Origin of the sequence: Streptomyces sp. NPDC097640, assembly GCF_040302705.1 — a bacterium.
In the GTDB taxonomy this organism is placed as follows: domain Bacteria; phylum Actinomycetota; class Actinomycetes; order Streptomycetales; family Streptomycetaceae; genus Streptomyces.
The window spans coordinates 113,334-226,099 of record NZ_JBEOSB010000013.1 but is presented as its reverse complement, the minus strand read 5'-3'; the positions used below and the strand labels follow the sequence as shown (position 1 = coordinate 226,099).

General features: G+C 70.9%; 103 protein-coding genes and 1 tRNA gene (2 of these 104 cut by a window edge). 41 read left to right on the top strand and 63 right to left on the bottom strand.

What is annotated here, in order from left to right; all coding sequences use genetic code 11:
* Positions 1-40, top strand: the 3' end of a protein-coding gene (locus ABTY62_RS22235) for an SDR family NAD(P)-dependent oxidoreductase (protein WP_352131154.1). 842 nt of this gene lie to the left of the window's left edge; the window shows 40 of its 882 coding nt (coding positions 843-882); its start codon lies beyond the left edge, outside the window; its stop codon occupies positions 38-40.
* 403 nt (positions 41-443) lie between these two features.
* On the opposite strand, the gene ABTY62_RS22225 is transcribed toward ABTY62_RS22235, so the two are convergent.
* From ABTY62_RS22225 to ABTY62_RS22215, 3 genes are all read right to left on the bottom strand, one after another.
* On the bottom strand, positions 444-1,448 hold the full coding sequence (locus ABTY62_RS22225) for a threonine ammonia-lyase (RefSeq protein WP_352131153.1): 1,005 nt from the start codon (positions 1,446-1,448) through the stop codon (positions 444-446).
* A gap of 134 nt (positions 1,449-1,582) precedes the next feature.
* On the bottom strand, positions 1,583-2,233 hold the full coding sequence (locus ABTY62_RS22220; protein WP_352131152.1) for a DJ-1/PfpI family protein: 651 nt from the start codon (positions 2,231-2,233) through the stop codon (positions 1,583-1,585).
* A gap of 89 nt (positions 2,234-2,322) precedes the next feature.
* A complete protein-coding gene (locus ABTY62_RS22215) occupies positions 2,323-3,390 on the bottom strand; it encodes an alpha/beta hydrolase (RefSeq protein WP_352131151.1) in 1,068 nt (355 codons plus the stop codon).
* A gap of 181 nt (positions 3,391-3,571) precedes the next feature.
* Between ABTY62_RS22215 and ABTY62_RS22210 the strand changes: the two genes are divergently transcribed.
* The gene (locus tag ABTY62_RS22210; RefSeq protein ID WP_352131149.1) at positions 3,572-4,534 is read left to right on the top strand and encodes an alpha/beta hydrolase; all 963 of its coding nucleotides are present in this window, start codon (positions 3,572-3,574) and stop codon (positions 4,532-4,534) included.
* Positions 4,535-4,595: 61 nt separating this feature from the next.
* On the opposite strand, the gene ABTY62_RS22205 is transcribed toward ABTY62_RS22210, so the two are convergent.
* Positions 4,596-5,405, bottom strand: a complete 810-nt coding sequence (locus ABTY62_RS22205) for an SDR family NAD(P)-dependent oxidoreductase (RefSeq protein WP_352131148.1) — start codon at positions 5,403-5,405, stop codon at positions 4,596-4,598.
* A 7-nt stretch (positions 5,406-5,412) separates the two neighbouring features.
* Positions 5,413-6,069: an NAD(P)-dependent oxidoreductase gene (locus ABTY62_RS22200; protein ID WP_352131147.1), complete on the bottom strand. Its 657-nt coding sequence runs from the start codon at positions 6,067-6,069 to the stop codon at positions 5,413-5,415.
* Positions 6,070-6,202: 133 nt separating this feature from the next.
* On the opposite strand from ABTY62_RS22200, the gene ABTY62_RS22195 reads away from it, so the two are divergent.
* From ABTY62_RS22195 to ABTY62_RS22180, 4 genes are all read left to right on the top strand, one after another.
* A complete protein-coding gene (locus tag ABTY62_RS22195) occupies positions 6,203-6,643 on the top strand; it encodes a MarR family winged helix-turn-helix transcriptional regulator (protein ID WP_352131146.1) in 441 nt (146 codons plus the stop codon).
* 114 nt (positions 6,644-6,757) lie between these two features.
* Positions 6,758-7,693 carry a zinc-binding dehydrogenase gene (locus ABTY62_RS22190; protein ID WP_352131145.1) on the top strand — a complete coding sequence of 312 codons (936 nt, stop codon included), beginning with the start codon at positions 6,758-6,760 and terminating at the stop codon, positions 7,691-7,693.
* Positions 7,690-8,685 carry an alpha/beta hydrolase family protein gene (locus ABTY62_RS22185; RefSeq protein WP_352131144.1) on the top strand — a complete coding sequence of 332 codons (996 nt, stop codon included), beginning with the start codon at positions 7,690-7,692 and terminating at the stop codon, positions 8,683-8,685. Before ABTY62_RS22190 ends, ABTY62_RS22185 begins: the two co-directional genes overlap by 4 nt.
* 58 nt (positions 8,686-8,743) lie before the next feature.
* Positions 8,744-9,145, top strand: coding sequence for a hypothetical protein (locus tag ABTY62_RS22180; protein WP_352131143.1), 402 nt, complete (start codon positions 8,744-8,746; stop codon positions 9,143-9,145).
* A gap of 16 nt (positions 9,146-9,161) precedes the next feature.
* On the opposite strand, the gene ABTY62_RS22175 is transcribed toward ABTY62_RS22180, so the two are convergent.
* The 4 genes from ABTY62_RS22175 to rox form a co-directional block, all read right to left on the bottom strand.
* A complete protein-coding gene (locus tag ABTY62_RS22175; RefSeq protein ID WP_352131197.1) occupies positions 9,162-9,725 on the bottom strand; it encodes a cysteine hydrolase family protein in 564 nt (187 codons plus the stop codon).
* Positions 9,726-9,754: 29 nt separating this feature from the next.
* Entirely contained in the window at positions 9,755-11,176 is a 1,422-nt protein-coding gene (locus ABTY62_RS22170) for an MFS transporter (RefSeq protein WP_352131142.1), read from the bottom strand.
* A complete protein-coding gene (locus tag ABTY62_RS22165; protein WP_502997498.1) occupies positions 11,173-11,622 on the bottom strand; it encodes a MarR family winged helix-turn-helix transcriptional regulator in 450 nt (149 codons plus the stop codon). Before ABTY62_RS22165 ends, ABTY62_RS22170 begins: the two co-directional genes overlap by 4 nt.
* Before the next feature lie 68 nt (positions 11,623-11,690).
* On the bottom strand, positions 11,691-13,124 hold the full coding sequence (gene rox, locus ABTY62_RS22160; RefSeq protein ID WP_352131141.1) for a rifampin monooxygenase: 1,434 nt from the start codon (positions 13,122-13,124) through the stop codon (positions 11,691-11,693).
* A gap of 152 nt (positions 13,125-13,276) precedes the next feature.
* Between rox and ABTY62_RS22155 the strand changes: the two genes are divergently transcribed.
* Positions 13,277-13,960: a maleylpyruvate isomerase N-terminal domain-containing protein gene (locus tag ABTY62_RS22155; RefSeq protein ID WP_352131140.1), complete on the top strand. Its 684-nt coding sequence runs from the start codon at positions 13,277-13,279 to the stop codon at positions 13,958-13,960.
* A gap of 29 nt (positions 13,961-13,989) precedes the next feature.
* Here the strand turns inward: ABTY62_RS22155 and ABTY62_RS22150 are convergent, their stop codons facing one another.
* Positions 13,990-17,607: a CHAT domain-containing protein gene (locus tag ABTY62_RS22150; protein WP_352131139.1), complete on the bottom strand. Its 3,618-nt coding sequence runs from the start codon at positions 17,605-17,607 to the stop codon at positions 13,990-13,992.
* Between the two features lie 465 nt (positions 17,608-18,072).
* Here ABTY62_RS22150 and ABTY62_RS22145 point away from each other — a divergent pair, with 465 nt between their 5' ends.
* Positions 18,073-18,732, top strand: a complete 660-nt coding sequence (locus ABTY62_RS22145; RefSeq protein ID WP_352131138.1) for a hypothetical protein — start codon at positions 18,073-18,075, stop codon at positions 18,730-18,732.
* Positions 18,733-18,802: 70 nt separating this feature from the next.
* Here ABTY62_RS22145 and ABTY62_RS22140 read toward each other — a convergent pair whose 3' ends face one another.
* Positions 18,803-18,994: a DUF397 domain-containing protein gene (locus tag ABTY62_RS22140; protein WP_352131137.1), complete on the bottom strand. Its 192-nt coding sequence runs from the start codon at positions 18,992-18,994 to the stop codon at positions 18,803-18,805.
* Positions 18,991-19,800 (bottom strand): helix-turn-helix domain-containing protein, encoded by an 810-nt coding sequence (locus ABTY62_RS22135; protein ID WP_352131135.1) that lies wholly within the window; start codon positions 19,798-19,800, stop codon positions 18,991-18,993. Before ABTY62_RS22135 ends, ABTY62_RS22140 begins: the two co-directional genes overlap by 4 nt.
* A 172-nt stretch (positions 19,801-19,972) precedes the next feature.
* On the opposite strand from ABTY62_RS22135, the gene ABTY62_RS22130 reads away from it, so the two are divergent.
* Positions 19,973-20,407 carry an ATP-binding protein gene (locus ABTY62_RS22130; protein WP_352131134.1) on the top strand — a complete coding sequence of 145 codons (435 nt, stop codon included), beginning with the start codon at positions 19,973-19,975 and terminating at the stop codon, positions 20,405-20,407.
* On the opposite strand, the gene ABTY62_RS22125 is transcribed toward ABTY62_RS22130, so the two are convergent.
* From ABTY62_RS22125 to ABTY62_RS22110, 4 genes are all read right to left on the bottom strand, one after another.
* Positions 20,404-21,360 (bottom strand): DMT family transporter, encoded by a 957-nt coding sequence (locus ABTY62_RS22125; protein ID WP_352131132.1) that lies wholly within the window; start codon positions 21,358-21,360, stop codon positions 20,404-20,406. The genes ABTY62_RS22130 and ABTY62_RS22125 overlap by 4 nt on opposite strands.
* A 68-nt stretch (positions 21,361-21,428) precedes the next feature.
* On the bottom strand, positions 21,429-22,157 hold the full coding sequence (locus ABTY62_RS22120; RefSeq protein ID WP_352131131.1) for an ArsR/SmtB family transcription factor: 729 nt from the start codon (positions 22,155-22,157) through the stop codon (positions 21,429-21,431).
* A 33-nt stretch (positions 22,158-22,190) separates the two neighbouring features.
* Positions 22,191-23,063 (bottom strand): hypothetical protein, encoded by an 873-nt coding sequence (locus ABTY62_RS22115; protein ID WP_352131130.1) that lies wholly within the window; start codon positions 23,061-23,063, stop codon positions 22,191-22,193.
* A 54-nt stretch (positions 23,064-23,117) separates the two neighbouring features.
* The gene (locus tag ABTY62_RS22110; RefSeq protein ID WP_352131129.1) at positions 23,118-23,993 is read right to left on the bottom strand and encodes an AraC family transcriptional regulator; all 876 of its coding nucleotides are present in this window, start codon (positions 23,991-23,993) and stop codon (positions 23,118-23,120) included.
* 89 nt (positions 23,994-24,082) lie between these two features.
* On the opposite strand from ABTY62_RS22110, the gene ABTY62_RS22105 reads away from it, so the two are divergent.
* On the top strand, positions 24,083-25,126 hold the full coding sequence (locus ABTY62_RS22105; protein ID WP_352131128.1) for an aldo/keto reductase: 1,044 nt from the start codon (positions 24,083-24,085) through the stop codon (positions 25,124-25,126).
* 134 nt (positions 25,127-25,260) lie between these two features.
* A complete protein-coding gene (locus tag ABTY62_RS22100) occupies positions 25,261-25,695 on the top strand; it encodes a hypothetical protein (RefSeq protein WP_352131127.1) in 435 nt (144 codons plus the stop codon).
* Here the strand turns inward: ABTY62_RS22100 and ABTY62_RS22095 are convergent.
* Genes ABTY62_RS22095 through ABTY62_RS22085 form a run of 3 tightly spaced genes read right to left on the bottom strand, consistent with a single transcriptional unit; the run spans position 25,692 to position 31,289 of the window.
* Positions 25,692-27,182 carry an endonuclease/exonuclease/phosphatase family protein gene (locus ABTY62_RS22095; protein ID WP_352131126.1) on the bottom strand — a complete coding sequence of 497 codons (1,491 nt, stop codon included), beginning with the start codon at positions 27,180-27,182 and terminating at the stop codon, positions 25,692-25,694. The genes ABTY62_RS22100 and ABTY62_RS22095 overlap by 4 nt on opposite strands.
* A 59-nt stretch (positions 27,183-27,241) precedes the next feature.
* On the bottom strand, positions 27,242-28,072 hold the full coding sequence (locus tag ABTY62_RS22090) for a YwqG family protein (RefSeq protein WP_352131125.1): 831 nt from the start codon (positions 28,070-28,072) through the stop codon (positions 27,242-27,244).
* Positions 28,073-28,106: 34 nt separating this feature from the next.
* On the bottom strand, positions 28,107-31,289 hold the full coding sequence (locus tag ABTY62_RS22085) for an nSTAND1 domain-containing NTPase (protein ID WP_352131124.1): 3,183 nt from the start codon (positions 31,287-31,289) through the stop codon (positions 28,107-28,109).
* 391 nt (positions 31,290-31,680) lie between these two features.
* Between ABTY62_RS22085 and ABTY62_RS22080 the strand changes: the two genes are divergently transcribed.
* From ABTY62_RS22080 to ABTY62_RS22070, 3 genes are all read left to right on the top strand, one after another.
* On the top strand, positions 31,681-32,124 hold the full coding sequence (locus ABTY62_RS22080) for a hypothetical protein (protein WP_352131123.1): 444 nt from the start codon (positions 31,681-31,683) through the stop codon (positions 32,122-32,124).
* Between the two features lie 85 nt (positions 32,125-32,209).
* Positions 32,210-32,785 (top strand): SigE family RNA polymerase sigma factor, encoded by a 576-nt coding sequence (locus ABTY62_RS22075; RefSeq protein ID WP_352131122.1) that lies wholly within the window; start codon positions 32,210-32,212, stop codon positions 32,783-32,785.
* A 34-nt stretch (positions 32,786-32,819) separates the two neighbouring features.
* Entirely contained in the window at positions 32,820-34,034 is a 1,215-nt protein-coding gene (locus ABTY62_RS22070) for a TerD family protein (RefSeq protein WP_352131195.1), read from the top strand.
* Between the two features lie 49 nt (positions 34,035-34,083).
* Here the strand turns inward: ABTY62_RS22070 and ABTY62_RS22065 are convergent, their stop codons facing one another.
* The 3 genes from ABTY62_RS22065 to ABTY62_RS22055 form a co-directional block, all read right to left on the bottom strand.
* Positions 34,084-35,379, bottom strand: a complete 1,296-nt coding sequence (locus tag ABTY62_RS22065; RefSeq protein ID WP_352131121.1) for an MFS transporter — start codon at positions 35,377-35,379, stop codon at positions 34,084-34,086.
* A gap of 204 nt (positions 35,380-35,583) precedes the next feature.
* Entirely contained in the window at positions 35,584-37,047 is a 1,464-nt protein-coding gene (locus ABTY62_RS22060) for an alkaline phosphatase PhoX (RefSeq protein ID WP_352131120.1), read from the bottom strand.
* Positions 37,048-37,236: 189 nt separating this feature from the next.
* Complete coding sequence (locus ABTY62_RS22055) at positions 37,237-38,739, bottom strand: hypothetical protein (RefSeq protein WP_352131119.1); 1,503 nt, start codon at positions 38,737-38,739, stop codon at positions 37,237-37,239.
* Positions 38,740-39,118: 379 nt separating this feature from the next.
* On the opposite strand from ABTY62_RS22055, the gene ABTY62_RS22050 reads away from it, so the two are divergent.
* Positions 39,119-40,978, top strand: coding sequence for a DUF8508 domain-containing protein (locus ABTY62_RS22050; RefSeq protein WP_352131118.1), 1,860 nt, complete (start codon positions 39,119-39,121; stop codon positions 40,976-40,978).
* Between the two features lie 106 nt (positions 40,979-41,084).
* A complete protein-coding gene (dapA, locus tag ABTY62_RS22045; RefSeq protein ID WP_352131117.1) occupies positions 41,085-41,978 on the top strand; it encodes a 4-hydroxy-tetrahydrodipicolinate synthase in 894 nt (297 codons plus the stop codon).
* A 23-nt stretch (positions 41,979-42,001) separates the two neighbouring features.
* Here dapA and dapD read toward each other — a convergent pair whose 3' ends face one another.
* The 11 genes from dapD to ABTY62_RS21990 form a co-directional block, all read right to left on the bottom strand.
* Positions 42,002-43,000: a 2,3,4,5-tetrahydropyridine-2,6-dicarboxylate N-succinyltransferase gene (gene dapD / locus ABTY62_RS22040; protein ID WP_352131116.1), complete on the bottom strand. Its 999-nt coding sequence runs from the start codon at positions 42,998-43,000 to the stop codon at positions 42,002-42,004.
* A gap of 44 nt (positions 43,001-43,044) precedes the next feature.
* The gene (locus ABTY62_RS22035; RefSeq protein WP_352131115.1) at positions 43,045-43,620 is read right to left on the bottom strand and encodes a TetR/AcrR family transcriptional regulator; all 576 of its coding nucleotides are present in this window, start codon (positions 43,618-43,620) and stop codon (positions 43,045-43,047) included.
* Positions 43,620-43,940 (bottom strand): DMT family transporter, encoded by a 321-nt coding sequence (locus tag ABTY62_RS22030; protein WP_311724919.1) that lies wholly within the window; start codon positions 43,938-43,940, stop codon positions 43,620-43,622. Before ABTY62_RS22030 ends, ABTY62_RS22035 begins: the two co-directional genes overlap by 1 nt.
* Before the next feature lie 109 nt (positions 43,941-44,049).
* Entirely contained in the window at positions 44,050-44,388 is a 339-nt protein-coding gene (locus ABTY62_RS22025; RefSeq protein ID WP_311724918.1) for a metal-sulfur cluster assembly factor, read from the bottom strand.
* Positions 44,385-44,849 (bottom strand): Fe-S cluster assembly sulfur transfer protein SufU, encoded by a 465-nt coding sequence (gene sufU / locus ABTY62_RS22020; protein WP_352131113.1) that lies wholly within the window; start codon positions 44,847-44,849, stop codon positions 44,385-44,387. The genes ABTY62_RS22025 and sufU overlap by 4 nt, the downstream gene beginning before the upstream one ends.
* 11 nt (positions 44,850-44,860) lie before the next feature.
* Positions 44,861-46,117, bottom strand: coding sequence for a cysteine desulfurase (locus tag ABTY62_RS22015; protein WP_311724916.1), 1,257 nt, complete (start codon positions 46,115-46,117; stop codon positions 44,861-44,863).
* 60 nt (positions 46,118-46,177) lie between these two features.
* Positions 46,178-46,945, bottom strand: coding sequence for a Fe-S cluster assembly ATPase SufC (gene sufC, locus ABTY62_RS22010; protein ID WP_311724915.1), 768 nt, complete (start codon positions 46,943-46,945; stop codon positions 46,178-46,180).
* 7 nt (positions 46,946-46,952) lie between these two features.
* Positions 46,953-47,276 carry a bifunctional 3-phenylpropionate/cinnamic acid dioxygenase ferredoxin subunit gene (locus ABTY62_RS22005; protein ID WP_014180620.1) on the bottom strand — a complete coding sequence of 108 codons (324 nt, stop codon included), beginning with the start codon at positions 47,274-47,276 and terminating at the stop codon, positions 46,953-46,955.
* Positions 47,273-48,442, bottom strand: coding sequence for a Fe-S cluster assembly protein SufD (sufD, locus tag ABTY62_RS22000; protein WP_352131111.1), 1,170 nt, complete (start codon positions 48,440-48,442; stop codon positions 47,273-47,275). Before sufD ends, ABTY62_RS22005 begins: the two co-directional genes overlap by 4 nt.
* 84 nt (positions 48,443-48,526) lie before the next feature.
* A complete protein-coding gene (gene sufB, locus ABTY62_RS21995) occupies positions 48,527-49,948 on the bottom strand; it encodes a Fe-S cluster assembly protein SufB (protein WP_352131110.1) in 1,422 nt (473 codons plus the stop codon).
* Positions 49,945-50,757, bottom strand: coding sequence for a helix-turn-helix transcriptional regulator (locus ABTY62_RS21990; RefSeq protein ID WP_502997497.1), 813 nt, complete (start codon positions 50,755-50,757; stop codon positions 49,945-49,947). The genes sufB and ABTY62_RS21990 overlap by 4 nt, the downstream gene beginning before the upstream one ends.
* A 160-nt stretch (positions 50,758-50,917) precedes the next feature.
* On the opposite strand from ABTY62_RS21990, the gene ABTY62_RS21985 reads away from it, so the two are divergent.
* From ABTY62_RS21985 to ABTY62_RS21975, 3 genes are all read left to right on the top strand, one after another.
* Positions 50,918-51,844: an ABC transporter ATP-binding protein gene (locus ABTY62_RS21985; protein ID WP_352131109.1), complete on the top strand. Its 927-nt coding sequence runs from the start codon at positions 50,918-50,920 to the stop codon at positions 51,842-51,844.
* Positions 51,841-52,614 carry an ABC transporter permease gene (locus ABTY62_RS21980; RefSeq protein WP_352131108.1) on the top strand — a complete coding sequence of 258 codons (774 nt, stop codon included), beginning with the start codon at positions 51,841-51,843 and terminating at the stop codon, positions 52,612-52,614. Before ABTY62_RS21985 ends, ABTY62_RS21980 begins: the two co-directional genes overlap by 4 nt.
* 105 nt (positions 52,615-52,719) lie before the next feature.
* The gene (locus tag ABTY62_RS21975) at positions 52,720-53,706 is read left to right on the top strand and encodes a COX15/CtaA family protein (RefSeq protein ID WP_352131107.1); all 987 of its coding nucleotides are present in this window, start codon (positions 52,720-52,722) and stop codon (positions 53,704-53,706) included.
* On the opposite strand, the gene ABTY62_RS21970 is transcribed toward ABTY62_RS21975, so the two are convergent.
* From ABTY62_RS21970 to ABTY62_RS21960, 3 genes are all read right to left on the bottom strand, one after another.
* Positions 53,670-54,836, bottom strand: a complete 1,167-nt coding sequence (locus ABTY62_RS21970; protein ID WP_352131106.1) for an amidohydrolase — start codon at positions 54,834-54,836, stop codon at positions 53,670-53,672. The genes ABTY62_RS21975 and ABTY62_RS21970 overlap by 37 nt on opposite strands.
* A 333-nt stretch (positions 54,837-55,169) precedes the next feature.
* On the bottom strand, positions 55,170-55,553 hold the full coding sequence (locus ABTY62_RS21965) for a hypothetical protein (protein ID WP_352131105.1): 384 nt from the start codon (positions 55,551-55,553) through the stop codon (positions 55,170-55,172).
* A gap of 42 nt (positions 55,554-55,595) precedes the next feature.
* On the bottom strand, positions 55,596-56,537 hold the full coding sequence (locus ABTY62_RS21960) for a heme o synthase (RefSeq protein ID WP_352131104.1): 942 nt from the start codon (positions 56,535-56,537) through the stop codon (positions 55,596-55,598).
* A gap of 288 nt (positions 56,538-56,825) precedes the next feature.
* On the opposite strand from ABTY62_RS21960, the gene tkt reads away from it, so the two are divergent.
* From tkt to pgl, 5 genes are read left to right on the top strand one after another with little or no spacing between them, the layout of a single operon-like run.
* On the top strand, positions 56,826-58,919 hold the full coding sequence (gene tkt / locus ABTY62_RS21955) for a transketolase (protein ID WP_352131103.1): 2,094 nt from the start codon (positions 56,826-56,828) through the stop codon (positions 58,917-58,919).
* A 44-nt stretch (positions 58,920-58,963) separates the two neighbouring features.
* Positions 58,964-60,106, top strand: a complete 1,143-nt coding sequence (gene tal, locus ABTY62_RS21950) for a transaldolase (protein ID WP_352131102.1) — start codon at positions 58,964-58,966, stop codon at positions 60,104-60,106.
* A 6-nt stretch (positions 60,107-60,112) separates the two neighbouring features.
* Positions 60,113-61,648, top strand: coding sequence for a glucose-6-phosphate dehydrogenase (gene zwf / locus ABTY62_RS21945; protein WP_352131101.1), 1,536 nt, complete (start codon positions 60,113-60,115; stop codon positions 61,646-61,648).
* On the top strand, positions 61,645-62,781 hold the full coding sequence (opcA, locus tag ABTY62_RS21940; RefSeq protein ID WP_352131100.1) for a glucose-6-phosphate dehydrogenase assembly protein OpcA: 1,137 nt from the start codon (positions 61,645-61,647) through the stop codon (positions 62,779-62,781). The genes zwf and opcA overlap by 4 nt, the downstream gene beginning before the upstream one ends.
* Entirely contained in the window at positions 62,778-63,560 is a 783-nt protein-coding gene (pgl, locus tag ABTY62_RS21935) for a 6-phosphogluconolactonase (RefSeq protein ID WP_352131099.1), read from the top strand. The genes opcA and pgl overlap by 4 nt, the downstream gene beginning before the upstream one ends.
* A gap of 129 nt (positions 63,561-63,689) precedes the next feature.
* On the opposite strand, the gene pgi is transcribed toward pgl, so the two are convergent.
* The 11 genes from pgi to uvrC all read right to left on the bottom strand — a co-directional run bounded on the left by pgi (position 63,690) and on the right by uvrC (position 76,070).
* Positions 63,690-65,342, bottom strand: a complete 1,653-nt coding sequence (gene pgi / locus ABTY62_RS21930; RefSeq protein ID WP_352131098.1) for a glucose-6-phosphate isomerase — start codon at positions 65,340-65,342, stop codon at positions 63,690-63,692.
* 49 nt (positions 65,343-65,391) lie between these two features.
* The gene (locus ABTY62_RS21925) at positions 65,392-66,636 is read right to left on the bottom strand and encodes an MFS transporter (RefSeq protein WP_352131097.1); all 1,245 of its coding nucleotides are present in this window, start codon (positions 66,634-66,636) and stop codon (positions 65,392-65,394) included.
* A gap of 131 nt (positions 66,637-66,767) precedes the next feature.
* Positions 66,768-67,103 (bottom strand): RNA polymerase-binding protein RbpA, encoded by a 336-nt coding sequence (locus tag ABTY62_RS21920; protein ID WP_311724897.1) that lies wholly within the window; start codon positions 67,101-67,103, stop codon positions 66,768-66,770.
* Positions 67,104-67,296: 193 nt separating this feature from the next.
* A complete protein-coding gene (gene secG / locus ABTY62_RS21915; RefSeq protein WP_311724896.1) occupies positions 67,297-67,524 on the bottom strand; it encodes a preprotein translocase subunit SecG in 228 nt (75 codons plus the stop codon).
* A gap of 132 nt (positions 67,525-67,656) precedes the next feature.
* The gene (gene tpiA, locus ABTY62_RS21910) at positions 67,657-68,433 is read right to left on the bottom strand and encodes a triose-phosphate isomerase (protein WP_352131096.1); all 777 of its coding nucleotides are present in this window, start codon (positions 68,431-68,433) and stop codon (positions 67,657-67,659) included.
* Positions 68,434-68,438: 5 nt separating this feature from the next.
* On the bottom strand, positions 68,439-69,641 hold the full coding sequence (locus tag ABTY62_RS21905) for a phosphoglycerate kinase (protein WP_352131095.1): 1,203 nt from the start codon (positions 69,639-69,641) through the stop codon (positions 68,439-68,441).
* 79 nt (positions 69,642-69,720) lie between these two features.
* The gene (gap, locus tag ABTY62_RS21900) at positions 69,721-70,725 is read right to left on the bottom strand and encodes a type I glyceraldehyde-3-phosphate dehydrogenase (protein ID WP_352131094.1); all 1,005 of its coding nucleotides are present in this window, start codon (positions 70,723-70,725) and stop codon (positions 69,721-69,723) included.
* A 329-nt stretch (positions 70,726-71,054) separates the two neighbouring features.
* Complete coding sequence (gene whiA, locus ABTY62_RS21895) at positions 71,055-72,044, bottom strand: DNA-binding protein WhiA (RefSeq protein WP_065958444.1); 990 nt, start codon at positions 72,042-72,044, stop codon at positions 71,055-71,057.
* A complete protein-coding gene (locus ABTY62_RS21890) occupies positions 72,035-73,054 on the bottom strand; it encodes a gluconeogenesis factor YvcK family protein (RefSeq protein ID WP_352131093.1) in 1,020 nt (339 codons plus the stop codon). Before ABTY62_RS21890 ends, whiA begins: the two co-directional genes overlap by 10 nt.
* Complete coding sequence (gene rapZ, locus ABTY62_RS21885) at positions 73,051-73,989, bottom strand: RNase adapter RapZ (protein WP_311724891.1); 939 nt, start codon at positions 73,987-73,989, stop codon at positions 73,051-73,053. The genes ABTY62_RS21890 and rapZ overlap by 4 nt, the downstream gene beginning before the upstream one ends.
* Positions 73,986-76,070 (bottom strand): excinuclease ABC subunit UvrC, encoded by a 2,085-nt coding sequence (gene uvrC / locus ABTY62_RS21880; RefSeq protein ID WP_352131092.1) that lies wholly within the window; start codon positions 76,068-76,070, stop codon positions 73,986-73,988. The genes rapZ and uvrC overlap by 4 nt, the downstream gene beginning before the upstream one ends.
* A 179-nt stretch (positions 76,071-76,249) precedes the next feature.
* Here uvrC and ABTY62_RS21875 point away from each other — a divergent pair, with 179 nt between their 5' ends.
* Entirely contained in the window at positions 76,250-77,248 is a 999-nt protein-coding gene (locus tag ABTY62_RS21875; RefSeq protein WP_352131091.1) for a LacI family DNA-binding transcriptional regulator, read from the top strand.
* A gap of 71 nt (positions 77,249-77,319) precedes the next feature.
* Positions 77,320-78,264, top strand: a complete 945-nt coding sequence (locus ABTY62_RS21870) for a carbohydrate kinase family protein (protein ID WP_352131090.1) — start codon at positions 77,320-77,322, stop codon at positions 78,262-78,264.
* A 68-nt stretch (positions 78,265-78,332) separates the two neighbouring features.
* Here ABTY62_RS21870 and uvrA read toward each other — a convergent pair whose 3' ends face one another.
* Positions 78,333-81,344 carry an excinuclease ABC subunit UvrA gene (gene uvrA, locus ABTY62_RS21865; RefSeq protein WP_352131089.1) on the bottom strand — a complete coding sequence of 1,004 codons (3,012 nt, stop codon included), beginning with the start codon at positions 81,342-81,344 and terminating at the stop codon, positions 78,333-78,335.
* 227 nt (positions 81,345-81,571) lie between these two features.
* Here uvrA and ABTY62_RS21860 point away from each other — a divergent pair, with 227 nt between their 5' ends.
* The 3 genes from ABTY62_RS21860 to ABTY62_RS21850 all read left to right on the top strand — a co-directional run bounded on the left by ABTY62_RS21860 (position 81,572) and on the right by ABTY62_RS21850 (position 84,381).
* The gene (locus ABTY62_RS21860; RefSeq protein ID WP_352131088.1) at positions 81,572-82,294 is read left to right on the top strand and encodes a maleylpyruvate isomerase family mycothiol-dependent enzyme; all 723 of its coding nucleotides are present in this window, start codon (positions 81,572-81,574) and stop codon (positions 82,292-82,294) included.
* A gap of 4 nt (positions 82,295-82,298) precedes the next feature.
* A complete protein-coding gene (locus ABTY62_RS21855; RefSeq protein ID WP_352131087.1) occupies positions 82,299-82,955 on the top strand; it encodes an MBL fold metallo-hydrolase in 657 nt (218 codons plus the stop codon).
* A gap of 124 nt (positions 82,956-83,079) precedes the next feature.
* The gene (locus ABTY62_RS21850) at positions 83,080-84,381 is read left to right on the top strand and encodes an MFS transporter (RefSeq protein ID WP_352131193.1); all 1,302 of its coding nucleotides are present in this window, start codon (positions 83,080-83,082) and stop codon (positions 84,379-84,381) included.
* Between the two features lie 86 nt (positions 84,382-84,467).
* Here ABTY62_RS21850 and ABTY62_RS21845 read toward each other — a convergent pair whose 3' ends face one another.
* The 4 genes from ABTY62_RS21845 to uvrB form a co-directional block, all read right to left on the bottom strand.
* Entirely contained in the window at positions 84,468-85,478 is a 1,011-nt protein-coding gene (locus ABTY62_RS21845) for a TerC family protein (RefSeq protein ID WP_352131086.1), read from the bottom strand.
* A 263-nt stretch (positions 85,479-85,741) separates the two neighbouring features.
* Positions 85,742-87,673, bottom strand: coding sequence for a TerD family protein (locus tag ABTY62_RS21840; RefSeq protein ID WP_352131085.1), 1,932 nt, complete (start codon positions 87,671-87,673; stop codon positions 85,742-85,744).
* Between the two features lie 122 nt (positions 87,674-87,795).
* Positions 87,796-88,374, bottom strand: coding sequence for a TerD family protein (locus ABTY62_RS21835; RefSeq protein WP_311724882.1), 579 nt, complete (start codon positions 88,372-88,374; stop codon positions 87,796-87,798).
* Between the two features lie 165 nt (positions 88,375-88,539).
* Positions 88,540-90,693, bottom strand: a complete 2,154-nt coding sequence (gene uvrB, locus ABTY62_RS21830; RefSeq protein WP_352131084.1) for an excinuclease ABC subunit UvrB — start codon at positions 90,691-90,693, stop codon at positions 88,540-88,542.
* A gap of 205 nt (positions 90,694-90,898) precedes the next feature.
* Here uvrB and ABTY62_RS21825 point away from each other — a divergent pair, with 205 nt between their 5' ends.
* The 4 genes from ABTY62_RS21825 (at position 90,899) to ABTY62_RS21810 (ending at position 94,289) form a co-directional block, all read left to right on the top strand.
* On the top strand, positions 90,899-91,819 hold the full coding sequence (locus ABTY62_RS21825; RefSeq protein WP_352131083.1) for a glycerophosphodiester phosphodiesterase: 921 nt from the start codon (positions 90,899-90,901) through the stop codon (positions 91,817-91,819).
* A 105-nt stretch (positions 91,820-91,924) separates the two neighbouring features.
* Positions 91,925-92,530, top strand: coding sequence for a methylated-DNA--[protein]-cysteine S-methyltransferase (locus ABTY62_RS21820; RefSeq protein WP_352131192.1), 606 nt, complete (start codon positions 91,925-91,927; stop codon positions 92,528-92,530).
* Positions 92,531-92,896: 366 nt separating this feature from the next.
* Entirely contained in the window at positions 92,897-93,544 is a 648-nt protein-coding gene (locus tag ABTY62_RS21815; RefSeq protein WP_311724879.1) for a DUF4360 domain-containing protein, read from the top strand.
* Positions 93,545-93,626: 82 nt separating this feature from the next.
* Entirely contained in the window at positions 93,627-94,289 is a 663-nt protein-coding gene (locus tag ABTY62_RS21810) for a DUF4360 domain-containing protein (protein ID WP_311724878.1), read from the top strand.
* A gap of 90 nt (positions 94,290-94,379) precedes the next feature.
* Here the strand turns inward: ABTY62_RS21810 and ABTY62_RS21805 are convergent, their stop codons facing one another.
* Positions 94,380-95,036, bottom strand: a complete 657-nt coding sequence (locus tag ABTY62_RS21805) for a nucleoside/nucleotide kinase family protein (protein WP_352131191.1) — start codon at positions 95,034-95,036, stop codon at positions 94,380-94,382.
* A gap of 71 nt (positions 95,037-95,107) precedes the next feature.
* On the opposite strand from ABTY62_RS21805, the gene ABTY62_RS21800 reads away from it, so the two are divergent.
* The gene (locus tag ABTY62_RS21800; RefSeq protein WP_352131082.1) at positions 95,108-95,650 is read left to right on the top strand and encodes a DUF1697 domain-containing protein; all 543 of its coding nucleotides are present in this window, start codon (positions 95,108-95,110) and stop codon (positions 95,648-95,650) included.
* Between the two features lie 29 nt (positions 95,651-95,679).
* Here ABTY62_RS21800 and ABTY62_RS21795 read toward each other — a convergent pair whose 3' ends face one another.
* On the bottom strand, positions 95,680-96,153 hold the full coding sequence (locus ABTY62_RS21795) for a type II toxin-antitoxin system PemK/MazF family toxin (RefSeq protein ID WP_352131081.1): 474 nt from the start codon (positions 96,151-96,153) through the stop codon (positions 95,680-95,682).
* Between the two features lie 101 nt (positions 96,154-96,254).
* Here ABTY62_RS21795 and ABTY62_RS21790 point away from each other — a divergent pair, with 101 nt between their 5' ends.
* The 3 genes from ABTY62_RS21790 (at position 96,255) to ABTY62_RS21780 (ending at position 99,922) form a co-directional block, all read left to right on the top strand.
* Entirely contained in the window at positions 96,255-97,478 is a 1,224-nt protein-coding gene (locus ABTY62_RS21790; RefSeq protein ID WP_352131080.1) for an FUSC family protein, read from the top strand.
* A gap of 54 nt (positions 97,479-97,532) precedes the next feature.
* Positions 97,533-98,729: a DUF1266 domain-containing protein gene (locus tag ABTY62_RS21785; RefSeq protein WP_352131079.1), complete on the top strand. Its 1,197-nt coding sequence runs from the start codon at positions 97,533-97,535 to the stop codon at positions 98,727-98,729.
* Positions 98,730-98,845: 116 nt separating this feature from the next.
* Complete coding sequence (locus ABTY62_RS21780) at positions 98,846-99,922, top strand: RNA ligase (ATP) (RefSeq protein WP_352131078.1); 1,077 nt, start codon at positions 98,846-98,848, stop codon at positions 99,920-99,922.
* Positions 99,923-100,300: 378 nt separating this feature from the next.
* Here the strand turns inward: ABTY62_RS21780 and ABTY62_RS21775 are convergent.
* The 3 genes from ABTY62_RS21775 to ABTY62_RS21765 form a co-directional block, all read right to left on the bottom strand.
* Positions 100,301-100,387: transfer RNA gene (locus tag ABTY62_RS21775), tRNA-OTHER, on the bottom strand.
* A gap of 30 nt (positions 100,388-100,417) precedes the next feature.
* Positions 100,418-101,149 carry a DUF7873 family protein gene (locus ABTY62_RS21770; protein WP_352131077.1) on the bottom strand — a complete coding sequence of 244 codons (732 nt, stop codon included), beginning with the start codon at positions 101,147-101,149 and terminating at the stop codon, positions 100,418-100,420.
* Positions 101,150-101,194: 45 nt separating this feature from the next.
* Positions 101,195-102,403 (bottom strand): ADP-ribosylglycohydrolase family protein, encoded by a 1,209-nt coding sequence (locus ABTY62_RS21765; protein WP_352131076.1) that lies wholly within the window; start codon positions 102,401-102,403, stop codon positions 101,195-101,197.
* 129 nt (positions 102,404-102,532) lie between these two features.
* On the opposite strand from ABTY62_RS21765, the gene ABTY62_RS21760 reads away from it, so the two are divergent.
* A complete protein-coding gene (locus ABTY62_RS21760; RefSeq protein ID WP_352131075.1) occupies positions 102,533-102,868 on the top strand; it encodes a DUF6343 family protein in 336 nt (111 codons plus the stop codon).
* Here ABTY62_RS21760 and ABTY62_RS21755 read toward each other — a convergent pair.
* The 3 genes from ABTY62_RS21755 to ABTY62_RS21745 all read right to left on the bottom strand — a co-directional run bounded on the left by ABTY62_RS21755 (position 102,837) and on the right by ABTY62_RS21745 (position 104,963).
* Positions 102,837-103,205, bottom strand: a complete 369-nt coding sequence (locus ABTY62_RS21755) for a tetratricopeptide repeat protein (RefSeq protein WP_352131074.1) — start codon at positions 103,203-103,205, stop codon at positions 102,837-102,839. The two genes, ABTY62_RS21760 and ABTY62_RS21755, sit on opposite strands and share 32 nt — an antisense overlap.
* Positions 103,206-103,391: 186 nt before the next feature.
* Entirely contained in the window at positions 103,392-104,009 is a 618-nt protein-coding gene (gene coaE, locus ABTY62_RS21750; RefSeq protein WP_352131073.1) for a dephospho-CoA kinase, read from the bottom strand.
* A 9-nt stretch (positions 104,010-104,018) separates the two neighbouring features.
* Positions 104,019-104,963, bottom strand: coding sequence for a PAC2 family protein (locus tag ABTY62_RS21745; protein ID WP_352131071.1), 945 nt, complete (start codon positions 104,961-104,963; stop codon positions 104,019-104,021).
* A gap of 298 nt (positions 104,964-105,261) precedes the next feature.
* Here ABTY62_RS21745 and ABTY62_RS21740 point away from each other — a divergent pair, with 298 nt between their 5' ends.
* Positions 105,262-105,717 carry a hypothetical protein gene (locus ABTY62_RS21740; protein WP_385339409.1) on the top strand — a complete coding sequence of 152 codons (456 nt, stop codon included), beginning with the start codon at positions 105,262-105,264 and terminating at the stop codon, positions 105,715-105,717.
* Positions 105,718-105,820: 103 nt separating this feature from the next.
* Here ABTY62_RS21740 and rpsA read toward each other — a convergent pair whose 3' ends face one another.
* Entirely contained in the window at positions 105,821-107,323 is a 1,503-nt protein-coding gene (gene rpsA, locus ABTY62_RS21735; protein WP_352131070.1) for a 30S ribosomal protein S1, read from the bottom strand.
* A gap of 373 nt (positions 107,324-107,696) precedes the next feature.
* On the opposite strand from rpsA, the gene ABTY62_RS21730 reads away from it, so the two are divergent.
* Positions 107,697-108,602, top strand: coding sequence for a class I SAM-dependent methyltransferase (locus ABTY62_RS21730; RefSeq protein WP_502997496.1), 906 nt, complete (start codon positions 107,697-107,699; stop codon positions 108,600-108,602).
* 119 nt (positions 108,603-108,721) lie between these two features.
* Positions 108,722-111,667 (top strand): ATP-dependent RNA helicase, encoded by a 2,946-nt coding sequence (locus ABTY62_RS21725; RefSeq protein WP_352131068.1) that lies wholly within the window; start codon positions 108,722-108,724, stop codon positions 111,665-111,667.
* A gap of 42 nt (positions 111,668-111,709) precedes the next feature.
* Here the strand turns inward: ABTY62_RS21725 and ABTY62_RS21720 are convergent, their stop codons facing one another.
* Positions 111,710-112,345 (bottom strand): hypothetical protein, encoded by a 636-nt coding sequence (locus ABTY62_RS21720; RefSeq protein WP_352131067.1) that lies wholly within the window; start codon positions 112,343-112,345, stop codon positions 111,710-111,712.
* A 79-nt stretch (positions 112,346-112,424) separates the two neighbouring features.
* A protein-coding gene (pgfA, locus tag ABTY62_RS21715; protein WP_352131066.1) for a cell envelope lipid trafficking protein PgfA crosses the window boundary here: on the bottom strand, positions 112,425-112,766 show its 3' portion. It continues 663 nt past the right edge of the window; 342 of the gene's 1,005 nt are visible here — the last part of the coding sequence; the start codon falls outside the window, past its right edge; the stop codon is at positions 112,425-112,427.

Below are 112,766 nucleotides of genomic sequence, written 5' to 3'. Positions count from 1 at the left end.
ACTCAGCCGACGCCTCGCGCCGCCGACGGACGGAGACTGATGGCAGCGCCGGCCCGCGGGGGATGTCCTGCCGATCACGCAACCTCACACCCGCACCTGGGCGCTGGAGCACCTGGCCGAACCTCTCCTGCTCCGCGACCTCGCCGGCCACGCGCACCTGTCCGAGCGCACCTTCATCCGCCGTTTCATCGCCGAGACCGGGCTCCCCCCGATGAAATGGCTCCAACTGGCGCGGATCAACCACGCCAAGCAGCCGCTCGAACGCAGCGACGCGACAAATCGACACGATCGCCCGCCTCAGCGGTCTCGGCACGGCGGGCAACTTCCGCACACTCTTCACCCAGCACTGCGGACTGACCCCGTCGGCATACCGCGGCATGTACTCCTGCGACGGTGCCGGACCGGCGTCGCCGGAGCAGCCGACGTCTCGTGGTCGTTGACGTTCAGGGGCGGGTCGGCAGGTCAGGCCCCGCCGGGGAAGCCGTGTGGTCCGTGCGTGCCGGGTCCGGGGCGAGCTCTCGCAGGAGGCCGGGGGAGAAATTGCCGCCGGTGAGGATCGTGGCCAGCGAAGCGACACCGAGGTCGTGGCGCAGTGCCGCGGCGATGCCGACCGCGCCCGAGGGTTCCAGGATCAGGCCCAGGCTGTCCCGCACCAACCGCAGCGCCCGCCGGATGTCCTCCTCCTCGACGAGGAGGACCTCGTCGACGACCTCGCGCATCCAGGCCACCGCCGCGGGCACCGGCACCCGTACGGCGATGCCGTCCGCCATGGTGCGCACCGGTCCCGTGGTCTCGGGCACGCCGGTGCGCCAGCTCGTCGCCATGGCGGGGGCGCCCGCCGCGCACACCCCGATGATCCGGGTACGAGGTGAGCGGGCCTTCGTCCAGCAACCGATGCCGCTGATGAGCGCGCCGTTGCCGACCGGGACCACGATCGCGTCGAGACCGAGCGGGGCCAGTTCCACGGCGATGGTGCCGGCTCCCTCCGCGATGAGCGGCTCGTCGCCGTCCTCCACGAAGACGCACTCCGGGCGGGTGCCGGCGTATGCCCGGGCCGCGTCCTTGGCGGCGTCGAAGTCGGCGCCCGACAGCACGACTTCGGCGCCCAGTTCCCGCATGCGCGCCACCTTGTTGGGGTTGGCGTCATGGGCGGCGAACACCGTCACCGGGATACCGCGGGCCCGCCCGACATACGCCATGGCCTGGCCGAAGTTTCCGGCCGAGGCGCAGACGACATGCCCCGCGACCGCCACTTGCCGCAGAAAGAGGTCCGCTCCGCGGCCCTTGAAGGACCGGAGCGGGTTCAGTGTCTCCACCTTGACCACGATGTCCCGGCCGAGTGCGCGGGAGAGCGAGGGGTCCGAGAACTGGGGAGTGTGGAGGAAGGCGGGGGTGATGAGACGGGCGGCCTCGTCGATGCCGTCAGGAGACAAACTCGTTACGGTCATGACTCATCCTAGGTCGGCACTCGGCGTGCCGGAGGCGTGGTCCCACAAGTGGCGCCGCCGGCCGTTGGAGCCGACGAAACGCGCGCGCGGCCTGAACAGCGTTCAGGCCGCGCGTGTCGGTCACCTTCGTACCGTCACGCCAGGGAAACCGGGGCGCCGGTGGCGCTCCAGACCGTGCCGCGCCGTTCGTGCCGGATGAGTTCCGAGACGGCATGGGCAACGCGGGGTCCGACCTCGCGTTCGACCAGGTACAGCGCGAGGTCGATGCCGGAGGTGACGTTGCCGGAGCTGAGCAGGTTGCCGTCGTCGACCATACGGGCCTCCACCGGGACAGCCTTCGTTCCGGCGAGGTCCTGGCCCCGCTCGTGAGTGACCAGCGGCCGGCCGTCCGCCAGGCCCGCGTGGGCGAGGAGGAGGGAACCCCCGCAGACGGTGGCAACGGTCATGTCCGGGCGGGCCAGCGCCTCGCGCAGCCGGTCCGGCAGAGCCGTGGACCCCGCCTGGCCGAGAATCCAGCCGATGCTGCCGACGACGCCGGGATCCATCGAGATGCTTCCCGCGGCGCCGGGGACGACGATCACGCTTTTCTTGTTCACGTCCACGGCGGAGGTCGCGGTGAGCTTGATCGACGGGAATCCACTGACCACGTCCCGTGCGCCTTCGGCGCTGACGAACTCGGTGGACACCCGTCCGCCGGAGAACTCGCCTGCGGAGTGGAAGACTTCGAAGGGTCCAAGGACATCGAGGGGGTCGAAGCCGTCGAAGAGCGCGATCTGTACGTGCATGACACAAGTCCTTTGTCTCGTCATAGTCAGGAAGAGCGGTCGGTGAAACAGCGCCGGAGGTAAAGCGCCGGAGGTAGACGGGAAACCGGTCAGCGCAGCATCCGGCGCAGCGCATGAGCGCTTTCGGTGACGGCCTGGTTGAACCGGGGGCCGAGATGGACGAATGGCAGGAAACCGTGCGGCAGGTCCGCTTCGCGGACGGCTGTGACCGGGACACCCGCGGAGCGAAGCTTGTCGGCGTAGGACTCGCCTTCATCACGCAGCGGATCGAACCCCGTCGTGACGAGGTGCGCCGGCGGCGTGTCCGGGGCGACCTCGCCGTAGACGACCGACACCTGCGGATCCGTACGGTCCACTCCGGGGCGAAGGTAGTGGTCCTGGAACCAGCGGATGTCGTCGTCGGTGAGCAGGAATCCCTTGCCGTATGTGTCCCGGGACGGGTGACGCGTGGCCAGGTCGGTGGCGGGATACAGCAACCACTGCCCCGCCGGGACGGGGCAGTGCCCCCGCGCGGCGGCACGACGGGCGGCCACCGCGGCGAGCGTGGCCCCCGCGCTGTCCCCACCGACCACGATCCTGTCCGGGTCGATGCTGAATTCCTCTGCCCGCGAAACGGTGTCGTCGAATACCGCCAGTGCATCGTCCACCGCAGCGGGGAACGGGTCCTCGGGGGCGAGCCGGTAGTCCACCGACAGCACTCGGTGGCCTGAGTGTTCGGCGAGAAAGCGTCCCACGTGGTCGTATCCGACGCGGCTGCCGACCACCCAGCCTCCGCCGTGGAAGAACACCAGCGCGCCCGACGTTCCGGGGCAGGACGCGGGTTCGTACAAGGTTGCTTCCAGAGCGTTCCGCCCGCCCTTGAGGCATACCTCGGACACCGTCACCGCCTGCGTCGGCCGCCGGCCGGCACGGAGCATCGGCGCGTTGCGCTCCAGCGCCGCGCGGGACAGCTCCGGTGAGTCCTCGACCACCAGAGCCGACTTCTTGTCGCCGAGGGAGCGGATCAGCAAGCGGGCATCGACGGCCAGTGCTTCGCCATCCACGATGATCTCCGGTCCCGCCAGCGCCGACCGCACCCGATCCGGCAGGCGGCCCAGCAGCCCGACCATCACCTCCTGTGCCCGCACCCCCATCGGCACCGAGGTATCCCTGGCCATGTCGGCCCCCCATCAAGTTACAGCTTGACTGAAAGGAAGTTTCAGGCAGACTGTAACTCAGCGAAGAGGGTCACGCCAGTGAGTGCGGCTGACGGCGCCGGGCGTGACGGAGGTGGGGTCACCGGCTCTGGCAGGCCAGAGGGTGCGGCCCTTACTCAGTGACAGGAAGAAGGACGAACTGATGACGGTACCCATGGACACCGAAATCGCGGCCGCGCTGTCCCCGATCATCGCGGCGGCGGAGGCCGCTCCCCCGCTGGCACCCGGTGACTGGCAGACCCGGCGGGAGGTGTTCGGCACGGCGATAGCCGCTCAGGCCGCAGAGCTCGACGCCCCTCCCGGCGTCACGGTGACACCCTGCTCGGCCACGGCCGACGACGGGACGACGATCCCCTTGCGCCTCTACCAGCGGCAGGATGCCCAGAGGGCGCCACAGGGGGCGTCGCTGGCCGTCTACCTTCACGGCGGCGGGATGTTCCTCGGCAGCCTTGACACCCACGACACACAATGCCGCATCTATACACACCTCTCCGGCGTCGCGTTGCTTTCGGTCGGCTACCGCCTCGCCCCCGAGCATCCGCACCCGGTTCCCGTAGAGGACTGCTACGCCGCTCTGCGCTGGGCCGAGGCGAACGCCGCCGACCTCGGCATCGCCCCCGCTCGCATCGCGATCATGGGAGACAGCGCCGGTGGTGGCCTCGCAGCCGCCGTGGCTCTTCTCTCCCGGGACCGCCGCGGCCCTGCCCTGGCGGCCCAGATCCTGATCTACCCCATGCTCGACGACCGGACCGTCGTCGCCCAGCCCGACCTCGCCGACACGGCGACCTGGAGCGCGGAGGACAACCTCACCGGCTGGCGCTGCCTGTTGGGTGATGCGGCGGGCGGCCCTGACACCCCTGCCTATGCCGCCCCCGCCCGCGCCGACGACCTGGGCGCGCTTCCACCCGCTTACATCGAAACAGGCCAGCTCGACCTCTTCCGGGACGAGAACATCGCCTACGCGCAACGGCTCAGCCACGCCGGGGTACCGGTCGAGCTCATCCAGTACCCCGCCGTACCCCATGCCTTCGACACCTTCGATCCCGCGGCAGCCGTCAGCCGCCGCGCGGTCGACAATCGCGTACGGGCATTGGGCGCCCTGTGAGCGCCGGCCACCGGCACTCGGCGTACAGGCATGGAGCCAGGCAGCCGCTTGCGGTGTGCTGCTACGCGGCGGTCGCGCGGCTGGCGGCTTCCCACAGAGCCGTGCCGAGCTCCTCGCTGTGGAGCTGGACGGAGCCCCTGGCGGGGCGGGTGCGGACGAAGTAGGAGCCGTCAAGGGGCTGTTGGCGGGTAGCCAGTTCAATCAGCCGTTCGGCGCCCTGGCGAGGGGTGCCGATGAACGGACGGGCGGCGGTCTTCAGGAGGCTCCCGGTGCGTCCCATATACCGGCCGAAGTCCGAGGCCATGATGCCGGGATGGAAGTCGCCGACATCCACGCCCGGGTTGCGGCGGTGGAACTCGCGCAGCAGCACTCCAGCGGCCAGCTTGGCCCGCGCGTAGGTCCGGTGGCCCGACACACGCGGCTCCCCCACGAGGGCGGCGGCGAGGTTGTGCGGAGAGAGGACGGCATTGCTGTGGGACCGGGAGTTGGTCAGAAGGACGCGGCCGGTACCGAGCCTCCCGGCCAACTGCGTCATCAGCAGCCACGGCGCCAGGGCGTTGGCCTGGAAGGAGGCATCGATCCCGTCGTCGGTGAGGCGCGGGGGCATGACGCCTCCGGCGTTGAGGGCCAGTACGTCGATGTTCGGCACGGCTTGGGCCAACTGCGCGGCCAGACCGCGGGTCTGGGACAGGCTGGTGAAGTCGGCCGTGTAGGTGGGCGCGTGCAGTTCCTCACCGATGGCCCTTGTGCGTTTCTCGTCGCGGCCCACGAGGTGCAGTGCGGCGCCTCGGGCGCTGAGGAGGCGGGCGGCCTCGGCGCCCGCACCCGAGCTTGCCCCCGTCAGCACAATGATCTTGCCCGTGAGGTTCATGGGAGCGTCATCCTTTCGGCGCGCCGCTGACCGAGAGGCGGTCGGCGGCGGGGCTGGCGGATTCGACGGCGCCCAGCAGGCACTGGGCCAGGTCGGCGCGGCTGATCGCCAGGGGCGAGGGGGTTTTGATGTCGGCGTGGGCGGACCAGGCAGGTGAGGCGGGCTGGTCGGTCAGCGAGCCGAAGTAGGCGACGGTGAAGTCGAGCCCCGAGGCGGCGAGGATCGCCTCCGCGGTGTCGAAGTCCTGGTAGTCGCGGCGGATGAGCAGCCGGGTCAGCGCCTTGAGCGGCCATGCGGTGTGCTGTCGTGAGGCGCCGCTTCCCCAGGCCAGCGGCATGGCGATACGCCGTACCTGGTGCAGATGCATGGCGGCCACCAGATTCGCTGTGGCCCGGGCCATCACCGCGGAGCCGGTACGCGCCTTGAGCCAGAGCGGATTGCCCAGTGCGCTGACGATCGCGTCCTGCCCGTCGACGGCGCGGCGTACGGCGGCCAGGTCATCGCCCACAGCACCCTCCACGATGCGCAGCCCGGGCGTCTCGGCCTGCTCTGCACCCCGTCGTACGAGTGCGGTCACCTGGTGTCCGCGCTCCAGGGAGTGGGTGACCACCTGCCTGCCCAGGCCGCCGTTGGCGCCGACCACGAGGAGCTTCATCTCCGTCATCTCACTTCATCACTCATGTTTCAGCCGCCCTGCAACTCAGGGCCCAGTCATGCCTCGCACCCGCTGGAACTGGAGACTGCCCGGAACTCCAGTTAAAGTCAAACTGAAACTTTCCGAGGAGGAACGAGAAGTCGTGACCGCCCAGCCCCCGCCCAACAGCACCGCCTTCCTGCTCGCCGCCCTGGGACGGCGAACACGCGAGGACGTCGAACGGGCACTCAAGCCGACCGGTTGCACGCTGCGCCATCTCTCGGCCCTCGGTCACCTGATGGGGGAACCGGGAATGTCCTACAGCGAACTGGGCCGCAGGGCAGGGATCACCGCACAGAGCGCCCAAGCCACCGTCCGGCAACTGGAAGAGCGCGGTGCCGTCGAGCGCCGCACCAACCCCGGACGAGGCCGCACCGCGGAACTCCACGTCACGGAAACTGGCCAGGAGCTCCTGCGGGCGGGGCGCGATGCCTATGCCGAAGTGGATGCCGCCCTGGAACGCGTGCTCGGGAAGCAACGGCGCCAGGACCTCACCGGGCTCCTCCTGTCGGCGTTGTCCGGAATCTCTCCCGGGAGGGACTGAGACCAGGACCGCTCGCCGGGCCGGCCGGGGACCCCATGGGTGACAACCCTTGGTTGTCGGCTCGCCCAGCAGGTTGTTGGCCCGTCCGGTGCCACCGCCGATTACATGATCCGCATGCAGAGACTGATCCCCACGGGAGATCCGGCGCGCCCGGTGGAGTTCGCCGAGGACGCCCAGCCCGTCCCGGCGCCGGACGAGGCGTTGATCCGCGTCGAGGCGTTCGCGCCGAACCGAGGCGAGACGTTCCTCCTCGAACGGCCGGAGCCGAGCCTGCTGCCCGGCAAGGACGTCGCCGGCCTGGTGGTGCAGGCAGCCGCCGACGGCTCCGGCCCACGGGTCGGCACCCGCGTGGTGGGCCACCCGCCCCGGGGAGGGTGGGCCGAGTACGCGGCCGTGCCCACCCACTCGCTCGCCGAACTGCCCGACTCCCTCAGCGCCGTCGAGGCCGCGGCCCTGCCGCTGGCCGGCATCACCGCCCTGCGGCTGCTGCGCACTGCCGGCAGCGTGACGGGGCGGCGGATGCTGGTGACCGGCGCCTCGGGCGGCGTCGGCCACTACGTCACCGAGCTGGCCGCCACCGCGGGCGCGGAGGTCACCGTGGTGACCGCCACCCCGTCGCGCGCCGAGCGGCTGCGCGCTCTGGGCGCCGCGGCGGCCGTGCACGCGGTGGCCGAGGCGCGGGGGCCGTTCGACGTGGTGCTGGAGTCCACCGGCGGCGCCGACCTGCCGGTCGCGCTGTCCAAACTGGCCCCGGGCGGCACGCTGATCTGGTTCGGCCAGGCCAGCCGCACCCCGGCGACGCTGGACTTCTTCGATCTCCTCAACGGCCCGGAAGGCGCCGTCATCCGCCACTTCCACTACGCGGGCCCCAACGTCGGCCCGCCTTACGGCCACGACCTGGCCACCCTGGTGCGCCTGGTGCGCGACGGGCGGCTGCACCCGGAGATCGGCCGCACCGCGGACTGGGCGAAGACCGCCGAGACCCTGGTCGACCTGCGGGAGCGCCGGATCCGCGGCAAGGCGGTCCTCACCACGGGGGTGGCGTCGTGAACGTCGCCGCCCTCGCCGCGGAGAATCTGACGCGCGCCACCGCCGCCGGTCTCGACCCGCATGAATATCAGCGTGTCACCGCCGAATTGACCTCGGCCGACGACTGGGGACAGGCGTTCGTGAGTGCCGCTCGCCGCCACCTCGTACGCGCGGAACAGGCCGCCTCCCCCGTATCGGCGGGCGAGCACTACCAAGTGGCCGCGCGCTGGTTCCACATCGCCACCCTGGGCCCGTACACGGACCGGGCTCCGGCCGAGACCCAAGCCGCCGCCGAGGCCGACGCCGCGATGCGCCGCGCACTGGAGATTCTGGAACCCGGCGCCCGCCGAGTCGACGGGCCCGCCTTCGCCGGCTGGCTCCGCGGCCCGGCCGACGCGCCCGCCACCGTCGTCGTCGTGCCCGGCCTTGACTCCGGCAAGGAGGAGTTCCACGCGGTCACCTCGGCGCTGCTGCGCAGGGGCCTGGCCGTGTTCACGATGGACGGCCCCGGGCAGGGCACACTCGCGGCCACCACGACGGTCCGGCCCGACTATCACCAGGTGATCGGCCAGGTCGTGGACGCGCTCGGCGTCGACCGGGTCGGGCTCATCGGCCTCAGCCTGGGCGGTTACTACGTCGCGCGGAGCGCCGCCCACGACCCGCGCGTGGCCGCCGCCACCACCGTGAGCGGTCCTTCCCGCCTCGACTGGGACGCCTTTCCGCCCCCGCTCCGGAACATCCTCACCCGGCGCGCCGGAGGAGCCCGAGCCGCCCGCGACTTCGCCGACCGGGTCGACCTGTCCGCGCTGGCGCCCCGCATCGCCTGCCCGCTCCTGGTGGTCGACGGTGGCCAGGACGACATCTCGGGAGTGACCTGCGGGGAGCCACTGGCCCGCCTGGCACCGCGCGGCGAGTACCTGCTCGTCCCGTACGGCGACCATCTGCTGGGCAACGCCCACGCGGACTGGCTGCCCACGGTCGCCGACTGGATGTCCGAGGCGCTCGGGATGTGACGATCTCCTGGTCATCGGAGTATTCCCGGGCGGGGCACGGCCTGGCAGAGTCCCGATCATGAAAGACATTCGAAGACAGCAGCTTGGGCTGTTCCCCGGAGTCGCGCTGGCCGCCGCGCTGCCAGGGATAACGCTCGACGAGACCGGCGAGTCCCCGCTGTTCGGTTACTTCTTCGCGTACATCCTCTTCGCGGGCATCAGCACCGCGCTCTGGGCCACGCCCAAGGATCCGTACCAGGGGCTCCTGTTGCCGATCCTGGCAGTCATCGGCCTCATCCAGGACACGCTGGTGTGGTATCTCATCGCCTGGCTGTCCGAGGTCCGTGTGGACAGCGTGTGGTGGGCGCTGGCCGGGGCCTTCGTGGTGCGGGGGTGCTGCTGGGCCGCCGTGTGGATGCTGCCGTCCGGGACGTCCGGGACGTCCGGGACGCCGACACCGGACGGCACGTCGGAGACGTAACGCGCGCCGAGCGCACTCACCCCACCGCCGCCGCCCACTGGTCGACGGTGCTGACCTCGGCCTGCACCGGGAACACCTTCTCGATCAGCAGCCGGTGAACCTCCGGGTCGCGGTCGGCACAGCCGTCGGCCAGCACCGTGAGCCGGTAGTCGAGGTCGGCGGCCTGGCGCAGCGTGGACAGGACGACGCCGCTGGTCGCAAGGCCGGTCAGGACGAGACGGGTGATTCCGGCGGACCGCAGGACCAGCTCCAGATCGCTGCCGGTGAAGGCGCTGACCCGCTTCTTGGTGACCACGACCTCCCCGGGCCGGGGCGCGACGTCGGGGTGGATGGCCGCGTGGGGGTCGCCTTCGGCGAAGGCGCCAGGCGGCAGGGTGCTGAACATCGCATTACGGCCGGACACTTCGGGGTGGCCGGAGCGGAAGCCGATGACCACGTACACGACCGGGATGTCGGCCCGGCGGGCGGCGTCGATGGCGCGGCTCAGGCGGGGCAGGTAGTCGGGGTCGTCCTGGACGCGGGCGACGATGCCCTCCTGGATGTCCATCACGAGCAGCGCGGTGTTGTCGGGCACGTTCACGTTCACGTTCACTGAACCTTTCCATGCATTTAGGTAGGAGAAGAAGACCGGTCGTCGGCCCCGATCCGGCCCAGCGAGCGGTCCACGACCGTGACCGCCAGGAACACGGCGGCGACGGCGAGCATGAGCCAGGCCAGACCGTGCAGCCCGCCGGTGTCGGCGCGGGTGCCGTAGAAGGCGCCGTACGCGCTGGAGGCGACGATCGCGCCGAGGTAGAAGAAGGTGCGCATCAGCCCCGCCGAGGATCCGATCCGCTCCGGGTCGGCCTGGTGGTACACCGCGTTCTGGAGCGCCAGGTTGTTCAGCCCCTGCGGTATGCCGAAGAGCAGCGCGACGGCGATCAGCAGCCACACCGGGCTGTCCGGCCGCAGCAGGAGCATCGTGGCGCACGCGGCGATCTGCCCCAGGGCACCGACGACGAGCTTGCCGCGCACCTCGGGGCGGCGGCCGGTGGCGGTGGACACGGCGATCCCGACCAGGAACACCGGCAGCTGCGCAAGCCCCGCCTGCGATGCGCTCAGCCCCCGCCCCTCCTCCAGCCACTGCGGGTAGCCGTAGAGAAAGGCGTACGACACGACGGCGGCGAGGACGGTACGCCCGTAGGTGAGGACCAGCGGCCGGTTGCCGCCGAGCACCCGCAGATCGATGAACGGCTCGGCCGCCCGCAGCTCCCGCACCGTGAACCCGGCCGCCGCCACCGCCACGAGCACCGGCAGATACCAGTGGTCGGCCCGCGGCTGCATCAGGAACAGCAGCAGCGAGACGAGCGTCGCGGCGAACAGCGCCATCCCGGCCAGGTCCAGCCTGACCCGCTCGCCGCCGCGTTCCGACGGGTCCGCCGGGGGCGCCTTGGGCAGCCGTCGGGCGCCGAGGATCAGACCGGCCACCGCCAGCGGGATGTTGACGGCGAACGTGGTGCGCCAGCCGCCCAGGCCGATCAGCAGCCCGCCCAGGGACGGCCCGATGACGGCGACGGTCTGGTTGGCGACCGCGAGCGCCGTCAGCACCCCGGCGGGACTCTCCCGCCCCGTCCGCCGGGCCTCGCCCCGGATCAGATACATCGCCGCCGGATAGCCCGCGCACGTACCGAACCCCAGCACCACCCGCGCGGCGATCAGCACCCCCAGATTCGGGGCCAGCACCCCCATCAGCCCCGCGATCCCGCCAAGCGACATCCCGGCGAGGAACAGCCGGCGCGGCCCGTAGAGGTCGATCAGTCGACCCACCACGGGCTGGCCTATCGAGGTGGCCAGATAGAGCGCGGACACCAGCCACGCCGTCTGCGCGGGCGGCGCGCCCAGCGCGACGCCGATCGGCACCAACGCCACCGCGACGATCGTGGAGTTGATCGGGTTCAGCACCGAACCCAGGATCATCGGCGCGAGCAGCCTCCGGTCGAAGGCGTCACCCGTCCGTTTCCCGGCCCTCCGCCGCACGAGCCGCGCGATCATGCGCGGCTGAGCCGGTCCAGCAGGGCCAGCGCCTTGATGATGTCCTGCCGCTCCTCTTCCGTGTAGCCGGATTCGAGCGCCTGGGCGAGCCATTCCTCGCCCGCCCGCCGCTTGTCGTCCACGTACGCCGTGCCGCTCGCGCTCAGCGAGATGAGCTGCCGCCGCCCGTCGTCGGGATCGGGCCGCCGCTGGATCAGCCCGCGCTCGTCGAGCACGCCGAGCGTGGCCGCCATCGACTGCGGACGGACGCGCTCGGCCGCCGCCAGATCGCTGGTGGAGGCGGGGCCCTCCTTGCTGAGTCTGCTGAGCACGGCCGTCTGCGTGGGGGTGAGCTCTTCGTTGTCGTACGTCTCCTTGAACCGCCGACGCAGCCGACCGACCACGACCCGGATCTCATGCGCGGCGCGCACGGAGGAGGCGGACATGCCGCGAGAGGTCTCTGCCATGCCTTCACGGTAAATCCTTCAGTCCAGACTGTCCAGCTGAAACTGAACAGTCTGGACTACATAGCTGCTCAGCCGAGGGCAGCGCCGAACCACGTGGGCAGATGGCTGAGCAGGTCCTGCTGGTCCGTGCCCACCCACGCCACGTGGCCGTCCGGCCGCAGCAGTACGGCGGGCACGTCCAGCTCCTCACTGACGTCGACGACGTGGTCGACGCGATCTGCCCAGCCCGCCACCGAGAGCCGGCCGGTCTGGTCGAGGAGCAGGCCCCGGCCGCCGTGCATCAGCTCGTAGAGGCGACCGCGCTTCAGTGTCACGTCCCGCATCCGCCGGCCGAGCAGTTCATGCCCCTCACCGAGGCCGAAGTCGTAGCGGACCCCGATCGCGATGATCTTCTCGATCAGGTGGCGGTTCACGTCCTCGAAGTTCATCAGTTCCGACAGCAGCCGCCGTACTGCCTGTGGACCCGGCTCGGGAGACATCAGCTCCATCTGCGCGCGGGTGCTGTCCAGCACGTCGGCGGCCACCGCGTGCCGTTCGGTGTGGTAGCTGTCCAGCAGCCCCTCCGGTGCCCAGCCGTTGACCTCGGCGGCCAGCTTCCAGCCGAGATTGAACGCGTCCTGGATGCCGAGGTTGAGGCCCTGCCCGCCCGTCGGCGGGTGGACGTGCGCCGCGTCGCCGGCCAGCAGCACCCGGCCGGTCCGGTAGCGCTCGGCCAGCCGGGTGGCGTCGCCGAAGCGGGACAGCCAGCGCGGCGAGTGCACGCCGAAGTCGGTGCCCGCGAACACCCGCAGCTGCTGTTTGAACTCCTCCAGGGTCGGCGGGACCGAGCGGTCCTCGGCCACCCGCTCGGCGGGCACGACGACGCGGTACACACCGCCCCCGAAGGGCCCGAGGCCGAACCTCAGATGGGTCTTGCGGACTTCGGCCACCACGGCCGCCACCGTGGCCTGCTCCACCGCCACCTCCATCTCGCCCAGCAGCGTGTCGTGCCTGGAGGGCTCACCGGGGAAGCCGACGCCGAGCAGCTTCCGCACCGTGCTCCGGCCGCCGTCACAGCCGACGAGGTAGCGCGACCGCAGTCGCGCGCCGTCCGCCAGCTCGACCGTCACCCCGTGCTCGTCCTGGCTCAGCCCGACCAGCTCACAGCCGCGCCGGATCTCGGCGCCGAGCTCGGTGGCGCGCTCGGCCAGCAGGCGATCGGTGGTGGGCTGCGGGATGCCCAGGACGTAGGGATGCGTGGTGTCCAGCCCGTCGGGCGACGGCTTGGTGATAGCGGCGAAGAAGCCGCCGACCGGGTGCTGCCGACCGTGCGCGAGGAACCGCTCCAGCAGTCCGCGCTGGTCCATCACCTCGATGCTGCGCACGTGCAGCCCGAGCGAACGGACATACGCGGTCGGCTCGGCCTCCTTCTCCAGTACGAGCACGTGCACGCCGTGCAGCCGCAACTCCCCGGCCAGCATCAAACCGGTCGGCCCGCCGCCAGCGATGATCACGTCAATCACAAAAATCCCCCATGCCACGAGGTGGAACGTTCTGGCCTCGGCGGAGGATTCTGCGCCACGACCGGGGCCTTGCCGCAAGGCCCCCCATGCGCTATAGGTTGATAGTGGCAGGGAGAGTGTTCTCCTTGCCTTTTGTCGTTAGCTTGACCGGCATGGATCAGAACCAGGTGCTGGAAGCGTTCCGCCTCGAAGCGGGGGAACTCACGAAGGCTGTTGCCGGTCTGTCGGAGGCCGAGTGGGATCGCCCAACACGGTGTGAGCCCTGGTCCGTTCGCGAGTTGCTGGGGCATGTACGGATCGTGATCGCCTGGCTGCCGCAGATGCTGGACAGCCCGGCTCCGGACAGCGCCGAGGTCACGGCGGTGGGGTACTACCGGCCGGACGACCGCTTCAGCCCGCAGACGAACGCCACCCGCATCGACCTGGCCCGCAACCACGCGGCAGAGTGCGCCGACGGCGCCGCCCTCGTCGAGGACTTCGCCGCGACGTGGCAGCGGGTGGACCGGTTGTGCCGGGACCAACCGGAAAACCGTGTCGTGAGGACGCGCCACGGCGACGCGATGCTGCTCTCGGAGTTCCTGATCACCCGGGTGGTGGAGGTCGCGGTTCACGGCCTGGACGTGACGGAGGCGCTGGAATGCGAGCCGTGGCTGACTGCGGAGGCCGGGATGGTTGTGCGGGAACTCCTGCTCGGGCCAGGCCAGTTGGACGCCGTACGCGAACTGGGCTGGGACGAGCCGACCTTCCTGCGCAAGGCCACGGGTCGCGCGGCGCTCGACGCGGCGGAGACCGCGCGGGTTGAGCGGCTCGGTATCCAATGGCTCACGCTGGGCTGACGCCGCACTGGATAGTGAAACCCACAAGATTATGGGCCTACGTGCACATACGCAGCCCAGCGCAACGGGTCTGTCGGGTCATTCAGACGGAGCGCGGCCACAGAAGTATGAAGTGCGCGAGCAGCATTGCGGGCGTCGGGGCGACCGTCGCGGTGGAGAGCGGCATAGACGTCGGTAGCCACATCCGGGGCCGAGCCGTCGTAGATGCTCCACATCGTCGCGATCACATGCCGGTACCCGGCCAACTGCATCGTCGCGGCCAGATGCATCGCCTCGTCGGGAACGTTCACGCCTCCGGTGGCTGTGTCACACGCTGACAAATACGCCAGTTCGGCGTGCGGTAGATGCAGCCCGTGGAGTTCGGCCACAGTGAGCTGCCCGTCGTACAGCAGGAAAGAACTCTGCGACGCATCCATGAGGTTCTGCTCGGCATGGCAGGCGAAGTGGACCCACGAATTCTCGTCCAGAGCCTGTAATACCGCCTCGCGTGTGGCCCTCCGCCCAATCAGTGGAGGCGTGATAGAGACCTTCGGAAGGCGGGCGTGGAGTTCATCCAGTTCACGCTGCACTCCCGGCAGCGACGGCTGACCCGGAGTGTCCGGCATGCCAATGGTCAACAACCCGCCGAATGGTGGGCTTTCCTGCTGATCATCGAGGACGCGACGCAGGGCCGTGAGAGTCGGCGTATACGAGGAGACGACAAGATCGGGCACAGTACGAACCCCGGCCACCCCGGCCACCCCGGCTGCCTCGGCGGAGGCGGAGGCGGAACGATGCCGAGGGTGGTGTCCGGCGGCGTGCAGCGGCAGTAGAGCGAGCCGGCCGGTGGGACACCACCACACGCGCGGCGGCAGCCCGTCCGCGGTGTCCGAGGGGCCGAGGTGGTCCAGCACCGGCCCCGCAATCCGATCCCACAACCAGTCCAGCACGTCGTGCGCAGCATGACGTACGGCTTCCCGATACAGAAAGGGGAGTTCGCGCTGCTCGCTTCGTGAGAGCAGTACGTTGAGGAACGCCACCACCTGCCCCGCCACATCGGCCTGAGCAAGGTCCGGCAGGTCGATGACCTCGAGCGGCGCGGTAGCGTCTCTGAGCAAGAGAGCGTGACAGGCGATCTCACTCACATTGATGATGACGACCGCCCCGTGGCCGGCCGCACGTCTCAGCTCCTCGAATGGCACGGGGGCCAGAAAACGCTCGAACCCTTCCAGCCGACGAACTTGAGCGACGAGATCATCCCATTCACGACACAGCTCGGCACGCTCCTGCGCAAATAGTTCGCGGGGTAGCGGAGACAGTGGGCTGTCCTCGCGCATTTGGGCCATGTTGGGACTCTCAAAAGGCTGTCGAGCATCCAACAGCTCACGTACGCGCATCAGGCCGGCTGCCAGCGTTGGAGCCTTCTTCTCCAGATCCGTCAGATCACCCCGGGTGTGGAGCGACTGGTTCCGGATGATCGTCCGGCCCTGTTCAAGGATCTCGACGGCACGCTCCGGCTCGCCGGCCAGTATGTAGCAGGTGGCCGCATCGGAAGCGAGCCCAGACCATTCGGACAAGTGATTCGCTCGTGCCCTGCCGCTCAGTCCATGCCACGCCAGCTGTGGCAGGAGAAGCACGGCCCGGCCAAACCCCTCTGCCGCGAGAACGTAATCGCCGAGTGCGACAGCTGCCCGTCCCCAGGTAGCGCAGCTTTCGATGCGGTCCGGCAGCGTGGCGACGGTGATGTCCGCAGCCTGGCGGCAGCGCCTGATGCCCTCGCGTGGATCGGCGGGGTCGTGCTTGTGCCGGTATCGCTGTCTCAGGGCTTCACCGAGGCTCTGCAAAGCCTTTGAAAGCCCGATGTCGTCGCCGCGCGCCGCGGCAACGGCCTCCCGGGTGAGGGCCACGGCACGATCAAGATCCGAGCTCTCTTCCCGCTCGAGGACATCGACACCGACGCCGAGCACCTCGGCGAGACCCCCCAGAAGTTTCCCGTACCAACGATGCGTCTTGGGCGTGACGGCTACGGCCTGTTCGGCGTTCTCAATGGCTTCCTTGAGGTCTGCTGGTGATCCCTCGCGCCGGAAGCGGCTCAGCAGCAGGTCAGCGAGCATTGATTGATTGAGCCCCACGTCGGGGTGGTTGCGCGGCGCCGCCGCCACGGCCTCACGCGCCCACATGATCACCTCATCGAGGCCCTCCGTACCGAAGCTCTGCTGCCGGCGAGTGAGCAGCGCCTGGATGAGGTAAGACACGGCCATGGCACGGTGGGGCCCCGGTGAGCCAGGCGGGAACGCCGCGACCGCCTCGGTCGCGAGTCGGATGGCACGGTCCAGGTCGGCCGGTTCCCAAGTGTGCTCGAACCTCAAAATGAAGGCCATGCTGAGGACGGACAATGCAAATGGGTTGTCCTCCGGGGCGGAGACCGCCTCGGTGCCAAGTCGAATGGCTGCGTCGAGATCCTCAGGCGACCTGCGCATGTCGTATCTGACTCGGTATGAGGCCGCGAGATTTCCCAGCAGGCGCCCCCGATCGTCGTCGCGCTCCGCGATCGCGGCCAAGGCCTCCTCCTCGACGCGGATGGCCCTGTCGATATCCGACGGATCCCCAGTCCGCTCGTATCGGAAGTAGAGGGCCGCCCCGAGCTCGGTCAGAATCCGCGCTTGGCGGGTGTCGGAGGCTTCGGCGAGCACCCTCTCCATGATCTCGACGGAAGTGTCCAGATCGGCGGTGTCTCCCAGCAGGTCGTAGCGCGTCCGTAAGCACTTTCTCAGTGTGGTCGTGTAGCCGCCGAGGTCAGCGTCCTCGGGACTCGCTGCTTCAAAGGCAGTCAGGCCCAGCTCTATTGCCTCATCAAGGTCGGACAGGGTGTCCGTGCGCTCGTAGCGAAGAAACAATGCCGACGCCAGACGATCCATCCGGGACACCTGGTGCCGATGTCCGGGCTGCGTTTCGGCCACCGCCTGGCGTCCGGCGAGCACGGCCTGCTCCAGATCGGTCAGCGCACCGCCATGTTTGTAGCGGGACAACAGCGCCTCGCACAGCAACGTCAGACGGCGGGACAGCTCCGGATTCTCCTTGGCCGTGGACTCGAGAGAAAGCTGACGGAGCTCGATGGCCTCGTCAAGATCATGCGACTGCCCGGTGTGCAGGAACCGGGTCCACAGAACGCCGGCAAGCTGGGCCAGGGGCAGGCCCGGCACATCGAGTCCACTGATCGAGAGTTCGAGGGCACGGCGGAAATACGTCACGGTCTCGTCGAGGGTCTTGATGTCCCGCGTTCGCTCGTACTCCTGGTACCGCCGCCTTGCCTTGTCCCGTGCCTCCTCGCCCCGTCGGTCGAGGGTGGCGACGGTCTCGTAGAGATCCGCCGGCACCTCAGCCGGGTTCAGCTCAGCCTTGAGCAGAAGCAGCCTCGCCGCATGGCCGACGTCGGCGTAAGAATCGCTGTCCGCACGGGAACCGTGCCGCCTCAGATAGAACTCCACGAGCGCGTCAAGCGCCTCGACGGAGACGATGCCTTGGCCTGAGCCACCGTCCCGGATCATGAGCGCCTCGAGCTCTTTCGCCTCGTCCAGCGCCGCATCGTCGAGCAGCGCCGACGCATCCCCCTGATCCCTGAACTGCGCCACCCGGGAGAGAAGCGCCGTAATGAGCCGCTCGCGCACGGCATCTACTCTACCGGTGCCAGGTTGCACACGAACGGACGGCAAGTCAGATGGGGGCGATCACAGGATGCCGACGCCTGAGCACAAGAGCAGTGAACCTTGGGAACGATCCTCGGACTTCATATGGACCGGCAAGGCCTACGACCTGTTGGAGCAGGACCTCCTCCACGCCGAGATCACTTTCGCCGGAGGCGTGCTGAGCTCCCGGGTTTGGGGAAGTTGTCCTCGGTGCGCGGGGCCGCTGGACGACAGGCAAGTCCTCACAGCGGTCAGCGACTTCATCACATCCCGCGGCACGGCCGCCGAGGAGTCTTCGGACGGGGAACCGCCCTTTGCGGTCGTCGATGTCACGTGCCACTGCGGTGTGCAGCACCCCAACGCCCCTGAGGAATTGATGGGTTGCGGAGTCAGCTTCCGGGTGGAGCTGGAAGCCGAACGCGACCCAGCCGCTCATCAGGGACAGACATGACCGCGTACCGGCCCAGGCGGCCGACAAGCAGCCCATCAGCCTCCGACCTCGCCGAGCGGGACGCCTTTGCCGCCATGTCGGCCACGTCCCTGGACGTGGTCCGCACCAGCGCCGAGACCTGGAGAAACGGGCTCTCAGCCTTCGTCACCCTGGTCACCACGGGCATCGTGATCAAGGGGCGCGATACGACAGGCGTCTTGTCGACAGGATGGCGGATAGCTGTCACCCTGCTCATCGGCGGCGGGCTGCTCGCCGCGATCCTCGGGCTGTGGCAGGCGCTCGCGGCTCAGGCCGGTACGCGGCCCAGAGCGACCACGCTGGCTGCCATTCACCGCGAGTACAGCTCCGTCGCCGCGTACCAGGTCGCCCTGGCCAACGCGGCCGCCACCCGTGTCCGGCGCGCGCAACACCTTGTTGCCGTCGCGCTGGCCCTCCTGCTCGCCGGCATCGTGGTCACCTGGTGGGCCCCCGCCGCCGACGCCAGAGAGCAGAAGCCTACGTACCTGAAGGTGAGTCACCAGGGGCGGTCCAGTTGCGGAACACTGCGGTCTGCGGATGGCGGATACGTCAGGCTCAAGAGCCCCGGAAGCCATGAACTGGCTGTGATTCCGCTGGTCGAGATCACCAATATGCGATTGGTCAAGTCCTGTGGATGAGCCGGGCAGCACCTTCGGAACCCGTACGTCGCGGGCCCCGCCGGTGTGGGGCCCGTGGCGTACGAGGGTGTCAGCGGTGTGCGGCGAAGCCGACGAACTCGGCCCAGGCGTGGGGTGTGACCGTGAGGATCGGGCCGGTGGTGTTCTTGCTGTCCCGCACGTGGACGGTGTCGGGGCGGGCCGCGACCTCGACGCAATCGCCGCCCTCGCTGCCGCTGTAGCTGCTCTTGAACCACACCAACTCGCGTATGTCCCTGCTCATAGCTCCCCCAGCAACTTCTCGATGAAGATGGACGACTCTCGTGGATTGAGAGCCTGGGCCCGGATGATCCCATATCGGGCGGCGATGATGTGGACTTCTTCCCGGTCAGTGAGCAGGGCACTGCGCCCCTGACCTTCGAGATAAGCGAGTTGTTCGCCCCCCTTGGGAGTCATCAGGGTGAACGGCCCGTCCAGGCCAGCGCTGTCCTCCCGCCCCAGGGGCATCACCTGGATCTCCACATTGCGCTTCTCTCCGACCAGGAGCAGGTGCTCCAACTGCCCACGCAGTACCTGCACCCCGCCAATCGGCTTCCGCAGCACGCACTCCTCAATGACGAAGCCCAGAAGGGGCGCGGGGCGCGCGCCGAAAATCACCTGTCGCTCCATCCTCGCAGCCACCCGCTGTTCGACGATCTCTTCATCCAGCAGTGGACGCCGCATCCCGAGTACGGCTCGTGCGTAGTCCTCTGTTTGCAACAACCCCTTGATCACATGCGTGTCGTACGCCTGAACCTCGGCCGCCACCGCCTCCAACCGCGCCGCGTCGCGGAAGAACGCCGGATACCGCGCCTGCGCAAGCTCCTCCTTCATCGCCGCCAGCACGCCACCCGCGTCCAGCACCTCATCGGCCTTGTCGACCAGCTCCGGCTTGGGGATGCGCCGCCCGCACTCGACCGACGCCACCTGGTCCACGCTGTACCCGATCAGCAAGCCCAATTCCGCTCTGGTGAGCCCGGCCTGCTCCCGGAACAGCTTCAGCTGCTTACCGAAGCCCCTCAAGAACGCGGACCGCTCTGTACCTGCCATGTCGCACCCCTCCCGGCACACATCACGTGTTCGTACAGGCACTGTCCGTACACGCGCGCTTCCTGGTCAGGCTAGGCACAAGCGCACAAGGCTGGCTCCCATGACGACCGAAAATGCCCCCTCACGGGGTACAAGCTCGGAACAGTTCCCTCCAGCGTCCGGCGAGTTCGCCATGCGCTTCACCTCAACCCCACGCGGCGCACGCCTCGCTCGGCGGCTCGTGTCGCACCGGCTTGCCGCGTGGGGCTATCCGTACGATTCCGGCCCCAACGAGACCGCGACGCTGATCACGAGCGAGCTGACCGCCAACGCCGTACGCCATGGCCGCGTCCCCGGGCGCGACTTCCACGTACGCGTGACCGTGCCGCCCGGCAACCCCGACCCCGTGATCCGGATCGAGGTGTCGGACACCCGCGCCGAGAAGCTGCCCGCGCTCACCACCGCCGAGCCGGACGCGGAAACGGGGCGCGGCCTGTACCTCGTCTCACTGCTCGCCGAGCGCTGGGCCGTCGGGCCCCGGCCGGGTGGCGGGCCGGGGAAGACCGTGTGGGCCGAGGTCTCGACCGGCGTCAAGCCGTCGTCGGACTCCGGCCCGCGAGGGGGCTAGCTCGGCGCGTCGGCCGGGGCGGGCTCGGACCCGGACCCGGTGGCCTGCGGAGCAGACGCGCGGGGCGCACGGGGGCGGGAGCGGGAGACGGCCACGCCGGCGAGGCACAGCGCGCCGCCGACCAGGGTCAGCCACGCGGGCACCTCGTCGAGGAACGCCCAGCTCAGCAGCACCACGATGGCCGGGACGGCGTAGGTCGTCGCGCCCAGGCGGCTGGCGGGCATACGGGCCAGGGCGTAGGTCCAGGTGGTGAAGGCGAGGGCGGTGGGCACCACGCCGAGGTAGAGCATGTTGAGCGTCGCGGAGGTGGGGGCGTCCGGCAGTTCGGTGGCCAGTTGACCGGCGAAGGGGAGGCAGGCCACCGTGCCGACCAGGCAGCCGTACGCCGTGATCTGGAGCGGAGTCCCGTACCCGAGCGCGGGCTTCTGGGCGACCACGCCGGTCGCGTACGCCATGGCCGCGAGGAGGCAGAGCACGACGCCGAGCACCGACGTACCGCCCTCGTGGCCGGACGAGGTCGACAGGCCGACGACCACCGCCCCGCCGAAGGAGACGCCCATTCCGGCGAGCAGCCGTGGCGGCAGCGCCTCGCCGAGCAGCCGGGCCGCGAGGAGGGCCATCAGGATCGGTCCGACGTTGACCAGGAGGGCCGCCGTACCGGCGTCGACCAGGCGCTCGCCCCAGTTCAGGGCGACCATGTAGCCGCCGAACCAGACCACCCCCGACACGAGGATGCCGCGCCAGGCACCCCGGGGCGGCAGGCCCTCGCGGCGTATCGCCACCAGGGCGAACAGCACCACCGAGGCGGCCAGTAGTCGGCCGAGCGCGAGCGCGCCCGGGGAGTAGGCAGCGCCCGCGCTGCGGATGGAGACGAAGGCAGATGCCCAGGCGAGCACGGAGAAGGTGGCGGCGCCGGCCGTGAGGACGCCGGGAGAGGCGAGGCGGGAACTCATGCGCGCAGCCTAAGGTCTCAACATTTTGGTGTCCACCGAAATATTCGAACGTGAAAAGTTACGCCGAATCACTGCCAGGCGTCAGGCGTGAGCCCCAGGAGTTCACCGAAGGCCTGCTCTCCCGCGTCGGTCACCCGAAGCGCCCGCCCGCCCTCGCCCATCCGCGCCACCCACTCCGCGCGCAGCGCCAGGCCGCACAGCCGCGCACCGGCCACCCCGGCCAGATGGCGGCGGCGCTCGGTCCAGTCCAGGCAGGAGCTGGCGATCGGCCGGCGGCCCCGGTACTCCGACTCCAGGTCGACGCCCGCGCGGGCACACCACTCCCGCCCCGCGTCGGTCAGCTCGAACACCCCCTCCGTGTAGAGCAGCCCGCGCTCGGCCATGGCGTCGGTGACCGCCATGCCGAGCCGCCCCGCGAAGTGGTCGTAGCAGGTCCGCGCGCGGGCCAGCGGGTCGGGCGCGGCGACGACCGGCACCGTGTACGGCGCATCGCGGCCGGGGATGGCCTGTGAGGCGAGGGAGTCGACGAGGCGCGCGGTTTCCGCGTCGGCGATCCGTACGTACGTGTGGCGGCCCTGCCGTTCGGTCGCGCAGATCCCGGCGTCCAGCAGGCGGGTCAGATGGCCGCTCGCGGTGGAGGGCGTGACCCCGGTGATGCGGGCCAGTTCACCCGCGCTCCACGTACGTCCTTCGAGCAGCGCCATGCAGATCGCGGCCCGGGTCTCGTCGGCCATGGCGCCGGCGAGGGCGGCGAGGCGTGCGGCGGGCGGAGGGGAATCGGTCACGTCCCCCATCATGCCCCAACATTTCGGCGCATGCCGAAGCTTCACCTAGTGATGAGGAGACCCTTCGAGTTCGGCCATGGCAAGCTCAAAGACACGGGACTCATCCTCGGTCACCGGTGCCTCCCCCCTCCCGTCCTGTATCGAGTCGTCCACCCACTCGCGGATGATCACCTCGATGATGTCCGGCACCCCCGTGCCCAACAGCATCTCGACCAGCGGCCAGGCGTGCATCGTGAGGGGAAACCTCGCCGCCCGGTGATGCACCCGGGCTTCCTGCCATATCTTCCGTGCCGCCTCCGGGCCCTCGACCTGGGCCGCGTCGTACAGCAGATGGCACCAGCCGATGTCGATGCGGTCAAAACAGCCGCTGAACTCACTGACCCAGGGATCGATTTCGGCGACCTCACGGAACAACACGATCGCAGCGGCCCGATCGCCGGCGGAGTAGAGCTCGTGCGCCTGCCCCAACTTCGCGTCCAGCCGCCCCCGCGGTGTCGCCCCGTGCTTGGCCACGTAGGCGTCCCTTTCCGCGAGGTAGTCGTTGAGCTCGGCTGCGCGGCTCCCTACGTCTTCGGCGTAACTCCACAGCTCATGGATCTCGTCCTCGTCGATGCCGTGGGCTTCGGCTTTCTGTAGCAGCGCGATGGCCCGGTCGCTGTCCTCGTCCATCTCGTCGGGGTCCGCGCCCTCGTCCAGGGGGTGCAGCCAGCCGTACGCTCCGGCGAGCGCCAGGGCACCTCGTACGTGCTCGTCCACGCCCGCGGTCGGCAGATACGCCTCCACGGCCGACGCGATATCGGACCAGTCCGCGACGTCGGTCAGCTCTCCGGCCGGGGTGAAGAACGCGGTGAATTCCGACGGCAGCTTTCCGGAGGTGATCATGCTGGTGACACTGGTGGGAACCGGCGGCAGATCCATGCATCTTCCTTCGACGCGGTGGCGGGCCAGGACTGGCGGGCCAGGACTGGCGGGCTAGGACTGTACCGAGGCGCGCAGCCGGGCCGCGTCCTGGCCGGGGGGCAGTCCGTAGACGCTGCGGTATTCGCGGTTGAACTGGGTCGCGCTGACGTACCCGACCGCCTCGGCGGCCTGGGCCGCCGTCGTGTTGCCCGCGACCAGGCGCCGCCGCGCCTCCCGCAGCCGCAGGTGTTTCTGGAACCTGAGCGGGCTCATGCCGGTGGCGGCTTTGAAGTGCCGGTGCAGGGTGGCGGGGCTCATGTGGGCCACGGCGGCGATCTCGTCGATGCTGAGCGGCTCGGTGTAGTGGGAGAAGATCCATGCGGCCGCCGCGCGCACTCGGGACGCGGCGGAGTCGGCCAGTGACCACTGGCGCAGGACCGGGCCGAGCGGGCTGCGCAGCAGCCGGTAGAGGATCTCGCTCTCGATACGGGCGGCCAGGGGGCGGATGTCGTCGGGGGTTTCGAGGAGCCGGACCCAGCGGGTGACCGCGTCGATGAGTTCGGGTGACATCGGCGCGCTGAGCTGTCCGCCGACGGTCGCCGGCGAGGGCGGTTCCGGCCCTGACCCGTCGAGCTCCAGCAGCAGCTCGGCGAGCGCCGCGCCGTCGAGCCGCATGATCACGGACCGGTACGGCAGCTTCTCGAAGACGGCGGTGACGGGCAGGTCGAGCGTGTTCAGGAGCATCTCCCCGGGCGGGGTGACCCAGCTGCGGTCTCCCACGACGGTGCGCTTGGCACCGTCGGCGATGAAGCAGATCATCGGGTCGTACCGCACGTCGACGGGGTCGATCGGCTCGTCGACCGCGACCACCAGGAGCCGGGGCACCGGGGTCTCGGACCACAGGCCCCGCCCGTGGCGGTCGATGGCCGCGGCGAGCTCGTCCAGCATGGGGGACACCCTTCTCGTGAGAGGATCAGGCAATCCTATGCGATCTGTGGCCCATGACGCCCGGCGGCCGCGTTCCTAACGTGGACGGCATGACACAGCACGACAGCAACCCCACGGACCCCACGGACCCCACCGACCCCGCCGCCCTCCCGCACCGCAGGCTCGGCACCCAGGGCCTGGAGGTCGGGGCGATCGGCCTGGGCACCATGGGCATGACGATGGCGTACGGAGCCGGGGACGAGCAGGGCGGCATCGCCACCATCCACCGCGCCCACGAACTCGGCGTCACCTTCTTCGACACCGCCGAGCTGTACGGCATGGGCACCGGCAGCAACGAGAAACTGCTCGGCCGGGCCGTGAAGGGGTTCCGCGACGAGGTCGTCATCGCCACCAAGTTCGGCTTCGACCTGACCGATCCCACCAGGGTCGGGCACGCCATGGACAGCTGCCCGGAACGCATCCGCACGGTCACCGAGAACAGCCTGCGCTACCTGGACACCGACCGCATCGACGTGCTGTACCAGCACCGGGTCGACCCGAACGTACCCATCGAGGACGTGGCCGGGACGGTCGGCGAGCTGATCGCCGAAGGCAAGGTGCGCTACTTCGGGCTGAGCGAGGCGGGCCCCGACATCATCCGGCGCGCGCATGCCGTGCATCCGGTGTCGGTGCTCCAGACCGAGTACTCGGTGTTCGAGCGGGCCGTGGAGGTCGAGGTGCTGCCGGTGGTGCGCGAGCTGGGCATCGGCTTCGTGCCGTACTCGCCGCTGGGCCGCGGCTTCCTCACCAGCGCGGTGAAGCCCGCCGCCGAGTACCCCGCGGACGACATGCGCAGCTGGGACGATCGCTGGCAGCCCGGCAACTACGAGAAGAACCTGGCCGCCGTCCGCGAGCTCACGGCCCTCGCCGACACCAAGGGCATCGCGGTCACCCAGCTGGCGCTGGCCTGGCTGCTGGCCCAGGGCGAGGACATCGTGCCGATCCCGGGCACCCGCAGCCCGCACCGCCTGGCGGAGAACGTGGCGTCCGCGCGGGTCACCCTCACGCCCGGGGACCTGGCCCGCATCCGGGAGATCCTGCCGCGCGGCGCGGCCGGCTCCCGCTACCCCGAAGAGGTGATGCCGAACTGGTGAGCTGAGCCCGTGCGGCGGGTGTAGACGCTGCGTCAAGCAAGAGGAGACGCAGCGTCAACGACACCAGTGCCTTCTCACGTCAGCATTGAGCGCGTCGGTCAAAAGCTCGCAGACAGAGGAGCAGCATGAACCGCATGAGGAAGAGACTCGGCGTCGTTCTCGGTACGGCCGCCGTGTTCGCCGGAACCGCGCTCGTCAGTGCCGAGCCGGCGGCGGCCATCCCCTCCCTGGGCGAGTTCTCCTTCACGCCCACGTGGCTGGACAACGGGCGCAACGTCATGGTCAATCTGTCCGGAGGCGTCCGCGCGGGATACGCGGAGTGGCGCCAGGACCCGCGGAACGGGGCCCCTGGTGACGCCATGCGTGTGCACGACGACAACGCGGACGGGTACGGAATCGAGGCCGTCCTCACGTACGACAGGCGCAAGGCCACGACTCGGGGTCACAACTCGCCTTACACCAGCCCCTGGGCGACGGGGGACCTGGACGAAGACCGGGACTACCTCATGCGCGTGTGCGTGGTCAGGGGAGACGCCGAGAAGTGCACCGAAGTCGTGGTCACTGCCTAAGCGGCCGGGAGTGCCACCGTTCCGTAGAGCGTCCAGTGATCGGACTTGCCCGAGGTCGCGGACAGCGAGCACCTGGTGAACCGTGCCGTCTTGGGCGCGAAGATGTAGTCGATCTTGTGGAGGGGCTTGCCCTGGGCGTTGGCGTTGGAGGTCGGCGCCCCGGACCGCGGGGCATCGGGGTCGCCGAGCTGGCTGCATTCCAGATAGCGGTCGTACACCGGTATCAGCACCGTGCTGGGCCCTCCCTCGTCCTCCGTGGCCTCGGGCACCGGCGGCACCACGTTCAGGTCGCCGCCGAACACCGGCCGATATCCTTTCGCCTCCCATTTGGCAGCCAGATTCCGCAGCTCTTTCGCCTGCTTGGTGCGCCATTCGCCCGTGTTGTCGTCGTATCCCTTGCCCGCGCTGAGGTGGGCGGTGCAGGCCATCACCGCGCGTGAGGGGATGGCCGCGCACAGGGCGGTGCGCTGTTCCTTACCGGGCGGGGAAGTGAAGTCGTAGCGTTCGTAAAAGGTGTTCTCGTCGGGCACCGCGATGGCGACGCCGAAGGATCCCCGGTCCATATTGTCGGGGGCGGGACCCATGGCGCACTGCTTCTGGAGAAGCGGCCCGTTCAAACGGTTGTGGATGGGAGCGAACCGGACGTCCCATCCGCGCCGGGTGGCCTGTTCCAGCATCTCCTCCACGTGTTTCGCGTATTTTTCGCAGAATTCCTGGAAGAAGATGACATCCGGCATCTCATGAGCGACCGGGTCCGCGAGCCGGGCCCGGATCTGCTCGTTGAACTCGGCATATCCGGGGCGGTCGGCGGACCATCCGCAGTTTGCGTTGTGGTCGGCGCAGACATTCCAGGTCATGACGTTGAGACTGCGCGCGGCCGTCGGTCCCGCCGGCGGCAGGGTGGCCCCGCCGGGGACCGGCTCCAGTACGAAGCGTCCCCAGGTGCCGGGGCTCGCGGCGGTGGCGCGCAGGGTGCCGTCGTCGCCCGCGGCCCAATACCGGTCGGCGTAGCCGTCGGCCACGCTCTTGAAGGTGACCCCGTACGAACCCGCCGGTGCGCCCGCGGGCGGCGCCGACCAGCTGGGCTCGTACTGCTGCCAGCTCCCGAGATTGCCGCCGCTGGCGCGCAGCATTCCCTCGCGCTCGCCGGCATCGGTGAACTCGGCCGTGGCGAAATAGCCGGTGGCCTCGGAGCGGAGGCTGATCGTCTTCGCGAAGTGATTGGTGTGGAGAGTGAAGCGCTCCCACGAACCGACCGTGCTGCTTCGCGCGCGCATCCGCCATTCGTACGCGCCGGTGTCATTCATCTCAACGCTGACATATTTGCCGTTCGCCAGCGACTTGAGCGCCCACTTCTGACCCGCCGACTTCGCGATCGGCCCGGCGTCCCCTGACACATCCGTGGCGAATGCGGGCGTCATGGACTGGACGCCCAGGCTCGCAATCAGGCCGCACAACGCCAGGAAGACATAGATGAAGCGCCGCATGTCTCCCCCATTACCCAGACATGACAGGCACTACGCGGTGGTTGCGGACTCCACAAAGCTCAGCAGCACTGCCAGGTGAAGACGGCCTTGTCGAAACGGCCCGCGGCGAGGTCATCGGGGCGGATCAGCCAATACAGCGCACCGCCGTCGCCCCACATCATGTCCGCGTCCTCGTCGGAGTCGAGCTGCGCGAGCAGCACCCACCCCTCCGCCTCCTTCTCGATCCGCGGGTCCTCCCAGGACACCTCGCCACCCAGCGCGCCATGGGCCACCACGATCTCCACGGCGGTCTGGACGGACTGGGCGTGGCCGCCGATCTGATGTGCGACACCGCTCTCGTAATTCCACACCGCCCTCTTGAACGCGTCCGGAAGCTCGTCCTCGCCGAAGGCGGCGGCCAGCACGAGCGAGTCGAAGTCGGGGGCGCTCGGGCCGACGCGGACGGTCAGCGGCACCTCCGGATACGGGGTGAGGCCGACCGGAGCGGGCCGCTCGGGCGCGTCGGCGGACTCGGGCGGGAGGTGGAGGAGCCGGGCCCCGACCCAGGTGTCCGGATCGGCGGTGTCGACGAGCGCGTCGTCGTCCTCGTCGCCGTAGTAGAAGAAGGCGAGCCGGCCGTCCGCGGGCAGCGCTATGTCCAGCCGCTCCCTCGGCAGCGCGGCGCAGTCGACCTCCGCCACGAACGCCAGCGGCCCGCACCCCTCCCACACCGGCCAGTCCACCCCCGCGGGCAGCCGGGGCAGTCCGCCGAGCCGCCCGACGACCGGATCGCCGGCCTCCGCCTTCCGGAGGTGGGCGGCGGGGCGGGACAACGCGATCCAGCGGTCGGCGAGTTCGGCGGACAGGTGGGTGCGGGCCAGGGCGTGCAGCGGGTCAGGTGCGGTGGTCATGCAGCCATCATCGCGGGCGGGACCGACAGGGGCCTCATGATCGGCACGCTGGGCTGGAGGGTTGATCCGCGAGGTAGAGGGACCGTTCACTTCGGGTGAAGGACCTGTGGACCGCTTGGCAGATCTTCCTGATGGAGGAGGCTGGAGCGAGGAGGGACACGTCCCACAGCCGGACTGTCCTGTCGCTGCTTCCACTGGCCAGGGTGCGGCCGTCCGGGCTGAACGCCACCGACGCCACGACGTCGGTGTGGCTCAGAGTGGTCCGCAGCCCGCCGGTCGCCACGTCCCACAGGCGCACCGTCTTGTCGTCGCTGCCGCTGGCCAAAGTACGGCCATCCGGACTGAATGCCACCGACTCGACAGCATCGGTGTGCCCGCTCAAGGTCATACGGAGCCTGCCGGTCGCCACATCCCACAACCGGACCCTCCCATCGTGCCCACCGCCGGCGAGGGTACGGCCATCCGGACTGAACGCCACCGACCCCACATAGTCGGTGTGCCCGCTCAGGGTGGCCCGCAGCCTACCCGTCGCCACATCCCACAACCGGACCCTCCCTGTATCCCCGTCCTCGGCTAGGGTGTGGCCGTCCGGACTGAACGCCACCGACACCACGACGTCAGGGTGCCGGACCAGCGTCATACGCGGCCTACCTGTCGCCACATCCCACAGGCGCACCGTCTTGTCGTCGCTGCCGCTGGCCAAAGTACGGCCATCCGGACTGAACGCCACCGAGTCGACGGCCTCGGTGTGCCCGGCCAGCGTGATGCGCGGCCTACCGGCTGCCACGTCCCACAGGCGCACTGTCTTGTCCCCCCCACTGCTGGCGAGGGTGCGGCCATCCGGGCTGAACGACACAGACCCCACAGCATCGCTGTGCCCACTCAGTGTGGTCCGGAGCCTGCCGGTCGCCACATCCCACAACCGGACCCTCCCATCGCTCCCACCGCCGGCGAGGGTACGACCGTCCGGACTGAACACCACCGACCCCATGGCGTCGGTGTCCCCGGCCAAGGGCGTTCGCCGACTACCGGTCGCCACATTCCACAACCGGATGCTTCCGCCCAGCTCACTGCCGGCGAGGGTGCGGCCGTCCGGACTGAACGCCACCGAACCCACAGCATCGCTGTGCCCGCTCAGTGTGGTCCGTAGCCTACTGGTCGCCACATCCCACAACCGGACCTTCTCCCCGCCGCTGGCCAGGGTGTGTCCGTCCGGACTGAAGGCCACCGAATTCACGAAATCGCGGTGGCTGGTGAGAGTGGAGCGCAGCCTGCCGGTCGCCACATTCCACAACCGGACCCTCCCATCGTGCCCACCGCTGGCCAGGGTTCGACCGTCCGGACTGAACGCCACCGACCCCACAGCCGCGCCGTGCCCGCGCAGGGTGGTACGGAGCCGGCCGGAGGTCGCGTCCCAGAGGCGAACTGTCTTGTCGTCGCTGCCGCTGGCCAGGGTGTGGCCATCCGGACTGAACACCACCGTCCATACAGCATCGGTATGTCCGATCAGACGGCGTTTGAAGGGGAGAGCCGCTGTGGCGAAAAGGCTGGCGGAGGCCTCCTTGGTCGGACTGGTCCGGTACGCCTGGACCGCCAAAAGCGAGGCCAGGTCGGGGTCGGACACCAGGAGACCGGCCGACTGCGCCGCCAGCTGACGGGAGAGCGCGATCCGCTGGGCGCTGAGCGCCTGGTGTCGCTCCTGCTCGCTGGTCCGGTACTGCTGCCACGCGATCAGCCCGGCGGTGAGGGCGAGCACAAGCAGGATCGAGACGGTGGTGGCGAACTGGCGCAGGCGCCGGGTGGTGCGGGCGGCGGCCTGTTCTTCGTGGTGGCGGGCGTTGGTACTGCTGGTGAGGAAGTCGCCTTCGAGAGGGGTGAGGTCGGCGTCGGCTGTGGAGAACGCTTCTTCAGCGGTGGCGAGTCGGGTGCCGCGGTAGAGCGCGCCGGGGTCGCGGCCGAGGGTCTGCCAGGTGTGGGCGGCGTCGGTGAGCTGGCGGTGGACGCGCAGGCGGTCGCGGTCCTCGTCGATCCATTTCCGTAGCCGGGGCCAGGCGGCGATGAGGGCTTCGTGGGCGAGGTGCACCGTGCTGCCGTCGAGGATGACCAGCCGGGACTTCACCAGCCGCTCCAGCACCTCAGTAGTAGCGGCGGAGGCGTCTGCCCCCAGTTCCTCCCGGGGTGCGGGCCGTCGGGTGTCCTGAGCGCCCCCTCCCGGGGTGATCAGGCGCAGCAGGATCCGGCGGGCGCAGGTGGCCTGATCCGGGGTCATGTCGGTGTAGAGGCTTTCGGCCGTCTGGGCGATGGCGCCGTGGACGCCGCCGGCCGCTTCGTAGGGGGCCAGGCTGAGGGCGCGGCCTTTGCGGCGGTGCCAGGTTTCCAGGAGGGCGTGGGACATCAGGGGCAGGGCGCCGGGTTCGCCGTCGACTTCGTCGATGATGCGGGCGGTCAGGGTGCGTTCGACGATGAGGCCCGCGGCTTGGGCGGGTTTGACGATGGCCTCGCGGAGTTCGTCGCGGTTCATGGGCGCCACCAGGAGGGTGGCCTCGCGCAGGGCGTCGGCGAGGGGGCGGTGGCCGGCCAGGTTTCCGAAGAAGTCGGCCCGTACGGCGATCAACACCCGCAGTCGGCTGCCGGGGGCGGCGGCGGTCAGGAGGCGGTCGATGAACTCGGTGCGTTCTTCCGGGTCGGTGCAGAGGGTGTAGAGCTCCTCCATCTGGTCCACGACCAGCCATGTGTCCCCCTCCTCGCCCTCTTTCGGGACCAGCCGCCGGCCGTGGGTGCCTACAGGGTGGGCGCCGGGGGTGATGACGCGCAGGGCCGCCGGACGTAAGTCAGGGTTGTCAGTGGTGCGCAGGCGGGGGATGAGGCCGGCCCGCAGCAGAGATGACTTCCCGCTGCCGGACGCGCCGACCACCGCCGTGATCCGATGGTGGCCGACCAGGCGCAGCAGGTCGTCGATGAGCTGGTCGCGGCCGAAGAACAATGCCGCGTCATCCGGCTCGAAACGGGCCAGGCCCCGGTACGGGGGCACGGCGTCCTCATCGGACCGCGGCTCGGCGGCTTCCTCGGCAGCCGCCTGCCGCCAGCGTTCCTCCCACTCCTCGAGGTCGCCGCCGCAAGCCTTCACGTACGCCAGCGCCACCGGGAGAGTCGGCAGTTGCTCCCCTGCCGCCGCCCGGGACAACGTGGTCACCCCATAGTCCGTGTTCGCTGCCATCGCCCGGTAGGTGGGCGCACCTGCCTCCCGGCGCAGCTTGCGTAACTCGAACGCGAACCTCTGGGCCGGCCCGGCGGCCGGATCCAGCGGACTCTCACGACGACCTGCCACTGGCTGTCCCCCCTGACGTACCACCGAACGCCTACCGACAGCCCGCCAAGCTACGCACCGGCTTATGCAGCGGCAAGCACGTGACCTGCCAAGGCCCTGGCCTCATTTTTCGGTGTGGCGGAACAGGGGTGCCGAACAATTCCGGCCCCGGTGAACTCGGAGACGCAACGCCCCACAGCGGCGCCGTGCGCATCACGAACGCAGCCCACGGGGGTGGACGACGACCGCATTCGCACGACCGCAGCCATCGGGGCCTGGCCCACAGAAAGAGGACAAGATCGTGAACGCACAGAAGAGCATCACCTTGGCGATGGCGACCGCGGCCCTGGCCGGCGGACTCGCGCTGGCGGCTCCGGCCCACGCAGTGAGCACAGTCCGGCCAGCGGCCGCCGCGTCGGCCCAGCACGGCGTCCACATCGACGGATACGAGCCCGACTCGGTTGTCACGCGGGGCGCCTGCAAGGGCTGGATGAACACCAAGAAGACAGGCGGTCACTGGTTCGCCCAGGGGGTCGTCCAGTCCTGGAGCGGCACCGACTGCGCCATGATCCTTCAGCGCAAGCACAACGGCGGGGCCTACAAGATGATCTCCGGCCAGCACATCATCAAGGACCGCAAGGACTCCACCGGCTACTACTGGGACCACACGGGCTACAAGTCCCGGGTGTGCATCGCCAACCTCAACTGGCACGACACCTCCTGGCACTGCGGCAAGGGCATCTGACCACAGCCGACGTGCACCGGTCCTGAACCAACGCGGGCGCTCGGCACAGCCGGGCGCCCGCGCGCACGCCCGAAAGGAACCCGACATGAATGTGCGCGAGCACCTTGGCGAGACGCTGGAATTCGAGGATTACGTACGAAGGCGGCACAACGCCCTGCTGCGCACCGCCCGGCGCCTGGTCCCCGACCCGCTCGACGCTCAGGACCTTCTCCAGACGGCGCTCGCCCGGACGTACGACCGCTGGGACGGCATAGCGGACAAGCAGCTCGCCGACGCCTATCTGCGCCGCGTCATGATCAACACTCGCACCGAATGGTGGCGGGCCAGGAGGCTGGAGGAGTCCCCCACCGAGCAGTTACCGGACGCGAGCACCGGGGACTTCACCGAGCAGCATGCCGACCGAGCCCTGCTGATGGACGTCATGAAGGTGCTCACCCCGAAGCAGCGCACTGTCGTCGTGCTGCGGCACTGGGAGCAGATGTCCACCGAGGAGACGGCCGTCGCCCTGGGCACGTCGATCGGAACGGTCAAAAGCACGCTGCACCGCTCGCTCGCCCGGCTCCGCGAGGAGCTGGAGCGCCGCGACCACGAGACCGCAGCACCACGCCCGCCGACGGGCTGCTCCGCGATGGGGATCGAGACGCAGGTCAAGGAACCGTAAAGCGGGGACGTTCGTTACCCCAGGCATGACCGCTATGACCTCCGGCTCGAACCTCCCCCTGCCCGTCGCGCGCGTGGCGGTGGACGTCACCGCCCCGGTGCGGCTGGACGTGTCGGGCCTGCTGCTCACCGCCAACGGCAAGGTGCGCTCCGACGACGACTTCATCTTCTACAACCAGCCCGCCGGCCCCGGCGTGACCCACCGCGCCGGCGCGGGCGGGGCGGGTGACACGATCACCGTCGACACCGCCGCCGTGCCGGGCGACATCGAGAAGATCGTGGTGACCGCGAGCCTGGACGCGCCCGGGGCGACGTTCTCGGGCACCGAGCCGACGGCCACCGTGCGCGGCGCGGACGACGGGGCCGTGATCGCCACCTTCACCCCGCCCCAGCTGGGCGCCGAGACCGCGCTCGTGGTCGTCGAGGTGTACCGGCGCAATGGGGTGTGGAAGGTCCGCGCGGTCGGGCAGGGGTATGCCAACGGGCTGGCGGGCATCGCCACCGACTTCGGTGTGACGGTGGAGGAGCCCGCCGCGGCCGCCGCCCCCGCTCCCGTACAGGCGCCGCCGCCGTCCGGCCCGCCTGCCGGTTTCCAGCCCCCGCCGATGCCCACCGCGCCGCCGCCCGCTCCCCCGGCCGCTCCCCCGGCCGCGGCTCCGGCGCCCGGCGCGGGGAAGATCAACCTCGACAAGGGCCGCGTCAATCTCCAGAAGAACCAGACGGTGTCGCTGGTCAAGGGCGGCCGGCCGCTGCTGAGTTCGGTCAAGATGGGCCTGGGCTGGGAGCCCGCCTACCGCGGCAAGGACATCGACCTCGACGCGTCCGTGATCGCCTTCGGCGTGGACCGCAAGAAGATCGACGCCTGCTTCTTCGGCAAGCTCGCGATTCTGAACGGCGCGATCCAGCACTCCGGCGACAACCTCACGGGCGAGGGCGGCGGCGACGACGAGACCATCACGGTCCACCTCGGCGGGCTGCCTGCGGAGGTCACCGGCCTGGTGTTCACGGTGAACTCCTTCTCCGGCCAGAAGTTCACCGATGTCGCCAAGGCCTACTGCCGGCTGCTGGACGCGGGCACGGGCGAGGAGCTGGTCCGCTTCGACCTGACCCAGTCCGAGCCGCGCACGGGCGTGATGATGGCCAAGTTCATCAAGCAGTTCTCGGGCGAGTGGGAGATGACCGCGATGGGCGAGTACGTGGACTCCCGGACCGTGCGCGGCATGGTCAAGCCCGCCGGCCGGGCGCTCTGAACCTCCGCGGGGCAGCGAGTCGTGCCGCTGCCCCGCCGCGGCCGTGTCTTCAGACGGCTTCCGCGGCCGACCGGACCGTCCTGCCGGGTCTTGATACGGGGGCCGTCGGCAGGTCGCGCGAGCGCCCGATGGGAGAGAAGACGAGGATGAGCGCGGCCAGCGGTACTCCGGCCGTCGTGATCCACATGGCTGTGCGGAGGTCGAAGACGGTGCCCAGCCATCCGCCGAGCAGCGCGCCCAGCGGGATCGTTCCGTAGTTGAGGAAGGACGTGCTCGCCGTGAGGCGCCCGAGGAGCTCCGGCGGGCAGTAGCGCTGCTGGAAGCTCGCCTTGATGACGTTTCCGGCCACCACACCCGCCGACACGAAGAATCCGCCGATGGCGAAGAGCAGGAGCCCGGCTCCGGCGGAGGCGGTCGGGATGAGCAGTGCGAAGATCGCGAACCCCAGCTCGAACAGCAGCGTGGCGCGGGCGGTCCCGATCCTGCCGGCTGCCCTGCGCGCGATGAACGCCCCGGCGATGCCCCCCGCCCCCGCGGCCGCGATGATTCCGCCGACCGCTCCGGGCGCCAGGCCCACGGTGTCGACGAGAAAGACGACCTGGATCGACTGATAGCCCATGAGCGCCAGGTTCGAGGTGGCTGCGAACAGCGTCAGGGTGCGGATCCAGGGGTCGCGGGCGACCAGCCGCAGCCCTTCGCCGACCTCGCCGAGCAAGGCTTTGGGGCGGACGGCCGCCCGGTCGCGGCGTGGCTCGCGATGCCGGATGCCCAGCAGGCAGACGAGGGAGACGAGAAACGTCCCCGCGTTGGCGAACATCGCGTTCACCGCGCCCGCCACCTGCCCGATCAGACCGGCGGAACCGAGACCGGCGATCTGCGCGGCTGACGCGCTGCCGTGCAGCTTCGCGTTGCCCTCCGCCTGGTCCTCGGGGGCGAGAATGCTGGGCAGATAGGCGCTGTAGGCGGTCTGGAAGAACACCGCGGCGGTGCCCGTCAGCAGCGCGATGACCACCAGCAGGCCGACGCTCAGCCGGCCGGTCCACGCCGCGACCGGAATCACCGAGAACAGCAGGAAGGACACCGCGGCAGCGGTCAGCATGACCGGTCTGCGGCGCATCCGGTCCACCCAGGCCCCGGCGGGGAGCCCGATGACCAGCCACGGCAGCCAGGCGGAGGCGCTCAGCACCCCGACTTCCAGCGTGGTGGCATCCAGGGTGGAGACGGCGATCAGCGGCATCGCCACGGAGGTGACGGAGGAGCCGAACTTCCCCGCGGCCTCCCCGCACCACAGCAGCCGGAAGTCCCGGTGCCGGCGCAGAAGACCGACCCGTCTCTCATCACTCATCCGTTTCCCCGCCCATTTCGTCGCTCGACGTACCGAGACAACCTATGTTGCAGAGCTTCCTTTGCAAAGGGTCCTATGCAAAATATTCTCTGCAACTCGCGCACACTCGCGCACACGCGCAGACGCGAACCGCCCCCGCTACCGCCGGGCGGCGGGAACGGGGGCGGAAGGAAGAGCGATGCAGAGCCGGGGAGAGGGAAAAGATCAGCCGCGGGAGCGCTGGCGGCGCCAGGGGCCGGTGATGGCCAGCATGATGCCCGGCTCCTGGATGTTGGCGAAGAGGGTGTCACCGTCGGGCGAGAAGCAGACGCCGGTGAACTCGCTGTACGCCGGCTCCTCGGCGGTGCCGATGTTCAGCTCGTTGCGCGCGATCGGGTACGTGCGGCCGTCGTCCGTGGCGCCGAAGAGGTGCTGGACGCCCTCGCCGTCCTCGGCGATGACCAGGCCGCCGTACGGCGAGACGGTGATGTTGTCGGGGCCGTCGAACGCGCCGTCCTTGGACGGGTCGGGGTTGACGCCGAGCAGCACCTTCAGGGTGAGGGTGCGCCGCTTCGGGTCGTAGAACCACACCTGGCCGTCGTGCGCGACCGGGCTCTCCTCACGGGCGAACGAGGAGACGATGTACGCGCCCCCGTCGCCCCACCACATGCCCTCCAGCTTGCGCGCCCGGGTGACCTGGCCGACGTCGAACTGCTTGCGCACCGAGACCGACTTCGCGTCGCGGTCGGGCACATCCACCCAGTCGACGCCGTAGACCGTGCCGGTCTGGGTCGCGCGCGACAGGTCGTCGACGAAATTGCCGCCGGAGTCGAAGCACTTGGGGGCCTGGAGCACGCCCGCGTCGTCGGCGAGGGTGCCCAGCTTGCCGCGCCCGTGCTCGAAGCCGCGCGGCGGGACCCAGCGGTAGAAGAGGCCGTTGGGGCCGGAGGCGTCCTCGGTCAGGTAGAGGTGGCCGCGCTTGGAGTCCACGACGACCGCCTCGTGGGCGTAGCGGCCCAGCGCCTTGATCGGCTTGGGGTCGCGGTTGGCCCGGCGGTCCCGCGGGTCGACCTCGAAGACATAACCGTGGTCCTTGGTCATGCCGTTCTTGCCGGCCTTGTCCTCGGTCTCCTCGCAGGTGAGCCAGGTGCCCCACGGGGTGCTGCCGCCCGCGCAGTTGGTGGACGTGCCCGCGATGCCGACCCACTCGGTGACGTGGTCGCCGTGCTTGGAGACCTCGACGACGGTGCAGCCGCCGGAGGCCGCCGGGTCGTAGACCAGGCCCTCGATCAGCGGGACCGGGTGCGGCCAGTCGGCGCGCGGGCCCTTCAGCTCGTGGTTGTTGACGAGCAGCGTGGCGCCGCGGGTGCCCTCGAAGGTGGCGGTGCCGTCGTGGTTGGAGGGGGTGGACTCGCCGGACTCCAGCTTGGTCTGGCCGGTGCGGGTGATCACCCGGTAGCTGAAGCCGGCGGGCAGGGCGAGGAGGCCCTTCGGGTCGGCGATGAGCGGACCGTAGCCGAGCCGGGAGCCGCCCCGCTCGGCCGCCGCGTCGGCGGTCTCGGTGGTCTCGGTGGGCTCGGCGGCGAGCGCGCCGGGGGCGGTGGCGAGCACGCCGGCGCTGCCGACGAGGGCGACCCCGGCACCGGTATACGCGGAACTCTTCGCGAAGTCTCTGCGGCTGAGCGGCATCTTCGTCTCCTGATTGGCCAGATCTGTCCACCGACTGCGCGCATACGCTCCCGCCCCCGGTCGAACAACAGTTGAACTGGACGCGACATCGACGGACGGATTGGCGCCGACGGGTTGAACCGCTCACCACCGCTCGCGGACCCCTCCGACGCCCGATCCCACACCCCGGCCGGCGCCGCCGGCCACCTGTCAGGCGCGCGAACGCGCCTTGAAGGCCGCCTTCCGCGCCTGCTTGGCGGCGCTCTTGTCCGGGTGCAGCCGCCCCATCGCCTCCAGCACCTCAGCCGTCGCCGGGTGGTCCACCCGCCACACCGAGTCGAAGAAGGTATCCGACTGCTCGACCAGGCCGCGCACCAGATCCCGCAGCTCGGCGGAGTCGCCGTCCGCCGCGAGCTGCGCCGCGATGGTGTCCACCGTCAGCCAGAACACCATCTCCTCGGACGGCTCCGGGATCTCCGGCATCGCGCGCTCGGCCAGCCACACCCGGGCCAGGCCGCCCAGGTGGCGGTCGTCGAGCACCTCGCGCAGCGCGGGCTCGGCCGCGGGCCCGACCAGCGAGAGCGTCTGCTGGCAGGCCAGTCGGCGCAGCGGCGCGCCCTCGTCGTCGCCGCGCGCCGCGGCCAGCAGCTCGCCCGCGGCCTGGTCGGGCGTACGGCGCGCCAGCCACTGCTCGGCCTCCGCGCGCGCGGCCGATTCCGGGTGCCCGGGGAGGGCGTCCAGCAGGATCTCCGCGCCCTTGTCGGCGAGGTCGCCGACGACCGGGGCGTCGATGCCGGCGTCGAGCATGCGGCTGCGCACGCCGAAGACGCCGAGCGGGGTGAGCCGCACCATGCCGTAGCGGGAGACGTCGTCCTCGTCGGGGTCGAGCCGCGACTCGGTGGTCTCGGGGAAGCGGCCCTCGCCGTCGACCTCTTCGATCAGCGCCTCGTCCACGGGCTGGTACTCGACCAGGCCGGTCGGCTCCAGCATCCGGAACTGATCGTCGAGGCGCACCATCGCCTCGGAGATCTCCTCGAGGATGTCGTCGGTGGGCTCCTCCATGTCATCGGGGACGATCATGGCGGCGGCGAGCGCGGGCAGCGGCACGGCGCGGCCGGAGTCCTCCTCGTCCAGGGCGGTCAGCAGATACAGATTGCCCAGCACCCCGTCCAGGAAGTCGGCCTCCTCCTCGGGGTCCCAGTCGATCGCGTCGAGGTCGAGCTCGCCGTCGTCGCCGATCTGCTCGACGATCTCGGCGAGGTCGGGGGCCGCGGCGTCGGCGAGCACGGTCTCGAAGCCGCCGAGCCAGATGTCCAGGATGTCCCGCGGGCTGCCCTCGGTGATCAGCCGCAGGTCCTCGCCGGGGGTGGCGATCCCCGTGACCCCGTCCTCGCCCGGCTCCGGGCCGGCGTCCGCGTCCCCGGTCTCCGCCGCGGGCTCCTGGACCTCGATCAGCCCGGTGTCGACGGCCAGCTGCCAGGCCTCCGCCGCGTAACCCGGCCCCTCCTCGTCGGCGCCGAGCCCCAGGTGCTCGGCCGCCGCCCGCAGGTCGGGCTCGGTGAGTACGCCGCCCGCCGCGACCGCCCTGCGCGGTCCGGCCCAGCGGGCAAGCCGCACGGCGCGGGCCAGCAGCGGGGCGGCGAGGGCGTCCCTGGCGAGTTCGGCCTCGGAGTGAAGCCGCACGGGCGGCATGGTGGGGCGGTCTCCGGGCATCGGCGGAGTCATCTCCTCGGGAGCGGATGAAGCAGACGAGTTGGAAGGGTGTTGCTCGAGAGGGGCGCGGCACTGCGGGCGCGACCGGTCCCAGCCTAGACGGAAGGTGAGGCGGTTTCGTCCCGATGTGCCACCACGGGGGCGGCAGCCCGTGATTTTGGCCGACCATCCGCCGTCGGACATGGACGGCCGCGACCCCGTGCGCCGGAGCGCGACGGGCGCCGCGCCGTGCGCCGGTTCACTCCTGACCTGGCCGTACACCAGCCGTTCCTTGACAACCGCACGGGCGACGAAAGACATTGACGCGCGTAGAGGATTGTTCCGTCGCCACCACAACGCCTGTGTTCAGCTCCGCACTTTCCTCATCGGAGGCACCGCCATGTCCCCACGCGCCCCGCGCGGACCCGCCACCGTCACCGCCACCGTCACCGCCGTCCTGGCCGCCGCCCTCGCGGCCGGGCTGCTCATCGCCCCGCAGTCCGCGTCCGCCGCCGTCGAGGTACGGATCCATGACATCCAGGGCTCCACCCGGATCTCCCCGTTCGCGGACCAGCAGGTGTCCGGGGTACCCGGCACGGTCACGGCGATCCGCGCCTTCGGCTCGGCCCGCGGCTTCTGGTTCCAGGACCCGCACCCCGACCGGGACCGGGCCACCAGCGAAGGGATCTTCGTCCACACCGGTTCGACCACCCCGTCGGTCGCCGTCGGGGACGCGGTACGGGTCTCCGGGACGGTCGGCGAGCACTACCCGGGCGGCACCGGCGCGGGGCTTCAGTCGGTCACCGAGCTCACCCGGGCGACCTGGACGGTCGACTCCTCGGGCAACGCCCTGCCCGCGGCCTTCGCCCTCACCCCCTCCGCCGTCCCCGACCGCTACGCGCCCGACGCACCGGGCGGCGGCAGCGGCAACAGCGGCAACATTGAAGGGCTGCGGCTGCGCCCGAACTCGTACGCCCTGGACCGCTACGAGGCTCTGGAAGGAATGCGCGTCTCGGTCAAGGACGCCCCGGTCGTGGGCCCCACCTCCGCGTACCACGATCTGTGGGTCACCGCCGAGCCCGGCCACTCCCGGACCGCGCGCGGCGGCGCGCTCTACAGCTCGTACGGCGACCCGAACTCCGGCCGGGTCAAGGTCGGCTCCCTCATCCCGTTCACCCAGCGCCCCTTCCCCGTCGCCGATGTGGGCGACAAGCTGACCGGCACCACCGAGGGGCCGCTGGACTACGACAGCTTCGGCGGATACGAGATCCAGGCCACCGCGCTCGGGCAGCTCGCGGACGGGAACCTGGCGCGGGAGACCACCCGCACACAGCAGGCCGACGAACTGTCCATCGCCACCTACAACGTGGAGAACCTCTCCCCCAAGACCGCGCAGACCAAGTTCGACCGGCTCGCCTCGGGCCTGGTGCGCAATCTCGCCACGCCCGACATCGTCGCCCTGGAGGAGGTCCAGGACGACAACGGCCCGACGAACGACGCGGTCACCAGCGCCGGGCAGACGCTGAAGAAGCTCACCGACGCGATCGCGGCGGCCGGCGGCCCGGCGTACGAGTGGCGGCAGATCGACCCGGTCGACGACCAGGACGGCGGGCAGCCGGGCGGCAACATCCGGGTGGCCTTCCTCTTCAACCCCGCGCGGGTCTCCTTCACCGATGTCGCGGGCGGCGGCGCCACCACCCCCGTGCGGGTGACGGACGACCACGGCAGGGCGGGGCTGTCGGCCTCCCCGGGCCGCATCGACCCGGCGAACCCAGTCTGGAAGGACAGCCGCAAGCCGCTGGCCGGGCAGTTCTCCTTCCGCGGCCGCCCGGTCTTCGTCATCGCCGACCACTTCAACTCCAAGGGCGGCGACCAGGGCCTGGACAGCCGGTTCCAGCCCCCGGCCCGCCGCTCGGAGACCCAGCGCACCGGCCAGGCCGGGGTGGTCAACGCCTTCGTCAAAAAGCTGCTGGGCGTGGACCCGAGCGCCCGGGTCGTGGTCGTGGGCGACCTCAACGACTACCAGTTCTCGCCCGCGCTGGCCGATCTCACCGCCGGCGGGGTGCTCACCGACCTGGTCACCGCGCTGCCGGAGAACGAGCGCTACGGCTATGTCTACAACGGCAACTCGCAGGTGCTGGACCACATCCTCACCAGCCGCGCCGTGCGCCGCCCCGACTACGACATCGTGCACATCAACGCGGAGTTCGCGGACCAGTCCAGCGACCACGACCCGCAGATCACCCGAGTGAAGCCGTAGCGCTGCTGAAGTGTCCGGCCAGCACAATTAAATAGACCTGTACGGCGAAGGGGCCCAGAATCCAGCGCAGGAAGCCACCGACCCCTGCCACACGGAGTGTCACACCATGCCCCTGGGCCCCTTCGGCCGTACCGCCGTCGCCATGATCACCCCGTTCGGCGCGGACGGCGCCCTCGACCTCGACGGCGCACAGCGCCTGGCCACCCATCTGGTGGACCGGGGCGGCTGCGACGGAATCGTGGTCAGCGGCACCACCGGCGAGTCCCCGACCACCTCCGACGCCGAGAAGGAGGCGCTGCTGCGGGCCGTGGTGGCGGCCGTCGGCGACCGGGCCCGGGTCACCGCCGGGGTGGGCAGCAATGACACCCGGCACACCGTGGAGCTGGCCCGCGCGGCCGAACGGGCGGGCGCGCACGGTCTGTTGGTCGTCACCCCGTACTACAGCCGCCCGCCGCAGGACGCCGTGGCGGAGCACTTCCGCACGGTCGCCGACGCCGTCGGCCTGCCGGTGATGCTGTACGACGTCCCCGCCCGGACCGGCACCGAGCTCGCCGCCGACACGCTGCTGCGGCTCGCCGAGCATCCGCGCATCACGGCCGTCAAGGACAGCGCCTACGACCTGTCGAAGGCGGCGAAGGTGATGGCGGGCACCGATCTCGCCTACTTCTCCGGCTGCGACGAGCTGAACCTGCCGCTGCTGGCCATCGGCGCGGCCGGATACGTCAGCGTCGTGGCCAACGTCGCCGGGCCGCAGGTGCGTTCGGTGCTGGACGCGTACGACGCCGGGGAGACGGGCGAGGCGGCCCGGCGCCATCTGGCGCTCGCGCCGCTCGTCGAGCGGATGATGTCCGCCGGCGCCCCGGGCACGGTGACCTCCAAGGCGCTGCTCGGCGCCCTCGGGCTGCCCGCTGGCCCGGTGCGGGCCCCGCTGCTCCCCGCCGGCCGGGAGCTGACCGACGGGCTGCGGGTCGTGTACGACAAGGTGGCGGGCGGCCTCTGACCAGGGCCGCCCGCCCGCCCTGCTCAGTTGTGGCTGTGCAGCGCCTCGTTGAGGCCGCCCCAGGAGCCGCTGCGCGGCAGCACCTCGACAGCGCCGCTGACGGAGTTGCGGCGGAAGAGCATGTTGTCGACGCCGGACAGCTCCAGCGCCTTGATGATCGTGCCGTCCGGCACGGTCACCCGGGTGCCGGCGGTCACATACAGGCCCGCCTCGACGATGCAGTCGTCGCCGAGCGAGATGCCGATGCCCGCCTCGGCGCCCAGCAGGCAGCGCTCGCCGAGGGAGATCGTCTGCTTGCCGCCGCCCGACAGCGTGCCCATGATCGACGCGCCGCCGCCGATGTCCGAGCCGTCGCCGACCACGACGCCCGCGCTGATCCGGCCCTCGACCATGGAGGTGCCCAGCGTGCCGGCGTTGAAGTTGACGAAGCCCTCGTGCATGACGGTGGTCCCGGAGGCCAGGTGGGCGCCGAGCCGGACGCGGTCGGCGTCGCCGATGCGCACCCCGGTGGGGATCACGTAGTCGGTCATCCGCGGGAACTTGTCCACGCCGGTCACCGCCAGCTGGAGCCCCTCGGCGCGGGCCGCGAGGCGGGCCCGCTCGACCTGGTCGACGGCGACAGGGCCGAGCGAGGTCCAGGCCACGTTAGCCAGCAGGCCGAAGATGCCGTCCAGGCTGAGGCCGTGCGGCCTGACCAGGCGGTGGCTGAGCAGGTGCAGCCGCAGATAGGCGTCGTGCGCGTCGAGCGGCTTGTCGTCGAGGGAGCCGATGACCGTACGGACGGCCACGACCTCGACCCCGCGGCGCGCGTCCGGCCCGAGGGCCTTGAGCGCGGTGTCGCCCAGCAGCTCGGCGGCGCGCTCGTCGCTCAGCCGCTCGGTGCCGGCCGGACCGGGCTCGGCGACCAGCTCGGGGGCCGGGAACCAGGTGTCGAGGACGGTGCCGTCCTCGGCGAGGGTGGCGAGACCGGCGGCGGCTGCGCCGGTGTGGGTGGTGCTGGCGGTGATGGGAGCGTCGGTCATGGTCAGAACGCTAACCGGAGGCGGGCCCGGGAGGCGAACCGGTCTCAGCGAGCGGTCCCGGACGGCCCGCCGTCGCCGTTCTCGCCCATGATCCGGGCCAGCGCCGCGCGGGTGCCCTCGCGGTCGTAGGGGCGGCCCGTCAGCAGGGCCTGGAGGGCCATCCCGTCGATCAGGGCCACCACCGCGCGCGCCGCGGCGGGGTCGGGCACGAGCCGCCTCAGCACCCGGACCATGCCGTCCACCCACTCCGCGGCGACCGGCCGCACCGCCTCGTGGCGCAGCGCGGAGAGATACAGGTCGTACTCCAGCACCAGCCGCTCCCGGTCCCCGGCGAACAGCTCCTCGACCCAGCGCGCCAGCTGCTCGGCCGGTTCCACGGCCGGGTCGTAGCGCTCCGCCCAGCGCTCCACATCCGCCAGCCACTCCTCGTTGACCTTCCGGAGCGCCGCGACCAGCAGATCGTCGAGGGTGGCGAAGTGGTACGTGGTCGAACCCAGCGGCACATCGGCCGCGGCCGCCACGGCGCGGTGGCTGAGCCCCGCGATGCCGCGCTCGCGGACCACGGCGACCGCGGCGTCGATGATGCGCCGGCTCCGCTCGGGGTCGTAGCGGCGGGCCATCAGTGGGCCCCGCCCAGGTTGAGCACGATCACCCCGGCGATCACCAACAGCACCCCGATCACCTTGGCGGCGGTCGCGGCCTCGCCGAGGAAGACCATGCCGATCGCCGCGATGACGGCGGTCCCGGCCCCGGCCCATATGGCGTATGCGGTGCCGACCGAGATGGTCTTGAGCGTCTGCGCGAGCAGGGCGAAGGCGACCACATAGCCGACCACGGTGACCAGCGAGGGCCAGAGCTTGCTGAAGCCTTCGCTGTACTTCATCGAGGTGGTGGCCAGGATCTCGGCGGCGATCGCCCCGGCGAGCGTCAGATATCCCATGCGTACGACCGTACGCAACGGATAACCGGAATACGCGAAAGGCCCCCGCGCGGGGTGCGCGGGGGCCTCTCGGGGTGTGGCTCGGACGGTGTGGCTCGGACGGTGTGGCTCAGACGTTGAAGCCGAGCGCGCGAAGCTGCTCGCGACCGTCGTCGGTGATCTTGTCGGGGCCCCACGGCGGCATCCAGACCCAGTTGATCCGCAGCTCGTTGACGATGCCCTCGGTGGCCGACTTCGCCTGGTCCTCGATGACATCGGTCAGCGGGCAGGCCGCCGACGTCAGCGTCATGTCGAGGGTGGCGATGTTGGCGTCGTCGATGTGGATGCCGTAGACGAGGCCCAGGTTGACCACGTCGATGCCCAGCTCGGGGTCCACGACGTCGTACAGGGCCTCGCGGACCTCTTCCTCGCTGGCCGGCTTGACGGCCGTTTCCACGTTGTCACTCATGCGATCTTCCCTTCGGCGCGCTCGCCCAGCGCCTGGGCGGTCGCATCCTTCCACGCCATCCAGCTCAGCAGGGCACACTTCACCCGGGCCGGGTACTTCGAGACGCCGGCGAACGCCACCGCGTCCTCCAGCACCTCCTCCATCGCGTCGTCCGGCTCGGTCTTGCCCTTGGACTGCATCAGCTCCAGAAACGTTTCCTGGATCTTGCGCGCCTCGGCGAGCTCCTTGCCGACCAGCAGGTCGTTGAGCACGGACGCGCTGGCCTGGCTGATGGAACAGCCCTGGCCCTCGTAGCTCACATCCTCGATGGTCTCGCCGTCGAGCCGCACCCGGAGGGTGATCTCGTCCCCGCACGTCGGATTGGTGTGGTGTACCTCGGCGTCCCCGTCCCTGAGCCCCCGCCCGTGCGGGTGCTTGTAGTGGTCGAGGATCACGTCCTGATACATCGAATCAAGCTTCACGCGGCACGCCCCTACCCGAAGAAGTTCCGAACGTGCTCCAGGCCCTCGACCAAGGCGTCGACCTCGGCCGGGGTGGAGTACAGATAGAACGACGCTCGCGTGGTCGCGGGAATTCCGTACCGCAGGCAGACGGGGCGGGCGCAGTGGTGGCCGACCCGGACCGCGATGCCCTCCTCGTCGAGCACCTGGCCCACATCGTGGGGGTGGATGTCGCCGAGCGTGAAGGAGATCGCGGCGCCGCGGTCCTCGGCCGTGGTCGGGCCGATGATCCGCAGATCGGGGACCTCCAGCAGCCTGCGCACCGCGTACTCGGTGACCGCGTGCTCATGGCGGGCGATGTTGTCCATGCCGATCGAGGTCAGATAGTCCACGGCCGCGCCGAGGCCGACGGCCTGGGCGATCGGGGGCGTACCGGCCTCGAACTTGTGCGGCGCGGGGGCGTAGGTGGAGGAGTGCATCGAGACGGTCTCGATCATCTCGCCGCCGCCGAGGAAGGGCGGCAGGTCCTCCAGCAGCTCCTGGCGGCCCCACAGCACGCCGATGCCCGTCGGGCCGCACATCTTGTGGCCGGTGAAGGCCACGAAGTCGGCCTGAAGCGCCTGCACGTCCATCGTCATGTGCGGGGCGGCCTGCGAGGCGTCGATCACGACGAGGGCGCCGACCTGCTGCGCGCGGCGGACGATCGCCTCGACCGGGTTGACCGTGCCCAGGATGTTGGAGACCAGGACGAACGAGACGACCTTGGTCTTCTCGGTGATGATCTCGTCTATGTTCGACAGGTCGAGACGGCCGTCGTCGGTGAGGCCGAACCACTTCAGCTTCGCGCCCGTGCGCTGCGAGAGCAGCTGCCAGGGGACGATGTTGGAGTGGTGCTCCATCTCCGTGATGACGATCTCGGTGTCGCTGTCCACGCGGTAGGGCTCATCGGCCCAACCGAGCATGTTGGCGACGAGGTTGAGCGACTCCGAGGCGTTCTTGGTGAAGATCACCTCGTCCCGGCTCGGCGCGTTGATGAAGGCGGCCACCTTGTCGCGGGCGCCCTCGTACAGCGCCGTGGCCTCCTCGGCGAGCACATGCACGCCGCGGTGCACATTCGCGTTGTGCACCTCGTAGTACTCGCTGAGTACGTCGAGCACCTGGCGCGGCGTCTGCGAGGTCGCCGCGTTGTCCAGGTACACGAGCTTCTTGCCGTCGTGGACCAGCCGGTCCAGGATCGGGAAGTCCTTACGGATCGCCTCGGTGTCGAGGAGGCCCGGCAGCTGTGTCATGTCCCTGCGCCTCCGTGTCCCGCGCCGAATCCCTGGCCGCCGAAACGGCCCCTGTCGTCGTCACTCACTCGTCGCGCCGCCCTTCACATAGGCCTCGTAGCCCTCTTCCTCCAGCTTGTCCGCGAGCTCGGCGCCGCCGGACTCGGCGATCCGGCCCGCCGCGAAGACATGGACGTAGTCGGGCTTGATGTAGCGCAGGATGCGCGTGTAGTGGGTGATCAGCAGGGTGCCGACCTCACCGGTCTCGCGGACGCGGTTGACGCCCTCGGAGACCACGCGCAGCGCGTCGACGTCCAGACCGGAGTCCGTCTCGTCGAGGATCGCGATACGGGGCTTCAACAGCTCGAGCTGGAGGATCTCGTGGCGCTTCTTCTCACCGCCGGAGAAGCCCTCGTTGACGTTCCGCTCGGCGAAGGAGGGGTCGATCGAAAGGCGCTCCATGGCCTCCTTGACCTCCTTCACCCAGGTGCGCAGCTTCGGCGCCTCGCCGCGGATGGCGGTGGCCGAGGTGCGCAGGAAGTTGGAGACGGACACCCCGGGGACCTCCACCGGGTACTGCATGGCGAGGAAGACGCCGGCGCGGGCCCGCTCGTCGACGGACATGGCCAGCACGTCCTCGCCGTCCAGGGTCACCGTGCCGCCGGTGACCTGGTACTTCGGGTGGCCCGCGAGCGAGTACGCGAGCGTGGACTTGCCCGAGCCGTTGGGGCCCATGATGGCGTGCGTCTCGCCCTGCTTCACGGTCAGGTCGACGCCGCGCAGGATCTCGCGGGGGCCGCCTTCGGCCTCGACGGAGACGTGCAGGTCGTGGATCTCAAGCGTTGCCATGGGTGCCTCAGGACTCCTGGGTGACGGAGACGAGCACGTCGTCCCCTTCGATCTTTACGGGGTATACGGGGACGGGGCGCGTCGCGGGGAGGCCGGACGGCTTGCCGGTGCGCAGGTCGAAGCTGGAGCCGTGCAGCCAGCACTCGATCTGGCAGTCCTCCACCTCGCCCTCGGACAGCGAGACGTTCGCATGCGAACAGATGTCGTTGATCGCGAAGACCTCGCCCTCGGTGCGCACGAGCGACACGGGCACGCCGTCCAGCTCCACCCGCTTGGGGGTGTCGTCTTCCAGCTCGCTCAGCGCGCAGGCGCGTACAAAGGTCTGGCTCATGCGACGGACGCCTCCAGCTCGGCCTCGATCTTGGCGATCAGGCGCTCCTCGAGCTCGGGGATGCCGATCTGCTGGACGAGCTCGGCGAAGAAGCCGCGGACGACCAGACGGCGGGCCTCGTCGGCCGGGATGCCGCGCGCCATCAGGTAGAACAGCTGCTCGTCCTCGAAGCGGCCGGTCGCGCTCGCGTGGCCGGCGCCGACGATCTCGCCGGTCTCGATCTCCAGGTTCGGCACCGAGTCGACGCGCGCGCCGTCGGTCAGGACGAGGTTGCGGTTGAGCTCGTAGGTGTCGGTGCCCTCCGCGGCGGCGCGGATCAGCACATCGCCGATCCAGACCGCGTGGGCGTCCTTGCCCTGGAGCGCGCCCTTGTAGGCCACGTTGCTCCGGCAGTGCGGGGTGTCGTGGTCGATGAAGAGGCGGTGCTCCTGGTGCTGGCCGTTGTCGGTGAAGTACAGGCCGTAGAGCTCGGCCTCACCGCCCGGGGCGCCGTAGATGACGCGCGGGTGGAGGCGCACCACGTCACCGCCGAAGGTGACGACCACGGACTTGAACGTGGCGTCGCGGCCGACGAGCGCGGTGTGCTGCGCGGCGTGGACGGCGGTGTCGGCCCAGTCCTGGATGGAGACGACGGTGAGCTTGGCGCCGTCGCCCACCAGGAACTCGACGTTGGCCGCGAGGATGGCGTCGCCGGTGTGGTCGATGACCACGACGGCCTCGGCGAAGGCGCCGACCTCCACGACCTGGTGGCCGTAGGCGGTGCCGCCCTCGCCGTGCACGGAGATCCGCACGGGCTCGGTGAGCACGGTCTCCTTGGCGACGGAGACCACCGAGGCCTTCTCGAAGGAGCTGTATGCCTGGGCCGCGACCCGGTCCACCGGCTTGCCGGCCTTGCCCAGGCGCGGGTCCGTGCGGTCGACGGTCTCGACGGTGACGCCCTCGGGGGCGATCACCTCGACCCGCAGCCCGCCGGTGGCCTTGGCGGTGCCGTCGTGCAGACCGCGCAGCCGCTCCAGCGGGGTGAACCGCCACTCCTCCTCACGGCCGTGGGGCACCGGGAAGTCGGCCACGTCGTACGACGCGATGGCGCCGGCCCTCGCATCGGTGGGCTGGCCCACCTGGATGGCACCGTCCGTGGTGGATCCGGCCGGAATGGTTTCAGCCATGGCAGCTGTACAGCTCGCTTTCTGGTGACGTACCTGGGCCCTCCCTGAGGACGGCCACCGCGGGTATCGGGGGAGGCGCCGGCGTCAGCCGACCGAGCCTTCCATCTGGAGCTCGATCAGCCGGTTGAGCTCCAGCGCGTACTCCATGGGAAGCTCGCGCGCGATCGGCTCGACGAAGCCGCGCACGATCATCGCCATGGCCTCGTCCTCGGACAGGCCGCGGCTCATCAGGTAGAACAGCTGGTCGTCGCTGACCTTGGAGACGGTCGCCTCGTGGCCCATGGACACATCGTCCTCGCGGACGTCCACATAGGGGTAGGTGTCCGAGCGGGAGATGGTGTCGACCAGCAGCGCGTCGCACAGCACATTGGACTTGGAGCCCTCGGCGCCCTCGCCGATCTCGATCAGCCCGCGGTAGGAGGTGCGGCCGCCGCCGCGCGCCACCGACTTGGAGATGATGTTCGACGAGGTGCGGGGCGCCATGTGGACCATCTTCGCGCCGGCGTCCTGGTGCTGGCCCTCGCCCGCGAAGGCGATGGACAGGGTCTCGCCCTTGGCGTGCTCGCCCATCAGGTAGACGGCCGGGTACTTCATGGTCACCTTGGAGCCGATGTTGCCGTCGACCCACTCCATGGTCGCGCCCTCGTAGGCCACGGCGCGCTTGGTGACCAGGTTGTACACGTTGTTCGACCAGTTCTGGATGGTCGTGTAGCGGCAGCGGGCGCCCTTCTTCACGATGATCTCGACCACCGCGGAGTGCAGGGAGTCCGACTTGTAGATCGGCGCGGTGCAGCCCTCGACGTAGTGGACGTACGCGTCCTCGTCGACGATGATCAGCGTCCGCTCGAACTGGCCCATGTTCTCCGTGTTGATCCGGAAGTAGGCCTGGAGCGGGATCTCCACGTGCACGCCCTTCGGCACGTAGATGAACGAGCCGCCGGACCACACCGCCGAGTTCAGCGAGGCGAACTTGTTGTCGCCGACCGGGATCACCGAGCCGAAGTACTCCTGGAAGAGCTCCGGGTGCTCCTTGAGGCCGGTGTCGGTGTCCAGGAAGATGACACCCTGCTCCTCGAGGTCCTCGCGGATCTTGTGATAGACGACCTCGGACTCGTACTGCGCGGCGACACCGGCGACCAGGCGCTGCTTCTCGGCCTCCGGGATGCCCAGCCTGTCGTAGGTGTTCTTGATGTCCTCGGGCAGCTCTTCCCAGGAGGCGGCCTGCTGCTCCGTGGAGCGCACGAAGTACTTGATGTTGTCGAAGTCGATACCGGAGAGGTCCGAGCCCCAGGTGGGCATGGGCTTCTTCTCGAAGAGCTTGAGGCCCTTCAGCCGGAGCTTCAGCATCCACTCCGGCTCGGACTTCTTCGCCGAGATGTCGCGGACGACCGCCTCGGAGAGGCCGCGCTTGGCCGAGGCACCGGCCACATCGGAGTCGGCCCAGCCGTACTCGTAGTTGCCCAGCCCATCGAGCTCGGGGTGAGCAGTCTCCGTGGGGAGAGTCATTCGGGGTTCCTCCCGGCCGTGCTGGCAGATGCTTTGGTGGTCTTGGTCTTGCTGAGGATCTTGCTGGGGGGCGCCTTCTCGGCCTTGCCGGTCCCGGGGATGTAGGTCGTGCACACCCCGTCGCCATGGGCGATGGTGGCCAGACGCTGCACATGAGTCCCGAGCAACTGGGAGAAGACCTCGGTCTCCGCCTCGCACAGCTGCGGATACCGCTCGGCCGCGTGGGCGACCGGGCAGTGGTGCTGGCAGAGCTGTTCGCCGACCGGTGCGCTGCGCGCCGTAGCAGCGTACCCGTCCGCGGACAGTGCGCGGGCGAGAGCTTGGGCGCGGGCCTCGGGCTCCGCGGCCTCGACGGCCTCGCGGTACGCCACGGCCTGGGCGGCGAGCCTGGCGCGCGCGAAGGCGGCGACCGCCTCGCGGCCCTCCTCGCCTCCGCCGGCGCTCTGCTCGATCCAGCGCAGGGCGGCCACGGCCAGCTCGTCGTACGCCTGGTCGAACGCGTCACGCCCGCAGTCGGTGAGCGCGAAGACCTTGGCCGGGCGGCCGCGGCCGCGCGCCCCGTACACCCTCTTCTCGCGGGGCTCGACGACGCCGTCGGCGACGAGGGTGTCGAGGTGGCGGCGCACGGCCGCCTGGGTCAGCTCGAGCCGCAGGGCGAGCTCGGCAGCGGTGGACGGGCCGTGGTCGAGGATGGAGCGGGCGACCTTGTTACGGGTGCCGTGCTGCTCATCGGGCGCGGGCACGGGCACGACAGACCGCGCGGCCGACTCGACCGCGCGTTCCGCCGGAGCTTCGCTCGCGTATTTCACAACGCCATTGTTGCGTAATTCCCGGCAAAGGTACAAGCGCAGTCCCCCCGGCCCCCCGGTGGAGTGCGTCACTAAGGCACACCTAACTTGGCCTGCGGAAACGGGTTCGGTGCCCGCCCTGCCCTCCAGCGCCGGCTTGGCGATTCGTAGACTGCCCGGCATGCGAGAAGAGCCCGCCGTCGACATCGTCGGCCTCGTCAAGCGGTACGGCTCGAAGACCGCCGTGGACGGGCTCGACCTGTCCGTGGCGCGTGCCGCCGTGACCGCCGTGCTCGGCCCCAACGGAGCGGGCAAGACCACGACCATCGAGACCTGCGAGGGATACCGCCGGCCCGACGCCGGCACGGTCCGCGTCCTCGGCCTCGACCCCGTGACCCAGGCGGCCGCGCTGCGCCCCCGAATCGGCGTGATGCTCCAGTCCGGAGGGGTTTACTCCGGAGCGCGCGCAGAAGAGATGCTGCGCCACACCGCGGGCCTGCACGCCCACCCCATAGACGTCGACCTCCTCATCGAGCGGCTCGGCCTCGGCTCCTGCGGCCGCACGCCCTACCGGCGGCTCTCCGGCGGCCAGCAGCAGCGCCTCGCGCTCGCCATGGCCGTCGTCGGCCGCCCCGAGCTGGTCTTCCTCGACGAGCCCACCGCCGGACTCGACCCCCAGGCCCGGCGCGCCACCTGGGAACTCGTCCGCGATCTGCGCCGGGACGGCGTGACCGTCGTCCTCACCACGCACTACATGGACGAGGCCGAGGAGCTCGCCGACCACGTCGCGATCGTCGACGGCGGCAAGGTCATCGCCCAGGGCAGCCCCGAAGAGCTGTGCCGCGACGGCGCGGAGAACACCCTGCGCTTCACCGGCCGCCCCGCGCTCGACCTGCCCTCCCTGCTCAAGGCGCTGCCCGCCGACTCCGCGGCCGACGAGCTGACCCCCGGCTCGTACCGCGTCACCGGCAAGATCGACCCGCAGCTGCTGGCCACCGTCGCCTCCTGGTGCGCCCAGAACGGCGTCATGCCGGACCGGATCTCGGTCGAGCGCCACACCCTGGAGGACGTCTTCCTCGAGCTGACCGGCAAGGAGCTGCGCGCGTGACCGCCACGGGAACCTTCACCCCCCAGCCGGGCGCGGCGCCGCTGCACCGCATGATCCGTTCACAGGCGGCCCTGGAGACCAGGATGCTGCTGCGCAACGGCGAGCAGCTGCTGCTGACCGTGATCATCCCGTCCCTGCTGCTGGTGCTGTTCAGTACTGTTGACATCGTCGACACGGGCGCGGGCGGCAAGGCCGTGGACTTCCTCGCCCCCGGAGTCCTCGCGCTCGCCGTGCTGTCCACCGCCTTCACCGGCCAGGCCATCGCGACCGGCTTCGAGCGTCGGTACGGCGTCCTCAAGCGGCTCGGCGCCTCGCCCCTGCCGCGCTGGGCGCTGATGACCGCGAAGACCTGCTCGGTGCTGGTCACCGAGGTGCTCCAGGTCGCGCTGCTGACCGTGATCGCGCTCGCCCTGGGCTGGTCCCCGCACGGCAACCCGCTCACCGTCGCCCTGCTCCTCCTCCTCGGCACCGCCGCGTTCTCCGGCCTCGGCCTGCTGATGGCGGGCACCCTGAAGGCCGAGGCGACCCTCGCGGCCGCCAACCTCGTCTTCCTGCTGCTGCTCGTCGGCGGCGGGGTGATGGTGTCGCTGGACAAGTTCCCGGACGCGGTCCGCGGCGTGCTGGAGCTGCTGCCGATCTCGGCCCTGTCGGGCGGCCTGCGCGATGTGCTGCGGGACGGGGCCGGGGTGCCGTGGGGCGATCTGGGGATCCTGGCGGTGTGGGCGGTGCTGGGGCTGGGGGCGGCGGCGCGCTGGTTCCGCTGGGAGTAGGGCGAGCCTCCCCCACACCCCCTCGTGCTGCGTCTCCACGGGGGAGCGACTCCCCCACACCCCCCTCGTGAAAAGCTGCACAAGCGGCCGCCTACGATGGGCGACGTGCCCTCTTCGCTGAACCCCCTTGAGCAGATCGCCCGCCGCTGGCAGCCTTCCGCGCGCTTCGTCGAACGCGCGGCGCTGGTCGCCGTGGTGATGACCGTGGTCATCGTGGTGACGGGCGGCGCGGTCCGGCTGACGCAGTCCGGGCTCGGCTGCCCGACCTGGCCGACCTGCACGGAGGACAGCCTGACGCCCACCCGCGAGATGGGCATCAACGGAGCCATCGAGTTCGGCAACCGCATGCTGACGTATGTGCTGTGCGCGGTCGTCGGCGTGCTGATCATCGCGGCCCGCGCCCGAACGCCGATGCGCCGCTCGCTCACCCGGCTCGGCTGGGCACAGTTCTGGATCGTGATGGGCAATGCCGTCGTCGGCGGCATCACGGTGCTCACCGGCCTGAACCCGTACATCGTCAGCTCGCACTTCCTCCTGGCCACCGCGCTGCTCGTGGTCACCGTCGTGACCTGGCAGCGCGCCCGCGAGGGCGACGCCGAGCCGCGCGACCTCGTCGCCCGTCCCATCCGTCAGCTGACCTGGCTGCTGGTCGGCGCGACCGGTGCGCTGATCCTCATCGGGACCGTGGTCAGCGGGGCCGGGCCGCACGCGGGCGACGCCCGGAAGGTGCACCGCATCCCGCTGGACTGGCAGGAGATCACCCAGCTGCACGTGGACTTCGTGTACATCGTGCTGGGCCTGAGCGCCGCCCTGTGGTTCACGCTGCGCGCCGTGAAGGCCCCGGCCGCGCTGCGCCGCCCCGTCGTCGAGTTCCTCGTCGTCCTGCTCCTTCAGGGCGTGATCGGCTACGTCCAGTACTTCACGCACCTGCCCGAAGTCGTCGTCGGCGTCCACATGTTCGGCTCCTGCCTGGTGCTGATCGCGGTGCAGCGGGTCCTGCTCTCCCAGCGCGAGCGCGCGGAGCTGCCCGCCCCGGTCGCGGCCCCCGCGCCGGCTCAGCCGGTCGCCGAGGCCGCGGCGTCCAGCCGGTAGACCCGGCGCGCGGTCCCGGCCGCGACGAGCGCGGCGATGCGCCGCGCCTCGGGCCGGGTGCAGACGCCGTCGGCGACCCACTCGGCCGCCAGCCGCGCCATGGCCCGTACGAACAGCCGGGCGCCGGTCACATACAGCTCGGGCAGCGCCCGCGCCCCGGTCGAGAACAGCAGCTTGCCGAACGGCGCCTCGCCGAGGGTCTCCCCCGGCCGCGGTCCGGCGTCCGCGTAGACGTGCGAGAAGGTCGCGGCCAGCTGGGCGGCGCGGCGGTGGTGCGGGCGGCTGGGCAGCAGCACCAGGTCGGTGCCTGCGCCCGCGGTGGCGTGCAGAAAGCCCGCGAGCGGCTGCGGGTCGGCGCAGTGCAGCTGTACGGGCAGGCCGGTCGCGACGGCGCTCCACAGCAGATGCTGAAGCAGCGCGGGGTCGGCCGGACGGGCGCGCGGAGTGCGTCCGCCGAGCCAGCGGTCCGCCGCGCGCCGCACCTCCCGGGGGTCCGGCGGGGTCTCGTCGCAGAAGGTGATGCCCAGGGCGAACGCGGTGGCGTGCTGGGCCGCGGAGTAGAGGGCCTCGGCGGTGTTGCCGATGAACGAGTCGACCGAGCCCGAGGTGTCCGCGATCTCTGCGGCCAGCGGCTCCAGCCGGATGACCTCGTGGACCGGGCCGTCCGCGGCCGCGGCCAGCTCGGCGGCCGAGGTGAGCTCGCCCGGCGACCCCGCCTCCAGCAGGAAGGTGCCGATGCCCGCGCCGCGCAGCAGCAGCCGCCCCGCGTGGTACGCGCCCAGCTCGCGCCGCCGGGCGAGATAGCGGACGGGGGCGCAGTGGGCCTCCAGGCCGAGCAGCGGGGGGCACCAGCGGCGTACGGCCAGGCCGGTCCAGCTGTCGAAGAAGGTGGTGCCCGCGGGGGCGGCGGCGCCGGAGCCCGCGGCGGCGGCGAGATGGGCCTCGAACGAGCCGAGGCCGAGCTCGGTGTGGAGGGTGCCGTGGCTGTGCTGGTCGATGAGCGGCGGCAGGACGCCGACCTCTGTTTCCGGGGAGGGGGCCAGGGCGTCCTCCGGGGCGGCCGAGGAGGCCGGGTCGGCCGAAGTGCCCGTCGCCTCGTCCGTCACCGCCGCCTCCTCGCCGTCGGGCATCGAAGGGCTTAACGGGCGAAACGGTGGTGAGGTGTCGCCAGGCCCGCCCCCGAGCGTGACCCGCCCCGGCCCACCCGGCAAGAGCGCCCCTCGGGGACGGGAGGGTTTCCCCTTCCCGACCCCGGGGCCAACCCCCCAGCCCCCACGCCCTCGCGGGCTCAGGGCCCCCGCCAGGCCGGGCCCCGGGGCCCTGCCGATATGCGGCTCCGCCGCGTGGGGGGCTCCGCCCCAGACCCCGGGGTCCAGGAGCAAAGCCCCTGCCACGCGGCGGAGCCGCACATCGACGCTGCGGGAAGGGGCGGGGCAGGGGAGAAAGGGCCGCCGCGGTGGGGGCTACGCGTTGGGCTGGCCGCCGAGTTGGATCCCGGCCATGCGGGTCCACTCGTACGGCCCCGTGCGTACCTTCGCGGCGAGCTCGCCCGCGAAGTCGTCGTGCAGGGTGATCCCCGCGGACTCCGCGGCGCGGCGGGCGGTGTCGTGGGACGGGGCGACCAGGGTGCCCCAGTCGCCGTTGGCCCCGACGAGGGCGACGCGGACGGTGCCGCGGCCGATGTGGGCGAGCTGGCCCTCGGCGCTGCCGCCGTGGTCCCGTGCGAAGGCCGTCATCTGGTGGGCGAGCCGCTTGACCTGCTTCTCGGCCTTGGCCGACGCGGCCTTGCCCGCGCGGCCCTCGGGCTCGGGCTCGGGCTCAAGCTCCGTCTGCGTGCTGTCTGCCATGAGACCGATGCTACCGGTCAGTAATCGGCACGGGAAGGGTGATCAGCGCAGGAAGGGGTCCACGGCGACGGCGGCGAACAGCAGCGACGCATAGGTGATGGACCAGTGGAACAGCCGCATCTCCTTGAGCGGCGCCCCCGTGATCCCAGCCTTGGCGCGCGCCTGAAGCGCATGCGCCTCCTTGAGCCAGAACGCGCCCAGCACCGCGGCCACGGTGGGGTAGAACCAGCCGGTGTAGCCGAGCGGCCAGAGCAGCAGCGAGACGACGACCATCACCCAGCTGTAGAGGACGATCTGCCGGGCGACCGCCTTGTTGCCCGCGACCACGGGCATCATCGGCACGCCCACGCGCGCGTAGTCCTCCTTCACCTTCATGGACAGCGGCCAGTAGTGCGGCGGCGTCCAGAAGAAGATGACGAGGAAGAGAATCACCGCGGCCCAGGAGAGCGAATTGGTGACGGCGGACCAGCCGATGAACACCGGCATACAGCCCGCGATGCCGCCCCACACGATGTTCTGCGCGGTACGCCGCTTGAGCAACATCGTGTAGACGACGACGTAGAAAACCAGCGCGCCGAGCGACAGAATCGCGGACAGCGGGTTGACCAGGAACCAGAACCAGGCCGTCGACCCGATCGCGAGCGCGAAGGCGAAGACCAGGCACTCGGCCGGCGAGACCATGCCGGTCACCAGCGGGCGTTGCGAGGTGCGGTCCATGAGCGCGTCGATGTCGCGGTCGTAATACATATTGAACGCGCCCGCGCCACCGGCCGACAGATAGCCGCCGATACAGGTGGCGAGCACCAGCCACAGATCCGGGACGCCCTGGGCGGCCAGGAACATCACCGGCACCGTTGTCATCAGCAGCAACTCGATGACACGCGGCTTGGTCAGTGCCACGAACGCCTTGACGCGGGCACCGAGCGGCCGGCGGCTCCGGCTCGAATCGAGCACCCCCGCAGGACGGGAATCGACGGCCGTCACGCACACCCCTGGTAGAAGGCAAGAACAAGCAAGCACCGGACATGAAGAGCCGGTAAAGACTTGCGCGTACCACGCCACTCTAGACGTTGGGGATACGCCGCCCGCCGCCGGGGTCGGCTCGTGTTCGCGGAGCTCGCGGCCTCCGGGGGAATGCCGCATCTCCGGCATTCGTTCCCCGTATGCCGGGTACTCGCTCGAAAAGATGACCGTTGTTCCAGGGGTAGGCTCGACAAAGCCGGTGCGCATGTCGCCGGATATCGACATTGTGGAGAGGAGCCCTGACTCAGGGTGAGCACGAAGCCGACTACCACAGATCTCGAGTGGACCGATGTGGACCAGCGCGCCGTGGACACGGCCCGCGTCCTGGCCGCGGATGCCGTACAGAAGGTCGGCAACGGCCACCCCGGTACCGCCATGAGCCTGGCCCCCGCCGCGTACCTCTTCTTCCAGAAGCTGATGCGGCACGACCCCTCCGACACCGGATGGGTGGGCCGTGACCGGTTCGTCCTCTCCCCCGGTCACACCTCGCTGACCCTCTACATCCAGTTGTACCTGGGTGGGTTCGGCCTGGAGCTGGAGGACCTGGAGTCGTTCCGCACCTGGGGCTCGCTGACCCCGGGCCACCCGGAGCACGGCCACACCACCGGGGTCGAGACCACCACCGGTCCGCTGGGCCAGGGCGTCGGCAACGCGGTGGGCATGGCGATGGCCGCCCGCTACGAGCGCGGTCTGTTCGACCCGGAGGCGCCTGCGGGCACCTCCCCCTTCGACCACACCATCTGGGCGATCGTCTCCGACGGCGACCTGGAGGAGGGCATCTCCGCGGAGGCCTCCTCGCTGGCGGGCCACCAGAAGCTCGGCAATCTGATCGCGGTGTACGACGACAACCACATCTCGATCGAGGGCGACACCGCGACCGCCTTCTCCGAGGATGTGCTGAAGCGGTACGAGGCGTACGGCTGGCATGTGCAGCGCGTCGAGCAGGCGCCCAACGGCGACTTCGACGTCCAGGCGCTGTACGCGGCGCTCAAGGCGGCGAAGGCCGAGACCGAGCGCCCCTCGATCATCGCCACCCGCACGATCATCGCCTGGCCCGCCCCGCACGCGCAGAACACCGAGGCCGCCCACGGCTCGGCGCTCGGCGCCGACGAGGTCGCCGCCACCAAGCGCGTCCTCGGCTTCGACCCCGAGCAGAACTTCGAGGTGGAGGAGCGAGTCATCGCCCACACCCGCGGTCTGCTCGACCGGGGCCGCGAGGCCCACGCCGCCTGGGACAAGAAGTTCCAGGAGTGGCGGGACAACAACCCCGAGCGCGCCGCCGAGTTCGACCGGATCAGCGCCGGTGAGCTGCCCGCGGGCTGGGACAAGGCGATCCCGGTCTTCGAGCCCGGCAAGGACGTGGCCACCCGCAAGGCCTCCGGCCAGGCGCTCAAGGCGCTCGGCGGGGTGCTCCCCGAGCTGTGGGGCGGCTCGGCCGACCTCGCGGGTTCGAACCTCACCACCATCGACGCGTCCTCGTCCTTCCTCCCGAAGGACAACCCGCTCCCGGAGGCCGACCCGTACGGCCGCACGGTGCACTTCGGCATCCGCGAGCACGCCATGGGCTCGACCATGAACGGCATCGCGCTGCACGGCAACACCCGTATCTACGGCGGCACCTTCCTGGTGTTCTCCGACTACATGCGCCCCGCCGTCCGGCTCGCCGCGCTGATGAAGCTCCCCGTCACCTATGTGTGGACGCATGACTCCATCGGTCTGGGCGAGGACGGCCCGACCCATCAGCCGGTCGAGCACCTGAGCGCGCTGCGCGCCATCCCGGGCCTGAACATCGTGCGCCCGGCCGACGCCAACGAGACCGCCATCGCCTGGCGCGAGATCACCCGCCGCCACACGGAGCAGCCGGCCCCGCACGGCCTCGCGCTGACCCGGCAGAACGTGCCGACGTACGACGTCAACGAGGACGCGGCCAAGGGTGGGTATGTCCTGGCGGAGGCCGAAGGCCCCGAAGGGAAGAGCAGTGCCCCGCAGGTGATCCTCATCGGCACCGGGTCCGAGGTGCAGCTCGCAGTCGAGGCGCGCGAGCAGCTTCAGGCCGCGGGCGTCCCGACCCGCGTGGTCTCGATGCCCTCGGTCGAGTGGTTCGACGAGCAGGACCAGGCGTACCGGGACAGCGTTCTGCCGCCGTCCGTGAAGGCCCGTGTGGCCGTCGAGGCGGGGATCGGCCTGACGTGGTACCGCTTCGTGGGTGACGCCGGCCGCATCGTCTCGCTGGAGCACTTCGGCGCCTCCGCCGACTACAAGGTGCTCTACCGGGAGTTCGGCCTGACCGCGGAGGCCGTTGTCACCGCCGCCCGCGAGTCGCTTGAGACCGCCGGGCGCTGACGCCGTATACGAACCTGTAGCGACGAGTAGGAGATGCAAACCCGATGACAGACGCACTCAAGCGGCTGGCCGACGAAGGCGTCGCGGTCTGGCTCGACGACCTTTCGCGCAAGCGCATCACATCCGGCAATCTGGCCGAGCTGATCGACCAGAGCCATGTGGTGGGCGTGACCACCAACCCGTCGATCTTCCAGAAGGCGATCGCCGGCGGTGACGGCTACCAGCAGCAGGTGGCCGACCTCGCGACCCGCAAGGTCACCGTCGACGAGGCCGTACGCATGATCACCACGGCGGACGTCCGGGACGCCGCCGACATCCTGCGCCCGGTGTACGACGCGACCGGCGGCCAGGACGGCCGGGTCTCCATCGAGGTGGACCCGCGCCTGGCGCACAACACGGCCGCCACCATCGCCGAGGCCAAGCAGCTGGCCTGGCTGGTGGACCGGCCCAACACCTTCATCAAGATCCCGGCCACCCGGGCGGGCCTCCCCGCGATCACCGAGGTGATCGGGCTCGGCATCAGCGTCAACGTCACGCTGATCTTCTCGCTGGAGCGCTACCGCGAGGTCATGGACGCCTTCCTGGCCGGCCTGGAGAAGGCCAAGGCCGCGGGGCTCGACCTCCAGAAGATCCACTCGGTGGCGTCCTTCTTCGTGTCCCGCGTGGACACCGAGATCGACAAGCGCCTCGACAAGCTGGGCACCGACGAGGCCAAGGCGCTGCGCGGCAAGGCCGCCCTGGCCAACGCCCGCCTCGCGTACCAGGCGTACGAGGAGGTGTTCGGCTCGCACGACAAGTCGACCGCGCCGTCCGAGCGCTGGGCCGCCCTGGACCGGGCCAACGCCAACAAGCAGCGCCCGCTGTGGGCCTCCACCGGCGTCAAGGACCCGGCCTACAAGGACACGCTCTACGTGGACGACCTGGTCGCCCCGGGCACGGTGAACACCATGCCGGAGGCCACGCTGGAGGCCGTCGCCGACCACGGCGGGATCACCGGTGACACGGTGCGTGGTACATACGAGCAGGCCAAGGCCGATCTCGACGCGCTCACAGGCGTCGGAATCTCGTACGATGACGTTGTACAGCTCCTCGAGGACGAGGGCGTCGAGAAGTTCGAGGCGTCCTGGAACGACCTGCTGAAGTCCACTGAGGCGGAGCTGGGCCGCCTCGCTCCTTCGGAGGCGTGAGAGATCTTGTCACTTTCCACGAGCGGAGCCAATCCGCTGCGTGACCCCCGGGACCGGCGGCTTCCGCGCATCGCGGGGCCGTCGGGCCTGGTCATCTTCGGCGTCACGGGCGACTTGTCCCGCAAGAAGCTGATGCCGGCCGTCTACGACCTGGCCAACCGTGGCCTGCTGCCGCCGGGCTTCTCGCTCGTCGGCTTCGCCCGCCGCGACTGGGAGAACGAGGACTTCGCCCAGGTCGTCCACGACGCGGTCAAGGAACACGCCAGGACCCCCTTCCGTGAGGAGGTCTGGCAGCAGCTCGCCGAGGGCTTCCGCTTCGTGCCCGGCGAGTTCTCCGACGACGAGGCGTTCGAAAAGCTGCGGGGGACGATCGAGGAGCTGGACAAGGCGCGCGGCACGGGCGGCAACTTCGCCTTCTATCTGTCGGTCCCGCCGAAATTCTTCCCCTCCGTCGTCCAGCAGCTCAAGAAGCACGGACTGTCCTCCGGGCCCGGCGACTCCTGGCGGCGCGCCGTCATCGAGAAGCCCTTCGGCCATGACCTGACCAGCGCCCAGGAGCTCAACCAGGTCGTCCACGACGTCTTCCGGCCGGGCGACGTCTTCCGGATCGATCACTACCTGGGCAAGGAGACGGTCCAGAACATCCTGGCGCTGCGCTTCGCCAACACCATGTTCGAGCCGCTGTGGAACCGCTCGTACGTCGATCACGTACAGATCACCATGGCCGAGGACATCGGCATCGGCGGCCGGGCCGGCTACTACGACGGCATCGGCGCGGCGCGCGACGTCATCCAGAACCATCTGCTTCAGCTGCTCGCGCTGACCGCCATGGAGGAGCCCTCCTCCTTCGACGCCACCGCGCTGGTCACCGAGAAGCTGAAGGCGCTCAAGGCCGTCAAGCTGCCGAAGGAGCTGGGCAAGCACACCGTGCGCGGCCAGTACTCCCACGGCTGGCAGGGCGGCCAGGAGGTGCTGGGCTACCTGGAGGAGGAGGGCATCGACTCCAACTCCAACACCGACACCTATGCCGCGATCAAGCTGGAGATCGACAACCGCCGCTGGGCGGGCGTGCCCTTCTACCTGCGCGCGGGCAAGCGGCTCGGGCGGCGGGTCACCGAGATCGCGGTGGTCTTCCAGCGCGCCCCGCACTCCCCCTTCGACACCACCGACACCCAGGAGCTCGGGGAGAACGCCCTGGTCATCCGGGTACAGCCGGACGAGGGCGTCACCATCCGGTTCGGCTCCAAGGTGCCCGGCACCTCCATGGAGATCCGGGACGTGACGATGGACTTCGCCTACGGCGAGTCCTTCACCGAGTCCAGCCCCGAGGCCTACGAGCGGCTGCTGCTCGATGTCCTGCTCGGCGATGCCAACCTGTTCCCCCGCCACCAGGAGGTGGAGGAGTCCTGGCGGATCCTCGATCCCGTCGAGGACTACTGGGACCAGCACGGCAAGCCCGAGCAGTACACGGCGGGCACCTGGGGGCCGAAGGCGGCGGACGAGATGCTCGCACGAGACGGACGGAGCTGGCGCCGGCCATGAACATCGATCTCACCGACACCACGTCCAGCCAGATCAACGCTGCTCTGGTCCAGGCGCGGAGGGCGGCGGGGATACCGGCCGTGGGCATGGTGCTCACCCTTGTCATCGTCACCGACGAGGGCAATCACTACGACGCGCTGAAGGCCGCGAGCGACGCGTCCAAGGAACATCCCTCACGCATCCTGGTCGTCATCAAGCGGCCGGGGCGCTCACCGCGCGACCGCAAGGTGGCCCGGCTGGACGCGGAGGTGCGGGTCGCCGGCGAGAGCGGCACCGGCGAGACGGTGCTGCTGCGGCTCTACGGCGAGCTCGCGGCCCACGCCCAGTCGGTGGTGCTGCCGCTGCTGCTGCCGGACGCCCCGGTGGTGGTGTGGTGGCCGGACGACGCTCCGGAGCACCCCAGCGAGGACCTGCTGGGCCAGCTGGCGGCCCGCCGGATCACCGACGCCCAGGCCACCGAGGACCCGGTGAGCACGCTCGGGCTGCGGGCCAGGACCTACACCCCGGGCGACACCGACCTGGCCTGGACGCGCATCACTCCGTGGCGCAGCGTGCTGGCCGCGGCGCTGGACCAGAAGCACTCGACGATCACCTCCGCGGTGGTCGAGGGTGAGGCGTACAACCCGAGCGGCGAGCTGCTGGCACTGTGGCTCGCCGAGCGGCTGCGGGTCCCGGTGCACCGGCAGGTCTCGGACGGCCCCGGGCTGACCGCGGTGCGGCTGGAGACGGCCGACGGCACGATCTGCCTGGACCGGGCGAACGGCTCGCTGGCCGAGCTGGCGATGCCGGGGCAGCCGGACCGGCATGTCGCGCTCCAGCGGCGGGACAAGTCGGAGCTGATAGCGGAGGAGCTGCGCCGTCTCGACCCGGACGAGATGTACGCCTCAGCGGTGAAGTTCGGGGCGAGCCGGCTCGGCAAGGGCGTGATGGGCTCGGCCCCCGAGCCGTCGGCGGCGCGGACCGGATCCGCTGCCGGATCCGGCTCGGGCTCCGGCTCGGGCTCCGGTGGCGGCAAGGCCGGCGCCGAGGCCCGTCCGGAGGCACCGCGTCCGGTGCCCAAGGCCCCCCCGGCGAAGCCGGGCGACTCCGGCTCCGGCTCCGGCGGCAAGGCCACCGGCAAGGCGGCGTCGTGACCGCTCCGCAGGTGGTCGTCCACCGCGACAAGGAGCTGATGGCGCAGGCCGCGGCGGCCCGGCTGATCACCAAGGTGGTGGACGCCCAGTCCGCCCGCGGCTCCGCGTCGGTCGTGCTGACCGGCGGGCGCAACGGCAACGGCCTGCTGGCCGCGCTCGCCGAGGCGCCCGCCCGGGACGCGGTGGACTGGTCGCGGCTCGACCTGTGGTGGGGCGACGAGCGGTTCCTGCCGGACGGCCACCCGGACCGCAATGTCACCCAGGCGCGGGAGGCGCTGCTGGACTCGGTGGGTCTGGACCCGGCCCGGGTGCACGCGATGCCGGCCTCCGACGGCCCGTGGGGCAGCGATGTGGAGGCGGCCGCGGAGGCGTACGCCGAGGAGCTGGCCCGCGCCGCGCGGCCGGAGAACCACGGCGCGGCGCCGTCCTTCGACGTGCTGCTGCTGGGCGTGGGCCCGGACACGCATGTGGCCTCGCTCTTCCCGGAGCTGCCCGCCGTGCGGGAGACGGAGCGGACAGTGGTGGCGGTGCGCGGCGCGCCCAAGCCCCCGCCCACCCGGGTCAGTCTGACCCTGCCCGCGATCCGCGCGGCGCAGGAGGTCTGGCTGTTGGCGGCGGGCGAGGACAAGGCCAAGGCGGTGACGATCGCGCTGTCGGGCGCCGGGGAGATCCAGGCCCCGGCCGCGGGTGCGTACGGCCGCCGTCGCACGCTGTGGCTGCTGGACCGGGCCGCCGCGGCGGGCCTGCCGCGCGAGCTGTACCCCCCGGCGTCGCCCTGACCGGAGGCGAGCCCTTGCACAACCGACGGGCCGGACCGGGCCCACCCCGTGTGAGCGGGGCGAGCCCGGCCGGCCCGTCCGGCGTGTGCGGCTCTTTGTGTGTGCTCGGCTTGTGTGTGCTCGGCGTCCTCAGCGGCCGCGCAGCGAGCGGTAGGTGGCGACCAGCCCGGCCGTGGAGGGGTCGAGACCCGGCACCTCGGCCCCCTCGGTGAGCGCGGGCTCGACGCGCTTGGCGAGGACCTTGCCGAGCTCCACCCCCCACTGGTCGAAGGAGTCGATGTTCCAGACGGCTCCCTGGACGAACACCTTGTGCTCGTACAGCGCGATCAGCTGACCGAGCACCGAGGGGCTCAGCTCGGCGGCCAGGATCGTGGTCGTGGGGCGGTTGCCGCGGAAGGTCTTGTGCGGCACCAGCTCCGGTGCCACCCCCTCGGCGGCCACCTCCTCCGACGTCTTGCCGAAGGCCAGCGCCTGGCCCTGGGCGAAGAGGTTGGCCATCAGCAGGTCGTGCTGGGCGGCGAGCTTGGGGCTCAGGTCGGCCACCGGGTTGGCGAAGCCGATCAGATCGGCCGGGATCGTCTTGGTGCCCTGGTGGAGCAGCTGATAGTAGGCGTGCTGGCCGTTGGTGCCGGGCGTGCCCCAGACCACCGGGCCGGTCTGCCAGCTCACCGGCCGGCCCTCGCGGTCCACCGACTTGCCGTTGGACTCCATGTCGAGCTGCTGGAGATAAGCGGGGAACTTGGACAGGTAGTGCGAGTACGGCAGCACGGCGTGCGACTGCGCGTCGAAGAACTGCCCGTACCAGATGCCCAGCAGCCCGAGCAGCATCGGGGCGTTCTCCTCCGGCGGGGCACAGCGGAAGTGCTCGTCGACGAGGTGGAAGCCGGCCAGCATCTCGCGGAAGTGGTCCTGGCCGATGGCGACCATCAGGGACAGGCCGATGGCCGAGTCGAAGGAGTAGCGCCCGCCGACCCAGTCCCAGAACTCGAACATGTTGTCGGTGTTGATGCCGAACTCGGCGACCTTCTCCGCATTGGTCGACAGCGCCACGAAGTGCTTGGCGACCGCTTCCTGACCCGCGCCGAGACCGCTCAGCAGCCAGCGGCGGGCGGAGGTGGCGTTGGTGATGGTCTCGATGGTGGTGAAGGTCTTCGAGGCGACGATGAACAGCGTCTCGGCCGGGTCCAGGCCGCGCAGCGCCTCATGCAGATCCGCCCCGTCGACATTGGAGACGAAGCGGAACTCCAACTCGCGGTGGGTGTAGGCGCGCAGCGCCTCGAACGCCATCGCCGGGCCCAGGTCGGAGCCGCCGATGCCGATGTTGACGATGTTCTTGATGCGCTCGCCGGTGTGGCCCCGCCACTCCCCCGAGTGGATCCGGTCGACGAATGTGCCCATCTTGGTGAGCACCGCGTGGATTTCCGCGACGACGTCCTTGCCGTCGGACTCGATTTCGGCGGAGTGGGGCGCGCGCAGCGCGACATGCAGCACCGACCGGTCCTCGGTGGTGTTGATCTTCTCGCCCCGGAACATGGCGTCCCGCAGCTGGGTCACGCCGGTCGCCGTGGCCAGCTCCCGCAGCAGCCGCAGGGTCTCGTCGGTCACCAGGTGCTTGGAGTAGTCCAGATGGAGGTCGCCGACCTGAACGGTGAACCGCTCGGCGCGGCCGGGGTCCTGGGCGAACAGCTCGCGCAGATGTGTGTCGCCCAGCTCCTGGCGGTGTGCGGCCAGTGCGTTCCACTCTGGCAGCTGGTCGAGTCTGCTGCGGCCGTCTGCGTTCATCTCGGAATCAGCCCACTTCTTGTCGGTGCCTGGCCCCCGTGCCCCCAACCTAGTTGATCGGGGCCCGTATCCCCGGGACGAGGGCCACCAGGCCGCCGGCGAAGAGCACGGCGGCCGCCAGCGCCGGGGTGTTCAGCCCCCACGCCGCGGCGATGACCCCGCCGAGCAGGGCGCCGAGCGGGCTGCCGGCGATCGACAGGGTGCGGAAGGCGGCGCTGACCCGGCCCAGCATCTCGGCCGGGCTGCGCTGCTGCATCATCGTCACCTCCGTGACGTTCCAGATGATCCCGGCGAAGCCGAAGACGCCGAGGGCGGCCACGGCGGCCGGCAGCGTGCGGATCGTGCCCAGGGCGAGCAGGGCGGCGATCTGGACGAGGCCGCACACCATGATCGTGGGGGCGCGGCCCAGCCGCTCCGCCACCCGCGCGGCCACCAGCCCGCCCGTGACGCTGCCGATCCCGTACGCCGTGATGACGGCCGCGTAACCGCCGTCCCCTGCGCCCAGCCATCCGGTGATGTGCAGCACCAGCGTGGCGATGAGGGCGCCGATGCCGATATTGCACAGCGTGGTCGACACGCACAGCGCCCGCAGCAGCCGGTCCCGCCACAGCACCTTGATGCCCTCAACCATGTCCCGGCGGATCGTGCGCCCCGGCGCCCGGGGCTCCCGCCGCGGCTCCCGCGCGCCCCCGCCCAGCGAGGCGACCAGCGCGGCGGCGGCGAAATACGTGACCGCGTCGGCTATGTACGGCATCGCGATGCCGAGGCCCAGGGCCACCGGTACCAGCGGCGCGCCCACGAACCGGCCCATGACCTCCTGCCCGGTCATCAGCCTGGCGTTGGCCCGGCTCAGGGCCTCCCCGGGCACCACGGACGGCAGCAGGGCCGTGGCGGCGTTGTCGAAGAGGGTTTGCAGGGTGGTCAGCGCGAAGGCCAGGGCGAGCAGCAGGCCGATCGAGGCATGTCCCAGCCATACGGCGACGGCGAACGCGGCCATCAGCACCCCGCGCGCCGCGTCGACCGCCCACATCGCCCGCCGCTGGTCCACCCGGTCGGCGATGGCCCCGCCGAGCAGCCCGAACAGCAGCCACGGCAGAAATCCGCAGGCGGTCACCAGCGCGACCAGCACCGCGGAGTCGGTCAGCGAGACGGCCAGCAGCGGAAGCGCCGCCCCGCGCAGCGCGTCCCCGAACCGGGACACCACCGCGGCCCCCCACAACCGCCCGAAGCCGCCCCGCCAGGCAAGCGGCACGGACCGCCCGGCAGCCTGCTCGTCCGCCTCCACCGTGGCCATGACGCCCCCTCCCGACCCGCACGGCACCTCACGTCACGACCGTAGCCCCCACCACTGACAACGGCCCGGCCGCGCACCCCCGTCAGAGGTGCCCGGCCGGGCCGTCGTACGTGCGTCGTCCCGCCTGTCGCTCAGATCTCGCCGCGAAGCTTGGCGAGAGCCTCGGCGAGGATCGCCTCGCCGTCGGCGTCGCTCCGCCGCTCCCGCACATACGCCAGATGCGTCTTGTACGGCTCGGTGCGCGGCGGGTCCGGCGGGCTGTCCCGGTCCTTGCCGGCCGGGAAGCCGCAGCGGGGGCAGTCCCAAGTGTCCGGGATCTGCGCGTCGCTGGCGAAGCTCGGCACAGTCTCGTGCCCATTCGAGCACCAGAAGGAAATGCGCAGCCGAGGCGCCGATTCGCCTCGCTCCGCTTCTCCCATCGGCCCCGCTCCGACCCGACTTCCACGGATCGCGTTGCCACTTGCCACGGTCGTAACTCCCTGCGTGATGGTGCCGCGAAGCATTGGTAGGCAGCTCCGCTGCCGGGCGCCCCAGTCTACGTAAGGCCCAACGCGCGTCCAGTAGGAGGAGTTACACCGCCTCCTGCCTTCGGCCGGGAGGTGCCCCCGAGGACGCAGACCCATGATAAGCCGCGCTCACGACGGTGCGTCAGCTATCGGCTCAATCGAGCTTCATCAGCAGGCCGAGCACCACGATGCAGACGAACCACAGCAGGCCGACGACGATGGTGATCCGGTCCAGGTTGCGCTCGGCGACCGAGGAGCCGCCCACGGACGACTGCATGCCACCACCGAACATGTCGGACAGACCTCCGCCCTTCCCCTTGTGCATGAGCACCAGCATCATCAGCAGGAGGCTGAAGATGATGAGGGCGATCGAGAACCCCATGACCACGGCTGGAACCAACTCTCTCGGGCTTGGACGGGACGGTAGGGAACGGGGGCCGGGTGGTGACGCGCACCACCTCGACCCCCGCCAGGGTACGCCGAGTGACCTGCTACGGCCTACTCACCGTCCTGCTCACTGGTCGCGGAACCGGACGATCTTGACGAACTCGTCCGCGTCCAGGCAGGCGCCGCCGACCAGCGCGCCGTCCACGTCCGGCTGCGCCATGATCGCCGCGACGTTCCCGGACTTCACCGAGCCGCCGTACTGGATCCTGACCTTGCCGGCCAGCTCCTGGCTGTACAGCTCGGCCAGGCGGCCCCGGATCGCCCCGCAGACCTCCTGGGCGTCCTCGGGGGTGGCCACCTCGCCGGTGCCGATGGCCCAGACCGGCTCGTAGGCGATCACGATCCGCTCGGCCTGCTCGGCCGGGACGTCCTTGAGGCCCCCGTCGACCTGCGCGAGCGTGTGCGCGACCTGGTTGCCCGCCTTGCGCACCTCCAGGCCCTCACCGACGCACAGGATGGGGGTGATGTCGTTCTTGAAGGCGGCCTTGACCTTGGCGTTGCACAGCTCGTCGGTCTCGTTGTGGTACTGGCGCCGCTCGGAGTGACCGACGGCCACATAGGAGCAGCGCAGCTTGGCCAGCATCGCGCCGGAGATCTCCCCGGTGTACGCGCCGGAGTCGTGCGCCGAGATGTCCTGGGCGCCGTACTTGAGCTTCAGCTTGTCGTGCTCGACCAGGGTCTGAAGGGTCCGGAGGTCCGTGAACGGCGCCAGGACCGCGGCCTCGACGTCCTCGTAGTCCTTGTCGGTGAGCGAGAAGGTGATCTTCTGGACGTGGGCGATGGCCTCGAGGTGGTTGAGGTTCATCTTCCAGTTGCCCGCGATCAGCGGGGTGCGGTCACTCACGGTGTTCAGTCCTCCAGTGCTGCCAGGCCGGGGAGCGTCTTGCCCTCGAGGTATTCGAGGCTCGCTCCGCCGCCGGTCGAGATGTGGCCGAAAGCATTCTCGTCGAAGCCCAGGATCCGCACGGCGGCCGCGGAGTCGCCGCCGCCCACCACGGTGAAGGCCGGGCTCTCGACCAGCGCCTGGGCGACGGCCTTGGTGCCCGCGGCGAAATCGGGGTGCTCGAAGACGCCCATCGGGCCGTTCCAGAAGACGGTGGCCGCGTCGGCCAGCTTCGAGGCGTACAGCTCGCAGGTCGCCGGGCCGATGTCCAGACCCATCTGGCCGGCCGGCATCTCCGCGGCGGACACGGTCTGGGGGTGCGCCGGGGCCTTCGTCTTCAGATCCGGGAACTCGCCGGCCACCAGGACGTCGACGGGGAGCACGAACTCCACGCCGCGCTCCTTGGCGCGCGCCAGGTACTCCTGGACGGCCGGGATCTGGTCCTCCTGAAGCAGCGAGTTGCCGATCTCATGGCCCTGGGCCTTGAGGAAGGTGTACGCCATGCCGCCGCCGATGAGGATGCGGTCGGCCCGCTCCAGGAGGTGGTCGATGACGCCGAGCTTGTCGGACACCTTGGCGCCGCCGAGGACCACCGCGTACGGGCGCTTCACGTCGTCGGTGAGCTGCTTGAGAACGTTCAGCTCGGAGGCGATCAGATGGCCCGCGGCGTGCGGCAGCCGCGCCGGAAGGTCGTACACCGAGGCGTGCTTGCGGTGCACCGCGCCGAAGCCGTCGCCCACATAGACGTCCGCGAGAGCGGCGAGCTGATCGGCGAAGGCGCCGCGCTCGGCGTCGTCCTTGCTGGTCTCACCGGCGTTGAAGCGCAGATTCTCCAGCAGTGCCACATCGCCGTCACCGAGCCCGGCCACGGCCTGCCGGGCGCCGTCCCCGACCGTGTCGGTCGCGAAGACGACCTCCTTGCCGAGGAGTTCACCGAGCCGCCGGGCGACCGGGGCGAGCGAGAAGCGGGGGTCCGGCGCGCCCTTGGGCCGGCCCAGGTGGGAGGCGACGATCACCTTGGCGCCCGACTTCACGAGCCCGGCGATGGTCGGCACGGCGGCGCGGATGCGGCCGTCGTCGGTGATCGTCCCGCCGTCGAGCGGGACGTTCAGATCGGCGCGGACGAAGACCCGCTTCCCGCCGACCTGAAGATCGTCAATCGTCTTCACTGAGGACTCCTAGTTCATGGGAACAGGGCCCGTACGACAGTGTCGTACCGGGCCCTGTCCTGGCTCATCGCGGCAGCGGTCAGAGCTGGTTGCCGACGAAGACGGTCAGGTCGACGAGGCGGTTCGAGTAGCCCCACTCGTTGTCGTACCAACCGATGATCTTGACCTGCTTGCCCTGGGCCATGGTCAGCGAGGAGTCGAAGGTGCAGGAGGCCGGCCAGTTGACGATGTCCGAGGAGACGATCTCGTCCTCGGTGTACTCGAGGATGCCCTTGAGCTGGCCCTCGGCGGCCTTCTGGAAGGCGGTGTTGACCTCGTCCCTGGTGACCTCGCGGTCCAGCTCGACCACCAGGTCGGTGACCGAGCCGGTGGGCACCGGGACGCGCATGGCGATGCCGTCCAGCTTGCCCTTGAGCTGCGGGAGCACCAGCGCGGTGGCCTTCGCCGCACCGGTCGAGGTCGGGATGATGTTCTCCGCGGCGGCCCGCGCGCGGCGCAGGTCCTTGTGCGGGAAGTCCAGGATGCGCTGGTCGTTGGTGTACGCGTGCACCGTGGTCATCAGGCCCTTGGTGATGCCGAAGGCCTCGTCGAGGACCTTGGCCATCGGGGCGACACAGTTGGTGGTGCAGGACGCGTTGGAGATGACGTGATGGTTGGCGGCGTCGTACTTGTCCTGGTTGACGCCCATCACGATGGTGATGTCCTCGCCCTTGGCGGGCGCGGAGATCAGGACCTTCTTGGCGCCGGCGGCCAGGTGCTTCGCCGCGTCCTCGCGCTTGGTGAAGATGCCCGTCGACTCGATGACGATGTCGGCGCCGAGCTCCGCCCAGGGCAGCTTGGCCGGGTCCCGCTCGGCGAACGTCTTGAACGTCTGGTTGCCGACGGTGATGGTGTCGTCGGTGTGGCTGACCGCCTGCTTCAGCCGACCCAGGATGGTGTCGTACTTCAGCAGGTGGACGAGAGTGGCGTTGTCGGTCAGGTCGTTGACACCGACGATCTCGATGTCCGCACCCTGGTCCAGGAGCGCGCGGAAGTAGTTGCGTCCGATGCGGCCGAAGCCGTTGATGCCTACGCGGATCGTCACGAACCGATCTCCTCGTTGGTGTGCCGGTATGGACGCCGGCGAGCCTTATTGGATGTCCCCGACCGGATCCGACCCTACCGCTATCACGGGACGTACGTGACATTGGCACCGGCGGCCCACGTCCACTGAAAAGTGGTACGGACCGCCGGCTTCGGTTCGCCTATGAGGCACTTTCCGTCACAGCTGGTCAACGCCGCAGCGCACGCAGCGCAATTGCGCCACAAGCCACATATGGCTTGAAGGGCAACGGGACGCCCCCGGCTTCGCGGTGGAAGCCGGGGGCGCGAGAGGTCTGTCGTACGGGCGGTCGGTCCGCCCGGCCGGGGTGGTCAGCCGACCATACCCTCGGCCATCTCCTCGGTCAGGCTGGACTCGGTGCCGGGGATCCCCAGGTCCTGGGCGCGCTTGTCCGCCATGGCCAGCAGGCGGCGGATGCGGCCCGCGACCGCGTCCTTGGTCAGCGGCGGGTCGGCGAGCGCGCCCAGCTCCTCCAGGGAGGCCTGCTTGTGCTCCATGCGCAGCCGGCCGGCCGCGGCCAGGTGCTCGGGCACCTCTTCGCCCAGGATCTCCAGCGCGCGCTGCACCCGGGCCCCTGCGGCGACGGCGGCGCGGGCCGAGCGGCGCAGGTTGGCGTCGTCGAAGTTGGCGAGCCGGTTGGCGGTGGCGCGGACCTCGCGGCGCATCCGCCGCTCCTCCCACGCGAGCACCGACTCATGGGCGCCGAGCCGCGTCAACAGCGCGCCGATGGCGTCACCGTCACGGACGACAACGCGGTCAACACCGCGCACCTCCCGCGCCTTGGCGGCGATCTGGAGCCGGCGCGCGGCGCCGACCAGCGCGAGCGCGGCCTCGGGGCCGGGGCAGGTCACCTCCAGCGAGGAGGAGCGGCCGGGCTCGGTGAGCGAGCCGTGGGCGAGGAAGGCCCCCCGCCAGGCGGCCTCGGCGTCACAGGTGGCACCCGAGACGACCTGCGGCGGCAGCCCGCGGATCGGCCGGCCGCGACCGTCGACCAGCCCGGTCTGCCGGGCCAGCTGATCACCGCCCGCCACCACCCGCACCACGTAGCGGCTGCCGCGGCGCAGCCCGCCGGGGGCCATCACCACCAGGTCGGAGGAGTGCCCGAAGATCTCCAGGATGTCTTTGCGCACTCTTCGGGCCGCGATGCCCGTATCCAGCTCAGCCTCGATCACGATGCGCCCGCTGACCAGGTGCAGCCCGCCCGCGAACCGCAGGATCGCCGAGACCTCCGCTTTCCGGCAGCAGGTGCGGGTGACGGGGAGCCGGGAGATTTCGTCCTTCACCGCTGCCGTCATCGCCATGGGCCGATCCTTCCATGCATCCGAAAAATACGGTCGTACGCGGCCGCCAGAAGCTCCGGGTCGTGCTTCGGGGAGCCGTCGGGCCTGGCCACCGGCGCCAGCTCGACCGTGCCGCCCAGCCGCTTCGCGGCGTCGCACAGACTGCCCTGGTCGGGGACGGCGGCCTGGTCGGCCAGCACCACGTCGAAGGCGAGTTTAGGGGCGTGTCGGGCCAAAACCTCCAAATGACGCTGCGGGGAGAAGCCGTCGGTTTCACCGGGCTGGGGGGCCAGGTTCAGCGACAGGACCCTTCGGGCCTTGGTCTCGGTGAGCGCCTCCAGCAGCTCGGGGACCAGCAGATGCGGGATCACGGAGGAGAACCAGGAGCCGGGGCCCAGAACCACCCAGTCGGCGTCAAGGACCGCCTCGACGGCCTCGGGGACGGCCGGCGGGTCATGCGGCACCAGGTGGACCGACTGCACCTCGCCGGGGGTGAGCGCGACGGTGGCCTGCCCGCGGACCGTGGTCACCTCGTCCGGGCTGCCCGGGTCATGGCCGCGGACGAACGCCTGGAGCTCCAGCGGGACCGCCGACATGGGCAGCACCCGGCCGTGCGCGCCCAGCAGCTTGCCGACCAGGTCCAGCGCCTTGACGTGGTCGCCCAGCTGCTCCCAGAGGGCGACGATCAGCAGATTGCCGACCGCGTGGCCGTGCAGCTCGCCCTCGCTGATGAAGCGGTGCTGGATGACCCGGGCCCAGGTCTGGCCCCAGTCGTCGTCGCCGCACAGCGCGGCCAGCGCCTTGCGCAGATCGCCGGGCGGCAGCACGTCCAGCTCGTCGCGCAGCCGCCCGCTGGAGCCCCCGTCGTCGGCGACGGTGACGACGGCGGTCAGATCGCCGGTGATCCGGCGCAGGGCGGCGAGCGAGGCGGACAGCCCCATCCCGCCGCCGAGCGCGACCACCTTGGGCTGCGCTCCTCTGCTGGTACGGGATCCGACCAGCCGCCGCAGCCGTCTGGTCCTGATCGTCACTCGCGCCCCATGTCACGGTGGACGATGACGGTTTCGACTCCCTCGGCGGCGAGTCGGGCGGCGAGCCGCTCGGACATCGCGACGCTGCGGTGCTTGCCCCCGGTGCAGCCGACGGCGATGGTCACATAGCGCTTGCCCTCGCGGCGGTAGCCCGTCGCGATGAGCTGGAGCAGCTCGGCGTAGCGGTCGAGGAACTCCTTGGCGCCGGGCTGGTTGAAGACATAGCCGGCGACCTCCTCGTTGAGGCCGGTGAAGGGGCGCAGCTCCGGGACCCAGTGCGGGTTCGGCAGGAAGCGGCAGTCCACCACCAGGTCGGCGTCGACCGGCAGGCCGTACTTGTAGCCGAAGGACATGACGGTGGCGCGCAGCTCCGGCTCCTCCTCGCCGGCGAACTGGGCGTCCATCTTGGCGCGCAGCTCGTGCACATTGAGGCTGGAGGTGTCGATCACCAGGTCGGCGTCGCCGCGCAGCTCGCGCAGCAGGTCCCGCTCGGCCGCGATGCCGTCCACGATCCGGCCGTCGCCCTGGAGCGGGTGCGGGCGGCGCACCGACTCGAAGCGGCGCACCAGGGCGTCGTCGGAGGCCTCCAGGAACAGGACGCGGCGCTTGACGTTCTTGGCGGCCAGGTCCGCCAGGGACTCGCGCAGATTGTCGAAGAAGCGGCGGCCGCGGACGTCGACGACCACCGCGATACGGGCCACATTGCCCTGGGAGCGGGCGCCGAGGTCCACCATGGTGGGGATCAGCGCGGGCGGCAGGTTGTCCACGACGAACCAGCCGAGGTCCTCCAGACACTTGGCGGCGGTGCTGCGGCCCGCGCCCGACATGCCGGAGATGATCACCAGCTCGGGGATGGCCGCCGCCTCGGCGGCAGTGTCTCCCGGGGTGCCCGTATTCACCTGCGCTCCGTCTCCATGATTCTCGTGTTCGTTCATCTGTCCGTCCCCCGCGTCGCTGACGACACCGCGCTCGCGGCCTCGTCCTCAATGATCTCTCCTGTGGCGGTGTTCACCGCCGGGGCGGCCGGGGCCGCCATGGCGAGGGCGGCGGCGACCGTCTCGGCCGTCTTGCGGCCCACCCCCGGCACCTCGCATATCTGCTCGACGGTGGCGGCGCGCAGCCGCTTGAGCGAGCCGAAGTGCTTCAGGAGGGCCTGCCGCCGGCTTTCGCCGAGCCCGGGCACGGTGTCCAGCGGGCCGGCCTTCATGGACTTGGCCCGCTTGCCGCGCTGGTAGGTGATGGCGAAGCGGTGGGCCTCGTCGCGCACCCGCTGGAGCAGGTAGAGCCCCTCGCTGCTGCGGGGCAGCACCACCGGGTCCTCCTCGCCGGGCAGCCAGACCTCCTCCAGCCGCTTGGCGAGGCCGCAGACGGCCACGTCGTCGATCCCCAGCTCGTCCAGCGCCCGCTGGGCGGCGGCGACCTGCGGCCGGCCGCCGTCCACGACGACGAGCTGCGGCGGGTAGGCGAACCGCTTCGGCCTGCCGCTCTCGTCGATGGGCCCGGCGGGGGCGGCGAACTCCGCGGACTCCCCGGACTCCGCGGACTCCTCCGACTCCACGGAGTGTCCGTTGGGCGCCGCGTCGCCTTCGGGCGCCGGGCCCCACTCGCCGGTGTCCGTCTTCTCCTGGAGATAGCGGCGGAACCGGCGGCCGACCACCTCGTGCATGGCGCGGACGTCGTCCTGGCCCGCGAAGCTCTTGATCTGGAAGCGGCGGTACTCGCTCTTGCGCGCCAGGCCGTCCTCGAAGACCACCATGGACGCCACCACGTCCTCGCCCTGGAGGTGGGAGATGTCGAAGCACTCGATGCGCAGCGGGGCGGAGTCCAGCTCCAGGGCCTCGGCGATCTCCTCCAGGGCGCGCGAGCGCGTGGTCAGGTCGGAGGCGCGCTTGGTCTTGTGCAGCGCGAGCGCCTGCTGGGCGTTGCGCGCGACGGTCGCCATCAGGTCCTTCTTGTCGCCGCGCTGCGGGATACGCAGATCGACCCGGGAGCCGCGGCGGTCGCTCAGCCACTGGGCGACCGGCTCGGCGGGCTCCGGCAGGGCGGGGACCAGGACCTCCTTGGGGACCGCGTCGCCCTTCTCCTCCCCGTAGAGCTGCTGGAGCGCGTGCTCGACCAGCCCGGCGGTGTCGACGGCCTCCACCTTGTCGGTGACCCAGCCACGCTGGCCGCGGACCCGGCCGCCGCGCACATGGAAGATCTGGACGGCGGCCTCCAGCTCGTCCTCGGCGATCGCGATCAGGTCGGCGTCGGTGGCGTCGGCGAGGACGACGGCGTTCTTCTCCATGGCGCGCCTGAGCGCCCCGATGTCGTCACGGAGCCGGGCCGCCTTCTCGTACTCCATCTCCTCGGCGGCCTCCTGCATCCGCTCCTCGAGGCGGCGCAGATAGGTGCCGGTGCGCCCGGCCATGAAGTCGCAGAACTCCTCGGCCAGCCGCCGGTGTTCCTCGGCGGTCACCCGGCCCACGCAGGGGGCGGAGCACTTGCCGATATAACCGAGCAGGCAGGGGCGGCCGATCTGGGCGGAGCGCTTGAACACCCCGGCCGAGCAGGTGCGCACCGGGAACACCCGCAGCATCAGGTCGACCGTCTCACGGATGGCCCAGGCGTGGCCGTACGGGCCGAAGTAGCGCACGCCCTTCTTCTTGGGGCCGCGCATGACCTGGACCCGGGGGAATTCCTCGTTGAGCGTGACGGCGAGGGACGGATAGCTCTTGTCGTCGCGGTATTTGACGTTGAACCGGGGGTCGAACTCCTTGATCCAGGAGTACTCGAGCTGCAGCGCCTCGACCTCCGTGCTCACCATGGTCCACTCGACGGAGGCGGCGGTGGTGACCATGGTGCGGGTGCGCGGGTGGAGGTTCGCCAGGTCCTGGAAGTAGGAGGAGAGCCGCGGGCGCAGGCTCTTCGCCTTTCCTACGTAGATCACCCGGCCGTGCTCGTCTCGGAACTTGTAGACCCCCGGCGACTCGGGGATCTGTCCCGGCTTGGGGCGGTAGCTGCTCGGGTCGGCCATGGTCACCACCCTACTGGCGGGGAGTGACACTCCGGAGCGATCGGGCCGCCGCCCGGCGGCGGCTTTCCGCCCTCGGCCCCGCCCGAGGCCCCGGCGGAGTTCACGGTCCGCGACGGGAAGCGCGTAAACGCTTGCGTAAGCGTTTACGCGCGGCGTTCGATGCGGTACGTTCCTGCTCCATGGCGACCATGGCTGATGTGGCCCGGCGCGCGGGCGTGTCTGTGGCCACCGTTTCTCACGTGCTCAACGAGACCCGCCCGGTGCTCCCGGGCACCCGCCAGGCGGTGCTCGACGCCATCGACGCCCTGGGCTACACCCACAACACCCTCGCGCGCTCCCTGGTCACCGCGCGCACCCGCTCGATCGGCCTGGCGGTCTCGGCGATCAGCAATCCGTACTTCACCGAGATCCTCCAGGGCGTCGAGGCCGGCGCCCTGGAGCACGGCTACGGGCTGCTCATCGCCGACCCGCACGACGACCCCGGGCGCGAGCGCGAGGCCGTCCGCCTCCTCCACGAGCGGCGGGTGGACGGAGTGATCGTCGCCGCCTCCGCCGAGCCCGGCGCGATGATCGACTATCTGACCCGCCACCGGGTCCCCGCCGTCTTCCTCGACCGGCTGGTCGGCGACGGCCACGACCAGGTGGGCGCGGAGAACGCCTTCCACGTCGAGCAGCTCGTCCTCCACCTCGCCGACCTCGGCCACACCCGCATCGGCCTGGTCGCGGGCGCCCACGGGCTGAGCACCACCGACGAGCGGATCGCCGGCTACCGCGCCGGGCTGCTCCGGCGGGGGCTGCCGTTCGCCCCCGAGCTGCTGGTCGGCGGCGACTCCGAGGCGGACGGCGCCCGGGACGCCACCCACCGGCTGCTGGCGGCGTCCCCGCGGCCCACCGCGATCGTCACCGCCAACAACGCGATGACCATCGGCGCGCTGCGCGCCCTGCGCGAGGCGGGCCTCGGCGTGCCCGACGACATCGCGCTGGTCTGCTTCGACGACTTCTCCTGGGCCGATGTGTTCTCGCCGCGGCTCACCGCGATCTCGCAGCCCAGCCGGCAGATCGGCGCCACCGCGGTCACCCTGCTGCTCGACCGGCTGGCGGACCCCGCCCGGCCGCCGCGGACCGTCCGGCTGCCCTGCGCCTTCGTCCACCGCACGTCGTGCGGGTGTCCGGCATGAAGCGCCCGGACAGGACCTGAGACCCCAACGGCCCCGGAACCCAACCCACCCACAACGTGAGGAATCGCCTCATGATCGTCGTCGCCGGAGAAGCCCTGATCGATCTGGTGCCCGACCGCCCGGCAGCGGCCGGCCCCGCGGTGGACCCGGCCCTGCCTGCGCTGCTGCCCCAGCGCGGCGGCGGCCCGTACAACACGGCGGTGGCGCTGGGCCGGCTGGGCTCGCCGACCGCCTTCTGCTCCCGGATCTCGACGGACGGCTTCGGCGAGTCCCTGATGGCGGGGCTGCGCGACGACGGTGTGGACACCGCGCTGGTGCAGCGCGGCGCGGAGCCGACCACACTGGCGGTCGCGTCGATAGCCGCAGACGGCTCGGCGGGCTACAGCTTCTATGTCGAGGGCACCGCGGACCGTCTCTTCGAGCTGCCCGAGGCCCTTCCCGACTCGGTCACGGCCGTGTCCTTCGGCACCTGTTCGCTGGTGCTGGAGCCGGGCGCGAGCGCGTACGAGGCGCTGCTGCGGCGGGAGGCGGCGCGGGGCGTCTTCACCGCGCTCGACCCGAACATCCGCACCGGTCTGATCCCGGACGCCGACGCCTACCGCGCCCGGTTCCTCGGCTGGCTGCCATACGTCGGCCTGCTCAAGCTGTCCCTGGAGGACGCCGCATGGCTGGCCGGCCCCGGGGACCCGGCGGCGGCCGTCCGGGAGTGGCTGGCGGCGGGCCCGGCGGCCGTGGTCCTCACCCACGGCGGGAACGGCATCAGCGTCATCACCCGGGGCGGGGCCGACTGCTCGGTCCCCGGCGTACGGGTCGATGTCGTGGACACCATCGGGGCGGGCGACACGGTGAACGCCGCGCTGCTGCACCGTCTGGCGGCGCACCAGGCGCTGACGGCGGAGGCGGTGGCGAAGCTGGACGAGGCCGCCTGGCGGGATGTGCTCGGCTTCGCCGCGCGGGCGGCCGCCGTCACCTGCTCCCGTGCGGGCGCACAGCCGCCCTACGCGGCCGAGCTCTGAGCCGAGGGACCCCCGCCGGGGTCCGGTGTGTGCCGCGCCCGGCGGAGCGCGGCACACACCGCCGGGCGCTACTTCGTGGCCGCGCGCCGCCCGGGGACCGTCGCCTTCTTGACGGCGGTCTTCGTTGCGACGGTCTTCGCGGCGGCCGTCTTCTTGGCCGCCGTCTTCTTGGCCGGAGCCTTCGCGGGGGCCTTCTTCGCGGTCTTCCGCCCGACCGGCGGCGCCACCGCGTCGCTCACCAGATCCCCCAGCATCTCCCTGAGGAACTTGCCGGTGTGGCTGGCCGGGACCGAGGCCACCTGCTCGGGGGTGCCCTCGGCGACGACCAGACCGCCGCCGCTGCCGCCCTCCGGGCCCATGTCCACGACCCAGTCCGCCGTCTTGATCACATCGAGGTTGTGCTCGATGACGATCACGGTGTTTCCCTTGTCGACCAGCCCGGACAGCACCTTGATCAGCTTGCTGATGTCCTCGAAGTGCAGCCCGGTCGTGGGCTCGTCCAGGACATAGACCGTGCGCCCCGTCGACCGCTTCTGGAGCTCGCTCGCGAGCTTGACGCGCTGCGCCTCACCGCCGGAGAGGGTCGGCGCGGGCTGCCCGAGCCGGACGTAGCCGAGCCCGACCTCGTTGAGCGTGCGCAGATGGCGGGAGATCGTCGGCACCGCCTCGAAGAAGTCGAGCGCCTCCTCGATGGGCATGTCCAGCACCTCGGCGATGGACTTGCCCTTGTAGTGCACCTCCAGGGTCTCCCGGTTGTAGCGCGCGCCGTGGCAGACCTCGCACGGCACATACACATCCGGCAGGAAGTTCATCTCGATCTTGATGGTGCCGTCGCCGGAGCAGTTCTCGCAGCGGCCGCCCTTGACGTTGAAGGAGAACCGCCCGGGCTGGTATCCGCGGACCTTGGCCTCCATCGTCTCCGCGAACAGCTTGCGCACATGGTCGAAGACGCCCGTGTACGTCGCCGGGTTGGAGCGCGGGGTGCGGCCGATGGGCGACTGGTCGACATGGACCACCTTGTCGACGAGGTCGTCGCCGGCGACCCGGGTGTGCCGGCCCGGGACGGCCCGCGCCCCGTTCAGCTCGCGCGCCAGGTGGGTGTACAGGATGTCGTTGACCAGGGTCGACTTGCCCGATCCGGAGACGCCGGTGACGGCGGTGAGCACACCGAGCGGGAAGGACACATCGATGTCCTGGAGGTTGTTCTCCCGGGCGCCGTGGACCGTCAGCTGCCGCCCGGGGTCCATGGGCCGGCGCATCCCCGGCAGCTCGATGGCCCTCTTCCCGGCCAGATACTGCCCGGTCATCGAGTCCTCGTTGGCCAGCAGCTCCTTGAGCGGCCCGCTGTGGACCACCTTGCCGCCGTGCTCGCCCGCGCCCGGGCCGATGTCCACCACCCAGTCCGAGGTCTTGATGGTGTCCTCGTCGTGCTCGACGACGATCAGGGTGTTGCCCAGGTCGCGCAGCCGCACCAGCGTCTCGATCAGCCGGTGGTTGTCGCGCTGGTGCAGCCCGATCGACGGCTCGTCCAGCACGTACAACACGCCCACCAGGCCGGAGCCGATCTGGGTGGCCAGCCGGATGCGCTGCGCCTCGCCGCCCGAGAGCGTGCCCGCCGCGCGGTTGAGCGAGAGATAGTCCAGGCCGACGTCGACCAGGAACCGCAGCCGCTCGTTGACCTCCTTGAGCACCCGCTGGGCGATGGTCTTGTCGCGGGCGCTCAGCTTCATGTCGCGCAGGAACTCGGCGCACTCGCTGATCGACATCGCGGAGACCTCCGCGATGGAGCGGCCCTCCACGGTGACCGCCAGGATGAGCGGCTTGAGCCGGGTGCCCTCACAGGTGGGGCAGGGCACCTCGCGCATATAGCCCTCGAAGCGCTCACGGCTGGAGTCGCTCTCCGCCTCCGTGTACCGCCGCCTGACGAAGGGCACCGCCCCCTCGAAGGCCGTGACATAGGCGCGCTCCCGCCCGTAGCGGTTGCGGTAGCGGACCTCGATCTGCGTCTTGTGCCCGTAGAGCAGCGCCTTCTTGGCGCGCTGCGGGAGCCCGGCCCAGGGGATGTCCGTACGGAAGCCGAGCGCGTCGGCCAGCCCGCCGTAGAGCCGGGCGAAGTAGTCCTTGGTGTGACCGTGGGACCAGGGGTGGATGGCGCCCTCGTCGAGCGACTTCTCCTCGTCCGGGATGATCAGCTCGGGGTCGACCTCCATGCGGGTGCCGATGCCGGTGCACTCCGGGCAGGCGCCGAAGGGCGAGTTGAACGAGAAGGAGCGCGGCTCCAGCTCTTCGAAGGACAGGTCGTCGTACGGGCAGTAGAGGTGCTCGGAGAACATCCGCTCGCGCTGCGGGTCGTCCTCGTCGAGGTCGACGAAGTCCAGGATCACCATGCCGCCGGAGAGGCCGAGGGCGGTCTCCACGGAGTCGGTCAGCCGCCGCTTCGCGCTTTCCTTGACGGTCAGGCGGTCGATGACCACCTCGATGGTGTGCTTCTCCTGCTTCTTCAGCTTCGGCGGGTCGGTCAGCTGGATGGTCGTGCCGTCCACCCGCGCCCGGCTGTAGCCCTTGGTCTGGAGGTCGGCGAAGAGGTCGACGAACTCCCCCTTGCGCTCGCGCACCAGCGGGGACAGCACCTGGAAGCGGCTGCCCTCGGACAGCTCCAGCACCTTGTCGACGATCGCCTGCGGCGACTGGCGGGAGATCGGGCGGCCGCACTCGGGGCAGTGCGGCTTGCCGATCCTGGCGAACAGCAGCCGGAGGTAGTCATAGACCTCCGTGATGGTGCCGACCGTGGAGCGGGGGTTCCGCGAGGTGGACTTCTGGTCGATGGACACCGCCGGGGACAGGCCCTCGATGAAGTCCACGTCGGGCTTGTCCATCTGCCCCAGGAACTGGCGGGCGTACGAGGAGAGCGACTCGACGTAGCGGCGCTGCCCCTCCGCGAAGATCGTGTCGAACGCGAGGGACGACTTGCCCGACCCGGAGAGCCCGGTGAAGACGATGAGGGAGTCGCGAGGAAGGTCGAGCGAGACGTTCTTGAGGTTGTGCTCGCGAGCGCCACGGACGATGAGACGGTCGGCCACGCCGGTCGGCACCTTTCTTGAGAGAGGTGGGGGTCCGCGGGCCCCGCTGCCATGGGGCTCTGCCAGGACGCAGAGCCGGAGCGAGGCGAAGCCCCCCGACCCAGGGTAGGGGGCGCTGCGGCGATGTCTTTAAGGATGCAGCACATGAGCCTATAGCACGCACATTCGAATTGCGGCCAGAGTCCAACAGCTTCACCCGAACGTGTGGTGAGCACTACCGTCGGAACATGACCGACTACGCACGTGACGCCGCCGCGGTGCGGGGCGCGACCGACCGCCTCATGAGCTCGGTGTCCCGGCTGGAGGAGAGCGCCGTCGGCGAGCCCTCGCTGCTCCCCGGCTGGACCCGCGGCCACGTGCTGGCGCATCTGGCGCGCAACGCGGACGCTATGGTGAACCTCCTCACATGGGCGCGCACCGGAGAGCCGACCCCCATGTACGAGAGCGAGGACGCACGCGACAGCGCCATCGGGGACGCGGCGGGCCGCCCGCTGCCGGTCCACCTCGACGACCTGCGCACCAGCGCCTTCCGCCTCTACGCGGCGGCCGCGGCGCTCCCCGCCGGCCGCCGGTCGTACGAGGTCACCATGCGGCGCGGCGTCCTCGAGCCGGCCGGCCGGCTGCCCTTCCGCAGGCTGTTCGAGGTCGAGCTGCACCATGTGGATCTCGGGGTCGGCTACACCCTGGCGGACCTGCCCGCCGCGTTCGTCGAGCACGCGCTGGACTTCCTCACCGAGGTGAGATTCGCCGGACAGCCCGGTGTCCCCCCGCTGCGGCTGGTGTCCGGCGAGGGCGGCCGGGTCCGGCACACCGGCCGCGCGGGTGGAGAGCCGCCAGTCACCGTCGAGGGCTCCGCCGCCGCCCTGTTGGGCTGGCTCACCGGCCGCACGGACGGGGCCGGGCTGTCCTGCCCCGACGGGCCCCTGCCGGTCCTGCCGCCACTAGGCTGAGGCCATGACTTACAGCGGAGCGGTGAAGGTCGGCGGACCGGCGGACGTGCACGAGCTGACCGATCTCATGATCTCGAAGGTCGCCGTCGGCCCGATGAACAACAACGCCTATCTGCTGCGCTGCCGGGCCACCGACGAGCAGCTGCTGATCGACGCCGCGGCCGAGCCGCACACCCTGCTGACGCTCATCGGGAGCAGCGGTATCGCCTCCGTCGTCACCACCCACCGCCACCAGGACCACTGGGGCGCGCTGCGCGAGGTGGTGGAGGTCACCGGTGCCCGCACCTACGCGGGCCGCTACGACGCCGAGGGCATCCCCGTCCCCACCGATGTGCCCGTCGAGGACGGCGACACGGTGCGCGTCGGCCGGGTCGAGCTCACCGCCCGCCATCTGGTCGGCCACACCCCGGGCTCCATCGCCCTGGTCTACGACGACCCGCACGGCCACCCGCACGTGTTCACCGGCGACTGCCTCTTCCCGGGCGGGGTCGGCAACACCTGGAAGGACGCGAAGGCGTTCGAGAGCCTCATCGACGACGTGGAGACCAAGCTCTTCGACCGGCTGCCGGACGAGACCTGGGTGTACCCCGGCCACGGCGACGACACCACCCTCGGCGCCGAGCGCCCGCACCTGGGCGAGTGGCGCGAACGCGGCTGGTGAGCGACGTGTGAGAGGAGCGCGCGCCGGGCCCGCACGCCGCGCGCTCTTCCCCGCGCCGCACGCCCCGTAACCGGGGGCGCGCGGCGGCGGTTGGCGCTTCATGCACGACGACCGCTCCCCGTCGATGGTCCGGCTCGCCGCCGCGTCCCTGGTCGGCACCGCCATCGAGTTCTACGACTTCTTCGTCTACGGCACCGCGGCCGCCCTCGTCCTCGGCCCGCTCTTCTTCCCCAACGTCTCCCCGCTCGCCGGGACCCTCGCCGCCTTCGGCACCTTCGCCGTCGGCTTTCTCTCCCGGCCCCTGGGGTCGGCGCTCTTCGGCCCGCTCGGCGACCGGTACGGCAGACGGCCGGTTCTCATCCTGTCGCTGCTGCTCACCGGCGTCGCGACGGTCGCGGTCGGCTTTGTGCCCAGCTACGACTCGATCGGCGTCGCGGCCCCCGTGCTGCTGCTCGTGCTGCGCTTCCTCCAGGGCCTCGGGCTCGGCGGCGAGTGGGGCGGCGCGGTGCTGCTGACCGTCGAGCACGCGCCCGAGCGGCGGCGCGGGCTGTGGGCGGGCTTCCCGCAGATCGGCCCGTCCGTCGGCTTCCTGCTGGCCAACGGCGTGATGCTGACCCTGTCGGCGACGCTGAGCGAGGACAGCTTCCGGTCCTGGGGCTGGCGGGTGCCGTTCTGGGCGGCCGGCCTGCTGGTGGCGGCCGGGCTGCTGCTGCGCGCCCAGCTCGCGGAGTCGCCGCGGTTCCAGGAGCTGGCCGAACGCGATGAGCGCGCCGCGGCGCCGCTCGCCGAGGTGGTGCGCCACCACTGGCGGCTGGTGCTGCTCACGGCGGGCGGGCTCGCGGTGGGCTACGCCGTGTTCTACACCGTGACGACCTGGTCGCTCGTGTACGGCACGGAGCGGCTGGGGGTGGACCGCACGGTCATGCTCGGCTGTGTCATGGCCGCCGTGGCGGTCCTGGGCGCGCTGACGCCCCTGGCGGCGCATCTCGGCGACCGCCTCGGGCGGCGGACCATGTGCCTGGCGGGCTGCACCGCCACGGTGCTGTGGATGTTCCCGATGGTGGCGCTGTTGCACACCGGCCGGGTGCCGCTGATGTTCCTCGGCTTCCTGGGCGCGCTGCTGGCCTTCATCGCGATGCTCGCCGTCACGGCGGCCTATCTGCCGGAGCTGTACGAGCCGCGGGTGCGCTGCACGGGCGCGGCGCTCGGCTACAACCTCGGGGGCGTGCTCGGCGGCGGGCTCACCCCGCTGGTGGCGACGGCCCTGTCGCGCGGCGACGGTCCGCCGTGGGGCGTCGCCGCGTATCTGACGGGCATCGCGCTGCTCAGCCTGGGCTGCTTCGCACTGCTGCCGGAGACCCGCCCGGCGGACGGCGCGGACCGCCGCCTCTCGCGGCCGATGGAGGCCGGGGAGGCGACGGTCTAGGGCCCGCTCCGGGGTCGTCAGGGCTGCCCGGGGCGAGTTCGGGGCGGGAGCCGGCGGGTGCGGCCGCCGGCTCCCTGTGGGGTGGATCAGGCGTCCACGCTGTCCCGGTCCGTGGCCTCCGGGGCCGACTCGCCGGCCGCCCGCTCCCGCTCGGCCTGCTTCTTGGAAACGTAGAGGCTGGTGACCGTGGTGATGGCGAGCACCGAGCAGATGACCCCGAGCGAGACCGGGATGCTGATCTCGGGGACGTTGACACCGGACTCGTGGAGCGCGTGCAGCACCAGCTTCACGCCGATGAAGCCGAGGATCACCGACAGCCCGTAGGACAGGTGGACCAGCTTCTTCAGCAGCCCGCCGATCAGGAAGTACAGCTGGCGCAGGCCCATCAGCGCGAAGGCGTTGGCCGTGAAGACGATGTACGGGTCCTGGGTGAGGCCGAAGATCGCGGGGATCGAGTCGAGCGCGAACAGGACGTCCGTGGTGCCGATCGCCAGCATGACGATGAGCATCGGGGTCATCAGGCGCTTGCCGTTCTCGACGATGAACAGCTTGGTGCCGTGGTACTTGTCGGTGGACGGGAAGCGCTTCTCGACCGCCTTCAGGAGGCGGTTCTCCTCGAACTCCTCTTCCTCCTCGTCGGCGCGGGCCTCCTGGATCAGCTTCCAGGCGGTCCAGATGAGGAAGGCTCCGAAGAGGTAGAAGACCCAGGCGAAGTTCGAGATGATCGCGGCGCCGGCGCCGATGAAGATCGCCCGCAGCACGAGCGCGATGAGCACGCCCACCATCAGCACCCGCTGCTGATAGATCGTCGGCACCGCGAACTTCGCCATGATCAGCACGAAGACGAAGAGGTTGTCGACGCTCAGCGACTTCTCGGTGATGAACCCGGCGAAGAACTCACCCGAGGGCTGGCCGCCCGCGAAGATCAGCAGACCGAGCCCAAACAGCCCGGCGAGGGCGACCCAGACGGCGGTCCAGATCCCCGCCTCTTTGATCGAGACCTCGTGTGGTTTGCGGCCGCCTATGAAGAAGTCGACGGCGATGAGGGCGCACAGACCCACGATGGTCAGCACCCACAGGGTCCAGGAAACGTCCACTGTTCCTCCGGCATTCGTACGGCAATTTCAGCGTCGTCGCTGCCGGAGGTCTCTTCCGCCCGGGCTCGCGCCGCGGGCCGACGCCCCGGGATCACGTCCGGCCCGGCCAGGGCGCCGGACGCGATCCGTACTGACGGGAACGCCGCGATAGGAGTACTCCCCTCCGCGTAAAGAAGAGTACAGGAATCACCAAGGAAGAGTAAAGAGATGGGTAAATCCCCTGCTCAGCGGCCCTTTCTCAAGTAATGACGAAGTATTAGTCGTCAGCGTCCGTAGGACTGCCGGGCCCGCGCCACCTGGGCCAGCACCTGCTCCACCACCCGGCTGCCGGCCGGCACCAGCGACGGCTCGTACGTCCAAGCGTGCCCCACCCAGGGGTCGGCCAGGTGGTCGTCGGGGACCGGGGTGACACGCAGCAGCGAGCGCCACAGCGGGTCCAGCACCGGGCCGTAGGCCTGCGCCTCCTGCCGGTCGGCGACCATCATCAGATGCACGCCCACCGCGGGCCCCTCGTCGGCGAGATAGCGCAGCTGGGTGACGGCCCGGTCGTCGAAGCCGTGCGGGAAGTCATTGACGATCAGCAGCTGTTCGGCGACGTCCAGATCGGGCGGCAGCGCGTCCGTGGCGCCGCTGCGGACCGCCATCTGCACCAGGTCGACCCGGCGCGTCAGCGCGGCGAGCGTCGCGCTCACCCCCTGGGCGCCGGACGCGGGCGGCCCGCTCAGCACACCGGAGCTGAGCAGCGGGGCGAGGGATGCCGCGGCCGAGCCGGCCGGGTCGATCACATGCACCGAAAACTCACCCGCCGGGTAGACCGCCAGCAGCCGCGCGGCGTGCGCGACCGCCGTCTCCGCGGCCAGCCGGCGCAGCTCGCCGGAGTCCACCAGCGCCGCGTCGGACAGTCCGTCCCGCCCGCTGTCGATCCACAGCCCCCGCTCCAGCGGCAGCCGGACCAGCATCGGGATGCGCAGATCCCGGCGCTCCGGGAGGTGCAGCTCGCCCAGGCGCAGCGCCATCGGGATCTCCATGGGCACCTGGTAGGCCTGCCAGACCGGGCTGTCCCAGCGGGCGAACGCCGGGGGCAGCGCGGGCTCGACCACCTCGGCCTCCGCGGCGAGCTGGGTCAGGTCCCGGTCCAGGACCGCGCGGGCCTGCTCGACCAGGGTGGTGTGCTTGGCGCGGGCCGCCGCGCGGGCCGAGTCGGCGACCGGGCCGACGCGGGTGCGCGGGTCGGAGAGCACCCCGTCCAGCTCCTTCTCCATGCGGGAGTCGGCGAAGTCGACGGCGCTGCGGTAGGCCGCGGCCGTACGGGCCAGGTCCTCGAACATGCCCCAGACCTGGTTGTACAGCCGCTCGTCCATCGTCCAGCCCGAGGCGTCGCCCGCGACGGGCTGGGCGGGCTGTCCCGGCTGGGCGGGCGGGGCGACCGGCGGGGGCGTCGGCGGCGCGGACGTACGGCGGCCGGGGTGCTGGTAGTTGACCGGCCCGCCCGAGCCCGGCCCGCCCGAGGCGGCCGAACCGCCCGCGGGCGTCTGCTGCGGCGCGGCGGCGGGCTCGGCCACCGGGCCGCTGCCGCCGGCCGTGGCCGTACGCACCCGGCCCTCGCCCTCCGGGCGGGGCGGCGGCGGGGCGATCGAGCGGGCCATGCCCCGGGCGACCGCGTCATTGATCCGCGCGGCCAGCTCGACGGCCTCCGGCAGCCCCTGGTCCTGAAGCATCGAGGCCAGCCCGCCCGCGTACCCCTGGCCGACGGCGCGCACCTTCCAGGCGCCCTGTCTGCGGTACAGCTCCAGGGCGACCACCGCGGACTCCGAGTCCAGGTCGGTGATGGTGTAGCTGGCGATCTCGGCGCCGTCCAGGCCGGTGACGGCGAGGAACGGCGCGGGCATGGCGCCGAAGCGGGTGGGGCCGCCCACCCCCGTCGGCAGGGCCAGCAGCACATTGACCCGGTGGACGGTCTCGGACACCGCGCCGAGGTCCACGGCGAGCCGGTGGTCCGCCGCGGCCTGCCTGGACACGTCGATGCCCGGGAGCTGGGGCGCGGCGGGGTGCGCGACCCACTCGGTCCCCCGCACCGTGCCCTGCTCGTCGCCGAGCGTCGCCCCGGCCACGACCGGATGGCCCGCCGAGACCCGGATTTCCAATCGGGTCTGGGGCAGTGCGTGGTTCTGCCCCCGGACCAGCTCGGCCGTCATGGCTGCGTCCCCCTCATTGTGTTTCGTTGTAGCGAAGTGTGTGTGGTGCTTGTCGGGTGTGTGCCGAGGAGAGCACATCGGCCCGGCGGGCGTGCGCCTACCGGGCCGATGGGCTCAACTGCTCACAGATGCGGCACGATGTGCGGCATCAGGTCCTGGAAGGTGCGGCCGTTGGCCGGCTCGCCCACGGCCTTCATCGCCCAGCCCGAGCCGGCGCGCTCGACCTTGGCCATGATCTGCGCGGTGTACTGCCCGCCGCCGGTGAGGGTGTAGCGGGCCAGCTCCTGGCCGTTGGTCTCGTCCACCAGGCGGCAGAACGCGTTCTGCACCTCGGCGAAGGTCTGGCCGGTGAAGGAGTTCACCGTGAAGATGATCTGGTCGATGTGCACCGGCACCCGCTGAAGGTCGACCAGGATGGCCTCGTCGTCCCCGCCCTGGCCGGCGCCGCCCACCAGGTTGTCGCCGGTGTGGCGCACCGAGCCGTCGTCGCTGACCAGGTGGCGGAAGAACACGACGTCCGTCGGCTGCTTGTCGGCGAACAGGACCGCAGACGCGTCAAGGTCGATCTCGCGCGTACGGGAGCCGAACAGCCCGCGGCGCGGGGCCGCCTGCCAGCCAAGTCCCATCCGCACCGCGGTCAGGGTGCCTCCGTCCGCCTTCTGAAGGCTGATGGACTGACCCTTGGACATATTGACCGTCACGTGCTGTCCCTACTCTCGTTTCTCGAAATCCCCGCGGCCGGTTCGGTCGCACGGCCTGTCAGAACCCTATGCACTGGAACAAGGCCGCCATCCGCCCTGACCGGCTTTTGTGTCGGTCTTGCAACACAGCGGGACGGTACGGCCGGTGGCGGAGCGGAGCAGCCGTCAGGAGAGCCCGGCCTCCTTCATCTGGCGCAGCTCTTTCTTCAACTCCCCCACCTCGTCGCGCAGCCGCGCCGCGACCTCGAACTGGAGCTCGGCGGCCGCGGCCCGCATCCGGTCGGTCATCTCCTCGATGAGCTCGGCCAGTTCGGCGGCCGGACGGTCCGTCAGCGCCCCGTCCTTGCCGGCCTTGCCGCCGCCCTTGCCGGCCTTGCCCGCCTTCTGCCCGGCGAGGGCCGGCACCGGGGCCTTGGCCTGCCCCTTGGCGCCCTTGCCGCCGTCGGTCTTGCGGTAGCCGGAGCCCAGCAGCTCCTTGGTGTCGATCTCCTCGCGGGCGATGGTCGCCACGATGTCGCCGATCTTCTTGCGGAGCGGCTGCGGGTCGATCCCGTTGGCCTTGTTGTAGGCGACCTGCTTCTCCCGGCGCCGGTTGGTCTCCTCGATGGCCTTCTCCATCGCCGGGGTGACCTTGTCGGCGTACATATGCACCTGGCCGGAGACGTTACGGGCGGCGCGGCCGATGGTCTGGATCAGCGAGGTGCCGGAGCGCAGGAACCCTTCCTTGTCGGCGTCGAGGATCGCGACCAGCGAGACCTCGGGCAGGTCCAGGCCCTCGCGCAGCAGGTTGATGCCGACCAGGACGTCGAACTCGCCCGCGCGCAGCTCGCGCAGCAGCTCCACGCGGCGCAGGGTGTCCACATCGCTGTGAAGATAACGGACCTGGATGCCCACCTCGAGCATGTAGTCGGTGAGGTCCTCGGCCATCTTCTTGGTGAGGGTGGTGACCAGGACGCGCTCGTCCTTCTCCGTGCGCGTACGGATCTCGTGGATCAGGTCGTCGATCTGCCCCTCGGTGGGCTTGACGACGACCTCGGGGTCGACGAGGCCGGTCGGGCGGATGATCTGCTCCACGAAGCCGTCGCCGCGCGAGAGCTCGTACGGGCCGGGGGTCGCGGAGAGATAGACCGTCTGGCCGGTGCGCTCCAGGAACTCCTCCCACTTCAGCGGGCGGTTGTCGAGCGCGGACGGCAGCCGGAAGCCGTGCTCGATCAGCGTCCGCTTCCGGGAGGCGTCGCCCTCGTACATCGCGCCGATCTGCGGGACCGTGACATGGGACTCGTCGATGACCAGGAGGAAGTCCTCCGGGAAGTAGTCCAGCAGGGTGTGCGGCGGGGATCCGGTCTCACGGCCGTCGATGTGCAGGGAGTAGTTCTCGATGCCGGAGCAGGTGCCGATCTGGCGCATCATCTCGATGTCGTAGGTCGTCCGCATCCGCAGCCGCTGGGCCTCCAGCAGCTTGCCCTGCTTCTCCATCCGGGCCAGGGTCTGCTCCAGCTCGGCCTCGATCCCGGCGATGGCCTTCTCCATGCGCTCGGGCCCCGCCACATAGTGGGACGCCGGGAACACATACAGCTCCTGGTCGTCGCTGATGACCTCGCCGGTGAGCGGGTGGAGCGTGGACAGCGCCTCGATCTCGTCGCCGAACATCTCGATCCGGACGGCGAGCTCCTCGTAGACCGGGAAGATCTCGATGGTGTCGCCGCGGACCCGGAAGGTGCCCCGGGTGAACGCCATGTCGTTGCGCGCGTACTGAATGTCGACGAAGCGGCGCAGCAGCTGGTCGCGGTCGATCTCCTGGCCGACCTTCAGCGGCACCATGCGGTCCACGTACTCCTGCGGTGTGCCGAGGCCGTAGATGCACGACACAGACGCCACCACGATCACGTCACGCCGGGTGAGCAGGGAGTTCGTCGCGGAGTGGCGCAGCCGCTCGACCTCCTCGTTGATCGAGGAGTCCTTCTCGATGTAGGTGTCCGACTGCGGGACGTACGCCTCTGGCTGATAGTAGTCGTAGTACGACACGAAGTACTCGACCGCGTTGTTCGGCAGCAGCTCGCGGAACTCGTTGGCGAGCTGGGCGGCAAGGGTCTTGTTGGGCGCCATGACGAGCGTCGGCCGCTGGAGCTTCTCGATCATCCACGCGGTGGTCGCCGACTTTCCGGTGCCGGTCGCGCCGAGCAGGACGACATCCTGCTCGCCACCGCGGATGCGCCGCTCCAGGTCGGCGATCGCGGTCGGCTGGTCACCGCTGGGCTGGTACGGGCTGACGACCTCGAAAGGCGCCACCTTGCGTTCGATCTGGGATACGGGCCGCATGACACCCACCGTACGACCCGCCACTGACAACGGCCGACCGGCCGAACCCGGGGCCAGGAGGGGTGACCCCCGCTCGCGCCCCCGGCGCCCGCCCGGCCGGCCCGTGCTTCACTCTGTCCAACCGCGACCTTTCCTCCGGGACGGCACGACTGGGACCCTCTGCCCGTCCGCGAGTCACGCGAGCCAGACGACGCGAGGAGTCCGTATGCACATCCGCCCCACAGCCGCCCTCACCGGCGCGCTCATCGGCATGTCCACGCTCTTCCTCTCACCGGCGGTCGCCCAGGCCGACCAGCCCGACGACCAGGCGCAGCAGACCGTCACCATCGCCCACCGGGGCGCCTCCGCCTATGCCCCGGAGAACACGCTCGCAGCCGTCGACGCGGCCGACGACCTCGGCATCACCTGGGTGGAGAACGACATCCAGCGCACCAAGGACGGCGAGCTGATCGTCATGCACGACACCACGCTGAACCGGACCACGGACGCCGAGGAGGTCTTTCCGGACCGCGCCCCCTGGAAGGTCTCCGACTTCACCAGCGAGGAGATCCGGCAGCTGGACGCGGGCAGCTGGTTCAGCACCGAGTTCGCGGGCGAGGGCGTACCGACCCTCGAGGAGTACCTCGATCGGGTGGAACACAACCACCAGAAACTCCTCCTGGAGCTCAAGGCCCCCGAGCTCTATCCCGACATCGAACGCCAGACGCTGCGCGAGCTGCGCAGAGAGGGCTGGCTGGACCGCCGCCACGTCAAGCACAAGCTGATCGTCCAGAGCTTCAGCGGGGAGGCCGTGAAGCGGGTCCACGACCTGCGGCCGGACATCAAGACCGGCTTCCTCGGCACGCCCGCGCTCGGCGACCTGGCGACCTACGCGGAATTCGCCGACCAGATCAACCCGAGCTACAAGACCATCGACGCCGATTACGTGGCCGCGGTCCAGGACGTGGAAGGCGCGCACGGCCGGCCGTTCGAGGTCTACGCCTGGACGGTGAACGACGGGCCGACGGCGGTGGACATCGCGGGCATGGGCGTGAACGGCATCATCACCAACAAGCCGGACGTGGTGCGGGACGCGCTGGAGGACGCGGGCTACGAGGTGCCGGCCGCCCCGGCGGAGGCCTCGTAGCGGCTCTCACGGCCGCCGTCGCGCGGCTCAGGGGGCGGGGCGCCGCGGCCCCGCCCCCGCCCGGGAAGCGCTGTCGGACCCGGCGCCTACCCTGAAACCGTGACGATCTCAGGAGAGCGGGATGAGCCGGCGGAGCGGCGCGAGGCACGCGGGTGGTGCTGGAGCGTGCTGGACTCCCCTATCGGCCCGCTGCTGCTCGCGGCGACGGATCAGGGTCTGGCCCAGGTCGTGTTCCACGCCGACGAGGCGACGGCGGCCGAGGCCGTCTCGCGGCTCACCGCCCGGCTCGGCGCGGCCCCGACGCCCTCGCCGGCCCGTGGTTCCGACGCCGGGGACACGCCGGAACGCCTCGTCCATCTCGGCACGGCCGTGCGCCAGCTGGAGAGCTATTTCGCGGGCTCGCTGCGCGAGTTCACCGTCCCCCTGGACTGGTCGCTCACCGCCGGTTTCAACCGCCGCGTCCTGCGCGAGCTCGCCGACCACGTGCCGTTCGGCACGGTCGTCGGCTACGGAGAGCTCGCCGACCGCGTGGGCGATCCGGGCGCCGCCCGGGCCGTGGGCGTGGCCATGGGCAGCAATCCGCTGCCGGTCGTGGTGGCCTGCCACCGCGTCGTCGAGAGCGGCGGCGGCATAGGCGGCTTCGGCGGCGGGCTGGAGACGAAGCGCACGCTGCTGGCCCTGGAAGGGATCCTTCCGCAGCCGCTCTTCTGAACCGGTCTACTGAACCGGGCCGTCGCCCCGGAAATATCTTGTTCCGGAAAACTCCCTCCTGTCTTGTCGTGGACACGTTTCGCTCCTATCTTTGGAGCGCTCCCGAGAGCACGGCACCGCGAGCTCTTTCTTGAAGGCTGGACCGCTTTCCCCCCACAGCACTTCCCCCCACAGCGGATAAGGCCTCCCCGGATATGCCGTGAAGAACCGCGGACGACCACATATGCCCGCGGCCACTGCCGGACATCCGGACATCCAAACATCCGACGAAATCGCGCCGGGACGCGCACGTCGGCACGCTCCACACCGCGGGCTTTCCACCCCCCACGGTTCAGTCACGCTTCATCCACGTTCGATGGGAGAACCATGTCTTTTGGCCTGCTCGCCGGCGGCGCGGTCGCGGCGTTATTCGCATCGGGTATTTCCCCGCAAGGCGCGTCGGTGACCGATGTGCCGACCGAGAAGATCCAGGTCACCATCAACACCGTGAACGGATCGGGCTGCCCCAAAGGGACCGCCGCCGTCGCCGTCTCCAGCGACAACACGGCCTTCACGGTGACCTACAGCGACTATCTCGCCCAGGTCGGCGCGGGTGCCGACCCGACCGACATCCGTAAGAACTGCCAGCTCAACCTGGGCGTCCACGTACCGCAGGGCTTCACGTACGCCATCGCCAGCGTCGACTACCGCGGCTACGCCTACCTGGAGAAGGGAGCGAAAGGCACCGAGAAGGCGAGTTATTACTTCCAGGGTTCGGCGGACACCACATCACGGACCCATGACTTCAGCGGTCCGTACAGCGACAACTGGCAGACCCGCGACTCCACCGATTACAGCGCCCTGGTCTGGGCGCCCTGCGGCGTGGAACGCAACTTCAACATCAACACCGAGCTGCGGGTGAACGCGGGTACCTCGCCGGCGGGCAGCACCAGCTTCATGGCCATGGACTCGACCGACGGCAGCAACAACACGATTTACCACATCGCCTGGAAGGAATGTCCTTCCGTCCGGTAAGGCGCGAAACTCCACCAGCCAGGGCGGCGTCGGAGCCTGCCCGGCTTTCCGTCGTCGTCCACAGACGATCGAATGGAGAATCATGCCAGGTGCAATGTTCGCAGGCAGCGTGGCCGCGGCTTTGTTCGCCACGGCACTCGCTTCCTCTCAGCCCGCGTCCGCAAAATCGCCGTTCGACGACCCGCCGCCCGACAAAATCGTGATCACGGTCGCGACGGTCAACGGTTCGGGCTGTCCGGCAGGGACCGCGGCGGTGGCCGTATCGCCCGACAACACGGCGTTCACCGTCACCTACAGCGACTATCTCGCCCAGGTGGGCAAGGGCGCCAAACCGACCGACTTCAGAAAGAACTGCCAGCTCAACCTTGTGGTGCATGTACCGCAGGGCTTCACGTACGCGATCGCCAGCGTGGACTACCGCGGCTATGCGCACCTGGAGAAGGGCGCGACCAGCGTCGAGAAGGCCTCGTACTACTTCCAGGGATCGTCGAATACGGCGGCGAAATCCCATGAGTTCACCGGCGTCTTCGACGACAACTGGCAGGCGACCGATGTCTCCGACATCGCCACCGTGGAGTGGGCCCCCTGCGGCGCGCTCCGGAACTTCAACATCAACACCGAGCTGCGGGTCAACGCCGGCACCTCGGACACGACCAACACGACGAGTTTCATGACCATGGACTCGACGGACGGCAGTGTCAGCACCACCTACCACTTCGCGTGGAAGGAGTGCCCGCCGGCGTAGCCACCCCCCGCCGGACTCCGGGCCCCGTGCGCCCCGCTCCCGAGGAGAGCGGGGCGCACGGCTGCGTCGTGACGCGGCGCGCACGCGGGCTCAGGCGCCCGGTCCGCCCCAGGCCGGATGGCGCGGGTCGTCCGCGCGGACCACCACATCCGCGGCCTCCGCGGGCCGCACCTCCTCCTCGTAGCGCGCGAAGGCGGGCAGCGTCCACTGCTCGTCCTCGTCCGTACGGCGGGCGAGGGCGGCCGGGGACAGCCGCAGATGCACGGACAGGTCGAACGGGAACCAGCGCCCCAGCAGCAGCGCGCCGTGGAGCAGCAGCACCCCGCCCGGCGGCAGTTCGACATACGGGGAGCGGGTCGCCCGGTCGGTCACCGGGTCCCACAGATCGGGGAGCACCCGCCCCGTGCCGCCCGGCGCGGGCTCCAGCGGGCCGAAGACCTCGCGCCACAGCGCGCCGGTATCCAGCCACATGTCGTAGTACGCGTCGGCGTCCCGCCGCCCGTACTCGTAGCGCAGCGACGCCGCGCGCAGAAAGCCGCCCGCCGCGACCACCAGCGCCGGGCGCCCGCGCACCCGCAGCGCCTCCGCCAGGCCGTGCGCCAGCTCGCCGGGGCGCGCCGCCGGGGCCCCGTCGACCGCCACCCGCAGCCAGGGGCCGCCGTCCGCCGCCGTCAGATCCGCGACGCGGTCGGCGAGCGCGCCGGTCAGCCGTTCCCAGGAGATCGCTTCGAGCCGCACAGCCCCCATCATGCAGGGAGGAGTCGCGCTGCTGAACGCGGGCGTACGATCCCCTCATCCCGTCCGGAGGAGTCCCCGCCATGTCGTCGCAGATCGCGCTGTTGCGCGGCATCAATGTCAGCGGCCACAACAAGTTTCCCGTGGCCCGGCAGCGCGAGCTGATGCGGGACCTGGGGTTCGACGGCGTCACCGTCCATCTGCAGACCGGCAACATCGTCTTCGCCGACCCCGGCACCCCGCCCGAGCGGACGGCCCGTACGATCGCCGACCGCATCACCGCCGACCTCGGCCTGACCGTGCCGGTGATGGTCCGTACCCGCGACGAGCTCGCCGCCGCCATCGAGGCCAACCCCTACCCCGAGGCCACGGCCGAGCCGAAGACGCTGCATGTGGTGTTCCTGTCGGCCGCCCCGGCCGACCCGGCCCCGCTGGAGGCCCTGGACCTGGCCTCGTACGCGCCGGACGAGTTCCGGCTGTCCGGCCGGGAGATCTATCTGCGCACCCCGAACGGCTCCGGCCGCTCCAAGCTGGCGGACAAGGTCACGCGGGCGCCGCTCGGGGTCACGATGACGGCCCGCAACTGGAACACGGTCACCAAGCTGCTGGCGCTGGCCGACGCCTGACCCGGCCCGCCCCGCTCATTCAGGCTTTCTCAACTCCAGCCGTACCGCTGCCTCAGCCGGGCCACGACCAGGTCGAAGCGCGGCCGGTCCAGGGCGCAGGCCTCCCGGCGCATGCCCTCCGGGTGCACCCGCAGCACCCGGTCCAGGTCCACCCACGAGTCGCGCCCCGCCCGGTCCCACGGCCCGGACCCGATGGCCACCCACTCGCGGTCGCCGTCGTGCCGCTTGCTCGACAGCTGTACGGCCAGCAGGGTCCCGGCGCGCTCGCGGGCGACGACGAGCACCGGCCGGTCCTTGCCGCGTCCGTCCAGCTCCTCGTAGGGCACCCAGGTCCAGACGATCTCCCCGGGGTCCGGGTCGCCGTCCGGGTCCGGCGCGTACTCCGTCCGCACCCGGCCGACCTGGCGCGGATGCGCCTCCGCGGTGGCGGTGGGGCCGGTGCTGCCGGGAAGCGGGGGCTCGGCGCCGTCGTGCTCGTTGAATGGCGTGATCACGGCCCACACGTTAGCCCGTCCGTGGTTCCGGGTGGCGTGTGAGGGTCCGCTCAGGTGGCAAGGGGCCGTAGTGATGCCTTTGTGACTTCTGATGCGGGAAGGGGTAGAAGGTGCCAGATGTTCTCGACCCGCTGGCGGGCCTCGTCAAGCGGCGCAAAGACCCCGTCGTCGTCCAGACGCTGCGTGCCACGGCCGCCGCGACCATCGCGTACGTCGTCGCGCTCCAGCTGAGCAGCGAACCGGCCCCGCTCACCGCGCCGCTCACCGCCCTGCTGGTGGTGCAGGTCACCCTGTACGCGACCATCACCACCGGCGTCCGCAGGGTGAACGCGGTGGTCGTCGGCGTCATCATCGCGATCGGGTTCAGTGCGCTGGTGGGGCTGACCTGGTGGAGCCTGGGGCTGATCATCCTGGTCGCGCTGACCGTCGGCAATTTCGTACGGGTGAGCGAGTTCGTCGTCGAGGTGGCGATCAGCGCCATGCTGGTCCTCGGCGTGACCCGGGTCGGCGCCACGGCCTGGGACCGCGTGCTGGAGACGCTGATCGGCGCCGGGGTGGGGCTGGCCTTCAACCTTCTGTTCGCCCCACCGGTGTGGGTCGAGACCGCCGGCGAGTCCATCGAGGACCTCGCCCGCCGCATGCGCCGGCTGCTGCTCCACATCGGCGAGGAACTCGGCGGCCACACCCCCGTCGAACGCGCCGCCGCCCGGCTCCACGAGGCCCGCCGCCTCGACCAGGACATCGCCCAGGTGGACGGCGCCCTCCGGCAGGCGGAGGACAGCCTGCGGCTCAACCCCCGCGTCAAGGAGGGCCTGCTCTACCGCGTCGTGCTGCGCACCGGCCTGGACACCCTGGAGATCTGCATGGTCGTCCTGCGGGTCATGGCGCGCACCCTCACCGACCTCGCCAAGAAACGGACCGACGAGCCCCTGTTCCCGCCCGATGTGGCAACCGGCCTGGAGGACCTCTTCGTCCACCTCGCCTCGGCCGTCGAAAGCTTCGCCGTCCTGGTCACCACCCAGGTCAGCGCCAACGCCGAGGAGGCCGAGTCCCGGCTGGCCAGCGAGCTCACCAAGGCCCACGCGAGCCGCGACCAGGCCGCCCACGCCCTCCTCCAGCGCGTCCAGCAGCATCCGCGCCAGTGGCAGCTCCATGGCGCCCTGCTCGCCGAGATCGACCGGATCCTCGACGAGCTGGACATGGAGCAGCGCTCCATCCGCCTGATGGAGGAGCTCGACCGCAGCGCCCGCGAACAGCGCGAGCGCTACCCCCTCCTGCACAAGCTCCAGCGCCGACTCCGCGAGCGCCGCGCGAAGGGCGGCGGCCCGGCCTGACCGCGCCCCGAACCCCCTGAAAGCCGTCCCGGAGCTGCCGATAGGGTCGTGGCCATGGGGACGCCGATCATGGGAACACCCGGTCCGGGGCCCGCCTGGGTGCCGCCGACCGACATCGAGCAGGCTCTGGTCGCCGCCAAGTCCCGCGGGGACTGGGACGGTTATCTGCGGGTGCTGCTGGGCGCCGACACCCTGGCGTACGCGCCGAAGGAGAAGGTCGACCGCAAGAAGTTCGCCACCCCATGGCTGCCGTACCGGGGCCCGGACGGCGGCGAGTACTTCGCGGTCTACACCCGCGGCGAGCTGCTGCCGCGCCGCCCCGACATCGTGGCCTGCCCGATCTCGCTCCCCCTGGCGCCCGAGGAGTGGTGGGGCGAGGAGCTGCGCGGTCTGCTGATCAACCCCGGCACCCCCTCGGAGGCGTTCTTCCCCGACGCCCGCCGCGAGCGCCGCCGCTGGAAGTCCCTGAGGAAGGACGTACCGCGCCGCGGCCACGACGACGACGCGCTGCTGACCAAGTACACCGGCCACCTGCACGGCCCCCTCGCACACGGCCTCGCCTGCGGCGCCCACCTGGCCGTGCACCGTCAGGATCTGTGGAACGACATCGGCGACGTCTGCACGGACTACCGCACCGATGTCGCGGCCCTGGCCGACTCCTGGGACATCACCGACCCGCACGGCTGGCGGGAGCAGATGACGTATCTCCTGGACGGCCGGAACAGCCCGCCCCAGCCGGAATTCCTGCTCCGCCTCCGCCAGGCGATATCCCGCGACCGCTGCGCCGCGCACACCGACCCGGAGCTGTGGCGGCAGGCGGCCGTCGACTCGCTCCGCGCGCGCGGCGCGGACGACGCCGAGATCGCGCACGTCCTGGACATCCTCCAGCAGATCGTCCGCTACGAGGGCCGCTTCCGCGCGGACGGCATCCTCCCGCCCGACGGCTGTGTGACCTCGGCGCTCGGCTACGACTACGGCCGCGCGGTCAACGTCGCCCGCTGGGGCCTGGGCGCCCGCTTCGCGGAACAGTCCGAGGTCGAAGACATGGTGACCCTGGTGGGCGAGCTGTGCCGGGAGCAGTACACCTCCTGGGCGGACTTCTCGGCCGGCTACATCCTGGGGCGGGCGCTGCGCTTCGACGAGGAGTCCTTCGGCCATATGTACAGCTCCGCGCTCTCCCCGCACCGCATCCTCACCCAGGCCCCCGCCAGCCCCTGGCGCAACATCCCCTTCCAGCTCACCTCGGACTGATCCGGGGCCGGGCCCCGGGAACCCCGCTTCCGCCGCCGCAAATTCGGTGGCCGGTGCGCTCGTCCGCGCCCCACAGTGGTGGCACACCACTGAACGAGTAACGGGGGGATCCACGTATGTCGACATTGCGTGTCACCGCTGAGCGGCTGACGATTCATGAACACCCCAACGCCGACGCGCTGGAGCTGGCGCAGGTGGGGCTGTACCGGGCCGTGGTGGCCAAGGGGGCCTTCCGGTCGGGGGAGTTCGCCGTGTATGTGCCGGAGCAGGCGGTCCTGCCCGAGGAGCTGATCGGGGAGCTGGGGCTGACGGGGAGGCTGGCAGGGGCCCAGCACAACCGGGTCAAGGCGATCCGGCTGCGCGGGGAGCTGTCACAGGGGCTGGTGTGCCGGCCGCGGGCGCTGGCGGCGGTGGACCTGGAGCGGGCGGCGCGGGAGGGGGTGGACTTCGCGGAACGGCTCGGGATCGTCAAGTGGGTGCCTCCGGTGCCGATCGCGATGAGCGGAGACGTGGCGTCCGCGCCGGATCTGGTGGCGTGGATCGACATCGAGAACCTCAAGCGCTACCCGGACGTGTTCGAGGACGGGGAGGCCGTCGCGGTCACCGAGAAGCTGCACGGGACGGCGTGCTGTCTGACCTACCTCGCGGACAGCGGGGAGGTGCAGGTGACCTCGAAGGGGCTGGGGGCGCAGCGGCTGGCGCTGGTGGAGGACGGGAAGAACCTGTACTGGCGGGCCGTGCGCGGGCACGGCGCGCCCGCCGTGGCGGCGCGGGTGGCCGCCGAGCTGGGTGCGGCACGGGTCGGGATCTTCGGCGAGGTGTACGGGGACGGGGTGCAGGACCTCGGCTATGGGACCGACAGCCGGCGCGGCGTGCCCGGCTATGCCGTGTTCGACATCGCGGTGGACGTCGGCGGGCGGACGCGCTGGCTGGATCCCGAGGAGATGGCGAAGGTGCTGGACGGCGGGCTGCCGGTGGTTCCGACCCTGTACGCCGGGCCGTACGACGCCGGGCGGGTGCTGGAGCTGGCCGAGGGGCGCGAGACCCTCTCCGGGAGCGGGCTGCACATCAGGGAGGGGGTGGTGGTCCGGGCGGCGAGCGACCGGTACAGCCCGGTGCTCGGCGGGCGGGCCATCGCCAAGGTGGTCAGCGGTGCTTATCTGACGCGCAAGGGCGGCACCGAGTACGAATAGGAGGTGGGGCCGAGGACGGCCGGGCACCGGAGTCCTCGGCCACCGCCCTGGCGATCGGCGTCCGGCGTCCGGTGTGCGCCGGCATGGCGCCCGCGCATGCGGAGCGGGCCCGGGGGCGTAGCCTGCCCCCGAGCCCTGTGATGCCGCCCAAATACGCACGCCGGTCGGTTGTGGACACGGGTCAGTCTGATGCCGTCGTGTTCTGCCTTTGAACTACCGCGCATCGAAGCTGCACGGGCCGGAGTTGAACCGGCATCCGACGACTCGGGCCCGGGCCCGGTCGATCCGGCGATCGGCGGCGAATGCTGAGTCTGGAGCGAGAGTCTGAGATTGATCGCGGTCTGCCTCTGCCTGGTTGGGCTATCCCGGCCTGATGAGCGCCGGGAGGAGGATTTGAACCTCCACTGACGACCGCGCCGTCACGACAAGCTTCAGCTTCAGCTTGCGCTCCTCGCGCACCCCGCCCGCACTCGGGCGGGCGGGGAGTTCATCACGCTACCCGAACAGGTAGCCGAAGACCACGTCGCCGACGCGCTGGTCGGTGGCCTCCGCGCCGTTCGCCTCCTCGCGGGCGAACTTGACCGCCTGCTGGAGCTTTTCGACGCGGTCGAGCAGCTCGTTGACACGGCGGGCCGGGAGGGCGCCGGAGAACTTGACGGTGGTCCAGTAGCCGACCGGGATGTCCTCGTAGTAGACCTCGACCTGGGCCGGGTGCTTGTCCGTGGCCTCCGCCTTGACGTGGTTGCGCGGGACCTTCTTGGTGCGGACGGTGCGAACCGGCTCGGTCTTCCAGGAGTCCGTGGACGGGTCCAGGGACCAGAACTCCGCGGCGTCGAGGACCGGGAGCTTGCGGACGAGGGCGTTGAGGTCGGTCAGCTGCTTCTCGAGGAAGAGGAGGTAGGAGACCGGGACGTCGCGCAGCAGCGTGCGGCCCTCGACCGTCACATCCGCCTTCGCCGAGCAGTTCGACCAGTCCTTGGTGGCGGTGACGTCGAAGAGGCGGGTCAGGATGGCCGCGGTGTCGCGCAGCACGTCCTCCCCCTTGACCTGCACCCGGGTGGACTCGGGCGGAAGCTGCTCGCCCTCCTCGTCCTTGGGCTGGCACGTGCGGGATATGCCGGCCAGCAGGGCCGGCTTCTGAAGACCGTGGTGGGCGGCCGTCAGGTCCTGCTGCGACTTGGACTTGACGCCCTTTTCCACGGCGATGATCTGATTGAGTTTCGCCACACCTGCACGTTAACAGGCGGGTGTGACAGCGCTCGAACGAATTGTTCAGTAGAGGGGGTAGCGGGAGCGCGGAAGCACCACGTCCTCGTAGGGCTCGTATGTCTCGACCGACTGGTGGAACACATAGGCGAAGTCGTCGGCGAGTTCGGCGATGGTGCCCCGGCCCTCGATCTGTGCCAGCCACATCGGGGGCAGGCGGAAGTCGCCGTAGTAGGCGCCCAGCAGATTGCCGCAGATGGAGCCCGTCGAGTCGCTGTCGCCCGAGTGGTTCACGGACAGCAGCAGGGCCCGCTGGAGGGGGGTGCGCCGCCACTTCGGGTCGTAGCCGAGCCCGCCGCCCTTGCTGAGGAGGTTGCGCTTCGGGGCCGTATGGGCCAGGGCGCTGTAGACCGCGATGGCCAGGGCCTCCTCGGCGATCCAGCCGCCGCCGAGCGACTCGGCCTTCTCCGGGGTGGGCTCGCCCTCGGCGGCCAGGGCGACGGCCTTGCGCAGCGCGGTGCTGGTCTCCTCGTGTCCCGGGTAGCGGGTGAGCAGCTCCAGGGTGCGCAGCGCGGCGCCCTCCAGGGAGTCGCCGTCGAGGATGAGGGCGATCATCGCGGCCAGGGCGCCCGCCGCGTAGTAGCCGGTGGGGTGGCCGTGGGTGATCTGGGCGCAGTGGGCGGCGAGTTCGAACGACTCGCGGGCGCCCGAGCCGGTGAGGCCGAAGGGGGCGGAGCGCATCACGGTGCCGCAGCCCTTGGAGCCGCTGTTCACCGGGCCGGGGGTGCCGTCGAGGGCGTCGGAGTACGAGGGGATGTGCTCCGACGCGAGGCCGGACAGGCAGGCATTGCCGGGGGCCCGGCGCGCGTACAGCCACTTCTGCTCGCGCAGCCGGCCGGAGCGCACCAGGTCCTGATCGTCGCGCGCGGGCGGCGGCGCGGAGTGGTTCTGGGTGTCGAGCCAGCGCAGATAGGAGTTGCGCACCATGGCGACCTCGGCGCCGCCGATGCCCTTGGCGGAGTACCTGGCCCCCGCCCGTATCAGCCCCTCCGCGGTGAACAGGGTCATCTGGGTGTCGTCGGTGATGCGGCCGACGACACCGCTCGAGTCCGGGACGAGAGCGGTGATCCCCTTCTCCCCGTGGGCCTCGTGGATCCGGTGCAGGGAGAGGAACTCGATCGGGTTGCCCAGGGCGTCGCCGATCGCGCCTCCGAGCAGACAGCCGCGGATACGAGCCCGCCTGGCGGCCGTTTCGTCCCATGACTCGCGGATCATCGCGCGGCTCCTCCGTACCCCGGTCGTCGCCCAGGCCTGTGTGCTGGCATGCCCGGCCATGCTCCCAGACCACGGATCCCGGACCGCGCCGGGGTACGGCGTTAGATTCGTAGTGGGAGATGGTGCGCCATGCCGAGCCGACTGATCCGTACGGGCGACGAGCCGCTGCACGCGCGCAGCCCGCTGCGTATCCGCTGTGCGCTGGCCATCTGGGGCCTGGCCTGGGCCGTAGTGGGCACGGTGGCCTTCTGGATGGTCCACCGGCCCGGCTGGGCGGCCGCCTGCGGGGTGCTCGCCGTCGTCACGCTGACCGATCTGGTGCTGGTCGTCCGGCACATCCGGCAGGGGCCGCACTACCAGCCCGGCCGGGATGTGCCGCCGTACGCGCCGGTGCGCGGCCCGTATCCGGCGGGCCGGCGGGGGCCGAGGTTCGTCAGCCGTTTTCACCGAAGCGCGCGGCCTTGACGAAGTCCGGGCGCGGGTCGAGCGCCGCCGCCAGGCGGAAGTGGCGCGTCGCCTCGGCCCGGCGGTCGGCCCGCTCCAGGGTGCGGCCGAGGGCGAAGTGGGCGAACGCGTTGTCCGGTTCCCGCTCCAGGACGAGCTGGAACTCCAGCTCGGCCGCCCGGAGCTGCGCCGCGCCGAAGAAGGCGCGGGCGCGCAGCAGCCGGGCGGCGGTGTTCTCGGGGTGGGCGGTGATGACCGAGTCGAGCAGCTTCACCGCGCCGCGCGGGTCGCGGGCGGCCAGCAGCTGCTCAGCCGCGCGGTAGTCGATGACATGGGTCTCGGGCGTGGGCTCGGACACAACCGTTTCCTTCCCGGAGCGCGCCGACGACCACCGTCGGCCGCGAAGTCGATCGTCGGACGAGGTGATCGCGTCGGTGCGGGTGGTGATCGTTGGTTGGTACTGGCTGGACAACAATGACTCCACACCGGTCATTCCCGCCAGAGCCCCGCCGCCCCCGCGCCTCGGCCGTCGGCCCCCCGTGCCTCAGCCGTCGGCCCGCGCTCCGCCCGCCGCCCGCTCGGCCAGCTCCGCCCAGACCTTTCTGACCTGCGGCTCCAGCTCCTCCAGCGGGCCGTCGTTGTCGATCACGACATCGGCCACGGCCAGCCGCTCCTCGCGCGTCGCCTGGGCCGCCATCCGGGCCCGCCCCTCGTCCTCCGTCATGCCGCGCAGCCTCACCAGCCGGTCGAGCTGGGTCCCGGGCGCGGCGTCGACCACCAGCACCAGGTCGTAGAGGGGGGCCAGGCCGTTCTCGGCGAGGAGGGGGACGTCGTGGACGACGATGGCGTCCGGCCCGGCGGCCGCCTCCAGCTCGGCGGAGCGGGCGCGGACCAGGGGGTGCACGATCGCGTTCAGGGCGCGCAGCCGCTCGGGGTCGCCGAAGACGATGCCGCCCAGCTTCGGGCGGTCCAGAGCGCCGTCGGGTGTGAGGACGCCGGGCCCGAACTCGGCGGCCACGGCCGCGAGTCCGGGGGTTCCGGGCTCGACCACCTCACGGGCGATCCGGTCGGAGTCGATCAGCGCCGCTCCGTATGAGGACAGCATGCGTGACACTTCGCTCTTGCCCGCACCGATTCCGCCCGTGAGACCCAGCCTCAGCATGGGGCAAGCCTATGCGCTTCCGTCGCCTTCGCGCTCTGCCAGGAAGCGCTCGAACTCGGCGCCCAGCTCGTCCGCGGAGGGCAGCTCGACCGGCTCGGCGACCAGGCTGCCACGGCTCTCCGCCCCGGCCACCGCGTCGTACTGGTGCTCCAGGCCGCGGACCAGCGCGACCAGGTCCTCGTCGCCCTCCGAGATCTGCCGTTCGATCTCCTCCTGGGTCTTGAGCGCCTCGTTGCGCAGCGCGTGGGCCGCCCCGGGGAGCACCAGGCCGGTGGCCGCGGTGATCGCCTCCAGCGCGGTGAGCGCCGCGTCGGGGTAGGCGGAGCGGGCCAGGTAGTGCGGGACGTGGGCGGCGACGCCGAGCACATCATGGCCGGACTCGGCGAGCCGGTACTCGACGAGGGACTCGGCGCTGCCCGGCACCTGGGCCTCGTCGAAGTAGCCGCGGTGACCGGGCATCAGGTCGGAGCGGTTGCCGTGTGGGGTGATGCCGACGGGGCGGGTGTGCGGAACGCCCATGGGGATGCCGTGGAAGTTCACCGACAGCCGCACGCCGAGCCGCTCGATCAACTGCCGCACGGCCGCCGCGAAGCGCTCCCACTCCACATCCGGCTCGGGCCCGGAGAGCAGCAGGAAGGGGGCCGCGGTCGCGTCGCGCATCAGGTGCAGCTCGATCGCGGGGATCTCGTAGTCGGTCCAGCGGTCGCGCTTGAAGGTGAGCAGGGGCCGGCGCGCCCGGTAGTCGACGAGCCGGTCGTGGTCGAAGCGGGCGACGACCTGGTGCGGCAGACCGTCGAGCAGCCGCTCCACGATCTGGTCGCCTGTCTCACCGGCGTCGATGTAGCCGTCGAAGTGGTAGAGCAGCACCAGCCCGGCCGAGTCCCGGGAGGTTATCGCGTTGACTTCCGCGAGCCCGCTCGGCTCCCACTCGTACAAATCCTGCGGATCTAGCACTGTGACCGCTCCTCCTTGTGTTCCGTTCGGGGAACGTCGGGCGGGGGCACGGCATTCCCGGTCCTCCGACCTTGTCCGGGTGACGTCTGCGCGAAGTGAGATCAGGACAGTACGCGATGGCGCCCCGTTCCCCGGAAGATGGTGACGGAGCGTCATGAAGGGGTTGACCGCGCCCAAGGGGCGCCCCTAACTTCGCGACGCGTCAGAGGTTCACGCTGTCGTCTCACGTTCAGCCACAAGAACATTCACGCGTCACGAAGGTGCCACCCCTGACCACGGCAGGAAGGCGGAACGCCCCATGCACTCCCACACCCCCACCCGCTCCCGGACCCGTGCCCTCGTCGCCGCACCCGCCGCCGGGATCCTCGCCATGGGTGGCCTGGTCGCGGCGGGAACGGCCGTGAAGGACGGGCGCCCGCACTCCGCCCGCCCGATCCCCGTCTCCGACGCGGCTCAGCTCAAGGAGGCCCTCGCGGCCGCCAGGCCCGGCGACACCATCGAGCTCGCCGACGGCACGTACCGCGGGGGCTTCGTGATCACCGCCTCCGGGACCTCGGGCTCCCGGATCACCCTCACGGGGTCCCCGCGAGCGGTGCTCACGGCGAGTGACGGCTATGGATTCGGACTGCACCTGGACGGCGCCTCGTACTGGACGGTGCGCGGCATCACGGTCACCGGCGGCCGCCAGGGGATCATGATCGACCGAGCGGAGAGCGTCACGGTCGACTCGGTCACGGTGCAGGGGCGCGCCTAGGCGGCGTCCGGCGGATCTTTCCATGCGTAAGGCCCGCTCTCCGGGGAGAGCGGGCCTTACGTCAGCCGTTCAGGCCGTCAGCCGAAGCCGGGACGGCCGGTGATCAGCTCTGGCCGCCGGCCAGCTTCTCGCGGAGCGCGGCCAGCGCCTCGTCCGACGCCAGGGCGCCGGAGTTGTCGGCCGACTCCGAGGAGTACGAGCCGCCGGACGCCTGGCCACCACCCTGCGCCTGGGCGGCGCCGCCCGCCTCGGCAGCGGCCTGCTCGTCGGCCTCGCGCGACTTGATGACCTGCGCCTGGTGCTGCTCGAAGCGCTGCTGCGCCTCGGCGTACTGGGTCTCCCAGGCCTCGCGCTGAGTCTCGAAGCCCTCGAGCCAGTCGTTGGTCTCGGGGTCGAAGCCCTCGGGGTAGATGTAGTTGCCCTGGTCGTCGTAGGACGCGGCCATGCCGTACAGGGTCGGGTCGAACTCGACCACGGACGGGTCGGCACCGAAGGCCTCGTTGGCCTGCTTCAGCGAGAGGCTGATGCGCCGGCGCTCGAGGTCGATGTCGATGACCTTGACGAAGATCTCGTCGTTGACCTGGACGACCTGCTCCGGGATCTCCACGTGGCGCTCGGCCAGCTCGGAGATGTGGACCAGGCCCTCGATGCCCTCGTCCACGCGGACGAACGCACCGAACGGAACCAGCTTGGTGACCTTGCCGGGGACGACCTGGCCGATCTGGTGGGTCCGGGCGAACTGCTGCCACGGGTCTTCCTGGGTCGCCTTGAGCGACAGGGACACGCGCTCGCGGTCCATGTCGACGTCCAGGACCTCGACCGTGACCTCCTGGCCGACCTCGACGACCTCGGACGGGTGGTCGATGTGCTTCCAGGACAGCTCGGAGACGTGGACCAGACCGTCGACGCCACCCAGGTCCACGAAGGCACCGAAGTTGACGATGGAGGAGACGACGCCGGAGCGCACCTGGCCCTTCTGGAGGGTGGTGAGGAAGGTCTGGCGGACCTCGCTCTGGGTCTGCTCCAGCCAGGCACGGCGGGACAGGACCACGTTGTTGCGGTTCTTGTCCAGCTCGATGATCTTGGCCTCGAGCTCCTTGCCCACGTAGGGCTGAAGGTCGCGGACGCGGCGCATCTCCACCAGGGAGGCGGGGAGGAAGCCACGGAGGCCGATGTCGAGGATGAGACCACCCTTGACGACCTCGATGACGGTACCGGTGACGATGCCGTCTTCTTCCTTGATCTTCTCGATGGTGCCCCAGGCACGCTCGTACTGGGCGCGCTTCTTCGAGAGGATCAGGCGGCCTTCCTTGTCCTCCTTCTGGAGAACAAGGGCCTCGATCTCGTCGCCGACGGCCACGACCTCGTTCGGGTCGACGTCGTGCTTGATCGAAAGCTCACGAGAAGGGATGACGCCTTCGGTCTTGTAACCGATGTCGAGCAGGACCTCGTCCCGGTCGACCTTCACGATGACGCCGTCGACGATGTCGCCGTCGTTGAAGTACTTGATCGTCTCGTCGATCGCGGCGAGGAAGGCTTCCTCGGAACCGATGTCGTTGACCGCCACCTGCGGGGTGGTGCGGGTTGCCTCGGTGCTGCTCGTCATGTGGGAAAGGGCTCCGGTTACGGACATGAAGTCGTAGGTACTGCTACGCCGGGACCCGTTATCGCACTGTAGAAGTCGAACAGCCTCGGAGGCGTTGATCTCTTCCCGAGGGATCGAAAAGCGCCTCGGTGACCGAGGGACATACAACAGATGCGAGCGCGGCCTGCTCCGTCTGAGGCGCGCAGGCCCGCAGCGCAACTTGTAGCATACGGGGGCAGCCGGACATGGTCAATGCACGAAGAGCCCACGCGGGACTTTTCGCCCCAAACCCGGCAAGTCGCACGGTCCCTGCTGCGACGCGGAGTCCAGCTGTTCCCCACAGCCACAGGTCGACACAGAGAGTACGACGACGCGCCCGATGGTCCAAGAACACATGCCCCGTGCAACCGACGAGCCCGGAACGCCCGGCGCCACCGGAGATCTCATAGCGACGGCCGGCGAGCCGGTCGAGCCCACAGCCACCCGGCGGATCGCCGGTGACACGGAGAGCAGCCGGGCCAGCCGCGGCTGGTGGGACCGCAACGCGGACGAGTACCAGGAGGAGCACGGCGGCTTCCTCGGCGACGACCGCTTCGTCTGGGGCCCCGAGGGGCTCGACGAGGCCGAGGCCGGGCTGCTCGGCCCGGCGGACGGCCTCAAGGGGCTCGCCGTCCTGGAGGTCGGGGCGGGCGCGGCACAGTGCTCACGCTGGCTGGCGGCCCAGGGGGCGCGGCCGGTGGCGCTCGACATCTCCCACCGCCAGCTGCGGCACGCGATGCGGATCGATACCGGAGCAGGCGAAGCGGGCGAAGCGGGCTCGGCGGGCGCCGGGCCGGTCGCGCTCGTCCAGGCCGACGCCACCGCGCTCCCCTTCCGGGACGCCTCCTTCGACCTCGCCTGCTCGGCGTACGGGGCGGTCCCCTTCGTCGCCGATCCGGTGCGCGTGATGCGCGAGGTCCACCGGGTGCTGCGGCCGGGAGCGCGCTGGGTGTTCTCGGTGACACATCCCCTGCGGTGGGCGTTCCCGGACGAGCCCGGTCCCGAGGGGCTCAGCGTCGCCGCCTCCTACTTCGACCGCACGCCGTACGTCGAGCAGGACGAGACGGGCCGTGCCGTCTATGTGGAGCACCACCGGACGCTGGGCGACCGGGTCCGCGACGTGGTCGCCGGGGGCTTCAGGCTGCTCGACCTGGTCGAGCCGGAATGGCCCGCCTGGAACGACCAGGAGTGGGGCGGCTGGTCCCCGCTGCGCGGGAATCTGATCCCGGGGACGGCGATCTTCGTGTGCGAGCGGGACTGAACGGGACCTGCCGGACTGAACGGGACCTGCGGGACTGAACGGGACCTGCCGGACTGAACGGGACCTGCGGGACTGAACGGGACCTGAAGGTGCGGAGCGGGGGCTGACAGGATGGTCCGATGACCGCCCGCCGTACGCCCAGCACGCCCCGTACCGATGTGCTCGACGCGCTTCCCGTACGGGCCGCGGTGCCCGCCCTGCTGCGCGCGCTCGACGACCGGGGCGCGGCCGTGCTGTGCGCCCCGCCCGGGACCGGCAAGACGACGCTGGTGCCCTTGGCACTCGCCGGGGCGGCGGGCGGCGGGCCCGCCCGGCGCGTGCTGGTCGCCGAGCCGCGGCGGATCGCGGCGCGGGCCGCCGCGCGGCGGATGGCGTGGCTGCTGGGCGAGGAGTCGGTCGGCGGCCGGGTGGGGTTCACGGTGCGCGGCGAGCGGCGGGTGAGCCGCGAGACGGCCGTGGAGGTGGTCACCACCGGTGTGCTGCTTCAGCGGCTCCAGCGCGACCCCGAGCTCGCCGGGGTCGACGCGGTGGTGCTCGACGAGTGCCACGAACGGCACCTGGACGCCGATACGGCGGCCGCCTTCCTGCTGGACGTACGGGCCACCCTGCGGCCCGAGCTGTGGCTGATCGCGGCGTCCGCGACCACGGACGCGGAGGGCTGGGCCCGGCTGCTGGGCCCGGACGGCGGGCCCGCGCCGGTCGTATCGGCCGAGGGGGTGTCGCATCCGGTCGAGGTGGTGTGGGCGCCGCCCGCGCGCCCCGTCCGCCCGCCGCACGGAATGCGGGTGGACCCCGCTCTCCTCGACCACGTCGCGGCGATGGTGCGGCGGGCGCTGCGCGAGCGGGAAGGGGACGTGCTGTGCTTCCTGCCGGGCGTCGGGGAGATCGCGCGCGTCGCGGGGCTGCTCGGCGGCGCCGACGCGGAGGTGCTTCAGGTGCACGGTCGCGCCCCCGCCGCCGTGCAGGACGCGGCGCTCGCGGGCGGGGGCGGCGGACGGCGGCGGGTGGTGCTGGCGACCTCGGTCGCCGAGTCGAGCCTGACCGTCCCGGGCGTACGCACCGTCGTGGACTGCGGGCTCGCGCGCGAGCCGCGGGTGGACCACGCGCGGGGCCTGAGCGCGCTGACGACCGTACGCGCCTCGCGGGCCGCGGCCCGGCAGCGCGCGGGCCGGGCCGGGCGCGAGGCGCCGGGCACCGTCTACCGCTGCTGGCCGGAGGCCGAGGACGCCCGGCTGCCGCGCTTCCCGTCCCCGGAGATCGGCGTCGCGGACCTGACGGCGTTCGCACTCCAGGCGGCGTGCTGGGGAGACCCCGACGCCTCCGGCCTCGCGCTGCTCGACCCGCCGCCGGGCGGCGCGATGACCGCGGCGCGCGAGGTGCTGACCGCGATCGGCGCCGTGGACAGCGCCGGGCGGGCCACGGACCGGGGCGCGCGCATGGCCCGGCTGGGCCTGCACCCCCGGCTCGCGCGGGCGCTGCTGGACGGCGCACGAGAGGTCGGCGCACGCCGGGCGGCGGAGGCCGTGGCCCTGCTCAGCGAGGAGCCGCCCCGGGACTACGGCGACGACCTGGCAGCCGCCTTGCGCACCGCCCGCCGTGGCATGGACGCGTACGCCGCCCGCTGGCGCCAGGAGGCTCGCCGTCTCGAGGGCGCGCTGCGGTCTTCCGGCCATCCGACGGCCGAGGCGGCCCAGGCGGGGGCGGCTGGGGGTGAGGCATCGGCGCGGGCCGACACCGCGAGCGCGGTTGCGCCACGCCGCGCCGCGCCGGGCGCCGACGCGCCGGGCACGATCAGCCGTCACGCCGAGCGCGATCGCGCATACGCTCCGCACGCCGCTCCCCCGAGTGGCGTGCGGAGCGGCGGCAGCCCTGACGCCGCGGCGCCGGGGTCGGTCGGCGACAGCTCAGCCCGCAGGTCGGCATCCGCCCCCACCGCGCCGGGCGCGGCCGGTGCGGGAACGCCGTGCGGCACCGCGCCGGGGCCCGGCGATCACCCCGCCGCCGCACCGGCAGCAGGCGGCCACGGGCAGCCACGGGCCGACGCCGCGGACCACACCACCACGCCGAGCGCCCGCGGCGTGGGCGCGGTGGGTGACGACGCCGTCGTGGGGCTGGTCGCCGCGTTGGCGTTCCCCGAGCGGGTGGCGCGGCGGCGCGGGGAGAGTGCGTATCTGATGGCGTCGGGCACCGGGGCGGAGCTCGGCGAGGGGTCCCGGCTGCGGAACGCGCCGTGGCTGGCGGTGGCGGTCGCGGACCGGCCGGTGTCGGCGGCGTCGGCGCGGGTGCGGCTCGCGGCCGTCGTGGACGAGGAGACGGCCCGTGCCGCGGCGGCGGCCCTGTGCGAGCGGCGGGAGGAGGTCGGCTGGTCCGGCGGGGACGTCGTGGCGCGGCGGGTGGAGCGGCTGGGGGCGGTGGAGCTGGCGGTACGGCCACTGGCCGCGCCCGATCCGCAGCTGGTGCGCGCCGCGCTGCGGGACGGGCTGCGCGGCGAGGGGCTGGGGCTGCTGCGCTGGTCCGCGGAGGCCGTCGCCTTCCGGCAGCGGCTGGCGTTCCTCCACCGGGAATTGGGCGGCGCGTGGCCCGATGTGTCCGATCCGGCGCTGCTGGCGGACCTCGACGCCTGGCTGGGCCCGGAGCTCGGCCGGGCGCGGCGGCGGGCCGACCTGGAGCGCGTGGACGCGGGCCAGGCGCTCGCCCGGCTGCTGCCCTGGGCGACCGGGGACGCGGCCCGCTTCGACGAGCTGGCCCCGGAGCGCGTACGGGTCCCCAGTGGCTCGCGGGTGCGGGTGGACTACGGCCAGGAGCAGCCCGTGCTGGCCGTCAAGCTCCAGGAGCTGTTCGGGTGGCAGGAGACGCCCCGGATCGCGGGCGGGCGGGTGCCGCTGCTCGTACACCTGCTGTCACCCGCCGGGCGCCCCGCCGCGGTCACGGCCGATCTGGCGTCCTTCTGGCGGGAGGGCTACCGGTCCGTGCGCGCGGAGCTGCGCGGCCGGTACCCCAGGCACCCCTGGCCGGAGGACCCGGCGACGGCCGAGCCGACGCGGCGTACCAACACCCGCCGCTGAGCAGCTGAGCCGCCGGGCCCCGCGCGCCCGCCCCGGCGGCCGTCAGCACTCGATGAGGCCGTCGAACTCGCCCGCCCCCGGGAACGGCCGCTCCACCGGGTAGGGGGCGATCCACACCAGCGCCTGCTCGAAGGTCATGTACGAGCCGTTGTCCGTGCACTGGCCGACCACCAGCGCGTTTCCCCCGCACCGCCACGCCGCGTAGTTCCAGGGCGATTCGCCCTCCGCGTCGCGCACGGCGACCTCCGGCTCCCCGAGCCGCTCGGTGAACAGGGCGACGGCGGCGCGCCATTGCGCGTCGAAGTGCGCGCGGCCCGTGTCGCGCTCGAAGCGCCATTCGGGGTCGTCGGCGTGGTGTTTCTCCAGCCAGACGATATTGCCGCTGAGCCCGCCCGCGGCCAGTTCCTCGTCGAAGTCGTCGGCCTCGTAGTAGTAGCAGAACGGTATGTGGCACTCCTCGTCCTCCGCCCGCTCCTCCGGCGGCACGGCGAACCACTCGGGGACGACGTAATGGCCGGTGTTGGTGGCGAAGGCGGCCCTCCAGGCTCCGTCGTCCACGGGCGTCCAGCCGAAGCGCCGGGCGGCCGCGGAGGTGGCGCCGGGCGTCCATTCCAGGCGTGCCAGCTCGGCGAGCTGATCGGCGAGTTCGGGGCTGGGCAGGCAGGTGGTGGTAGGCATGGGCGTACGGTACGGGCACCCGCTGACATCACTGACAGCGCTGACAGCGCCGCCGGCACCCACGGCCCCGTCGCCCCCGTCACACCGGGGCGGGTACGGGCCGTGGCGACGGGGACTCGTCGTGGGCCTCGGTGCCGCCCCCCGGGCGGCGGCCGCGGGCCTCCAGCACCAGGGACAGCGCCAGCAGCCCGGCGCCGAGGGCGAGGAAGCCCCAGGGCAGATAGGCGGTCAGCAGAAGGACGAGCTGCCGCTGGGACTTGACCAGTTTCACGGTGTGGTCGATGTAGTCCTCGCGCATCTTCACATGGCCGGAGAAGACGGTCACCCTGTCCCGGTCCCCGAGCAGCGTGCCGCCGCGCAGTTCCTCCCGGTGGATCTCCTCGCCGTTGACGGGCGCGCCGGTGGTGGGCTCGACCCAGAA

Coding starts and splice junctions, on each gene's coding strand:
- ABTY62_RS22225 (WP_352131153.1), bottom strand. CDS start 1,448: ATGACCGTAACGAGTTTGTCTCCTGACGGCATCGACGAGGCCGCCCGT.
- ABTY62_RS22220 (WP_352131152.1), bottom strand. CDS start 2,233: ATGCACGTACAGATCGCGCTCTTCGACGGCTTCGACCCCCTCGATGTC.
- ABTY62_RS22215 (WP_352131151.1), bottom strand. CDS start 3,390: ATGGCCAGGGATACCTCGGTGCCGATGGGGGTGCGGGCACAGGAGGTG.
- ABTY62_RS22210 (WP_352131149.1), top strand. CDS start 3,572: ATGACGGTACCCATGGACACCGAAATCGCGGCCGCGCTGTCCCCGATC.
- ABTY62_RS22205 (WP_352131148.1), bottom strand. CDS start 5,405: ATGAACCTCACGGGCAAGATCATTGTGCTGACGGGGGCAAGCTCGGGT.
- ABTY62_RS22200 (WP_352131147.1), bottom strand. CDS start 6,069: ATGACGGAGATGAAGCTCCTCGTGGTCGGCGCCAACGGCGGCCTGGGC.
- ABTY62_RS22190 (WP_352131145.1), top strand. CDS start 6,758: ATGCAGAGACTGATCCCCACGGGAGATCCGGCGCGCCCGGTGGAGTTC.
- ABTY62_RS22180 (WP_352131143.1), top strand. CDS start 8,744: ATGAAAGACATTCGAAGACAGCAGCTTGGGCTGTTCCCCGGAGTCGCG.
- ABTY62_RS22170 (WP_352131142.1), bottom strand. CDS start 11,176: ATGATCGCGCGGCTCGTGCGGCGGAGGGCCGGGAAACGGACGGGTGAC.
- ABTY62_RS22165 (WP_502997498.1), bottom strand. CDS start 11,622: ATGGCAGAGACCTCTCGCGGCATGTCCGCCTCCTCCGTGCGCGCCGCG.
- ABTY62_RS22155 (WP_352131140.1), top strand. CDS start 13,277: ATGGATCAGAACCAGGTGCTGGAAGCGTTCCGCCTCGAAGCGGGGGAA.
- ABTY62_RS22145 (WP_352131138.1), top strand. CDS start 18,073: ATGACCGCGTACCGGCCCAGGCGGCCGACAAGCAGCCCATCAGCCTCC.
- ABTY62_RS22140 (WP_352131137.1), bottom strand. CDS start 18,994: ATGAGCAGGGACATACGCGAGTTGGTGTGGTTCAAGAGCAGCTACAGC.
- ABTY62_RS22135 (WP_352131135.1), bottom strand. CDS start 19,800: ATGGCAGGTACAGAGCGGTCCGCGTTCTTGAGGGGCTTCGGTAAGCAG.
- ABTY62_RS22130 (WP_352131134.1), top strand. CDS start 19,973: ATGCGCTTCACCTCAACCCCACGCGGCGCACGCCTCGCTCGGCGGCTC.
- ABTY62_RS22125 (WP_352131132.1), bottom strand. CDS start 21,360: ATGAGTTCCCGCCTCGCCTCTCCCGGCGTCCTCACGGCCGGCGCCGCC.
- ABTY62_RS22120 (WP_352131131.1), bottom strand. CDS start 22,157: ATGATGGGGGACGTGACCGATTCCCCTCCGCCCGCCGCACGCCTCGCC.
- ABTY62_RS22115 (WP_352131130.1), bottom strand. CDS start 23,063: ATGGATCTGCCGCCGGTTCCCACCAGTGTCACCAGCATGATCACCTCC.
- ABTY62_RS22110 (WP_352131129.1), bottom strand. CDS start 23,993: ATGCTGGACGAGCTCGCCGCGGCCATCGACCGCCACGGGCGGGGCCTG.
- ABTY62_RS22105 (WP_352131128.1), top strand. CDS start 24,083: ATGACACAGCACGACAGCAACCCCACGGACCCCACGGACCCCACCGAC.
- ABTY62_RS22100 (WP_352131127.1), top strand. CDS start 25,261: ATGAGGAAGAGACTCGGCGTCGTTCTCGGTACGGCCGCCGTGTTCGCC.
- ABTY62_RS22095 (WP_352131126.1), bottom strand. CDS start 27,182: ATGCGGCGCTTCATCTATGTCTTCCTGGCGTTGTGCGGCCTGATTGCG.
- ABTY62_RS22090 (WP_352131125.1), bottom strand. CDS start 28,072: ATGACCACCGCACCTGACCCGCTGCACGCCCTGGCCCGCACCCACCTG.
- ABTY62_RS22085 (WP_352131124.1), bottom strand. CDS start 31,289: ATGGCAGCGAACACGGACTATGGGGTGACCACGTTGTCCCGGGCGGCG.
- ABTY62_RS22075 (WP_352131122.1), top strand. CDS start 32,210: ATGAATGTGCGCGAGCACCTTGGCGAGACGCTGGAATTCGAGGATTAC.
- ABTY62_RS22070 (WP_352131195.1), top strand. CDS start 32,820: ATGACCTCCGGCTCGAACCTCCCCCTGCCCGTCGCGCGCGTGGCGGTG.
- ABTY62_RS22065 (WP_352131121.1), bottom strand. CDS start 35,379: ATGAGTGATGAGAGACGGGTCGGTCTTCTGCGCCGGCACCGGGACTTC.
- ABTY62_RS22060 (WP_352131120.1), bottom strand. CDS start 37,047: ATGCCGCTCAGCCGCAGAGACTTCGCGAAGAGTTCCGCGTATACCGGT.
- ABTY62_RS22055 (WP_352131119.1), bottom strand. CDS start 38,739: ATGCCCGGAGACCGCCCCACCATGCCGCCCGTGCGGCTTCACTCCGAG.
- ABTY62_RS22050 (WP_352131118.1), top strand. CDS start 39,119: ATGTCCCCACGCGCCCCGCGCGGACCCGCCACCGTCACCGCCACCGTC.
- dapA (WP_352131117.1), top strand. CDS start 41,085: ATGCCCCTGGGCCCCTTCGGCCGTACCGCCGTCGCCATGATCACCCCG.
- dapD (WP_352131116.1), bottom strand. CDS start 43,000: ATGACCGACGCTCCCATCACCGCCAGCACCACCCACACCGGCGCAGCC.
- ABTY62_RS22035 (WP_352131115.1), bottom strand. CDS start 43,620: ATGGCCCGCCGCTACGACCCCGAGCGGAGCCGGCGCATCATCGACGCC.
- ABTY62_RS22030 (WP_311724919.1), bottom strand. CDS start 43,940: ATGGGATATCTGACGCTCGCCGGGGCGATCGCCGCCGAGATCCTGGCC.
- ABTY62_RS22025 (WP_311724918.1), bottom strand. CDS start 44,388: ATGAGTGACAACGTGGAAACGGCCGTCAAGCCGGCCAGCGAGGAAGAG.
- ABTY62_RS22015 (WP_311724916.1), bottom strand. CDS start 46,117: ATGACACAGCTGCCGGGCCTCCTCGACACCGAGGCGATCCGTAAGGAC.
- sufC (WP_311724915.1), bottom strand. CDS start 46,945: ATGGCAACGCTTGAGATCCACGACCTGCACGTCTCCGTCGAGGCCGAA.
- ABTY62_RS22005 (WP_014180620.1), bottom strand. CDS start 47,276: ATGAGCCAGACCTTTGTACGCGCCTGCGCGCTGAGCGAGCTGGAAGAC.
- sufD (WP_352131111.1), bottom strand. CDS start 48,442: ATGGCTGAAACCATTCCGGCCGGATCCACCACGGACGGTGCCATCCAG.
- sufB (WP_352131110.1), bottom strand. CDS start 49,948: ATGACTCTCCCCACGGAGACTGCTCACCCCGAGCTCGATGGGCTGGGC.
- ABTY62_RS21985 (WP_352131109.1), top strand. CDS start 50,918: ATGCGAGAAGAGCCCGCCGTCGACATCGTCGGCCTCGTCAAGCGGTAC.
- ABTY62_RS21970 (WP_352131106.1), bottom strand. CDS start 54,836: ATGCCCGACGGCGAGGAGGCGGCGGTGACGGACGAGGCGACGGGCACT.
- ABTY62_RS21965 (WP_352131105.1), bottom strand. CDS start 55,553: ATGGCAGACAGCACGCAGACGGAGCTTGAGCCCGAGCCCGAGCCCGAG.
- tal (WP_352131102.1), top strand. CDS start 58,964: ATGACAGACGCACTCAAGCGGCTGGCCGACGAAGGCGTCGCGGTCTGG.
- opcA (WP_352131100.1), top strand. CDS start 61,645: ATGAACATCGATCTCACCGACACCACGTCCAGCCAGATCAACGCTGCT.
- pgi (WP_352131098.1), bottom strand. CDS start 65,342: ATGAACGCAGACGGCCGCAGCAGACTCGACCAGCTGCCAGAGTGGAAC.
- ABTY62_RS21925 (WP_352131097.1), bottom strand. CDS start 66,636: ATGGCCACGGTGGAGGCGGACGAGCAGGCTGCCGGGCGGTCCGTGCCG.
- secG (WP_311724896.1), bottom strand. CDS start 67,524: ATGGGGTTCTCGATCGCCCTCATCATCTTCAGCCTCCTGCTGATGATG.
- whiA (WP_065958444.1), bottom strand. CDS start 72,044: ATGGCGATGACGGCAGCGGTGAAGGACGAAATCTCCCGGCTCCCCGTC.
- rapZ (WP_311724891.1), bottom strand. CDS start 73,989: ATGAACGAACACGAGAATCATGGAGACGGAGCGCAGGTGAATACGGGC.
- uvrC (WP_352131092.1), bottom strand. CDS start 76,070: ATGGCCGACCCGAGCAGCTACCGCCCCAAGCCGGGACAGATCCCCGAG.
- ABTY62_RS21875 (WP_352131091.1), top strand. CDS start 76,250: ATGGCGACCATGGCTGATGTGGCCCGGCGCGCGGGCGTGTCTGTGGCC.
- ABTY62_RS21870 (WP_352131090.1), top strand. CDS start 77,320: ATGATCGTCGTCGCCGGAGAAGCCCTGATCGATCTGGTGCCCGACCGC.
- ABTY62_RS21860 (WP_352131088.1), top strand. CDS start 81,572: ATGACCGACTACGCACGTGACGCCGCCGCGGTGCGGGGCGCGACCGAC.
- ABTY62_RS21855 (WP_352131087.1), top strand. CDS start 82,299: ATGACTTACAGCGGAGCGGTGAAGGTCGGCGGACCGGCGGACGTGCAC.
- ABTY62_RS21850 (WP_352131193.1), top strand. CDS start 83,080: ATGGTCCGGCTCGCCGCCGCGTCCCTGGTCGGCACCGCCATCGAGTTC.
- ABTY62_RS21840 (WP_352131085.1), bottom strand. CDS start 87,673: ATGACGGCCGAGCTGGTCCGGGGGCAGAACCACGCACTGCCCCAGACC.
- uvrB (WP_352131084.1), bottom strand. CDS start 90,693: ATGCGGCCCGTATCCCAGATCGAACGCAAGGTGGCGCCTTTCGAGGTC.
- ABTY62_RS21825 (WP_352131083.1), top strand. CDS start 90,899: ATGCACATCCGCCCCACAGCCGCCCTCACCGGCGCGCTCATCGGCATG.
- ABTY62_RS21815 (WP_311724879.1), top strand. CDS start 92,897: ATGTCTTTTGGCCTGCTCGCCGGCGGCGCGGTCGCGGCGTTATTCGCA.
- ABTY62_RS21810 (WP_311724878.1), top strand. CDS start 93,627: ATGCCAGGTGCAATGTTCGCAGGCAGCGTGGCCGCGGCTTTGTTCGCC.
- ABTY62_RS21805 (WP_352131191.1), bottom strand. CDS start 95,036: ATGGGGGCTGTGCGGCTCGAAGCGATCTCCTGGGAACGGCTGACCGGC.
- ABTY62_RS21800 (WP_352131082.1), top strand. CDS start 95,108: ATGTCGTCGCAGATCGCGCTGTTGCGCGGCATCAATGTCAGCGGCCAC.
- ABTY62_RS21785 (WP_352131079.1), top strand. CDS start 97,533: ATGGGGACGCCGATCATGGGAACACCCGGTCCGGGGCCCGCCTGGGTG.
- ABTY62_RS21780 (WP_352131078.1), top strand. CDS start 98,846: ATGTCGACATTGCGTGTCACCGCTGAGCGGCTGACGATTCATGAACAC.
- ABTY62_RS21765 (WP_352131076.1), bottom strand. CDS start 102,403: ATGATCCGCGAGTCATGGGACGAAACGGCCGCCAGGCGGGCTCGTATC.
- ABTY62_RS21760 (WP_352131075.1), top strand. CDS start 102,533: ATGCCGAGCCGACTGATCCGTACGGGCGACGAGCCGCTGCACGCGCGC.
- coaE (WP_352131073.1), bottom strand. CDS start 104,009: ATGCTGAGGCTGGGTCTCACGGGCGGAATCGGTGCGGGCAAGAGCGAA.
- ABTY62_RS21740 (WP_385339409.1), top strand. CDS start 105,262: ATGCACTCCCACACCCCCACCCGCTCCCGGACCCGTGCCCTCGTCGCC.
- rpsA (WP_352131070.1), bottom strand. CDS start 107,323: ATGACGAGCAGCACCGAGGCAACCCGCACCACCCCGCAGGTGGCGGTC.
- ABTY62_RS21730 (WP_502997496.1), top strand. CDS start 107,697: ATGCCCCGTGCAACCGACGAGCCCGGAACGCCCGGCGCCACCGGAGAT.
- ABTY62_RS21725 (WP_352131068.1), top strand. CDS start 108,722: ATGACCGCCCGCCGTACGCCCAGCACGCCCCGTACCGATGTGCTCGAC.
- ABTY62_RS21720 (WP_352131067.1), bottom strand. CDS start 112,345: ATGCCTACCACCACCTGCCTGCCCAGCCCCGAACTCGCCGATCAGCTC.